Annotated in this window: 100 protein-coding genes and 3 tRNA genes (1 of these 103 running past the window's edge); 62 read left to right on the top strand and 41 right to left on the bottom strand. The window is 72.2% G+C overall.

All coding sequences use genetic code 11. The annotated features are described in order from the left end of the window. From ACH4ZX_RS11345 to rpmH, 7 genes are all read right to left on the bottom strand, one after another. Positions 1 to 682 carry the 5' portion of a ParA family protein gene (locus tag ACH4ZX_RS11345; protein ID WP_351886359.1) on the bottom strand. Its footprint begins 392 nt before the window's first position, so 682 of the gene's 1,074 nt are visible here — the first part of the coding sequence; it begins with the start codon at positions 680 to 682; the stop codon falls past the left edge of the window. A gap of 301 nt (positions 683 to 983) precedes the next feature. Further along, positions 984 to 1,700 (bottom strand): 16S rRNA (guanine(527)-N(7))-methyltransferase RsmG, encoded by a 717-nt coding sequence (gene rsmG, locus ACH4ZX_RS11340; RefSeq protein WP_351886043.1) that lies wholly within the window; start codon positions 1,698 to 1,700, stop codon positions 984 to 986. Positions 1,701 to 1,820: 120 nt separating this feature from the next. Beyond that, positions 1,821 to 2,333 carry a R3H domain-containing nucleic acid-binding protein gene (locus ACH4ZX_RS11335; RefSeq protein ID WP_360753896.1) on the bottom strand — a complete coding sequence of 171 codons (513 nt, stop codon included), beginning with the start codon at positions 2,331 to 2,333 and terminating at the stop codon, positions 1,821 to 1,823. 15 nt (positions 2,334 to 2,348) lie between these two features. After that, a complete protein-coding gene (gene yidC / locus ACH4ZX_RS11330) occupies positions 2,349 to 3,635 on the bottom strand; it encodes a membrane protein insertase YidC (protein WP_398270984.1) in 1,287 nt (428 codons plus the stop codon). Between the two features lie 3 nt (positions 3,636 to 3,638). Then, complete coding sequence (gene yidD / locus ACH4ZX_RS11325) at positions 3,639 to 4,016, bottom strand: membrane protein insertion efficiency factor YidD (protein ID WP_351886050.1); 378 nt, start codon at positions 4,014 to 4,016, stop codon at positions 3,639 to 3,641. After that, on the bottom strand, positions 4,013 to 4,384 hold the full coding sequence (rnpA, locus tag ACH4ZX_RS11320) for a ribonuclease P protein component (protein ID WP_351886053.1): 372 nt from the start codon (positions 4,382 to 4,384) through the stop codon (positions 4,013 to 4,015). Before rnpA ends, yidD begins: the two co-directional genes overlap by 4 nt. Before the next feature lie 21 nt (positions 4,385 to 4,405). Then, positions 4,406 to 4,543, bottom strand: a complete 138-nt coding sequence (gene rpmH, locus ACH4ZX_RS11315; RefSeq protein ID WP_003956500.1) for a 50S ribosomal protein L34 — start codon at positions 4,541 to 4,543, stop codon at positions 4,406 to 4,408. Positions 4,544 to 4,936: 393 nt separating this feature from the next. Here rpmH and dnaA point away from each other — a divergent pair, with 393 nt between their 5' ends. The 9 genes from dnaA to ACH4ZX_RS11270 all read left to right on the top strand — a co-directional run bounded on the left by dnaA (position 4,937) and on the right by ACH4ZX_RS11270 (position 17,876). Next, complete coding sequence (dnaA, locus tag ACH4ZX_RS11310) at positions 4,937 to 6,835, top strand: chromosomal replication initiator protein DnaA (RefSeq protein ID WP_398270979.1); 1,899 nt, start codon at positions 4,937 to 4,939, stop codon at positions 6,833 to 6,835. 995 nt (positions 6,836 to 7,830) lie between these two features. After that, on the top strand, positions 7,831 to 8,961 hold the full coding sequence (gene dnaN, locus ACH4ZX_RS11305) for a DNA polymerase III subunit beta (RefSeq protein ID WP_351886362.1): 1,131 nt from the start codon (positions 7,831 to 7,833) through the stop codon (positions 8,959 to 8,961). 148 nt (positions 8,962 to 9,109) lie between these two features. Continuing rightward, positions 9,110 to 9,985: a phosphogluconate dehydrogenase (NAD(+)-dependent, decarboxylating) gene (gene gnd / locus ACH4ZX_RS11300; RefSeq protein ID WP_360753908.1), complete on the top strand. Its 876-nt coding sequence runs from the start codon at positions 9,110 to 9,112 to the stop codon at positions 9,983 to 9,985. 138 nt (positions 9,986 to 10,123) lie between these two features. Then, positions 10,124 to 11,245: a DNA replication/repair protein RecF gene (gene recF / locus ACH4ZX_RS11295; protein WP_398270974.1), complete on the top strand. Its 1,122-nt coding sequence runs from the start codon at positions 10,124 to 10,126 to the stop codon at positions 11,243 to 11,245. Continuing rightward, the gene (locus ACH4ZX_RS11290) at positions 11,242 to 11,778 is read left to right on the top strand and encodes a DUF721 domain-containing protein (protein WP_398270971.1); all 537 of its coding nucleotides are present in this window, start codon (positions 11,242 to 11,244) and stop codon (positions 11,776 to 11,778) included. Before recF ends, ACH4ZX_RS11290 begins: the two co-directional genes overlap by 4 nt. A 415-nt stretch (positions 11,779 to 12,193) precedes the next feature. Next, on the top strand, positions 12,194 to 14,254 hold the full coding sequence (gene gyrB, locus ACH4ZX_RS11285) for a DNA topoisomerase (ATP-hydrolyzing) subunit B (protein ID WP_398271211.1): 2,061 nt from the start codon (positions 12,194 to 12,196) through the stop codon (positions 14,252 to 14,254). 42 nt (positions 14,255 to 14,296) lie between these two features. After that, the gene (gyrA, locus tag ACH4ZX_RS11280) at positions 14,297 to 16,891 is read left to right on the top strand and encodes a DNA gyrase subunit A (RefSeq protein WP_398270968.1); all 2,595 of its coding nucleotides are present in this window, start codon (positions 14,297 to 14,299) and stop codon (positions 16,889 to 16,891) included. An 18-nt stretch (positions 16,892 to 16,909) separates the two neighbouring features. Further along, entirely contained in the window at positions 16,910 to 17,713 is an 804-nt protein-coding gene (locus ACH4ZX_RS11275; RefSeq protein WP_398270965.1) for a DUF3566 domain-containing protein, read from the top strand. A gap of 89 nt (positions 17,714 to 17,802) precedes the next feature. Further along, positions 17,803 to 17,876 (top strand) — tRNA-Ile (locus ACH4ZX_RS11270). A gap of 93 nt (positions 17,877 to 17,969) precedes the next feature. On the opposite strand, the gene ACH4ZX_RS11265 is transcribed toward ACH4ZX_RS11270, so the two are convergent. Then, positions 17,970 to 18,389: a DUF6344 domain-containing protein gene (locus tag ACH4ZX_RS11265; RefSeq protein ID WP_398270962.1), complete on the bottom strand. Its 420-nt coding sequence runs from the start codon at positions 18,387 to 18,389 to the stop codon at positions 17,970 to 17,972. Positions 18,390 to 18,717: 328 nt separating this feature from the next. Here ACH4ZX_RS11265 and ACH4ZX_RS11260 point away from each other — a divergent pair, with 328 nt between their 5' ends. Then, positions 18,718 to 18,846 (top strand): DLW-39 family protein, encoded by a 129-nt coding sequence (locus ACH4ZX_RS11260; protein ID WP_003999697.1) that lies wholly within the window; start codon positions 18,718 to 18,720, stop codon positions 18,844 to 18,846. Positions 18,847 to 19,012: 166 nt separating this feature from the next. Continuing rightward, positions 19,013 to 20,395, top strand: a complete 1,383-nt coding sequence (locus ACH4ZX_RS11255) for a hypothetical protein (protein WP_398270959.1) — start codon at positions 19,013 to 19,015, stop codon at positions 20,393 to 20,395. A gap of 85 nt (positions 20,396 to 20,480) precedes the next feature. On the opposite strand, the gene ACH4ZX_RS11250 is transcribed toward ACH4ZX_RS11255, so the two are convergent. Together ACH4ZX_RS11250 and ACH4ZX_RS11245 are read right to left on the bottom strand one after the other, a co-directional pair. Next, the gene (locus ACH4ZX_RS11250; protein WP_398270956.1) at positions 20,481 to 22,061 is read right to left on the bottom strand and encodes a protein kinase; all 1,581 of its coding nucleotides are present in this window, start codon (positions 22,059 to 22,061) and stop codon (positions 20,481 to 20,483) included. Positions 22,062 to 22,248: 187 nt separating this feature from the next. Continuing rightward, on the bottom strand, positions 22,249 to 22,797 hold the full coding sequence (locus tag ACH4ZX_RS11245) for a DNA-binding protein (RefSeq protein ID WP_360753928.1): 549 nt from the start codon (positions 22,795 to 22,797) through the stop codon (positions 22,249 to 22,251). A gap of 184 nt (positions 22,798 to 22,981) precedes the next feature. Here ACH4ZX_RS11245 and ACH4ZX_RS11240 point away from each other — a divergent pair. Further along, a tRNA-Ala gene (locus tag ACH4ZX_RS11240) sits at positions 22,982 to 23,054 on the top strand. Between the two features lie 56 nt (positions 23,055 to 23,110). Here ACH4ZX_RS11240 and ACH4ZX_RS11235 read toward each other — a convergent pair. Next, positions 23,111 to 23,857 carry a 4'-phosphopantetheinyl transferase gene (locus ACH4ZX_RS11235; RefSeq protein ID WP_398270951.1) on the bottom strand — a complete coding sequence of 249 codons (747 nt, stop codon included), beginning with the start codon at positions 23,855 to 23,857 and terminating at the stop codon, positions 23,111 to 23,113. 82 nt (positions 23,858 to 23,939) lie between these two features. Beyond that, positions 23,940 to 24,722, bottom strand: a complete 783-nt coding sequence (locus ACH4ZX_RS11230) for an SDR family oxidoreductase (RefSeq protein WP_398270948.1) — start codon at positions 24,720 to 24,722, stop codon at positions 23,940 to 23,942. Positions 24,723 to 25,133: 411 nt separating this feature from the next. Here ACH4ZX_RS11230 and ACH4ZX_RS11225 point away from each other — a divergent pair, with 411 nt between their 5' ends. The 10 genes from ACH4ZX_RS11225 to ACH4ZX_RS11180 all read left to right on the top strand — a co-directional run bounded on the left by ACH4ZX_RS11225 (position 25,134) and on the right by ACH4ZX_RS11180 (position 36,653). Then, complete coding sequence (locus tag ACH4ZX_RS11225) at positions 25,134 to 25,961, top strand: alpha/beta fold hydrolase (RefSeq protein WP_398270945.1); 828 nt, start codon at positions 25,134 to 25,136, stop codon at positions 25,959 to 25,961. A 74-nt stretch (positions 25,962 to 26,035) separates the two neighbouring features. Further along, positions 26,036 to 26,938: an alpha/beta fold hydrolase gene (locus ACH4ZX_RS11220; protein WP_398270942.1), complete on the top strand. Its 903-nt coding sequence runs from the start codon at positions 26,036 to 26,038 to the stop codon at positions 26,936 to 26,938. Between the two features lie 27 nt (positions 26,939 to 26,965). Further along, a complete protein-coding gene (locus ACH4ZX_RS11215) occupies positions 26,966 to 28,114 on the top strand; it encodes an SDR family oxidoreductase (protein ID WP_398270939.1) in 1,149 nt (382 codons plus the stop codon). A 41-nt stretch (positions 28,115 to 28,155) separates the two neighbouring features. Continuing rightward, positions 28,156 to 28,425 carry a phosphopantetheine-binding protein gene (locus ACH4ZX_RS11210; protein WP_398270935.1) on the top strand — a complete coding sequence of 90 codons (270 nt, stop codon included), beginning with the start codon at positions 28,156 to 28,158 and terminating at the stop codon, positions 28,423 to 28,425. Continuing rightward, positions 28,425 to 29,990 carry a class I adenylate-forming enzyme family protein gene (locus ACH4ZX_RS11205; protein WP_398270932.1) on the top strand — a complete coding sequence of 522 codons (1,566 nt, stop codon included), beginning with the start codon at positions 28,425 to 28,427 and terminating at the stop codon, positions 29,988 to 29,990. Before ACH4ZX_RS11210 ends, ACH4ZX_RS11205 begins: the two co-directional genes overlap by 1 nt. Further along, positions 29,962 to 30,912, top strand: a complete 951-nt coding sequence (locus ACH4ZX_RS11200; RefSeq protein ID WP_398270929.1) for a transglutaminase domain-containing protein — start codon at positions 29,962 to 29,964, stop codon at positions 30,910 to 30,912. Before ACH4ZX_RS11205 ends, ACH4ZX_RS11200 begins: the two co-directional genes overlap by 29 nt. 68 nt (positions 30,913 to 30,980) lie before the next feature. Beyond that, positions 30,981 to 33,215 (top strand): MMPL family transporter, encoded by a 2,235-nt coding sequence (locus ACH4ZX_RS11195; RefSeq protein WP_398270927.1) that lies wholly within the window; start codon positions 30,981 to 30,983, stop codon positions 33,213 to 33,215. 158 nt (positions 33,216 to 33,373) lie between these two features. Continuing rightward, complete coding sequence (locus tag ACH4ZX_RS11190; RefSeq protein WP_398270925.1) at positions 33,374 to 33,619, top strand: acyl carrier protein; 246 nt, start codon at positions 33,374 to 33,376, stop codon at positions 33,617 to 33,619. Then, a complete protein-coding gene (locus ACH4ZX_RS11185; RefSeq protein WP_398270923.1) occupies positions 33,619 to 35,109 on the top strand; it encodes a class I adenylate-forming enzyme family protein in 1,491 nt (496 codons plus the stop codon). The genes ACH4ZX_RS11190 and ACH4ZX_RS11185 overlap by 1 nt, the downstream gene beginning before the upstream one ends. Further along, on the top strand, positions 35,106 to 36,653 hold the full coding sequence (locus tag ACH4ZX_RS11180) for an FAD-dependent monooxygenase (protein ID WP_398270921.1): 1,548 nt from the start codon (positions 35,106 to 35,108) through the stop codon (positions 36,651 to 36,653). Before ACH4ZX_RS11185 ends, ACH4ZX_RS11180 begins: the two co-directional genes overlap by 4 nt. 482 nt (positions 36,654 to 37,135) lie before the next feature. Here the strand turns inward: ACH4ZX_RS11180 and ACH4ZX_RS11175 are convergent, their stop codons facing one another. Next, entirely contained in the window at positions 37,136 to 37,777 is a 642-nt protein-coding gene (locus ACH4ZX_RS11175) for a ScbR family autoregulator-binding transcription factor (protein ID WP_398271209.1), read from the bottom strand. A 261-nt stretch (positions 37,778 to 38,038) separates the two neighbouring features. On the opposite strand from ACH4ZX_RS11175, the gene ACH4ZX_RS11170 reads away from it, so the two are divergent. Further along, positions 38,039 to 39,205, top strand: coding sequence for an IS701 family transposase (locus ACH4ZX_RS11170; protein WP_398270918.1), 1,167 nt, complete (start codon positions 38,039 to 38,041; stop codon positions 39,203 to 39,205). 89 nt (positions 39,206 to 39,294) lie between these two features. Here ACH4ZX_RS11170 and ACH4ZX_RS11165 read toward each other — a convergent pair whose 3' ends face one another. Next, positions 39,295 to 40,023 carry a ScbR family autoregulator-binding transcription factor gene (locus tag ACH4ZX_RS11165; protein WP_398270915.1) on the bottom strand — a complete coding sequence of 243 codons (729 nt, stop codon included), beginning with the start codon at positions 40,021 to 40,023 and terminating at the stop codon, positions 39,295 to 39,297. Between the two features lie 232 nt (positions 40,024 to 40,255). On the opposite strand from ACH4ZX_RS11165, the gene ACH4ZX_RS11160 reads away from it, so the two are divergent. The 7 genes from ACH4ZX_RS11160 (at position 40,256) to pcaB (ending at position 49,381) form a co-directional block, all read left to right on the top strand. Next, positions 40,256 to 41,269, top strand: a complete 1,014-nt coding sequence (locus ACH4ZX_RS11160) for a ScbA/BarX family gamma-butyrolactone biosynthesis protein (protein WP_398271207.1) — start codon at positions 40,256 to 40,258, stop codon at positions 41,267 to 41,269. Then, positions 41,266 to 42,216 (top strand): NAD-dependent epimerase/dehydratase family protein, encoded by a 951-nt coding sequence (locus tag ACH4ZX_RS11155; RefSeq protein ID WP_398270912.1) that lies wholly within the window; start codon positions 41,266 to 41,268, stop codon positions 42,214 to 42,216. Before ACH4ZX_RS11160 ends, ACH4ZX_RS11155 begins: the two co-directional genes overlap by 4 nt. 136 nt (positions 42,217 to 42,352) lie before the next feature. Further along, the gene (locus tag ACH4ZX_RS11150) at positions 42,353 to 43,330 is read left to right on the top strand and encodes an NADPH:quinone reductase (protein ID WP_398270909.1); all 978 of its coding nucleotides are present in this window, start codon (positions 42,353 to 42,355) and stop codon (positions 43,328 to 43,330) included. A 56-nt stretch (positions 43,331 to 43,386) separates the two neighbouring features. Continuing rightward, positions 43,387 to 44,070 (top strand): SRPBCC family protein, encoded by a 684-nt coding sequence (locus ACH4ZX_RS11145; RefSeq protein WP_398270906.1) that lies wholly within the window; start codon positions 43,387 to 43,389, stop codon positions 44,068 to 44,070. A gap of 73 nt (positions 44,071 to 44,143) precedes the next feature. Next, a complete protein-coding gene (locus ACH4ZX_RS11140; RefSeq protein ID WP_398270903.1) occupies positions 44,144 to 45,706 on the top strand; it encodes a class I adenylate-forming enzyme family protein in 1,563 nt (520 codons plus the stop codon). Beyond that, positions 45,703 to 47,721, top strand: coding sequence for an FAD/NAD(P)-binding protein (locus ACH4ZX_RS11135; protein ID WP_398270900.1), 2,019 nt, complete (start codon positions 45,703 to 45,705; stop codon positions 47,719 to 47,721). Before ACH4ZX_RS11140 ends, ACH4ZX_RS11135 begins: the two co-directional genes overlap by 4 nt. Positions 47,722 to 48,010: 289 nt before the next feature. Then, a complete protein-coding gene (gene pcaB, locus ACH4ZX_RS11130; RefSeq protein ID WP_398271205.1) occupies positions 48,011 to 49,381 on the top strand; it encodes a 3-carboxy-cis,cis-muconate cycloisomerase in 1,371 nt (456 codons plus the stop codon). 1,112 nt (positions 49,382 to 50,493) lie between these two features. Here pcaB and ACH4ZX_RS11125 read toward each other — a convergent pair. The 4 genes from ACH4ZX_RS11125 to ACH4ZX_RS11110 form a co-directional block, all read right to left on the bottom strand. Continuing rightward, positions 50,494 to 52,413 (bottom strand): anthranilate synthase family protein, encoded by a 1,920-nt coding sequence (locus ACH4ZX_RS11125; RefSeq protein WP_398270897.1) that lies wholly within the window; start codon positions 52,411 to 52,413, stop codon positions 50,494 to 50,496. Beyond that, complete coding sequence (locus ACH4ZX_RS11120) at positions 52,410 to 53,033, bottom strand: isochorismatase family protein (protein WP_398270894.1); 624 nt, start codon at positions 53,031 to 53,033, stop codon at positions 52,410 to 52,412. Before ACH4ZX_RS11120 ends, ACH4ZX_RS11125 begins: the two co-directional genes overlap by 4 nt. A gap of 120 nt (positions 53,034 to 53,153) precedes the next feature. Continuing rightward, entirely contained in the window at positions 53,154 to 53,924 is a 771-nt protein-coding gene (locus ACH4ZX_RS11115; protein WP_398270891.1) for a 2,3-dihydro-2,3-dihydroxybenzoate dehydrogenase, read from the bottom strand. A gap of 33 nt (positions 53,925 to 53,957) precedes the next feature. Next, positions 53,958 to 55,145, bottom strand: a complete 1,188-nt coding sequence (locus ACH4ZX_RS11110) for a 3-deoxy-7-phosphoheptulonate synthase (RefSeq protein WP_398270888.1) — start codon at positions 55,143 to 55,145, stop codon at positions 53,958 to 53,960. 327 nt (positions 55,146 to 55,472) lie between these two features. Between ACH4ZX_RS11110 and ACH4ZX_RS11105 the strand changes: the two genes are divergently transcribed. Then, complete coding sequence (locus ACH4ZX_RS11105) at positions 55,473 to 56,210, top strand: restriction endonuclease (RefSeq protein WP_398270886.1); 738 nt, start codon at positions 55,473 to 55,475, stop codon at positions 56,208 to 56,210. Positions 56,211 to 56,326: 116 nt separating this feature from the next. On the opposite strand, the gene ACH4ZX_RS11100 is transcribed toward ACH4ZX_RS11105, so the two are convergent. Beyond that, positions 56,327 to 57,028 (bottom strand): DUF5324 family protein, encoded by a 702-nt coding sequence (locus ACH4ZX_RS11100; RefSeq protein WP_398270883.1) that lies wholly within the window; start codon positions 57,026 to 57,028, stop codon positions 56,327 to 56,329. Positions 57,029 to 57,417: 389 nt separating this feature from the next. On the opposite strand from ACH4ZX_RS11100, the gene ACH4ZX_RS11095 reads away from it, so the two are divergent. Both ACH4ZX_RS11095 and ACH4ZX_RS11090 read left to right on the top strand, forming a co-directional pair. Next, positions 57,418 to 57,951, top strand: a complete 534-nt coding sequence (locus tag ACH4ZX_RS11095; protein WP_360755014.1) for a peptidylprolyl isomerase — start codon at positions 57,418 to 57,420, stop codon at positions 57,949 to 57,951. 151 nt (positions 57,952 to 58,102) lie between these two features. Next, positions 58,103 to 58,990, top strand: coding sequence for a rhomboid family intramembrane serine protease (locus ACH4ZX_RS11090; protein WP_398270880.1), 888 nt, complete (start codon positions 58,103 to 58,105; stop codon positions 58,988 to 58,990). A gap of 313 nt (positions 58,991 to 59,303) precedes the next feature. Here ACH4ZX_RS11090 and crgA read toward each other — a convergent pair whose 3' ends face one another. Continuing rightward, positions 59,304 to 59,558, bottom strand: a complete 255-nt coding sequence (gene crgA / locus ACH4ZX_RS11085) for a cell division protein CrgA (RefSeq protein WP_398270877.1) — start codon at positions 59,556 to 59,558, stop codon at positions 59,304 to 59,306. 141 nt (positions 59,559 to 59,699) lie between these two features. On the opposite strand from crgA, the gene ACH4ZX_RS11080 reads away from it, so the two are divergent. Genes ACH4ZX_RS11080 through ACH4ZX_RS11055 form a run of 6 tightly spaced genes read left to right on the top strand, consistent with a single transcriptional unit; the run spans position 59,700 to position 63,876 of the window. Then, positions 59,700 to 60,479, top strand: coding sequence for a DUF881 domain-containing protein (locus tag ACH4ZX_RS11080; RefSeq protein ID WP_398270874.1), 780 nt, complete (start codon positions 59,700 to 59,702; stop codon positions 60,477 to 60,479). A gap of 23 nt (positions 60,480 to 60,502) precedes the next feature. After that, complete coding sequence (locus ACH4ZX_RS11075; RefSeq protein ID WP_398270871.1) at positions 60,503 to 61,204, top strand: class E sortase; 702 nt, start codon at positions 60,503 to 60,505, stop codon at positions 61,202 to 61,204. Between the two features lie 19 nt (positions 61,205 to 61,223). Then, entirely contained in the window at positions 61,224 to 61,421 is a 198-nt protein-coding gene (locus ACH4ZX_RS11070) for a hypothetical protein (protein ID WP_398271203.1), read from the top strand. Beyond that, complete coding sequence (locus ACH4ZX_RS11065; protein WP_360755026.1) at positions 61,418 to 62,056, top strand: aminodeoxychorismate/anthranilate synthase component II; 639 nt, start codon at positions 61,418 to 61,420, stop codon at positions 62,054 to 62,056. Before ACH4ZX_RS11070 ends, ACH4ZX_RS11065 begins: the two co-directional genes overlap by 4 nt. Then, positions 62,053 to 63,108, top strand: a complete 1,056-nt coding sequence (locus ACH4ZX_RS11060; protein ID WP_398270868.1) for a class E sortase — start codon at positions 62,053 to 62,055, stop codon at positions 63,106 to 63,108. The genes ACH4ZX_RS11065 and ACH4ZX_RS11060 overlap by 4 nt, the downstream gene beginning before the upstream one ends. Positions 63,109 to 63,123: 15 nt before the next feature. After that, complete coding sequence (locus ACH4ZX_RS11055; RefSeq protein WP_398270865.1) at positions 63,124 to 63,876, top strand: class E sortase; 753 nt, start codon at positions 63,124 to 63,126, stop codon at positions 63,874 to 63,876. Positions 63,877 to 63,972: 96 nt separating this feature from the next. Here ACH4ZX_RS11055 and pknB read toward each other — a convergent pair whose 3' ends face one another. The 6 genes from pknB to ACH4ZX_RS11025 all read right to left on the bottom strand — a co-directional run bounded on the left by pknB (position 63,973) and on the right by ACH4ZX_RS11025 (position 72,151). Continuing rightward, entirely contained in the window at positions 63,973 to 66,000 is a 2,028-nt protein-coding gene (pknB, locus tag ACH4ZX_RS11050) for a Stk1 family PASTA domain-containing Ser/Thr kinase (RefSeq protein WP_398270862.1), read from the bottom strand. A gap of 170 nt (positions 66,001 to 66,170) precedes the next feature. Further along, positions 66,171 to 67,643, bottom strand: coding sequence for a peptidoglycan D,D-transpeptidase FtsI family protein (locus ACH4ZX_RS11045; RefSeq protein ID WP_398270859.1), 1,473 nt, complete (start codon positions 67,641 to 67,643; stop codon positions 66,171 to 66,173). Further along, a complete protein-coding gene (locus ACH4ZX_RS11040; protein ID WP_398270856.1) occupies positions 67,640 to 69,088 on the bottom strand; it encodes an FtsW/RodA/SpoVE family cell cycle protein in 1,449 nt (482 codons plus the stop codon). Before ACH4ZX_RS11040 ends, ACH4ZX_RS11045 begins: the two co-directional genes overlap by 4 nt. 27 nt (positions 69,089 to 69,115) lie before the next feature. Then, positions 69,116 to 70,675, bottom strand: coding sequence for a Stp1/IreP family PP2C-type Ser/Thr phosphatase (locus ACH4ZX_RS11035; protein ID WP_398271201.1), 1,560 nt, complete (start codon positions 70,673 to 70,675; stop codon positions 69,116 to 69,118). A 98-nt stretch (positions 70,676 to 70,773) separates the two neighbouring features. Further along, a complete protein-coding gene (locus tag ACH4ZX_RS11030) occupies positions 70,774 to 71,286 on the bottom strand; it encodes an FHA domain-containing protein (RefSeq protein ID WP_360755040.1) in 513 nt (170 codons plus the stop codon). A gap of 10 nt (positions 71,287 to 71,296) precedes the next feature. Beyond that, a complete protein-coding gene (locus tag ACH4ZX_RS11025) occupies positions 71,297 to 72,151 on the bottom strand; it encodes an FhaA domain-containing protein (protein ID WP_398270853.1) in 855 nt (284 codons plus the stop codon). Positions 72,152 to 72,638: 487 nt separating this feature from the next. Between ACH4ZX_RS11025 and ACH4ZX_RS11020 the strand changes: the two genes are divergently transcribed. Together ACH4ZX_RS11020 and ACH4ZX_RS11015 are read left to right on the top strand one after the other, a co-directional pair. Next, a tRNA-Leu gene (locus ACH4ZX_RS11020) sits at positions 72,639 to 72,722 on the top strand. A gap of 377 nt (positions 72,723 to 73,099) precedes the next feature. After that, positions 73,100 to 74,398, top strand: coding sequence for an SLC13 family permease (locus ACH4ZX_RS11015; protein WP_398270850.1), 1,299 nt, complete (start codon positions 73,100 to 73,102; stop codon positions 74,396 to 74,398). Between the two features lie 13 nt (positions 74,399 to 74,411). Here ACH4ZX_RS11015 and ACH4ZX_RS11010 read toward each other — a convergent pair whose 3' ends face one another. The 3 genes from ACH4ZX_RS11010 to ACH4ZX_RS11000 form a co-directional block, all read right to left on the bottom strand. Next, positions 74,412 to 74,903, bottom strand: coding sequence for a CBS domain-containing protein (locus ACH4ZX_RS11010; RefSeq protein WP_398270847.1), 492 nt, complete (start codon positions 74,901 to 74,903; stop codon positions 74,412 to 74,414). A gap of 31 nt (positions 74,904 to 74,934) precedes the next feature. After that, the gene (locus ACH4ZX_RS11005; protein ID WP_398270844.1) at positions 74,935 to 75,468 is read right to left on the bottom strand and encodes a TerD family protein; all 534 of its coding nucleotides are present in this window, start codon (positions 75,466 to 75,468) and stop codon (positions 74,935 to 74,937) included. An 82-nt stretch (positions 75,469 to 75,550) separates the two neighbouring features. Further along, positions 75,551 to 76,543 (bottom strand): PP2C family protein-serine/threonine phosphatase, encoded by a 993-nt coding sequence (locus ACH4ZX_RS11000; RefSeq protein WP_398271199.1) that lies wholly within the window; start codon positions 76,541 to 76,543, stop codon positions 75,551 to 75,553. Positions 76,544 to 76,915: 372 nt separating this feature from the next. Here ACH4ZX_RS11000 and ACH4ZX_RS10995 point away from each other — a divergent pair, with 372 nt between their 5' ends. The 3 genes from ACH4ZX_RS10995 (at position 76,916) to ACH4ZX_RS10985 (ending at position 79,890) form a co-directional block, all read left to right on the top strand. Further along, positions 76,916 to 78,469, top strand: coding sequence for a DUF2252 domain-containing protein (locus ACH4ZX_RS10995; protein WP_398270841.1), 1,554 nt, complete (start codon positions 76,916 to 76,918; stop codon positions 78,467 to 78,469). Positions 78,470 to 78,547: 78 nt separating this feature from the next. Then, on the top strand, positions 78,548 to 79,414 hold the full coding sequence (locus tag ACH4ZX_RS10990; protein ID WP_398270838.1) for a hypothetical protein: 867 nt from the start codon (positions 78,548 to 78,550) through the stop codon (positions 79,412 to 79,414). Positions 79,415 to 79,560: 146 nt separating this feature from the next. Beyond that, on the top strand, positions 79,561 to 79,890 hold the full coding sequence (locus ACH4ZX_RS10985; protein ID WP_398271197.1) for a rhodanese-like domain-containing protein: 330 nt from the start codon (positions 79,561 to 79,563) through the stop codon (positions 79,888 to 79,890). A gap of 47 nt (positions 79,891 to 79,937) precedes the next feature. Here the strand turns inward: ACH4ZX_RS10985 and ACH4ZX_RS10980 are convergent, their stop codons facing one another. From ACH4ZX_RS10980 to paaA, 6 genes are all read right to left on the bottom strand, one after another. After that, positions 79,938 to 81,071, bottom strand: coding sequence for an acyl-CoA dehydrogenase family protein (locus ACH4ZX_RS10980; protein WP_398270835.1), 1,134 nt, complete (start codon positions 81,069 to 81,071; stop codon positions 79,938 to 79,940). 104 nt (positions 81,072 to 81,175) lie between these two features. Beyond that, positions 81,176 to 82,231 carry a 2Fe-2S iron-sulfur cluster-binding protein gene (locus tag ACH4ZX_RS10975; RefSeq protein ID WP_398270833.1) on the bottom strand — a complete coding sequence of 352 codons (1,056 nt, stop codon included), beginning with the start codon at positions 82,229 to 82,231 and terminating at the stop codon, positions 81,176 to 81,178. Beyond that, positions 82,231 to 82,758, bottom strand: a complete 528-nt coding sequence (gene paaD / locus ACH4ZX_RS10970) for a 1,2-phenylacetyl-CoA epoxidase subunit PaaD (protein ID WP_398270830.1) — start codon at positions 82,756 to 82,758, stop codon at positions 82,231 to 82,233. The genes ACH4ZX_RS10975 and paaD overlap by 1 nt, the downstream gene beginning before the upstream one ends. Continuing rightward, the gene (gene paaC / locus ACH4ZX_RS10965) at positions 82,752 to 83,525 is read right to left on the bottom strand and encodes a 1,2-phenylacetyl-CoA epoxidase subunit PaaC (RefSeq protein WP_398270827.1); all 774 of its coding nucleotides are present in this window, start codon (positions 83,523 to 83,525) and stop codon (positions 82,752 to 82,754) included. The genes paaD and paaC overlap by 7 nt, the downstream gene beginning before the upstream one ends. Next, a complete protein-coding gene (paaB, locus tag ACH4ZX_RS10960; protein WP_398270824.1) occupies positions 83,522 to 83,809 on the bottom strand; it encodes a 1,2-phenylacetyl-CoA epoxidase subunit PaaB in 288 nt (95 codons plus the stop codon). Before paaB ends, paaC begins: the two co-directional genes overlap by 4 nt. Next, entirely contained in the window at positions 83,806 to 84,801 is a 996-nt protein-coding gene (gene paaA / locus ACH4ZX_RS10955) for a 1,2-phenylacetyl-CoA epoxidase subunit PaaA (RefSeq protein ID WP_398270821.1), read from the bottom strand. Before paaA ends, paaB begins: the two co-directional genes overlap by 4 nt. Positions 84,802 to 85,149: 348 nt before the next feature. Here paaA and ACH4ZX_RS10950 point away from each other — a divergent pair, with 348 nt between their 5' ends. The 3 genes from ACH4ZX_RS10950 to ACH4ZX_RS10940 all read left to right on the top strand — a co-directional run bounded on the left by ACH4ZX_RS10950 (position 85,150) and on the right by ACH4ZX_RS10940 (position 88,414). Next, positions 85,150 to 86,241 carry a DUF5819 family protein gene (locus ACH4ZX_RS10950; RefSeq protein WP_398270818.1) on the top strand — a complete coding sequence of 364 codons (1,092 nt, stop codon included), beginning with the start codon at positions 85,150 to 85,152 and terminating at the stop codon, positions 86,239 to 86,241. Beyond that, on the top strand, positions 86,238 to 87,533 hold the full coding sequence (locus tag ACH4ZX_RS10945) for an HTTM domain-containing protein (RefSeq protein ID WP_398270815.1): 1,296 nt from the start codon (positions 86,238 to 86,240) through the stop codon (positions 87,531 to 87,533). Before ACH4ZX_RS10950 ends, ACH4ZX_RS10945 begins: the two co-directional genes overlap by 4 nt. A gap of 116 nt (positions 87,534 to 87,649) precedes the next feature. Next, positions 87,650 to 88,414 carry a TrmH family RNA methyltransferase gene (locus ACH4ZX_RS10940; RefSeq protein WP_398270812.1) on the top strand — a complete coding sequence of 255 codons (765 nt, stop codon included), beginning with the start codon at positions 87,650 to 87,652 and terminating at the stop codon, positions 88,412 to 88,414. Positions 88,415 to 88,543: 129 nt separating this feature from the next. On the opposite strand, the gene paaN is transcribed toward ACH4ZX_RS10940, so the two are convergent. Then, positions 88,544 to 90,235: a phenylacetic acid degradation protein PaaN gene (gene paaN / locus ACH4ZX_RS10935; protein ID WP_398270809.1), complete on the bottom strand. Its 1,692-nt coding sequence runs from the start codon at positions 90,233 to 90,235 to the stop codon at positions 88,544 to 88,546. 160 nt (positions 90,236 to 90,395) lie between these two features. Between paaN and ACH4ZX_RS10930 the strand changes: the two genes are divergently transcribed. Together ACH4ZX_RS10930 and ACH4ZX_RS10925 are read left to right on the top strand one after the other, a co-directional pair. Further along, complete coding sequence (locus ACH4ZX_RS10930) at positions 90,396 to 91,913, top strand: 3-hydroxyacyl-CoA dehydrogenase (protein ID WP_398270806.1); 1,518 nt, start codon at positions 90,396 to 90,398, stop codon at positions 91,911 to 91,913. Continuing rightward, positions 91,910 to 92,500: a TetR/AcrR family transcriptional regulator gene (locus ACH4ZX_RS10925; RefSeq protein WP_398270803.1), complete on the top strand. Its 591-nt coding sequence runs from the start codon at positions 91,910 to 91,912 to the stop codon at positions 92,498 to 92,500. Before ACH4ZX_RS10930 ends, ACH4ZX_RS10925 begins: the two co-directional genes overlap by 4 nt. Position 92,501: 1 nt before the next feature. Here ACH4ZX_RS10925 and ACH4ZX_RS10920 read toward each other — a convergent pair whose 3' ends face one another. Then, positions 92,502 to 93,020: an Lrp/AsnC family transcriptional regulator gene (locus tag ACH4ZX_RS10920; protein WP_398270800.1), complete on the bottom strand. Its 519-nt coding sequence runs from the start codon at positions 93,018 to 93,020 to the stop codon at positions 92,502 to 92,504. A 187-nt stretch (positions 93,021 to 93,207) separates the two neighbouring features. Here ACH4ZX_RS10920 and pdhA (ACH4ZX_RS10915) point away from each other — a divergent pair, with 187 nt between their 5' ends. The 7 genes from pdhA (ACH4ZX_RS10915) to ACH4ZX_RS10885 all read left to right on the top strand — a co-directional run bounded on the left by pdhA (ACH4ZX_RS10915) (position 93,208) and on the right by ACH4ZX_RS10885 (position 101,514). Next, entirely contained in the window at positions 93,208 to 94,344 is a 1,137-nt protein-coding gene (gene pdhA / locus ACH4ZX_RS10915) for a pyruvate dehydrogenase (acetyl-transferring) E1 component subunit alpha (protein WP_398270797.1), read from the top strand. Beyond that, positions 94,341 to 95,345: an alpha-ketoacid dehydrogenase subunit beta gene (locus ACH4ZX_RS10910; RefSeq protein WP_398270794.1), complete on the top strand. Its 1,005-nt coding sequence runs from the start codon at positions 94,341 to 94,343 to the stop codon at positions 95,343 to 95,345. The genes pdhA (ACH4ZX_RS10915) and ACH4ZX_RS10910 overlap by 4 nt, the downstream gene beginning before the upstream one ends. Next, positions 95,345 to 96,805 carry a dihydrolipoamide acetyltransferase family protein gene (locus ACH4ZX_RS10905; RefSeq protein WP_398270791.1) on the top strand — a complete coding sequence of 487 codons (1,461 nt, stop codon included), beginning with the start codon at positions 95,345 to 95,347 and terminating at the stop codon, positions 96,803 to 96,805. Before ACH4ZX_RS10910 ends, ACH4ZX_RS10905 begins: the two co-directional genes overlap by 1 nt. Before the next feature lie 54 nt (positions 96,806 to 96,859). Beyond that, positions 96,860 to 97,921, top strand: coding sequence for an NTP transferase domain-containing protein (locus tag ACH4ZX_RS10900; RefSeq protein WP_398270788.1), 1,062 nt, complete (start codon positions 96,860 to 96,862; stop codon positions 97,919 to 97,921). Positions 97,922 to 98,067: 146 nt separating this feature from the next. Then, positions 98,068 to 99,378 carry a molybdopterin molybdotransferase MoeA gene (locus ACH4ZX_RS10895; RefSeq protein ID WP_398270785.1) on the top strand — a complete coding sequence of 437 codons (1,311 nt, stop codon included), beginning with the start codon at positions 98,068 to 98,070 and terminating at the stop codon, positions 99,376 to 99,378. Beyond that, entirely contained in the window at positions 99,375 to 100,472 is a 1,098-nt protein-coding gene (locus tag ACH4ZX_RS10890) for a potassium channel family protein (protein WP_398270782.1), read from the top strand. Before ACH4ZX_RS10895 ends, ACH4ZX_RS10890 begins: the two co-directional genes overlap by 4 nt. A 61-nt stretch (positions 100,473 to 100,533) precedes the next feature. After that, positions 100,534 to 101,514, top strand: a complete 981-nt coding sequence (locus tag ACH4ZX_RS10885) for an NAD(P)H-quinone oxidoreductase (protein WP_398270779.1) — start codon at positions 100,534 to 100,536, stop codon at positions 101,512 to 101,514. Between the two features lie 209 nt (positions 101,515 to 101,723). Here the strand turns inward: ACH4ZX_RS10885 and ACH4ZX_RS10880 are convergent, their stop codons facing one another. Continuing rightward, positions 101,724 to 102,494 carry a hypothetical protein gene (locus ACH4ZX_RS10880; RefSeq protein ID WP_398270777.1) on the bottom strand — a complete coding sequence of 257 codons (771 nt, stop codon included), beginning with the start codon at positions 102,492 to 102,494 and terminating at the stop codon, positions 101,724 to 101,726. Between the two features lie 78 nt (positions 102,495 to 102,572). Here ACH4ZX_RS10880 and ACH4ZX_RS10875 point away from each other — a divergent pair, with 78 nt between their 5' ends. After that, positions 102,573 to 103,124: a PadR family transcriptional regulator gene (locus tag ACH4ZX_RS10875; RefSeq protein ID WP_398270774.1), complete on the top strand. Its 552-nt coding sequence runs from the start codon at positions 102,573 to 102,575 to the stop codon at positions 103,122 to 103,124. An 86-nt stretch (positions 103,125 to 103,210) separates the two neighbouring features. Then, the gene (locus tag ACH4ZX_RS10870; protein ID WP_324790019.1) at positions 103,211 to 103,753 is read left to right on the top strand and encodes a bacterial proteasome activator family protein; all 543 of its coding nucleotides are present in this window, start codon (positions 103,211 to 103,213) and stop codon (positions 103,751 to 103,753) included. Between the two features lie 93 nt (positions 103,754 to 103,846). Here the strand turns inward: ACH4ZX_RS10870 and ACH4ZX_RS10865 are convergent, their stop codons facing one another. Continuing rightward, positions 103,847 to 105,484, bottom strand: coding sequence for a protein kinase (locus tag ACH4ZX_RS10865; RefSeq protein ID WP_398270771.1), 1,638 nt, complete (start codon positions 105,482 to 105,484; stop codon positions 103,847 to 103,849). Between the two features lie 334 nt (positions 105,485 to 105,818). Between ACH4ZX_RS10865 and ACH4ZX_RS10860 the strand changes: the two genes are divergently transcribed. Further along, positions 105,819 to 107,366 (top strand): protein kinase, encoded by a 1,548-nt coding sequence (locus ACH4ZX_RS10860; protein ID WP_398270768.1) that lies wholly within the window; start codon positions 105,819 to 105,821, stop codon positions 107,364 to 107,366. 150 nt (positions 107,367 to 107,516) lie between these two features. Here ACH4ZX_RS10860 and ACH4ZX_RS10855 read toward each other — a convergent pair whose 3' ends face one another. Beyond that, on the bottom strand, positions 107,517 to 108,521 hold the full coding sequence (locus ACH4ZX_RS10855; protein WP_398270765.1) for a phosphotransferase: 1,005 nt from the start codon (positions 108,519 to 108,521) through the stop codon (positions 107,517 to 107,519). A gap of 590 nt (positions 108,522 to 109,111) precedes the next feature. Here ACH4ZX_RS10855 and pdhA (ACH4ZX_RS10850) point away from each other — a divergent pair. Genes pdhA (ACH4ZX_RS10850) through ACH4ZX_RS10840 form a run of 3 tightly spaced genes read left to right on the top strand, consistent with a single transcriptional unit; the run spans position 109,112 to position 112,713 of the window. After that, positions 109,112 to 110,314: a pyruvate dehydrogenase (acetyl-transferring) E1 component subunit alpha gene (pdhA, locus tag ACH4ZX_RS10850; protein ID WP_398270762.1), complete on the top strand. Its 1,203-nt coding sequence runs from the start codon at positions 109,112 to 109,114 to the stop codon at positions 110,312 to 110,314. A gap of 1 nt (position 110,315) precedes the next feature. Further along, positions 110,316 to 111,296, top strand: a complete 981-nt coding sequence (locus ACH4ZX_RS10845; RefSeq protein WP_398270759.1) for an alpha-ketoacid dehydrogenase subunit beta — start codon at positions 110,316 to 110,318, stop codon at positions 111,294 to 111,296. Positions 111,297 to 111,306: 10 nt separating this feature from the next. After that, positions 111,307 to 112,713 carry a dihydrolipoamide acetyltransferase family protein gene (locus ACH4ZX_RS10840; protein WP_398270756.1) on the top strand — a complete coding sequence of 469 codons (1,407 nt, stop codon included), beginning with the start codon at positions 111,307 to 111,309 and terminating at the stop codon, positions 112,711 to 112,713. Between the two features lie 92 nt (positions 112,714 to 112,805). On the opposite strand, the gene ACH4ZX_RS10835 is transcribed toward ACH4ZX_RS10840, so the two are convergent. After that, on the bottom strand, positions 112,806 to 113,792 hold the full coding sequence (locus ACH4ZX_RS10835) for a Bro-N domain-containing protein (RefSeq protein WP_398270753.1): 987 nt from the start codon (positions 113,790 to 113,792) through the stop codon (positions 112,806 to 112,808). Positions 113,793 to 114,125 lie beyond the last annotated feature (333 nt).

Genomic DNA, 114,125 nt, shown 5'->3' with positions numbered 1-114,125 from the left:
GGATCGGGATGAGGACTTCCTGCCCGGCGACCAAGGCGTTGACCGTCAGCAGGCCGAGCGACGGCGGGCAGTCGATCAGGATGTAGTCCAGCGGCTGCTCATAGGCCTGGATCGCCCGCAGCAGCCGGCTCTCGCGGGCCACCAGCGACACCAGCTCGATCTCCGCACCGGCGAGATCGATCGTGGCAGGAGCGCAGAAGAGTCCCTCGACGTCCGGGACGGGCTGGACGACCTCCGCGAGCGGCTTGCTCTCGATGAGGACGTCGTAGATGGACGGGACGTCGGCGTGATGGTCGATCCCCAGCGCCGTGGAGGCGTTGCCCTGCGGGTCGAGGTCGATCACCAGTACACGGGCACCGTGCAGCGCCAGGGAGGCGGCAAGGTTGACGGTCGTCGTGGTCTTGCCCACGCCGCCCTTCTGATTGGCGACCACCATGACTCGGGTCTGCTCAGGCCGCGGCAGGCCCTCGCCGGCGCGGCCCAGAGCCTCCACCGCCAGTTGGGCAGCACGACCGATCGGAGTGTCGTCCATCGGAGGCGGCGTTTCACGTGAAACATCCTCCCCCCTCGACTCGCTACGGGGACCGGGGACCGGATCGGTCATCGGTCCCGCGATGTTGGCGTCGGACCGCAAGGATTCACTCTCCTCGACTTCAGGCTCGCAATGAACAGAGCCTCCCATGCCTTCGGGGTCACGAACCAGTGAGGCCTTGTCTTCTGTGGAGAAATCCACCTCTGTGGACAACTTCGTGCCCCCCGGGGAGGACGCTGCGTCGTGGGGAACCGGTGCCTCGTCGAGTGAACCCAGAGGCTTTCGGTCGCGGGGTTCGGCCGCGGCGCGACCGCGGCTGATGATGCCGTGGAGCAGTGAGCGACGTTTCACGTGAAACACGATGCACAGCGGCTCGGATCCCATCAGGGCGACACTCCGACACACACGGGTGGCGCAGCTTGTGTGGAGTACGGCGGAACGTCAGGAACGCTCAGCGACGCCGGCGCGCACGTCCGGTCCGCGCCGCCTTCGCACGCTTCGCCGCGAAGCGCACGCCGCCGGGGCTCTCCCCGACCTCCACCCGGACCACCGTGGACATCGGATCCACGATGCCTTCGCCGACATGCAGGATGGACGTCTCCACCGCACCCAGCTTGCTCAGCGCCGCGGCAGCCGCCTTCAGCTCTTCCTCGGCGGTGTCGCCCTTGAGCGCGAGCATCTCCCCGTAGGGACGCAGCAGCGGAATGCCCCAGGTGGCCAGTCGGTCCAGCGGGGCGACCGCTCGTGCCGTCACCACATGGACCGGCGTCAGCTTCCCCATGACCTCCTCGGCACGCCCCCGCATCACCGTGACATGGTCCAGGCCCAGCAGCTCCACCACCTCGGTGAGGAAGTTCGTCCGCCGCAGCAGAGGTTCCAACAGGGTGATCTTCAGATCCTCCCGGACCAGTGCCAGGGGGATGCCGGGCAGACCGGCGCCCGAGCCGACATCGCACACGGTGACACCCTCGGGAACCACCTCCGAGAGCACCGCGCAGTTCAGCAGGTGCCGCTCCCAGAGCCGGGGCACCTCACGCGGACCGATCAGACCACGCTGCACACCCGTCTCGGCGAGCAGCTCCGCGTACCGGACCGCATCCGCGAACCGATCGCCGAACACTTCGCGCGCCTGCTCGGGCGCAGGGGGAAGCTCCGCTGCCTCCGTCACGGGGACCGTCCTTCCGTACCGCATCGGCGCACCGGGCGCCGACCACCAGAACTATCAGGCTGACAAAGACCGGCCCCGCCTGCGCTACAACAGACGGGGCCGGAGAAACGTGGGGACCGATCAGGCGGGAAGCACGACGACGAAGCGCTGCGGCTCCTCGCCCTCGGACTCGCTGCGCAGGCCCGCGGCCTTGACCGCGTCGTGCACGACCTTGCGCTCGAACGGCGTCATCGGCTTCAGCTTCACCGGCTCGCCGGTGCTCCTGACCTCGGCGGCGGCCTTCGCTCCCAGCTCGGACAGCTCGGCGCGCTTCTTGGCCCGGTAGCCCGCGATGTCCAGCATCAGCCGGCTGCGGTCCCCGGTCTCCCGGTGCACCGCCAGGCGCGTGAGCTCCTGGAGGGCCTCCAGCACCTCACCGTCACGGCCGACGAGCTTCTGCAGATCGCGGCTGCCGGTGTCGCTGATGATCGAGACAGCGGCGCGGTCGGCCTCGACATCCATGTCGATGTCGCCGTCGAGATCGGCGATGTCCAGCAGACCCTCGAGGTAGTCCGCCGCGATCTCGCCCTCCTGCTCCAGGCGGGTCAGGGTGTCTGCACCCTCGGCAGCGGCGGAGGTGGTGCCTTCCGTCACGGGATGGACTCCTTCTTACTTCTTGGACGGGGACTTGGGCCGCTGCGGGCCCTTGCGCTGTCCGGACTGGGCCTTGCTGCGGGTACCGCTGCCGGGCTTTGCGGCGCCCTTCTCGGCAGCGGCGGGCTTGGCGTCCTCGGGCTCCTCGGACTTGCTCAACGACGTCTTCGGCTCGGACTCGCCGGCTGCCTTGACAGCACCGGACTGGCGCTGGGCCTTCGTCTGACGCTTGGGCTGCTGGCGCTTCACGGCGGCGGCACCGCCGCCCGTCGTCGGCGTAGCACCGTCCTGCACCTCTACGGCGACGGCGCCCTCGCTCTTGACCACGGTGCCGTCGGCCTGCGCCGCCAGACCCGCCTTGCTCAGGCCGTTGATGAACTTGCGCTCGAACTCGTTGCGGTCCCGGCCCTTGGCGACGATCGCCTTGACGATGGTGCGCTCGCTGCGCCGACGGACCTTGCCGTGGTGCGTGACGTGCTTGGTCAGGCGCTCCAGGTAGGCGGCCTGGGCCTTCGAACCCGGGGTCGGGTTGTTGTGGATCACGTACATCTGCTGGCCCATGGTCCACACGTTGGTGGTCAGCCAGTAGACGAGAACACCGACCGGGAAGTTGATGCCGAAGACGGCGAACATGACCGGGAAGACGTACATCAGCATCTTCTGCTGCTGCATGAACGGCGTCTTCACCGTGGTGTCGACGTTCTTCGTCATGAGCTGGCGCTGCGTGTAGAACTGCGACGCCGACATCATCACGATCATGATCGCGGTGACGACACGGACATCGGTCAGCGTGGCGCCGAGCTGGGCGACCTTCTCGGCGCTGTCCGTGAACTTCGCGGCCAGCGGGGCACCGAAGATGTGCGCCTTACGGGCGCTGGCGAGCAGCGGCTCGTTGATGACGCCGATCGTCTCGCCCGTCGCGATGCCGTTGAGCACGTGGTACAGGGCGAAGAAGAACGGGGACTGCGCGAGGATGGGAAGGCACGAGGAGAGCGGGTTGGTACCCGTCTCCTTGTACAGCTTCATCATCTCTTCGGACTGGCGCTGCTTGTCGTTCTTGTAGCGCTCCTGGATCTTCTTCATCTCGGGCTGGAGCGTCTGCATCGCCCGGGTCGCCTTGATCTGCTTCACGAAGAGCGGGATCAGGCAGATGCGGATCAGGATCACCAGAGACACGATGGACAGGCCCCAGGCCCACCCGGTGTCCGGGCCGAAGATCGCGCCGTACACCGTGTGGAACTGGACGATGACCCAGGAGACAGGTGTCGTGATGAAGCTGAAGAGGCTGGCAATCGTGTCCACTAATCATGCTCCTTGGGCATGGGACGAAGTCTCTGCGGCCGGGCTCGAAGAGGAACTCACTTCGCTGCTCGAAGACAGATTCTCCTCGGTGGCCGTTTCGGCGGCGGAGGACCCGCCCCTGCGTGCACGCCAGGCGTCACGCAGCATCTCGTGCCACCGCGGGCGCTTGCGCGGCGGAACATGATCCACACCGCCCAGCGACCACGGATTGCACCGCAGGATGCGCCAGGCGGTGAGCGCCGTGCCCTTGATCGCGCCGTGCCGGTCGATGGCCGTGTACCCGTAGTGCGAGCACGACGGGTAGTACTTGCACACCGGTCCGAGCAACGGACTGATGGTCCACTGGTACAGCTTGATCAGAGCCAGCAGCGGGTACTTCATCGCGCGCCCCCTCCCAGCAGCCGCTCCACGGCGGCATCCAGGTCTCGGGCCAGCTGTGCATGGTCGGCGTCGCCCGCACCGGGCAGCGCTCGTACGACTACCAGGCTACCGGGGGGAAACAGGGCGACTCGGTCACGCATCAGATGACGCAGTCTGCGCTTCACCTTGTTGCGCACCACCGCGCCGCCCACGGCCTTGCTCACGACGAAACCCGCACGTGTCGGGGGAGCGTTCTCCCCAGGCACGTGCGGGTCCGTGGCACCGCTACGAAGGTGGACGACGAGGGTCGGGCGGCCAGCCCGGCGACCTCGCCGCACCGCGGTCGCGAAGTCCTCGCGCCGCCTCAGCCGGTTCTCGGTGGGCAGCACGACGTCATGACCTGACCGGGATCAGGCGGACAGACGGGCGCGACCCTTGCTACGGCGGGACGCGAGAATCGCGCGGCCGGCACGGGTGCGCATACGCAGCCGGAAGCCGTGGGTCTTCGCGCGACGACGGTTGTTCGGCTGGAAGGTGCGCTTGCTCACTCGGGGGCTCCAGAAATAAATCGGTGGTTGCGGGGTGCCGTCCTGGCTGTCACCGTGCGCCCACGAGTAGCTCGCAGTTACGCCCGAGTGCACCGCTTACCGATCACCCAAAGCGATCTGTGCCCATCGGAGGCAGGCGGCAGCAGCCATCGACAACTCGACCTGGTTACGGTACGCGCGGCTGCGCCATCCGGTCAAACCAGAGCCCACCGAGGCACACTGTCCACAGCCTGGGGACAACAACTTGAACCGCACCCGCCGCCCTGACTACCGTGGCTGAACTCCGATTCGTTCCCTTGTCCCCTCTGATCCGGCTGATCCGGCTCCACCCCAGTTGAATCCCGACCCGTCCCGCAACCACACGTTCGTGGGACCCGTGAGAGAGCGTGCCCTGTGGCTGACGTACCTGCCGATCTTGCCGCAGTGTGGCCACGAGTACTGGAGCAGCTCCTCGGGGAGGGCCGCGGGCAGGGCGTCGAGACGAAGGACGAGCACTGGATCCGCCGCTGCCAGCCCCTCGCGCTGGTCGCGGACACCGCCCTGCTCGCCGTACCGAACGAATTCGCGAAGGGCGTACTCGAAGGCCGCCTCGCCCCCGTCGTCAGCGAGACCCTGAGCCGCGAGTGCGGCCGCCCCATCCGCATCGCCATCACCGTCGACGACTCCGCGGGCGAGCCCCCCGCCCCGCCCGTGCGCCCCCAGCCGCGCTACGAGGAACCCGAACTCCCCGCCACGCAGTACGAGGGCTACGGCCGCCACCGCGCCGACGACCACCGGGCCGGCCACCCCGAACAGCACCACGGCACCTCCGGCGACCGGCTGCCCACGGCCCGGCCCGCCTACCCGGGCGAGTACCAGCGCCCCGAACCCGGCAGCTGGCCCCGCCCCGCCCAGGACGAGTACGGCTGGCAGCAGCAGCGCCTCGGCTTCCCCGACCGCGACCCCTACGCCTCCCCCTCGCAGGACACGTACGCGTCATCGCCGCAGGACTCCTACGGCCGCCCGCCCCAGGACTACCGCCCGCAGTCCATGGAGCGCCCCGCCTACGACGGCCAGCGCCCGGACTACGACCAGGCGCGTCCCGACTACGACCAGCGCGACGCCCGCCGGGACCGGCCCGAGTCGCCGTCCGCCGCCGGACCGGCGCACCGCGGCGGCCCCGCAGGTCCCGCAGGCTCCGGCGGGCCGGCCAACGGCTTGCCCGGCTCCTCCGGCCCGCTCGCCGCGCGGCCCGCGCCGGCCACCGGCTCCGGCGAGCCGACCGCCCGCCTGAACCCCAAGTACCTCTTCGACACCTTCGTCATCGGCGCCTCCAACCGCTTCGCGCACGCGGCCGCGGTCGCCGTCGCCGAGGCACCCGCGAAGGCGTACAACCCCCTCTTCATCTACGGCGAGTCCGGGCTCGGCAAGACCCACCTGCTGCACGCCATCGGGCACTACGCGCGCAGCCTGTACCCCGGCACGCGCGTGCGGTACGTGAGCTCGGAGGAGTTCACCAACGAGTTCATCAACTCCATCCGCGACGGCAAGGGCGACAGCTTCCGCAAGCGCTACCGCGAGATGGACATCCTGCTCGTCGACGACATCCAGTTCCTCGCGGACAAGGAGTCGACGCAGGAGGAGTTCTTCCACACCTTCAACACCCTCCACAACGCCAACAAGCAGATCGTGCTGTCCAGCGACCGGCCGCCGAAGCAGCTGGTCACGCTGGAGGACCGGCTGCGGAACCGCTTCGAGTGGGGCCTGATCACCGACGTCCAGCCACCCGAGCTGGAGACGCGCATCGCGATCCTGCGCAAGAAGGCGGTCCAGGAGCAGCTCAACGCCCCGCCGGAGGTGCTGGAGTTCATCGCCTCGCGGATCTCCCGCAACATCCGCGAGCTGGAGGGCGCGCTGATCCGGGTGACGGCGTTCGCGTCGCTCAACCGGCAGCCGGTCGACCTCGGCCTGACCGAGATCGTCCTCAAGGACCTCATCCCCGGCGGTGAGGACTCGGCGCCCGAGATCACCTCCACGGCCATCATGAGCGCGACCGCGGACTACTTCGGCCTCACCGTCGAGGACCTGTGCGGCACCTCGCGCGGACGCGCGCTGGTGACGGCCCGCCAGATCGCCATGTACCTGTGCCGCGAGCTGACGGACCTGTCGCTGCCGAAGATCGGCGCGCTGTTCGGCGGCCGCGACCACACGACGGTGATGCACGCCGACCGCAAGATCCGCAATCTGATGGCGGAGCGGCGCTCCATCTACAACCAGGTCACCGAGCTGACCAACCGCATCAAGAACGGCTGACGCGGCCGGCCGTACGGCCGCCGAGGGCGCCCCGGGACGAGGTCCCCGGGCGCCCTTCGCCGTTCCCCCGGCCGGTCCGGGGAGCGTGCACGGCCGGCCGGTCCGGGGGAGTGTCCGGCCGTCCGGAGAGCGGGCCCAGCCGGTCCGAGGGGAGCGTCCGACCGGTCCGGGAGCGGAGTGCCCGCCGGTCCGGGGCCGCACATGTGACCACCCGCTGTTCGATTACCTGCCGGGTTACGGCCTCCCTCCACAGATCGGCCGACTTTCTGCCGTCCACATCCTGGGGACCGCGAAGTTGTCCAGATCGTTTCCACAGGTGCCCCTGCCGGTGGATCATCGAAGCAGCTCAGGTGGCTGTGGATCCGTGGACGAAGGATCTCCACAGGCTGTGGACGGAGCGGTGATCCACAACCTGTGCACAGAGTTGTCCACCGGCAACCCACAGGCCCGGACCGGTTGTCCCCAGTGCGGGACGAGTTCTCCACATGCCTGTCCACTGTTCGGCAACCCGAGACGCCCCGTCACCGGGCAGAGTGAAAGGCGTCACATGAAGGTGCCGGATTCGGCTGTGGGCAACGGGGGTAAAACTGGGGACAGTCCTGGGGAGAACTCGCCCCGACCTGTGCACGGGATGTGCAGAACTTTCCGTTCTCCACAGAGACGGTCCGTTGTCCACCGGTGTCGCCCACAGGGCCCGTGGACAAAATCTCCGCTCTGAGCTGCGCAGACGGGGTTATCCACCGTTTCCACAGGCCCTACTACTACTCCCGACCATAGAGAGCCGGGAATTCGTTTCGAAGCGGGTCCTGTGCACAACTCGCCGTCCGGCCGCCGGCTGCCCCTCGTCACGACTTGACCCCGAGCGGCACCTACTGTCAGTGCCGTGCGTCAGACTGTTCCCGGTGTCCTTGCCCTCACCGGGGCCCGGTCACACCGCGACAGACCACGAAGCCAGGCAGGCCGAGAAGCGCCGGCAACAGCAGGAGGCGGCAACAGTGAAGATCCGGGTGGAACGCGACGTACTCGCGGAGGCAGTGGCCTGGGCGGCCCGCAGCCTCCCGGCCCGTCCGCCGGCGCCTGTCCTCGCCGGCCTTCTGCTGAAGGCCGAGGACGGTCAGCTCAGCCTGTCCAGCTTCGACTACGAGGTCTCCGCACGCGTGAGCGTCGAGACGGAGGTCGAGGAGGAGGGCACGGTCCTCGTCTCCGGCCGCCTGCTCGCGGACATCTGCCGCGCGCTGCCGAACCGGCCGGTGGAGATCTCCACAGACGGTGTACGGGCGACGGTGGTCTGCGGGTCCTCGCGGTTCACCCTGCACACCCTGCCTGTGGAGGAGTACCCGGCGCTGCCGCAGATGCCGAACGCGACGGGCACCGTCCCCGGTGAGGTCTTCGCCTCCGCGGCCGCGCAGGTCGCCATCGCCGCCGGCCGCGACGACACGCTGCCCGTGCTCACCGGTGTGCGCATCGAGATCGAGGGCGACACCGTCACCCTGGCCTCCACCGACCGCTACCGCTTCGCGGTCCGTGAGTTCCTGTGGAAGCCGGAGAACCCGGACGCCTCCGCGGTGGCCCTGGTGCCCGCCAAGACGCTCCTGGACACCGCCAAGGCGCTCACGAGCGGCGACAGCGTGACGCTGGCGCTGTCCGGCTCGGGCGCGGGCGAGGGCCTGATCGGTTTCGAGGGCGCCGGACGGCGGACGACGACGCGTCTGCTGGAGGGCGACCTGCCGAAGTACCGGACGCTGTTCCCGACGGAGTTCAACAGCATCGCCGTCATCGAGACCGCCCCGTTCGTCGAGGCCGTCAAGCGTGTGGCCCTGGTCGCCGAGCGCAACACCCCGGTGCGGCTCAGCTTCGAGCAGGGTGTGCTGATCCTGGAGGCGGGCTCCAGCGACGACGCACAGGCTGTGGAACGCGTGGACGCGCACCTGGAGGGCGACGACATCTCCATCGCCTTCAACCCGACGTTCCTGCTGGACGGCCTGAGCGCCATCGACTCGCCGGTGGCCCAGCTGTCGTTCACCACGTCGACCAAGCCGGCGCTGCTGAGCGGCAAGCCGGCGGTGGACGCGGAGGCGGACGAGGCCTACAAGTACCTGATCATGCCGGTGCGCCTCAGCGGCTGACCGCGCCCGTCAGGGAATCCGCAGGTCGAGGCGTACGTTTGAGCGCGTATGCCCACAGGTGTGCGTAAGCGTCCGGGTTTAGGCTGTTCGGGCTCGGACGCGGGCACGAACGTGCCCCACATGCCACACGCAACCTAAGGAACACCTGATGGAGCTCGGTCTCGTCGGCCTCGGCAAGATGGGCGGCAACATGCGCGAGCGGATACGCCGCGCGGGCCACACCGTCGTCGGATACGACCGCAACCCGGACCTCGCCGATGTCCACAGCCTGCGCGAACTTGTGGACAAGCTGGCGGGTCCGCGCGTGGTCTGGGTGATGGTCCCGGCCGGCGCGCCCACCCAGTCGACCATCGACGAGCTCGCCGAGCTGCTGGAGCCGGGTGACGTCGTCGTGGACGGCGGCAACTCGCGCTGGACGGACGACGAGCGGCACGCCGGGGAACTGGCCGCGAAGGGCATCGGCTTCGTCGACTGCGGCGTCTCCGGCGGCGTCTGGGGCCTGGAGAACGGCTACGCGCTGATGTACGGCGGCGACGCCGAGCACGTCGCCAGGGTGCAGCCCGTCTTCGACGCGCTCAAGCCCGAGGGCGACCTCGGCGCCGTACACGCCGGCAAGGTCGGTGCGGGGCACTTCGCGAAGATGGTCCACAACGGCATCGAGTACGCGATGATGCAGGCCTACGCCGAGGGCTGGGAGCTGCTGGAGAAGGTCGACTCGGTCACGGACGTGCGCGAGGTGTTCCGCTCCTGGCAGGAGGGCACGGTGATCCGTTCCTGGCTGCTGGATCTCGCGGTGAACGCGCTCGACGAGGACGAGCACCTGGACGGGCTGAAGGGTGTCGCCCAGGACTCGGGTGAGGGACGCTGGACGGTGGAGGCCGCGATCGACCACGCGGTTCCGCTGCCGGCGATCACCGCGTCGCTGTTCGCGCGGTTCTCCTCCCGGCAGGAGGACTCGCCCCAGATGAAGATGGTCGCCGCGCTGCGCAATCAGTTCGGCGGGCACGCGGTCGAGAAGAAGTAGTCCACACCCTGGGGACGCGGGCCGCCCGGCGTCCACGGGGGGCAGGCCGGGCCGTCCACAGCCCGGGGAAGAGTCAGCACGGCGGCGGCTCCCAGCGGGGCCGCCCACCACCACGTCCGGGGAGGTCGGCGAACGACCATGCACGTCACGCATCTGTCGCTGGCCGACTTCCGCTCGTACGCCCGGGCCGAGGTGGAGCTGGACCCGGGCGTGACCGCGTTCGTCGGTCCGAACGGGCAGGGCAAGACGAACCTGGTCGAGGCGGTCGGCTACCTCGCCACCCTCGGCAGCCACCGGGTGTCGTCCGACGCCCCTCTGGTGCGCGTGGGCGCCGACCGGGCCGTGATCCGGGCGCAGGTCAGACAGGGCGAACGCCGGCAACTGGTGGAGCTGGAGCTGAACCCGGGCCGCGCCAACCGCGCCCGTGTCAACCGGTCCTCGCAGGCCAGGCCGCGAGACGTGCTGGGCATCGTGCGGACCGTGCTGTTCGCGCCGGAGGACCTCGCGCTGGTCAAGGGCGATCCCTCCGAGCGGCGGCGCTTCCTCGACGAGCTGATCACCGCCCGTTCCCCGCGGATGGCCGGGGTGCGCTCCGACTACGAGAGGGTGCTCAAGCAGCGCAACACCCTGCTGAAGTCGGCCGCGCTGGCCCGGCGGCACGGCGGGCGCTCCATAGACCTGTCCACCCTCGACATCTGGGACCAGCACCTCGCGCGCGCGGGCGCGGAGCTGCTGGCCCGGCGGCTCGACCTGATCGCGGCGCTGCAGCCGCTCGCGGACAAGGCGTACGAGCAGCTGGCGCCGGGCGGCGGCCCGGTCGTGCTGGAGTACCGGCCGTCGGCCCCCGGTGAGGCGCACACGCGGGAAGAGCTCTTCGCGCAGCTGACGGAGGCGCTGGCCCAGGCGCGCAAGCAGGAGATCGAGCGGGGGGTGACCCTGGTGGGGCCGCACCGGGACGACCTGCTGCTCAAGCTCGGTCAGCTGCCGGCCAAGGGATACGCCTCGCACGGTGAGTCGTGGTCGTTCGCGCTGGCGTTGCGGCTGGCGTCGTACGACCTGCTGCGGGCCGAGGGCAACGAGCCGGTGCTGGTGCTCGACGACGTGTTCGCCGAGCTGGACGCCCGTCGCCGGGAGCGGCTGGCGGAGCTGGTGGCGCCCGGTGAGCAGGTGCTGGTGACGGCGGCGGTGGACGACGACGTGCCGCACGTGCTGGCGGGGGCGCGGTTCGCGGTGTCGGGCGGGACGGTGGAGCGCGTATGAGCACCGGGCAGGAGTCCCAGCCGGAGAAGCGGCCGGAGCCGTCCGGGGTGGATCTGGCGCGGGTGGCGTTGCGGGCGGCGCGGGAGCAGGCACGCGCGCGGGGGGACGCGACGCGGCAGCGGAAGCAGGCGCGGCGGGGTGGTCTGCGTTCGGGCGCCCGTGCCGACGGCCGGGATCCGATGGCGCTGGGCGCCGCGATCAACCGTCTGATCACCGAGCGCGGGTGGGAGGCGCCGGCCGCGGTGGGCGGGGTGATGGGGCGCTGGCCGCAGATCGTGGGTGCGGACGTCGCCAAGCACTGTGTGCCGGAGCGGTACGACGAGGACGAGCGGGTCCTGGTCGTGCGGTGCGACTCCACGGCGTGGGCGACGAACCTGCGGCTGCTGGCCCCGACGCTGGTGGCGCGGCTGAACGAGGATCTCGGGCACGGCCGGGTGCGGGTGATCAAGGTGCTGGGGCCCGGCGGACCCGCCCGCCGCTACGGTCCGCTGCGCGCTCCGGGCAGTACGGGACCGGGTGACACCTACGGGTGACGGACTTCACAACGGACCCCACGGCGGGGGTCGGCGGCTGCCCGGTCGCGGGGCCGGACGCGGTCGCGAACCGGTCCGCGTGTCCGTGCTGACTTCCACGTAGCCATGGGTTGACGGCCGGAAGCGCTGAGTGCCGTTGTGAGCGTCTTGGAGCCCCGCTCCGTATATGGGGACCCGGCCAAGACCGGTTGAGGGCGCCACATGCGGACTCAGGTACCGGCAAACCCCCATCACTGTCGGCGCTACCGGTAGACTGGAAGACAATCCCGCCCCAGCCGTGGGGACCGTCCGGGAAAAGCTGAGCAACGCTGATCTAGGGCTTACCAACGCAACATGCCGCAGCCGCTCCGGCGACCCTCCCCCAGCGGGGGAAACCCCAGGAGCCCGGCTCGTGCTGTGCCAGAAAGGGCGCTTCGTGGCCGATTCCGGCAACCCCAACGAGAACATCCCGTCCACCGACGCCGGCGAGCACGACGCGGTGACCTCGTCGAACGGCGAGGTCACCGCCTCGTACGACGCCAGCGCCATCACCGTCCTCGAGGGTCTGGACGCGGTCCGCAAGCGACCCGGTATGTACATCGGCTCCACCGGCGAGCGCGGACTGCACCACCTCGTGTACGAGGTCGTCGACAACTCGGTCGACGAGGCGCTGGCCGGTTACGCGGACACCATCGATGTGACGATCCTCGCCGACGGCGGCGTGCGGGTCGTCGACAACGGCCGTGGCATCCCGGTGGGCATCGTCCCGTCGGAGGGCAAGCCGGCCGTCGAGGTCGTGCTGACCGTGCTGCACGCGGGCGGCAAGTTCGGCGGCGGCGGTTACGCGGTGTCCGGCGGTCTGCACGGCGTGGGCGTCTCCGTCGTGAACGCGTTGTCCTCGAAGGTCGCCGTCGAGGTGAGGACCGACGGGTACCGGTGGACGCAGGACTACAAGATGGGCGTCCCGACGGCGCCGCTCGCGCGGCAGGAGGCCACGGAGGAGACCGGCACGTCGGTCACCTTCTGGGCGGACGCGGACATCTTCGAGACGACCGAGTACTCCTTCGAGACGCTGTCGCGGCGCTTCCAGGAGATGGCGTTCCTCAACAAGGGCCTGACGATCAGGCTGACCGACGAGCGTGAGTCGGCGAAGGCCGTCGCGGGCGCGGACGAGGCCGGGGCGGACGTCAAGGACGAGGTCAAGTCGGTCACGTACCACTACGAGGGCGGCATCTCCGACTTCGTGCGCTACCTCAACTCCCGCAAGGGCGAGGTGGTGCACCCGACCATCATCGACCTGGACGCGGAGGACAAGGACAAGCACCTGTCCCTCGAGGTCGCGATGCAGTGGAACAGCGGCTACAGCGAGGGCGTGTACTCCTTCGCGAACATCATCCACACGCACGAGGGCGGCACGCACGAAGAGGGCTTCCGCGCCGCGCTGACCAACCTGATCAACAAGTACGCGCGCGACAAGAAGCTGCTGCGGGAGAAGGACGACAACCTCACGGGCGACGACATCCGCGAGGGTCTGACGGCGATCATCTCGGTCAAGCTGAGCGAGCCGCAGTTCGAGGGCCAGACGAAGACGAAGCTGGGCAACACGGAGGCGAAGACCTTCGTGCAGAAGGCGGTCTACGAGCACCTCAACGACTGGCTGGACCGCAACCCCAACGAGGCCGCGGACATCGTCCGCAAGGGCATCCAGGCGGCCACCGCGCGCGTGGCGGCCCGCAAGGCGCGTGACCTGACCCGCCGCAAGGGCCTGCTGGAGTCGGCGTCCCTGCCGGGCAAGCTGGCCGACTGCCAGTCGAACGACCCGGCGAAGTGCGAGATCTTCATCGTCGAGGGTGACTCCGCCGGCGGCTCGGCCAAGTCCGGCCGCAACCCGCAGTACCAGGCGATCCTCCCGATCCGCGGCAAGATCCTCAACGTCGAGAAGGCCAGGATCGACAAGATCCTGCAGAACCAGGAGATCCAGGCGCTGATCTCCGCCTTCGGCACGGGCGTGCACGAGGACTTCGACATCGAGAAGCTCCGCTATCACAAGATCATCCTGATGGCGGACGCCGACGTCGACGGCCAGCACATCAGCACCCTGCTGCTGACCTTCCTGTTCCGCTTCATGCGGCCGCTGGTCGAGGCCGGGCACGTGTATCTCTCCCGTCCCCCGCTCTACAAGATCAAGTGGGGCCGGGACGACATCGAGTACGCGTACTCCGACCGCGAGCGCGACGCGCTGATCGAGATGGGCCGGCAGCGCGGCAAGCGGGTCCGCGAGGACTCGATCCAGCGCTTCAAGGGCCTCGGCGAGATGAACGCCGAGGAACTGCGCGTGACGACGATGGACCAGGAGCACCGGGTCCTCGGCCAGGTCACCCTCGACGACGCCGCCCAGGCCGACGACCTGTTCTCGGTCCTGATGGGCGAGGACGTCGAGGCCCGCCGCCAGTTCATCCAGCGCAACGCCAAGGACGTCCGCTTCCTCGACATCTGAGTCGGTCTCAGCTGACCGCACCAGGAAGGATCTTCACCAGCAATGGCCGACGAGAACACTCCCGTGACGCCCGCGGAGGGCGGCGAAGTCGCGATGCGCGTCGAGCCCGTCGGGCTCGAGACGGAGATGCAGCGTTCGTACCTGGACTACGCGATGTCCGTCATCGTGTCCCGTGCGCTGCCCGACGTGCGTGACGGTCTCAAGCCCGTCCACCGCCGCGTGCTGTACGCGATGTACGACGGCGGCTACCGCCCCGAGCGCGGCTTCTACAAGTGCGCCCGCGTCGTCGGCGACGTCATGGGCAACTACCACCCGCACGGTGACTCATCGATCTACGACGCGCTGGTGCGCCTGGCGCAGCCGTGGTCGATGCGGATGCCGCTGGTGGACTCCAACGGAAACTTCGGCTCCCCGGGCAACGACCCGGCCGCGGCGATGCGCTACACCGAGTGCAAGATGGCGCCGCTGTCGATGGAGATGGTCCGCGACATCGACGAGGACACCGTCGACTTCACGGACAACTACGACGGCCGCTCCCAGGAGCCGACCGTCCTGCCGTCCCGTTTCCCGAACCTGCTGATCAACGGTTCGGCCGGTATCGCGGTCGGCATGGCGACGAACATCCCGCCGCACAACCTGCGCGAGGTCGCGGCCGGCGCCCAGTGGTACCTGGAGAACCCGGAGGCGTCCCACGAGGAGCTGCTGGACGCCCTGATCGAGCGCATCAAGGGCCCGGACTTCCCGACCGGCGCGCTGGTGGTGGGCCGCAAGGGCATCGAGGAGGCGTACCGCACCGGCCGCGGCTCGATCACCATGCGCGCGGTGGTCGAGGTGGAGGAGATCCAGAACCGCCAGTGCCTGGTGGTCACCGAGCTGCCGTACCAGGTGAACCCCGACAACCTGGCGCAGAAGATCGCCGACCTGGTGAAGGACGGCAAGATCGGCGGCATCGCGGACGTCCGGGACGAGACCAGCTCCCGTACGGGCCAGCGTCTGGTGATCGTGCTGAAGCGGGACGCGGTCGCCAAGGTCGTCCTGAACAACCTGTACAAGCACACCGACCTGCAGACGAACTTCGGCGCCAACATGCTGGCGCTGGTCGACGGGGTGCCGCGCACGCTGTCGCTGGACGCGTTCATCCGGCACTGGGTGACGCACCAGATCGAGGTCATCGTCCGCCGGACGCGTTTCCGGCTGCGCAAGGCCGAGGAGCGGGCGCACATCCTGCGCGGTCTGCTGAAGGCGCTGGACGCCATCGACGAGGTCATCGCGCTGATCCGGCGCAGTGAGACCGTCGAGATCGCGCGCGGCGGCCTGATGGAGCTGCTGGAGATCGACGAGATCCAGGCGAACGCGATCCTCGAGATGCAGCTGCGCCGGCTGGCCGCTCTGGAGCGCCAGAAGATCGTCCAGGAGCACGACGAACTCCAGGCGAAGATCAACGAGTACAACCAGATCCTCGCCTCGCCGGTCCGCCAGCGCGGCATCGTCAGCGAGGAACTGGCCGCGATCGTCGAGAAGTACGGCGACGACCGCAAGACCATGCTGGTGCCCTACGACGGCGACATGTCCATCGAGGACCTCATCGCCGAAGAGGACATCGTGGTCACCGTCTCGCGCAGCGGGTACGTCAAGCGCACGAAGACGGACGACTACCGGGCGCAGAAGCGCGGCGGCAAGGGCGTGCGCGGCACGAAGCTGAAGGAAGACGACATCGTCGACCACTTCTTCGTCTCCACCACGCACCACTGGCTGCTGTTCTTCACCGACAAGGGCCGGGTGTACCGGGCGAAGGCGTACGAGCTTCCGGACGCCGGCCGTGACGCGCGCGGGCAGCACGTGGCGAACCTGCTGGCGTTCCAGCCGGACGAGACGATCGCGGAGATCCTCGCGATCCGCGACTACGAGGCGGCGCCGTACCTGGTGCTGGCCACGAAGGCCGGTCTGGTGAAGAAGACGCCGCTGAAGGATTACGATTCGCCTCGTTCCGGCGGTGTGATCGCGATCAACCTGCGGGAGCGGGAGGACGGTTCCGACGACCAGCTGATCGGAGCCGAACTCGTGTCGGCAGACGACGATCTGCTGCTGATCAGCAAGAAGGCCCAGTCGATCAGGTTCACCGCCTCGGATGACACACTGCGTCCCATGGGGCGTGCCACCTCCGGTGTCAAGGGCATGAGTTTCCGCGAGGGGGACGAGCTCCTCTCGATGAATGTTGTTCGACCCGGTACGTTCGTGTTCACTGCCACAGACGGTGGGTACGCCAAGCGGACCGCCGTCGACGAGTACCGCGTCCAGGGTCGCGGCGGCCTGGGTATCAAGGCTGCCAAGATCGTCGAGGACCGCGGCTCGCTCGTCGGCGCGCTGGTGGTCGAGGAGAGCGACGAGATCCTCGCCATCACACTGGGTGGGGGTGTGATTCGTACGCGAGTCAGCGAGGTCAGGGAGACGGGCCGTGACACCATGGGCGTCCAACTGATCAACCTGGGCAAGCGCGATGCCGTGGTCGGCATCGCACGTAACGCCGAGGCTGGGCGCGAGGCGGAGGAGGTCGACGGTGACATCGCCGTGGACGAGACCGCCGAGGACGCCGTTGCCGCCGGCACGGACGAGGGTGAGGCGCCCTCGGCCGAGTAGGACGAGGAGAGAGTCATCGTGAGCGGAGCCACGGGCGCCGGATCGACCGGTACCTCCACTGGTACAGGAGCCGACGGCGGCGGCCGTGGCTCCGCCGCGCGTGCGACCGATCCGCACACGACCCAGCTGCGCAGGATCGACAGCGGCCCGACCGTGTCGTCTCCGCCGGACGCGCAGGGAACTCAGGGAACCCAGGGGGGAACTGTGCCGGAGACCCGCGGCCCGCGGACCGGGCAGTACGCGGCCGGCGCGGGCGCGGCCGCTTCGGGCGGCCGGCAAGCGCAGCAGTCGGCCTCCGCGCTGCCCGGTGAGCGGCAGCCGGAGCAGCCTGCCGGGCCGTATCACCCACCGCAGGCCTACCCGGCACCGGCGGCGGCTTCGGCTGCGGCCGGTGCGGCCGGTGCGGTTGATGCGGTGCGCCGGCCGCGCACCGGGGCGCGCACGACGCCGCGCGTACGCAAGGCGCGGCTGCGTGTGGCCAAGGCGGATCCGTGGTCGGTCATGAAGGTCAGCTTCCTGCTGTCCATCGCGCTGGGCATCTGCACCATCGTGGCGTCCGCCGTGCTGTGGATGGTCATGGACGCCATGGGCGTCTTCTCGACGGTCGGCGGCACGATCTCCGAGGCGACCGGCTCCAACGAGTCCAACGGCTTCGACCTGCAGTCGTTCCTGTCGCTGCCGCACGTCCTGATGTTCGCGTCGATCATCGCCGTCATCGACGTCGTCCTCGCGACGGCCCTGGCGACACTGGGGGCGTTCATCTACAACCTCTCGGCGGGCTTCGTCGGGGGCGTCGAGCTGACGCTGGCGGAGGACGAGTAGCGGGCCTCCGGTTATCGATTTTGGGACTGCGCACGTCGTGCGCTAATCTTCAGGAGTCAGCGCGCGGGACACACACCGCAGAGCGCGGCGGGGCTATAGCTCAGTTGGTTAGAGCGCATCCCTGATAAGGATGAGGCCACAGGTTCAAATCCTGTTAGCCCCACAGCTGAAGATCCGACAGGCGGGCGTTTCCCATACGGGGGCGCCCGTTCTTCGTTGTCCGGGGCGGGCCCGGACGGGCGTGGGGGCCTGGGGGTCAGCGCGGGGCGCCGTGGGCGGGGGCTTGCCCGGCGGACACCGTGGCCGTCTCCACATCCCCGCCGGAGTCCGCGCCGGTTCCGGTTCCGGTTCCGGTTTCCGCGCCGGTGTCCGCAGTCATGTCCGTGCAGGCGTCCGTGAGCGGGCGGTGGCGGCAGCTGGGGGACGAGCCGTGGGCCTCGGCGTGGATGCGCTGCTTCATCGTGGGCGGCAGGGCCCTGGCCAACGGTCGTCCCCAGCCGGACGGCATCGCCACGGCCGGCGCAGGCGCGGGCACCGGGGCGGTCCTGTTGCGGCCCGCCTCGGACCGCGGTACGGCCGCGGCGGCGTTCGTGCTGACGAGTCCGAGCGCCGTGCACAGCGCGAGGAAGGCGGTGACGATGGCGGTCCACAGCGTCATGACCTTGTTCCGGGCCATGTCCCCTCACTTTCGGGTTGGGCGATTTGCGTACTTTCCTCATGATGTGTATGAGGGCCCCGAAGTGGCGGACCGACGCCCGTGGTGCGTCGATCTTCGGATGAACACCACCCGGATGGTCGCAAGGCGGCTCAAAAGTGGATGAGGAGGGTCGAAGTGACCGTCCGTGCGGGTGTGATCACCCTCTGATCGGGGCGCCGTTGCTCCGCTCGTACTGCGTTGAGCGGACCGGAAGTTGGGGGCCCACGCAGGTCACCGATCGGTCTCGGCCGGTGTGTATAGTCGGGCGCCAGAGGTCCCCTACGTCAAGGAAAGACGAGGTCGCGCGGTGAAGAAGCTTCTCCTGGTCGCACTGGCCGCCATCGGCGGGCTCCTCGTGTACCGCCAGATCCAGGCGGATCGCGCCGAGCAGGATCTGTGGACGGAGGCGACTGACTCCGTGCCCACGGGTTCGTGAGTACCGACATCCCAGTCTGAATGCAGACCCCGGCCGCGTCGCGGTCGGGGTTTTGTGTCGCACGGGCGTTTCGGACGGGGGTACGGAATGCGCGGGTGACGCGCCGCCTCGCGGGGCAGGATGGGCCACGGTTCCGTGGTCCGGCGACGGCGAGGGGTGGCGCGTGATGGGGCGGCGTACGGCGTGGTGGCGCGCGGGGGCACGGCGCGGTCGTCCGTCGGCGCGCGCGTGCGGGGCGGCCGCCGGCGCGGTACTGTGCGCGGCTGCGCTGCCCGGCCCGGCCGCGGCGGCCGCCACCCCCGGCTCCGCAACCGCCTCCTACGGCTCCGCAATCGCCTCCGCCTCCCTCTCCGCCTCCCCCTCCTACGCCTTCGCGGAGGACGCGCGGACCGTGACCGGGGCGCCGGACACCACGGACGCTCCGCTGATCGAATCCGGCCGGACGTACCGCAGCTCGCTGCCCAGGGGCGCCAAGGCGTACTACCGCATGGAACTCGACGCCGTGTCGAACGCGTACGTCTCCGCCACCGCCGTTCCCCGGCCGGGCAGCGTGCTGTCCACCTCCGACGGCATCCGGGTGTCGGTGCAGAGCGCCGACAGCCGCTCCTGCTCGCGGGAGAGCGTGAGCTTCGGCGCCGCGCACAGCCCGCACCCGATCACCGCCTGGGGCGCGCGGACGACCTCGCCCGCCGACCCCGTGTGCCGGGGCACCGGCCCGTACTACGTCGTCGTCGAGCGTGTCGACGCGGCGGAATCCTCGCCCGGCGCCTGGGACCTCGAACTCGCCGCCGCGACCGAGCCGGGCCTGACGCGGACCGGCACCACCAGCGCTCCCGAGGTCTGGGACTCCGCCTCGCCCGCACCGCTCACCGGCCAGGCGCAGAAGCGTCAGGGCGGCGCGGGCTTCAGCCGCGCGGTCCCGGTCCGGCAGGGCGTGTGGCGCGCCGCCGTCAGCCCCGGGCAGACGCTGTTCTACAAGGTGCCCGTCGACTGGGGCCAGCAGCTGTCCGCCACCGCCGAACTGGGCAGTTCGACCGGCGGCAGGGGCTTCGCCGTCGGCGCCCTCTCCCTGGCGCTGCACAACCCGGTGCGCGCCCGCGTCGAGGACACGGGCGTCGGTTACGACGGACGCCGGCGGACGGCCACCCTCGCTCCCGTGCCGCCGGTCGAGTACGCCAACCGGTACGCCGTGACCGACCGGGTGAACGGGATGCGTTTCGCCGGCTCGTACTACCTCGTGGTGCACCTCGCCGAGTCGGTGGCCGAGGACTTCGGCGACGGGCCCTTCGGGCTGACCCTGCGGGTGCGGGTCGCCGGCGCGGCGCACGACGGTCCCGGGTACGCCGGGCGGGCCGTGCCGCGGGACGCCTTCGAGGTCACGGCGGCGGACCGGCAGGCCGCGGCGGACGGCGGAGCGGCGGGGGACGACACGGCGATGAAGGCCCTCGCCGCGGGGGGCATCGGCGCGGGGACGCTGGTGCTCGTGGTGCTGGGGGTGTGGACGGCTTCGGCCCGGCGCAGGGCCGGGGTGCGCGTGCCGGTGCGGTAGGGCTGCCGCCCCGGGGCAGCCGGGGGCGCGCAGGGGGCGGGCAGCACGCGGGTCGGAGGCGCGTCAGAGTCGGGTCGGAGGTGCGTCAGAGGCGGGTCAGGGCCCAGAAGCCGACGGCGTAGCAGACCAGGGCCAGCAGCAGGAGGGGGACGGCCACCCGGGCGGGCGGGCCGGGGCGGCGCGCACGGCGGGCGGCGCGGTGGCCCGGGCGCGGGGCCTGCTGGACCACGGGCGCCGCATGCGGTTCCTGGGCGGTGTAGGCGGCGGTCACGGCGTCGGCGCGCTGCGGTGGCGCGGGGGGCCGGGGGGAGCGCAGCACGTGCGTGGGGTCGTGGGGGGAGACGGGGGCGGGCTCGGGCCACGGGGCCGCCGCCGGGTGGGGCTGCGGCGGTGCGGGGAGCGGCCGGTGCGGTGCCCGGGGGGAGGGGGTGACCGTGTCCTGCGGTGGCGGCGGCAGGCGGAAGCTGCCGGTGTCCGACATGGCGGATCCGGTGGACCCGGTGGATTCGGATGCGGCGGGCCCGGTGGCTCCGGTGGATCCGGTGGGTGCGGAACGCCCGGTCGGGCCGGTGGGCCTGGCTGGGCTGGTCGGTGTGGCTGGGCCGGTCGGTGTGGCTGGGCCGGTCGGTGTGGCTGGGCCGGTGGGGCGGCGGGGGTCGGCGGGCGGCGCCTCGGGTGGGGTGGGGGTGGCCGGTGCTGCCGACGGCTCGCTCGGGTCGGTCGCGGGCGCGGGGGTCGCCGTCCCGGTCGCGGTGCTGTCGGTCGCCGTCACGCCGGACGCCGGTTTCAGGGGGCCGTCGGGGGCGAACCCGGGCGGGAGCGGGCCGAGTTGGTCGAATATCTCGATCAGTTCGTCGTCCGGGCCGGGTTCCGGCAGGAGTTCGGCGGCGGAGGCGAGGGCCTTGCGTGCCCCCGTGGCGGTGCGGAAGCGGGCCTGCGGGTCCGGTTGCAGCAGAGTCGCGATGACCTGCCACAACGGCTCGGGGATGCCCTTGGGCGCACCCGGCGTCCCGTGCTCGGCGAAGTACTGCACGAGCGCCTTGGCGTCCGGCTTGGCGCCTTCCAGGAGATAGAGGGCGACCAGGCCCACGGCGAACAGGTCGGCCGGGAAGTCCGGTTCGGCGCCCATCATCTGTTCGGGCGCCAGATAACCGGGCGTGCCCACCACGAGGTTGGTCTCCGTCAGGCGGGGTTCGCCCAGCCGCATCGCGATGCCGAAGTCGGACAGCCGCAGGCGCGGACGGCCGGTGCCGGTGGCCTCCAGCAGCACGTTGGCGGGTTTGATGTCGCGGTGCACCACGCCTTCGGCGTGCACCGCGGCCAGCCCGGACAGGAGCTGGTCTAGCAGGGTGCAGACGAAGACGGGCGGCAGCGGGCCGTAGTCCCCGACGAGATGGACCAGCGAACCGCCCGCGACGAGGTCCATGGTGAACAGGACCTTGTCGTCGTCGGCGGCCCAGCTCGCCGGGGCCAGCACGTGCGGATGGTCGATGCGCAGGGCCTGCTCGCGCACGAACCGCAGCAGGGAGTGGGCGTCGCGCTGCTGCAGCACCTTGGCGGCCACGTAACGGCGGCGGCGGTGGTCCCAGGCGCGCCAGACGGCGCCGACCCCTCCGCGTCCGATCGGGTCGACCAGTTCGTACCGGCCGGCGAAGACCTCACCCATGGCGGTGCGTCGCTCCTCCCCCTGCGGTCATCCCCCTTCACCCCCCTCACTCCCTTGCCTCCCCCGCGGCGAGCGAGACGACTCCCCCTCGTCTCACCCTTGTTCCGTCTCCCCCTTGTTCCGTCTCCCCCTCGTGCGCGGTCGTCGGCCCGGCTGCCGAACCCCCTTCGGTGACCGGGCCGCGGGGTCAGCTCTGGTGGGACTGGTAGTGCGCGACGGCGTCGGAGGTGCGCCCGGCGCCGTACACCCGCAGGAACTCGGCGAGTTCGGGGTGGGTCGGGGCGAGGCTGTCGGCGGCGTCGATTATGTCGCCGGCGGCGGCCACCGAGCGCAGCAGGGACTGGATCTCGCGGACCACCCGCTTGACCGTCGGCGCTCCCGAACCGGTCGTCGTGGTCGTGGTGTTGCTGAGCACCGAGCCCCCCTGGGACTTCTTGATCTCCTCCATCCGCTCGGTGGCCTCGGCCGCGCTGACGCTGCCGTCGGCGACTTGTCCCGCCAGGTCCTGCAGCAGCTGCACCCGCTGTACGACCGCCGGGTTGCCGATCTTCGCGCGCTGTCCGCTCATCAGCTGTGACAGCATCGGAGCGGACAGTCCCAGTACCCCCGCGAGACGAGCCTGGTTGAGGCCAAGATCGTCGATGAGCTTACGGAAGAGCGCCCCCAGCGGCTCCCCGTACCAGTTCCGCTGCAGTTCCCGCGCTCTCGCGGTCGCTTCCTGCTGTGCGGCGTCCATTGCGTCTCCCCATCGCTTCCCCAAGTACGGTGGTTCGCTGTAGCGAACCACGCCGAGCATCTTACGGAGAGTGGTCGCCCGCTGGGGACCCCCAATCTTTTTGCGGGATCCCGGGGGTGACCCGGTACTCTGGTCTCCGGCGCCCGCCGGCGGGAGGTTCTTCCGGACGGTCGCCTGTTGTCTCGGGGCCTTAGCTCAGTTGGTAGAGCGCTGTCTTTGCATGGCAGATGTCAGGGGTTCGACTCCCCTAGGCTCCACACAGAAACCCCTCCACCTGCGTGAACGCGGGTGGAGGGGTTTTTCGCGTGCTCTGTCAGGGGTGGTGGACGGCGGCCGACACGACGTGGTCGGCGACGACCGCCGACGTGACGGTCAGCGAGGCCGGCAGGCCGTAGGCCGGGCGCAGGCGGTGCGGGGCGGCGCCGTCCGGGCTCCAGGCCAGGGCCACCGCGCGGAAGGAGAGGCGGGGCTGCAGCGCGGGCGGGACCGCCTTGTACGCGGCCTCCTTGGCGGAGAACAGCGTCAGCACCGTCCGCTGCGGGGGCGCCGTGGAGCGGGTGATGACGGTCAGTTCGGCGGGGCGGGCGATGAGGTGGCGGGCCCGGTGCAGGGCGGCGGCGGAGGCGAGCGGCTCGATGTCGAGGCCGATGCGCGGGCCCGGGCCGGGCGCGGCCGTCACCACGCACACCGCCGTGGTCCCGCTGTGGCTCAGGGAGCCGTGCACGCCCGGTGGCCAGTCCGGCGCGCCGGTCGCCGTACGGGCCGGCCAGTGGGCCCGCCCGGTCGCCGCCGCCAGGGCGCGGTGCGCGGCGAGCCGCCCCGCCGCGAACTCCGCCCGGCGGCGCGCGCCCGCGCCGGACAGCCGCAGTCCGGCGGGGAGTTCGTCGTGGTCGTACTCGCCGACGCGCGCGATGCCGACGCTCACCGGCAGCGGCGCGAACAGCGCGGCCACGGACTCGGGTGCGTACGGCGCCGTCGCGAGGGTGCCCGCCGCGTCGGCCGTCCGCGCCTTCACGTCCTCGCGTCCCGCGCCGTCGTGTCCCGCGCCGTCGTGCCCCACGGCGTCGCGTCCCGCGCCATCGTGTCCGACGCCGCAGCGCCCCACGGCGTAGCGCCCCACGCTGTAGCGGGCGTCGGGTGCCTCATCGTGCGGTGGTCTTCGCCGTCTCGGCGAGGTGGTCCTCGAAGGTGCCCCGGCCGACCGCGTGGGAGGCGGTCAGGTGGCCGCCCTCGCGGAAGGCGCGGAACGTCCTGCCGGGCAGGCGCAGGCCGACGACCTTGCGGCTGCGGCCCTGGGCGCGGAGATAGACGCGGGCCAGCTCGGTCGCCTCGCGCACCTGCGGGCCACCCATGTCCGTCACCCGCCCCGAGGGCGCGCCGAGGGCCAGCGCGGCCAGCCGGTCGGCGACCTCGGCGGCGGAGATGGTCTGGTAGGAGAAGGCCGGGGCCAGCATCAGGGGGAGCTTCGAGGTGCCGTCGAAGATGGCGCGGACGAAGTCGTGGAACTGGGTCGCGCGCAGGATCGTGTACGGGATGCCGCTGTCCTCGACGAGCCGCTCGCACTCCTGCTTGCCCTTGAAGTAGCTGAAGGGCACCCGGTCGCAGCCGACGATGGAGATGTACACCAGGTGCCGGGTGCCGGCCTCCCGGGCGGCCGCGAGCAGTTTGCCGGTGGCGGCGACGTCCTTCTTGCCGTTGCTGGACGTCGCGCAGTGCACGATCGTGCCGGCGCCGCGGACCGCCTCGGCGACGCCCTCGCCGGACAGCAGGTCGCCGACCGCCCACCCGCGGCCGGCCGGCGCCGGGTCCGAGGGCGGCGTGTGGCGGCTGAGCACGCGCACCGTGCGTCCGGCCGCGAGCAGCCGGTCGACCACGAGGCGTCCGAGCGTGCCGGTGCCCCCGGTCACGAGAATGGTTTCGTCCACGACATTCCCCTTCGCCGATACCTGCCGATACCTGCCGATGCCTGTCCGTGCCTGTCCGTGCCGGTCCGTGCCGGTCCGTACCGGTGTCCGTACCGGTGCCCGTACCGGTGCCGGCGGCGTGGTCGCAGAGCGCGGCCACCCCGGGAGCATGCCCGCGCGGGCCGGTGCGGGCCAGGGCGGAAAAGGAATGTGTCAGGTCGGGCCGCCGGTTCCGGCCGGGCGCCGGGATTACCCGGCGGCGGCATTTCCGGGAAGCGGTGAATAGGAGGGCGGCGGGACCTGACATATTTCCCGCCGAGGACCTGACGAACTCCCTTGCCCGCAGCCGCTGCACGGGGTCGTGTGGCGCACCATCTCCCTTGCCGGCTGCCGACCGAGGGCGGCTGCGGACGCGGGAGATTGATTGCCATCATGTCGCGCATCGAATTAATCCCCACCAAAGTCGGGGACCTTTTCGTCGAAGTGGTCGGAAGCGGGCCGCCGGTATTGCTGTGGCACAGCATGCTGGTGGACCGCACGCAGTGGAAGCGCATGGCCGACTCGCTGGCCGGCGAGCGGACCCTGGTCCTCGTCGACGGTCCCGGACACGGCCGCAGCGGCGCCCCGCCGGCCGGCTACACGCTCGAGGACTGTGCCGACGCGGCCGGCGAGGTGCTCACCGCCCTCGGCGTCGGCGCCGTCGACTGGCTGGGCAGCGCCTGGGGCGGCCACGTCGGCCTGGTGTTCGCCGCCCGGCACCCGCGGCGCTGCCTGAGCGTGGTCACGGTCGCCACGCCCGTCGCCCCGCTGGAGACCGCCGAGCGCGTCCAGACCCGCGTCCTGGCCGGTGTGTACGGTGCGCTCGGGCCGGTCCGGCCGCTCGCGGACGGCGTCGCCGACGCGCTGCTGACCAGGCGGTCCAAGCGCACCGACCCGGAGGGCCGGCGGATCGTGCGGGACGCCTTCGTGCGGGCCGGCCGCGTCGGCATGCACCGTTCGATGCACGCGATGATGCTGCGCCGGCCCGACATCGGCGGCCTGCTGCCCACCCTGACCGCGCCCGTGCTGGTCATCGCCGGCAGCGACGACCGGATGTGGCCGCCCGAGGTGGCCGCGCGGTCCGCGGCCACCGTCCCGCGGGGCTGCTGCGCCGTCGTCGACGGTGCGCACCGGCTGCCCGCGCTGGAGCGGCCGGAGGCGGTCCTCACCCACGTGCGCGCGTTCTGGGCGCGCATCGGCAGCGTCTCCTCCGTGAATTGAGCGGCGCGCGTAACGGCCACGCGGAAAAAGAAATCCCGGTGAATACCGGCACCCCGACAGCAGGGAGAAAAGAAATGTCCAACCCCGAGTTCGGTGTTCTCGACGTCCGGTACAAGAACCACGAGGCCATCGCCCTTCCGGACGGCGGCGAGCTCTACTACGAGGAAAGCGGAATCGGCGGCGACGGAACTCCGCTGACCTTCGTCAACAACTTCTACATCGTCAGCCCGATCTGGGGGAACTTCACCCAGGAGCTCGCCAAGGAATTCCGCCTGCTCAACTACGACCTGCGCAACCAGGGCGCCTCCACGCCCGGCCCGGCGCCGGCCACCTTCGACGACCACGTCGAGGACCTGCGCCGCCTGCTCGACCACCGGGGCATCGAGCAGACGTACCTGGTCGCCACGTCGATCTCCACGCTGATCGCGCGCGAGTTCACCTACAAGTACCCGGAGCGGGTGGCCGGGCTGGTGCTGATCGGGCCGGCGTTCTCCCCCAACGGCAGCCTGCGCCGGATCCTGCTCAGCAAGCACTGGCTGGCGACGCTGGAGAGCGGCGGCACCACCGGCCTGTTCAACCTGCTCTACCCGCTGGTCTTCCCCGACCAGCTGGTGCACGCGGGCGGCACGGCGGCCTACCTGGCGCTGCGCGACAACTTCCTCGCGCTGCTGTCCAAGAGCTCCATCGCGGAGAACCTCAAGGCCTCCCTGGAGGTCGAGGACGACCCGGACAAGCTCGCGACCCTCACCCAGCCCACGCTGATCATCAACGGCGACGGCGACTTCGCCTGGAGCCGCTCCGTCATCGAGGACGCCCTGGCGCGCATCCCCGACAGCCGTGAGGTCACCCTGCCCCGCGCCGGTCACGTGCCGTTCTTCGACGACCCGGCCGGCTTCCAGAAGGCCACCGCGGAGTTCGTCCGCGAGTGCGAGGCCGCGCGGGCCGCCGAGCGGCAGGGCGCCGCGGCCGCCGCGTGATCCGTCCCCGTCCTTGAAGGGAACCCCATGACCACACGCCTGCTCACCGGAGCCACCGGGTTCGTCGGCGGAGCCGTCGTCCTGGAGCTGCTGGACCGCACCGACGACCACATCCACGCCCTGGTCCGGGGCGAGGACGCCGCCGACGCCCAGCGGCGCCTGCACGAGGCCCTGGTCTCCATGGCCCGCGGCTACGGCCGGGCCGACCTGGAGGACGCCGTCGCCCGCCGGACGACGGCGATACGCGGCGACATCTCCCTGCCCGGCTGCGGCGTCGACCCGGCCGAGCTGCCCCGGGTCGACGAGCTGTGGCACTCCGCCGCCTCCCTGCGCTACGAGGAGGAGTACCGCGCCGAGATCGAGCGGCTCAACGTCGGCGGCACCCGCAACGTGCTCGACCTGGCGCGGACTTCGGGCGCCCGCACCGTCAACTACGTCAGCACCGCCTACGTGGCCGGCGCCCGCCGCGGCGCCGTCCCGGAGGGCCCGGTGACGGACGTGTCCCTCGCCAACAACTGCTACGAGGAGACCAAGATCCGTGCCGAGGCGCTGGTGCGGGAGGCGGCGGGCGACTTCGACCGGATCCGCGTCCTGCGGCCCACCGTCGTCATCGGCCACAGCCTGACCCGGCACGGCCTGAACTGGTCGGGGATGTACGGCTTCGCGCGCCAGGTGATGGTGTTCGAGAAGCTGGCCCGCCGCAAGGTCGGCACGCTGCTGGACCACGCCCGGATGCGCCTGATCGCCGAGCCGGACTGCCCCGTCAACCTGGTCCCGGTCGACATCGTGGCCCGCAACGCGGTGAGCATCGCCCTGTCGGACTCGCCGGAGACGTACTTCCACCTCGGCAACTCCGCCACCGCGCCCGCCGGCCAGGTGCTTTCCACCATCATGCGGCTGGTCGGGCTGCGCGAGCCGGAGTGGGTCACCGACCCGGACACCTTCACGGCCCTGGACGAGCAGCTCGACAAGGGCATGGCGTTCTACGGCTCGTACGTCAAGAACGCCAAGAAGTTCGACCTCTCCCACACGGAGGACGTCTGCGGCGCCGGCTCCTGCCACGCCCCGCTCGACCCGGAGGAGATCCAGGAGTACGTCCTCTACTACCTCCGCCGGCAGCCGACGTACGTCGAGAAGTCGGGCCCCACGCGCACCCTGCACCCGGTGGTGGCCTGACCGGGCCACCGCCGTCCCACCCCGGCGACTTCGGAGGAATCATGCACGACAACGACGCGGTGACCGCCGCCCTGGGCGAGGTCTGGACGCAGGTCACGGGGGAGCCGGCGCCGGCCGACCCGGCGGCCCGCTCCGGCTCCCTGTGGAACCTCGGACTGACGTCGGCCGGCTTCATCCAGCTGCTGGCCGCCGTGGAGGACGAGTTCGGCTTCGAGTGGGACCTCGACGACGACATCTCGTCCTTCGACGTCCTGGCCGTCCACGTCGCCGCGAAGGCGCGGCGGCTGCCCGCCGTGCCGGGCGGCCGGTGATGGCCCGCCGCACGCCGGGCCACCTGGCGCTGCCCACGGCCCCGGCCCTCGCCGCCCGGCGGCACGGCCGCGTCCCGCTCCGGCTGGACCGGCCGCTGGACCTGTTCCCGGACGCGGGCACCGAACTGGACTACGTCACCTTCGCCGACCTGGTGGACCGCGCGGCCCGGCTGCTGGCCGCCGCGGGCGTCTCCCCGGGCGGCCGGGTGATGGTGGTCAAGCGGCCCGGGTTCGACGTGCCGCTGCTGGCGTTCGCCTGCGCCCGGCTGGGCGCCGTACCGGTCCTGATCCACCCCACCGTGGGCCGGCACGAGCTGCCGGTGCTGGTGGAGCGGGCGCGGCCGGGGGTGATCGTCACCGACGCGTACGCCGACGGGCTCGGCGTCCTCGGCGAGCTGCCGGCCGGCGGCCCGCGGCGCTGGTACGTCGGCCCCGGCGGCCGGTCGCTGACCGACCTGGTGCCCGCCGACCTGCCCGAGGTGTCGGCGCCCGCGCCGGACACCGAGCAGCTGGTCACCCACACCTCGGGGACGACGGGCGTGCCGAAGCTGGTGCGGCAGACCGCGCGGACCTTCGCCGGGCAGGCCCGCCCGCAGACGGTCATCGGCCGGCTGCTGCGGGTGAAGGACCCCTACCTGGTGTGCATCTCGCCGGTGCACGTGCGGACCATGGCCGCGATCGTCTCGACGCTCGCGCTGGGGCTGCCGTTCGGCTTCATGACCGAACCGGACCCGCGGAACGCGGCCCGGATGCTGGAGCGGGTGCGGCCGGGGTTCGTCGAGACGGTGCCCAACGCGTTCATCCGCTGGGAGGAGCTCGCCGACGAGCGGCCCGAACTGCTGGCGCCGGTGCGGATGTTCCTCAGCACCTTCGACGCCGCGCACCCGCGGACCATCCGGACGCTGCTCGGGGCGGGGCGCCGGCACGCCCGGTACGTCCAGGTGTACGGGCAGTCGGAGACCGGGCCGGTGGCGATGAAGTTCTACCGGCGCGGGCGCGCGGGGCGGTGCGCCGACGGGCGGTGCGTGGGGCGTCCGCTGCCCGGCCAGTCCCAGGTGCGCATCGCCGGCCCCGACGGCGCCGGCGCGGTGGGCCGGGGGACGGCGGGCGCCATCCTGGCGCGGACCTCCGCGGTCACCCCGTCCTACCTCGGCACCCCGGACCAGCGGGTGGACGGCTGGTGGGCGATGGGCGACTTCGGGGTCGTCACGCACCGGGGATGCCTGCACCTGTACGACCGGATCGTCGACCGCGAGCCGGGCGTGGACAGCCTGCTGGCGCTGGAGGACACGATCCTGGAGCGCGTCCCGGAGCTGACCGAGGCGGTGCTGATCCCCGTCCGGGGCGGCCCGCCGGTGCCGGTGGTGTGCACCCGCGGTGACCGCCCGCTGGACGCCCGGGCCTGGCGCGCGGCGGTCGCCGGGCTGCGGCCGGTCGCCGAGCCGGTCCGGCTGGCCTGGGACGACATCCCGCACACCGCGACCTGGAAGGTCAAGCGGGCGGAGGCGGCACGAGTGCTGGAAGGAGTGAGGGCACATGACGTCGCACACCTCGGCCGCGGCTGACACCTGGCTCGGCGCCCTGGACCGCCTGCGCCGCGTCCCCGGGCCGTACTTCCGGGCGACCCTGGACGTCACCGAGGCCGCGAAGCAGCTCGGCGCGAGCGTCGAGACCGTGCACGCGCTGATCGACGCGGGGCTGCCCGCCGAGGAACGGTGCGGCGGACCCCGGCTCGACTACCACGACGTCGCCAACCTCGGCCTCGCCGCCGGACTCGGCAGGTCCCTGGGCGAGCTGGCGGAGGGCCGGATGCTGCGGATGGCGGCCGGGGAGCCGGAGGGGTGGGTCAAGGAGCGCACCTGGCGGCTGCGGCTCACCGCGCCCTGCGACGCCGACGGCTGCCCGGGCGAACGGCCCACGGCACCCGAACCGGAACTGCTGGACGGCACCCTGCTCGACTTCGCCGACGCCGGCGACCACACCGTCGCCACCGTGGTCACCCGGGGCCTGCCCGACGCGCCCCGCACGGCCGCCGTGCGCGCGGTGTACGACGATCTGCTCGCCGAACTCGACGACGGCACGTACCAGTTCGGCTGGCTGCCGCACCGCCTGCGGGCGCTGCCGGCGACGGCGGCCGCGCACGGCATGGTCGACTGCCGGGTCGCCGCGTGGATCATGGAGCGGCGCGCCCGCGAGGCGGGCCTGACCGCCCGGGTCCGGGTCGGCTTCGTCCTCGGTCTGGTGGGCGTCGAGCACGCCTGGACCGAGGTGCTGGAGGGCGACCGCTGGCTGCCGCTGGACCCGGTCCTCGCCTTCCTGGCCCGCCGGCACCGCACGAGCAACCCGGCGTTCACCGACTTCTGCAGGGGCTCCGTCCACAACCGGCTGCTCGCCTGGCCGGCCGCGGCCGACCGGCCGCTCGTCGCGCACGACTGCGCCTTCGGCGGCCGCGTCACGCTCGCCTGCAACCAACTCATGGGCCGCTAGGGCCTGTCGTCCGGCCGCACCGGTCCGGACGGCAGGGCCCGGCGCCCACCGACCCCTGAGAGGGTGCCATGCTCCACAAGCTCGCCGCCTTGGCAGTGGGCCGCCGCAAACTCGTCCTGGTGCTGACGCTGCTGTTCGTGGCCCTGGGCGGGGCGCTGGGCGGCGGCGTCGCCGACAGACTGTCCGCGGGCGGCTACCAGGTCCCGTCCTCCGAGTCCACCCGGGCCGCCGACGCGGTCGCCGACGAGTTCGGCAGCGGTTCGCCGAACCTGGTGATCCTCGTCCGCACCCCCGCCGGCATCGACGACCCGGCGACCACCCGCAAGGGCCTGGCGCTGACCGCGGCCCTGGCGAAGGAGCCGGGCGTGCGGCAGGCGGTGTCGTACTGGTCGCAGGACCGCGCCCCGCTGCTGCACAGCGAGAAGGGCGACTCGGCGCTGGTCCTGGCGCACCTGTCCGGCGACGAGGACCAGGTCGCCGACAGCCTCGAGGCGCTGCTGCCGCACTACGACAAGGGCTTCCAGGGCCTCGACCTGACCTTCGGCGGGCAGGCCGAGGCCTACCGGGAACTGACCGAGCAGACCCAGAAGGACCTCGCGCTCGCCGAGGCGCTGGTGCTGCCGCTGACGCTGCTGCTGCTCGTCCTGGTCTTCCGCGGGGTGATCGCCGCCCTGCTGCCGCTGGCCCTCGGCGTCGTCGCCGTCATGGGCACCCTCGCGGTGCTGCGCGTGCTGGTCGCCTTCACCGACGTGTCGGTGTTCGCGATGAACCTCACCACCGCGCTCGGCCTCGGACTCGGCATCGACTACGCCCTGTTCGTGGTCTCCCGCTTCCGGGAGGAACTGCGCCGCGGCGCACCGGTCCCGGACGCGCTGTCCACCACCCTGCGCACGGCCGGCCGTACCGTGCTGTTCTCCGCGCTGACGGTCGGGCTGTCGCTGTCGGCGCTGCTGATCTTCCCGATGTACTTCCTGCGGTCGTTCGCCTACGCGGGCATCGCGGTGGTCGCGTTCGCCGCGCTGGGCGCCCTGGTGGTGCTGCCCGCGCTGCTCGCGGTCATCGGGCACCGGGTGGACAAGTGGTCGTTCGGCCGGCGCCGCGCTTCCACGGCTGTGGACAGCGGCTTCTGGCACCGGCTCGCGACCCTGGTGATGCGCCGGCCGCTGCCGCTGGCCACGGCCGTCGTCGCCCTGATGGTGTTCCTGCTCACCCCGTTCTCCGGCATCAGCTTCGGCCTCGCCGACGAGCGCGGGCTGCCCGCGGACGCCGAGGCCCACCGGGTCGGCGACGTCATCACGCGGGACTACGCGGCCCAGGCGATGTCGCCGATGCTGATCAAGGCGGACGGCGCCGCGAGCCGGGCGCGGGTCGCCGACTACACCGAGCGGCTGTCGCGGCTGCCCGACGTGGCCCGCGTCGACGGGCTGGCCGGCTCCTGGACCGACGGCCGCAAGGTCGCCGACGGGTCCGGCCCGCTGTACCGGCAGTTCGCCGGCGAGGACGGCACCTGGCTGCTGCTGGTGCCCGACGTCGACCCCTACAGCGACGCCGGGCAGCGCCTGGTGAGCGAGGTGCGCCGGACGCCCGCGCCGTTCGCGGTGCGGGTGGGCGGCACGGCGGCCTCGTTCAAGGACACCATGTCCGCGCTCGGCGACCGGCTGCCGTACGGCCTGCTGATCGTCGCGGTCAGCATGTTCGTGCTGCTGTTCCTGCTCAGCGGCAGTGTGCTGATGCCGCTGAAGGCGCTGGTGCTCAACCTGTTCAGCCTCACCGCGACGTTCGGCTCCATCGTGTGGGTCTTCCAGGACGGCCACCTGAAGTGGCTGGTCGGCGACTTCACCACCACCGGCACCACCGTCGCGACCAACCCGATCATGATGTTCTGCGTCGCGTTCGGGCTGTCCATGGACTACGAGGTCTTCCTGCTGTCGCGGATCAAGGAGGAGTACGAACTCACCGGCGACAACACCCGTGCCGTGGCCCGCGGCCTGGAGCGCACCGGCGGCCTGGTCACCGCGGCGGCCCTGCTGATGGCGCTGGTGTTCCTGTCCTTCCTGGTCTCCGGCATCACGTACATGAAGATGCTCGGCTTCGGTCTCGCCGTCGCCGTCCTGATGGACGCCACCCTCGTGCGCGGCGTGCTCGTCCCGGCGTTCATGCGGCTGGCCGGCCGCTTCAACTGGTGGGCCCCGGCCCCGCTGGCCCGCCTGCACCGGCGGATAGGGCTGCGGGAGGGCGGCGAGGCGCCCCCCGTACGCCGCCTCCAGGCGGTCCCGCAGCAGCCCGAGCCCGCGCGCCGCTGATCCCGCCCCCACCCCGTCCCGCGACCCGCGCGCCGCTGATCCCGCCCCCACCCCGTCCCGCGACCCGCGCGCCGCTGACCCCGCCCCCACCCCGTCCCGCGTCCCGCGCGCCGCTGATCCCGCCCCCACCCCGTCCCGCCCCGCGAAAGGACCCCGCGATGAACGACGTCGCCTCCCCCGGCCGCCGGCTGCTGCTGGAACTCGTCGACGTGCCCGGCCTGTTCGACGAGCTGGCCGACGACGCCGACCTGCTGTCGGCCGGCATCAACTCCGGTGAGCTGATCCGGCTCGCGCTCGCCATCGAGGAACGCACCGGCGTCGCCCTCGACGACGACGAGATGGCCGGCCTGTACACCATCGACGGCATCGACCGGGTGCTCAGGGCCGCGGGGGTGAGCGGCTGATGTGGCTGGCCCACGCGGTGCGCCGGCGCCGGCAGCTCGCCCCCGGCGCGCCCGCCCTCGCCGACGAGACCCGCACGCTGACCTGGCAGGAGCTGGACGACCGCACCGACGCCCTGGCCTGCGGGCTGCTGGACCTCGGCCTCACGCCCGGCGACCGGTTCGCGGTGGTCTCCCGCAACCGCCTGGAGGTCGTCGAGCTGTACGTCGCCGCCGCCAAGGCAGGTGTCGCGGTGTGCCCGGTCAACCCGACGTTCCCGGCCCCCGAGGTCGCGCACATCGTGGGCAACGCCGAACCGGCCTGCGTGATCGCCGACCCGGCGGCCGCCGCCCGGCTCGGCGACGCCCTCGGCGCGGGCACCCGGGTGCTGCTGGACTCCCCGCGGTTCGCCGCACTGTACGACACCCCGCGGCGGGCGCTGCCGCTGCCGGACCCGGACGACGTCTTCGCCGTGGTGCACACCTCCGCGACCTCCGGACGCGCCAAGGGCGTCGCCCTCACCCACCGTGCGATCGCCGCGGGCTACACGGCGACGGTCGCCGACTTCGGCTTCACCGCCGACGACGTGCTGCTGTACCCGTGCCCGCTGTTCCACGGCAGCATGGTGGTGGGCCTGGCGCTGCTCGCGGCGGGCGGAACCCTCGTGGTGCAGGGCGAGTTCACCCCGCAGCGGTTCCTCGCCAACGTGCAGCGGTTCGCGGCGACCACCGCCTTCCTGGTGCCGTCGATGATCCGCTTCGTCCTGCGGGCCAAGGCGTTCGCGGCCACCGACCTCTCCAGCCTGCGCGAGGTGATCTTCGGCGGCGCCCCCATGCCGGAGCCGCTGCTGCGGGAGGCGCTGGAGCGGTTCGGCGTCCCCGTGCGCAACTCCTACGGCCTGTCCGAGGGCGGCCCGATCGCCACCGCCCGCTACACCCTCGACGGGGACGTGCCCCTGGCCTCGGCCGGCCGGATGCTGCCCGGCTGCCACATCGAGATCCTCGACGAGGACGGCCGCCCGGTGCCGTACGGGGAGACCGGCGAGGTGTGCGTCCGGGGCGACGGCGTGATGCGCGGCTACTGGAACGACCCCGAGGCCACCGCCCGCAGCATCCGCGACGGCCGGCTGCACACCGGGGACCTCGGATACATGGACCCCGGGGGCCTGATCCACCTGGTCGACCGGCGCGGCGACGTCATCGTCCGCGGCGGGCAGAACGTCTACCCGGCCGAGATCGAGCGGGTCCTCGGCGAGGTGGCGGGCGTCCGGGACGTGGCGGTGGTCGCGGCGCCGTCCGAGGAGTGGGGGCAGGTGCCGGTCGCGTTCGTGGTGGCGGACGGGGGACGGCGGCCGACGGTGCCCGAACTGTTCGGTGCGTGCGCCGCCCAGCTCGGCAGCTACAAGCGGCCGGCCGCCGTGCACTTCGCCGAGGAGATCCCGCGCAACGCGGCCGGCAAGGTGCTGCGCCGGGTCCTCAAGGAGCGGCTGGCGACGGCGGGAGCGGGGCGATGAGGGTCGCGTGCGTCGGCGGCGGGCCCGCCGGGCTGTTCTTCGCGCTGCTCATGCGCCGGGCCGGCGACCACCGGGTGGACGTCTTCGAGCGCAGCGCGCCGGACGCCACGTTCGGCTTCGGGGTGGTCTTCTCCCGGCTGAGCCTGATGCGGCTGCGCCGTCTCGCGCCGGAGGTGGTGGCCGGCATCCTCGACGCCGGGGCCCGCTGGGACAACGTGGAGGTGCGCCGCGACGGCGAACGGGTCAGCGCCTCGGGCCACGGCTTCGCCGCCGTGGAACGCCGGGCGATGCTGGGCATGCTCCAACGGCGGGCCGCCGCGGCCGGCGCCGGGCTGCACTACCGGACCGAGGTCGATCCGGCGTCCCTGCTCGACCGGTACGACGTGGTCGTCGCGGCCGACGGGGCGGGCAGCCGCAGCCGCGGCGCCTTCGCCGAGGACCTGGGCGCGCGGGTGGGCGCGGGGGAGAGCCGGTACGCCTGGTTCGCCTCCGACCGGGTCTTCGAGGACATGACGTTCCTGTTCGCCGACAGCCCCTACGGGCCGGTCGCCGCCCACGCCTACCCGTACGCGCCGGACCGCTGCACCTTCCTGGTGGAGATGGACGCCTGGAGCTGGCGGCGGGCCGGCTTCACCGACGGGCACACCAGGCCCGCCGACTTCACCGACGAGCGGGCCATGGCCTTCGCCCGCGAGGTGTTCGCCGACCAGCTCGGCGGCGGACGGCTGTACGGCAACGGCTCGCGCTGGCTGCGCTTCCCGCAGGTGTCGGCCGCGCGCTGGCACCACAAGAACCTCGTCGGCATCGGCGACGCCGTGCACACCGCCCACTTCTCGATGGGCTCCGGCACGACGATGGCCCTGGAGGACGCGGCCGAACTGGTCGCCGCCCTCACCGCGGCCGGCCCGCTCGACGTGCCGGCCGCGCTCGCCGCGTACGAGGCGGTCCGGCGGCCGGTGGTGACCGGCGTCCAGGACGCGGCCTGGGCGAGCCGCCGCCTGTGGGAGACGCCCGAGGCCCACCGCGGCGCCCCGCTGGACGCGCTGACGCTGCGCCTGCTCACCCGGGCGGGCCAGTTGTCGGTACGTCAGATCCAGCGGCTGGACCGGGACTTCGCCTCGGGCGCGGGCGCCTCGTTCACCGCGCTGCCCGAGGCGCCGGTGCGGCGGCTGGCCGAGCTGGCGGGGGTGCTGGTGGAGGTGGGCGCCGGCGACGGCGCCGAGGAACTGGCGGCGCGGGTGGAGCGGCTGCGGCGGGCCGAGGTGGGGCTGCTGGTGCCGGCGCCGGGCGTGGACACCGCCGCCGTACGGCGACTGGCCGACGTCGTCCGCCGGGTCGCCCGCTCGGCCCCGGTGGACGTCGTCCTCGCGGCCCCCGGACCGCACGGAGCCGCGGAGAACCGTATCGCCCAGATGGTCCTCGCCGAGGAACTGCACGCCACCACGGGCGTCCGCACCGGGTACGCCTGCCCGAGCCGGGAACTGGAGTACGGCTGGACGCACGTGCAGGCGGGACGCGCGGACGAGGTCTGGACGACCGACTGATACGGCCTGCCTGGCCCATCCGACCCACCTGATCCACCGAAAAAAAACCGCGGCCCATGCGGCCCACCCGACCCATCAGGCACGCCGACGCTGACATCGCGTGCCGGTGATCCTCGGCGTCCCCGCACCACGATGTGGTGCGGGGAACAGGCGTTTCGCGCACCGGCACGTGGCCCGAGGCGTTCCGGGTGGCTGTGGCTGTGGCTGTGGCTGTGGCGGGCAGGCGGCGGTGCGCAGTGGGCGGCGAAGGCGGCCGTCGGGCCACGGGGCCGGCCGGAAGCCTGTCCACCGCGATCCGGGGCAGGCCGGTGGCACCGTCCGCCGCGCCCCGGGGCAGGCTGGTGGCACCGTCCGCCGTGCCCCGGGCCGGGCCGGAGGCACCGTCCGTCCGGGGGAGGCCGGAAGATCGTCCGCCGTTCCGGATGTGAGGCGGGTTCCGCGGTGCGGTCGGCCGGGGGACCCGCCTTCCGGCGTGCGCGCTCCTACTCCGAGGGCGCTCCCGCGGGGGTGCAGCTCTCCGACAGCGCCGGCCGTACCACCTCCAGCATCCGCACCAGCCACTCCTGGGTCGACCGGCGGGAGGCGAACGGGCCGTCGCCGAAGGCGATCTCCGCCGGCGAGCGGCTCATCGACGTGGCGCCGACCACCAGGGACATCAGCAGACCGGTGGCCGGGCGGACCTCGACGCCGGACAGCAGGGAACCGTCCGCGCGGGCCCGCCGCAGGGCCCGGAACAGGGCGCCGAGCCAGTTGAGATGGCAGTGCAGCGAGGGGTCGTCGGGCGTCTCGATCTCGTGGGCCAGGCGCGCCCCCGCGCGGACGACGATGTCGCCCTGCAGCATCCGTACGAGCGCGTCGGCCATGTCGACCGCGATCTCGAAGCCCGGCCCCTGCCGGTCCGCCAAGTCCGCCAGCACCGCGCCCGACACCCGGCACGCCTCGGCCTGGACGGCCCGCGCGAGGTCGGACTTGGCCGCGAAGTGGAAGGTCAGTGCCCCCTTGGTGACCTGGGCCCGTTCACTGATCGCCGACAGGGCGGCCCGCTCGTAGCCGACGTCGTCGAACACCGTCGAGGCGGCCCGGACCAGCCTGGCCCGGGTGCGCTCGGCCCGCTCCTGCTTCATCACGACCAGCTCCTCGTTTGATCGTCAATACGACGACAGTAGAAACCGGGCGTGCGGTCTGTCAAAGGTCAGGGGCTGAATGGCTTGATCCATGACATTCTCCCCGTCAAATGACGAGAACCTGCGGGTTTTCGGGGCAGGCTGCGAGCCAGGAGGCCCTGACCTGGGGGCGTTGACAGACCGCGCGCCCGGTTTTTAATGTATGGCTTGTTCTTGAGCATTCAGGTGGCTGCACGACACGACACACCGAAGGGGGACACTGTGAGCACTGCCGTCCTGAGGCCTGAAACATCTCCCGCGGAGGCCGGCCTGGCCGAACTGACCGACCTGCTCTTCGCCTCGCTGCGGCGGCGGGACCAGCGGGACAAGGGAGCGAAGTACCTGCGCGGACTGCTGACGGCCAAGGGGCGCAAGTCGATCCGCAACATCGCCAGCGTCACCGGCGGCTCGGCCGCCGAGCAGAGCCTGCACCACTTCGTGTCCTGCTCCCCGTGGGAGTGGGCGCCGATGCGCCGCGCGCTCGCGGAGTACGTGCACAAGGCCGTGGAGCCGCAGGCCTGGGTGGTGCAGTCGGTGCAGATACCCAAGGTGGGCGAGCACTCGGTCGGCGTCGGCCGGCATTTCGTGCCGCACCTCGGCCAGACCGTCAACGGCCAGCAGGCCTTCGGCCTGTGGCTGGCGGGCCAGGGGGTGAGTGCCCCGGTCAACTGGCGTATGTACCTGCCGGGTTCGTGGCTCGACGACTCCGACCGGCGGCGCCGGGCGGAGATCCCCGAGGAACTGCCCGAGGAGACGCTGGCGGCCTGCGCCGCGGCCGTCGTCCTGGAGGTCGCCGGATGGGGGCTGCCGGTGCGGCCGGTGGTGCTGGACGCCCGCTCCCCCCAGGTGCGGGGCGCGCTCGACACCTTCGCCGCGCTGGGCGTTCCGTTCCTGGCACGGATCGACCCGGGCGACCGGCTGACCGTCGCGGACCCGGCCCTGCCGGGGTACGGCGCCGGGGCGCTGCCGGCGCAGCACATCATGCGGTCCGTCAGCGGGTTACGCCGTCCCGTCCGGTGGCTGGACCCGAGTGCGCCGACGCCGGCCGTGCGCACCTCGCTGGCGGCGGCGATACGGGTGGAGCCGGCGCGCGAGCCGTCCCGGCCCGCTGCCGCCGAGGCCGGGCGGGGGCGGATGCTGCTGCTCGGTGAGTGGCGCGATCCGCGGCGCCCGCCGGCCGAGCTGTGGCTGACCGGCATGGGCGCGGCGCCACCGGGCGCGCTGCTGCGCCTGGGCAAGCTGGTGCGCCGGGTGGCCCGCGACTACCGGGAGGTCGGTGAGCCGAGCGGGCTCAGCGAGTTCGCGGGCCGTTCCTTCCACGGCTGGCACCGGCACGTCACGCTGGCCTCCGCGGCGCACGCCGCGGCCCTGCTGGGAGAGCGGCGGTGACCGGGTACCGGGCCGTGCCGGCGGTGCTGGTGCCCCGGGGGCTCGCCCTGCTGACGGCGGGCATGCCCACGGAGCCGCGGCCGGGTGCCTCAGCCGGTGCCGGCCGTGACCCCCGCGCCGCGGTCGGTGCTGTCGGCGTCCTGGCCGGTGGTCCCGGTGTCGGTGTCCTGGCCGGTGGTCTCGGCATCGGCGTTCCGGCGGGCGACCTGTTCGGCCGGGTCGGTGGCGCCCTCCGGGCGCAGCCGGGCGATGGTGGCCGGGTGGGCGATGGACGGCAGGATGTGACGCCACATCACGCCGACCCGTACCCGCAGGTCGGCCCGCCGGCTGACGGCCTCGGAGACCAGCTGCACCCCGGTGAAGGTGGCCACGACGAACTCGGCGGTCTCCCGTGGTACCACCTGCGGCAGCACCTCGCCCTGTTCCTGTCCCTCGGCCAGCAGCCGGGTGGTGAGGTCGAACCAGTCGTCCCAGGGATGGGTGCCGTGGAAGAACACGCCCTCGATGGACAGCCGGGTGCCCGCCCTGGCCAGGGCGTCGTGGCGCAGCACGTGCGCGAACTGGTGGGTGATGTCGATGACCGACTGCAGGGGTGACAGCTGCGGGGGAACGGTGACCAGAGAGGTCTGCCCGTCCATGATCGCCTGGGCGAGTGACTCCTTGGACGGGAAGTGGAAGTACATCGCGCCCTTGGTGACGTTCGCCCGCCGCAGGATCTCCGAGGTGGCCGCGCGTTCGTAGCCGCACTCGGCGAACACGCTCGCTGCGGCTTCCACGATCGAGCGCCGGGTCTGCACCGCGCGCGCCTGCTTGGCCATGTCTTCCCTCCGAGGCGATTGCACCGCCATTCTAGCCGACCATGCGGTCTGTTTCCGTAGGTCCCTCCTACCGACCATGGGCGGAACGATGCCGCCGAGGGCGACCTGTCCCCTTATGGGGTTGTTGGGTCACCTGGCAAGCGCCCTGGTTTATCCAAAGAAAGAGACCGCTCATCCCGTTTGTTTTCATGTGACACCGGGCCACTCGCTGAAGGGGACACCACCCGTGACCATGCTCCTCGCCCCGCCCGACCACTCCACCCGCCTGCCGGTCCCGCGGGAGTTCGTCCACCGGAGTGCCGACGACGACGTCCTGATCACCCATTTCCAGACCGGTGCCGACGGAACCCACCGGATGGCCGCCCGCTGGCCCCGCGCCCACGCGCTGTTCGGCCCGGTCGCGGGCGGCGGCGACAACCCGATGCTGATGGCGGAGACGATCCGCCAGGCGGGCGCGGCCGTCGCGCACATGGCCTACGGCGCCCCGACCGACCTGCACTTCCTGCTGTGGGACCTGCGGTACGAGGTGCCCGGCGACGTCCTCGCGGCCGGCGTCCCGCTCTCCCCGGCGACCGCGGTCGTGCGGTGCGACGACGTGCGCCGGCGCGGCGGCCGGCTGGCCTCCTTCCACCTGGAGGTGGACCTCTGGCGCGGCGGCCTCCGGGTCGGCCGCCGCGGCGCCTCGGCGACCTGCGTCACCCGGGCCGCCTACCGCAGACTGCGCCCGGCCCGCCCCACGACGCCCACGGCCGTCGCGGCGCCCACGGCAGGCATGGCGCCCACCGCCGTTGCGGCGCCGGCCGTCGTTGCGGCGCCCGCCGTCGTCGCGGTGCCCGCCGCCGTCGACGGGTCCGAGCCGGTGACGCCCGCGCTGGCCGGGCGCACCCGGGCCCGGGACGTGCTGCTCGCGGCCACCGGGACGCCCGGGGTGTGGCGGCTGCGGGCCGAGCGCGGCCACCCGGTCGTCTTCGACAGCCAGAGCGACCACCTGCCCGGCCGCGCGATCGTCGAGGCGATGCGGCAGGCCGCCCAGCTGGCCACCGGGTACCCGCACATGGTGGTCCCCTCCCTGGACGCCGGGTTCCGCCGGTACGTGGAACTCGACCGTCCGTGCCACGTCACCGCCTCCCTCGGGCGCCCGCTCCCGGGCGGCGGCCTCCCGGTCCGGGTGACCCTGGTGCAGGACGGCGAGGTCGCCGCCGAAGGCGTGCTCACGGCGCGTCCGGTCGCCGGCGGTGCGTCGTGACCGGGCGGATCCTGGTCACCGGCGGCACCGGGTTCATCGGCTCGGCGGTGCTGCGGGCGCTGGCCCACGACGACGCGTCCACGGTGACGGCGCTGGCGCGCCGGCTGCCGTTCCCGTCCGACGCGGTACCCGGCGTCGAGTACACCGGCGGGGACCTCACCGATCCCGCCTCGCTGCGCGGCGCGTGCGGCGGCGTGGACACCGTGCTGCACTGCGCCTCCCACGTCGGCGGCGACGAGGACAGGTGCCGGGCGGTCAACGTCGACGGCACCCGCGCCCTGCTCGCCGAGGCCGCGCGCGCCGGGGTCCGCCGGACCGTCCTGCTCTCCACCACCGCCGTCTACGGCGCCGGACCGCACCGGGGCCTGACCGAGCACGAACGCGAGCCCGCGCCCGCCTCGGCGACCAGCCGCACCCGGCTGCTGGCCGAGCGCGCCGTGCGCGCCGCGGGCGGCACGGTAATCCGGGCGCCGCTGGTGTACGGCGCCGGGGACGTGTGGGTGGTCCCCTCCCTCGCCGAACTGCTCGACCGCGTACCGGCGTTGCCGGAGGACGGCCGGGCCCGGCTGTCACTGCTGGCGGTCGACGACCTGGCCCGGCTGCTGGCCGCCCTGGCCCGCGACCCCGGCCTCGTCGCCCCGGGCACCGTCCACCACGCCGCCCACCCGGACACCCTCACCCTGCGCGAGTTCACCGGCCTGCTCGGCGACACCCTCGGCCTGCCGGTCCCGTCGGCCGGCCTGCCCCTGGACGCCTACCTGGCCCGCCTGGCCGAGGCGCCCGGCACCGTCAGCGCGCACCAGGCGCGGCTGCTCGCCGAGGACCGCTGGTACCGCAGCACGCTGTGGTCCCTGACCGGCTGTCCGCCCGGACCGGGCCACGCGGCGCGGCTGGCGGAGGCGGCCGCCTGGTACCGGCGGTACCTCGCGACACGGAACCGCACCTGACGGCGCCGCACGTCCCGCCTGCCGCATCCTGCTCTCCACGCGCCCGTTCCCCGCCACCGCCGCCCTGCCACCGTCTTCCTGCTCCCACCGCCGCTGTCCTCCCGCCCCCGCCCGGATTCCGGAGAGAGACCCGCCCATGCTCGCTGCGTACATCGACCGGTTCGGCCCGCCCGAGGTCATCCGTCACGGAGAGCTGCCCGACCCGGTGCCCGGACCCACGGACGTCCTGGTGGCGGTCGACGCGGTCGCCGTGAACCACGTCGACACCTTCGTCCGCTCCGGCGCATGGCGCACCCCCGTCCCGCTGCCGTTCGTCGTCGGCCGCGACCTCGTGGGCACGGTCGTCGCGGCCGGGCCCGGCGCGCCCGGCTTCGCGCCCGGGGACCGGGTGTGGTGCAACAGCCTGGGGCACGAGGGGCGGCAGGGCGCCGCCGCCGAGCGGGCGGTGGTGCCGGTCGACCGGCTGTACCACCTGCCGCCCGGCGCCGACCCGCTGGACACGGTGGCGGTGGCGCACGGCGCGGCGACCGCCCACCTCGGCCTGTTCACGCACGGCCGGCTGCGGGCCGGCGAGAGCGTGGTCGTCGTCGGCGCCGCCGGGAACGTGGGCGGGGCGGCGGTGGTGCTGGCCGCCCGCGCCGGGGCCCGGGTCGTCGCCGTGGCCTCGGCGCGCGACGAGGAGCGCTGCCGCTCCCTCGGTGCCGCCGAGTTCGTCGACCACCGTGCTCCCGACCCGGCCGCCCGGATCCGGGCGGCCTGCCCGTCCGGCGCCGGGGTGTGGCTGGACACGGCCGGCGTCAACGACCTCCCGCTCGCCGTGGACGCGCTGGCGCGGCGCGGCCGGATCGTCCTGCTGGCGGGCCTGCGCACCCGCCCCGCGCTGCCCGCGGGCCCCCTGTACCTGAAGGAGGGCTCGGTGCACGGCTTCGCCATCTCGCACGCCACCGTCCCCGAACTGGCCGAGGCGGCCGCCGCAGTAGGCCGGCTCACGGCGGAACGGGCCCTGGCCCCCCGCGCGACAGAGATGCTGCCGCTGAACGCGGCGGCCGAGGCGCACCGCCGCCTGGAAAACGGCGAAGTGCACGGCAAAATGATTCTGCTTGTGAGGACTTGACGCACCCTCAAAGAACGCGTTGACCGTACCCGGAGGCGGTCGCGAGGATTTCCGGCATGACGACAGAAAGCATTGCCCACGCGTCCGCGTCCGGCGTCGCCGCCGGCGCCGCATCCGTCATCGACACCGTGCCGCTGTTCGAGTTCCGGGCGGAAATCCAGGTCGCCGCGGATCCGCACGGAATCTATTCCGTCGTCAGCGATCTGCCGCGCAGTCGCGAATGGAGCCCGGAATGCCGCGGCGGCACCTGGAAGGGCGGTCCGCCCGCCGCCGTCGGCACCGTGTTCCGCGGCGAGAACGAGCGCTCGCCCGAGGTGGTCGGCTGGGCCCCCGTGGTCCGCGGCACCTGGTACACGGAGGCCGAGGTCGTCGCGGCCGAACCCGGCCGCACCTTCCGCTGGGCCATGCTCACCGCCGCCGGCGCGAGGCAGGAGAGCGTCTGGGGCTTCGACATCGAACCCGGCACCGCGCCCGGCACCAGCACGCTCGTCCACCACTTCCGTATGGGCCGCGCCACCGAGGGAATCCGGTCGATCACCGCGGAACTCGACGAAGCCGCACGCCGGGATTTCATCACCGAATGGGGCGTGAAGCTGGAAAAGGATCTCGCCGCCACGGTACGGCGCATCAAGCAGGTCATCGAAAAGACCGCGGAGATGGCCACGGAGACGGCCACAGCGAAGTCCAAGGAGAAGGCCACCGAGAAGGCCATCGAGAACGTCGACGAACAGCAGGGCTGAGCACAGCGGCCTGAAATCGTGTTCCGTCGGTCACCGGCGGCCCGGCCTCTGCGGCACTGCGGGAGGAACGCACATGTTTCTGCAGCGGATAGCTAACAACGGAATCCGGCTGGGAACGCTCTTCGACAGGGCGGCCGCCAGGTTTCCGGCGAACTTCGTGGTGCTCGACCACGACCTCGACTGCGCGCCCGGCTTCGGCCGCCGCGCCACCGTCACCGAACTCGCCACGCTCGTCGACGATTTCGCCGCCCGGCTGTGGGCCGCCCGGGTCCGCCCGGGCGACCGGGTGGTGCTGCACAAGTCCGACGGGTTCGACATCACCCTGCTCGCCGTCGCCGTCGCCCGCGTCGGCGCGACCGCCGTGCTGCTCTCGCCCAAGCTGGACGGGGCCACGGTCGCCGAACTCGTGCGCCGGGTGAACCAGCCGTACCTGATCACCGACCAGGACAAGCTGGACCACCACCTGCCCGACGACATCGCCGGCCTCACGCAGGGCGTGCTGCTGGCGGCCGGCCGCCACGAACGGGCCACCGCCCTCGCGGACCTGGCCGGCGCCCCCCGCGTCGACCCGGTGACGATGTCCCCGGACCACCCGGTGCTCATCACCCACACCTCCGGCACCACCGGCATCCCGAAACTCGCCGTCCACACCAACCGCACCTTCCAGGCGCGCTACCGCCCCCAGGCGAGTGTCGTCCGCCTCATCGACAAGCGCGAACCGGTCGCGATGCACATGTCGTTCGTGCACTCCCGGCTGTTCACCGCGATGCCCATCTCCCTCCTCCAGGGCCACCCGCTGATCATGCTGCGCGACGACGAACCGGCGGCCGTGGCCGAGCTGTTCACCCGGGTCCGCCCCGGCATCGTCGAGACCCACCCCAACACCCTGCTGCGCTGGGAGGTCCTGGCCGACGACCCGCGCCGCCCGCTGGCGCACGTCAAGTACTTCTCCAGCACCTTCGACGCCATCCACCCCCGCACCGTCGCCACGATGCTGCGCGCCTCCGAGCGCCGCAAGCCCCGCTACGCCCAGATCTACGGCCAGAGCGAGGTCGGCCCCGTCGCCGCCCGCACCTACACCGACCGCCACCCCTTCGACGGGCGCTGCGTCGGCATGCCGTTCCCCGGCATGACCGGCGTGCGCGTCGTCAGCCGCGACGGCAACCCGGTCAGCAAGGCCAATCCCGGCTTCATCGAGGTGCGCACCGACGGGCGCGTCCTCACCTACCTCGGCGAGCACCCGCGCTGGCAGAAGCAGGTCAACGACGGCTGGTGGCGCATGGGCGACCTCGGCTACCGCACCAGATGGGGCTGCCTGCACCTGCTGGACCGTGAGGTCGACCGCATCCCCGGCATCGACAGCACCCTGGAGATCGAGGACAAGCTGCTCGGCCGGCTGCCCGAACTGATCGAGGTCATCATCGTGCCCGGCTCCGGCGGCGTCCCCTCACCCGTGGTGTGCACCCGCGACGACCTGCCGCTGGACGGCGCCCGGTGGCAGGCCGCGCTGGACGGCCTGCCCGCGCTGGGCGAGCCGGTGCAGTGGCGGCAGCGCGACCTGCCGCAGACGGCCACCACCAAGATCAAACGGCTGGAGCTCGCCCGGCTGCTGACCGCCCGGGAGGTACCGGCATGAACGGCCCCCGCACCGACACCCGCACCGAGATCTGCGTGATCGGGGCGGGCCCGCGCGGCCTGTCCGTGCTGGAGCGGCTGCTCGCCAACGAGCGTCGCACGCCCACGCACGACGAGGTCGTCGTGCACGTCGTCGACCCGGCCGCCCCCGGCGCCGGCACCGTCTGGCGCCCGGAGCAGTCCCGTCACCTGCTGATGAACACCGTGGCCTCGCAGATCACGGTCTTCACCGACGACTCCGTCCGCATCGAGGGCCCCATCGAACCCGGCCCCAGCCTCTATGAGTGGGCCCGCAGCCTGTCCGTCCTCGGCCAGTTCGGCGACTACGACGAACACACCCTGCAGGAGGCCGCCGCCCTCGGCCCCGACACCTACCCCACCCGCGCGTTCTACGGCCGCTACCTGCGCGACTGCTTCCAGCAGATCGTCGCCGGCGCGCCCGCCCACGTCCGCGTGCGCGTGCACCGCAGCCGGGCCCTGGCGATGGCCGACACCCACGGCGTGCCCGGCGGCCCGCAGGGCGTCCGTCTGGAGGACGGCACCCGCCTCAACACCCTCGACGCGATCGTGCTGGCCCAGGGCCACGTACCGGCCCGCCTCACCCCGCGCGAGGCCCGCACCGCCAGCCTGGCCCGCATCCACTACCTGACCTACCTCCCCCCGGCCAACCCCGCCGACCTCGACCTGAGCGGCGTACAGCCCGGCCAGACCGTGCTGCTGCGCGGCCTCGGCCTCAACTTCTTCGACCACATGGCCCTGTTCACGGCCGGCCGCGGCGGCGCCTTCGTACGCCGCGACGACGGCGGGCTGACGTACCTGCCCTCCGGCCGCGAACCGAAGCTGTACGCGTTCTCCCGGCGCGGCGTGCCCTACCACGCGCGCGGCGAGAACGAGAAGGGCGCCCACGGCCGCCACCACCCGCGCCTGCTCACCCCCGGCTTCGTCGCGCGCCTGCGCGGCCGCACCGGAGCGCGGCACGCGGGCCCCGGCATCGACTTCACCGGCGACCTGTGGCCGCTGATCCGCAAGGAGGTCGAGAGCGTCTACTACGGCACCCTGCTGCGCGCCCGCGGTCGCGGCGCCGAGGAGGATGCCTTCGTCGAGCGGTACCTGGCGCTGCCCGAGGACGAGGAGACGGCGCTCCTCGACGCCTTCGGCATCCCCGCCGCCGAGCGCTGGGACTGGGAGAAGCTCTCCCGCCCCTACGGCGACCGGGTCTTCGCCGACCGCGACGACTTCCGCGACTGGCTGCTGGAGCACCTGCGCGACGACGTGCGCGAGGCGCGCGCCGGAAACGTCCGCGGCCCGCTGAAGGCCGCCCTCGACGTGCTGCGCGACCTGCGCAACGAGATCCGGCTCGCCGTGGACCACGGCGGCCTGGACGGCGCCTCGCACCGCGACGACCTCGACGGCTGGTACACCCCGCTCAACGCGTTCCTGTCGATCGGCCCGCCCGCCTCCCGCATCGAGGAGATGACCGCGCTGATCGAGGCCGGGGTGCTGACCGTCACCGGGCCGGGCACCCGGGTGCGCATCGACACCCGCTCGCCCGCCTTCGTCGCCGACTCCGAGGCCGTGCCCGGACCGCCCGTCCGCGCCACCGTCCTCATCGAGGCCAGGCTGCCGGAACCGGACCTGCGCCGCACCGACGACCCGCTCCTGCAACACCTGCTGAACACCGAGCAGGCGGCGCCGTACCGCATCGACAGCGCCCACGGCCCGAGTTACGAGACCGGCGGCCTCGCCGTCACCGAGCGCCCCTACCGCCTCCTCGACGCCCGCGGCCGCGCCCACCCGCGCCGTTTCGCCTACGGCGTCCCCACCGAGTCCGTGCACTGGGTCACCGCCGCCGGCATCCGCCCCGGCGTGGACTCCGTCACCCTCGGCGACTCGGACGCCATCGCCCGCGCGGTCCTCGCCCTCCCGCCGCACGCCCGGCCACCGTCGGGCATCCACCCGGTGGGGACGGGCGCGGACACGGACACGGACGCGGACGTGACGGAGGTGATCGTGTGAACACCGCGGCCGGGGCCGGCGTCGGGTTCGTGGTCGAGGTGGTGGCGCGGCGCGGCTTCGCCGGCGCTGGGCCGGGGCCGGTCCTCGTGTTCCCGGCGGTGCGGGCGGCGGCGGACGGGGGACCGCCGCCGGGGGCCGCGGCGCGGGGCGCTTCCCGGGACGCGGGGCCTGGGCCGGTCGTGCGGGGCGTCCCGCGGGGGGTGGCCGCGTGAGCACCACCGCCCCCGACGAGGTCGCTGTCCCCGACGAGGTCGCCGTCCCCGACGAGGTCGCCGTCCCCGGCGACCTCGTGGACGCCGGGCTGCTCTCCCCCGTCCGTGCCGGAACGCCCGTCGAAGCCGCCGTCGGTGACCGGGCCTGGCTGCAGGCCATGCTCGACGCCGAGGCGGCGCTCGCGCGGGCGCAGGCCCGGCTCGGCACGCTGCCGGAGCGGGCCGCCGACGTCATCGGCGAGGCGGCCCGGGCCGGCCGGCTCGACCTGCGCGCCCTCGCGCTCGCCGCGCGGGAGACCGCCAACCCCGTCGTCGGCCTGGTGCGGGCGCTCACCAGCGCCGTCGCCGACGTGGACCCGGCCGCCGCCGAGTACGTGCACCGCGGCTCGACCAGCCAGGACATCCTCGACACCGGCGGCATGCTGGTCGCCGCCCGGGCCCGCGCCCTGACGGTCGCCGACCTCGACCGGGCCGCCGCCGCGTGCGGCGCCCTCGCGGCCGCCCACCGCGACACCCCGATGGCCGGCCGCACTCTCGCCCTGCACGCCGTCCCCACCACCTTCGGCCTGAAGGCCGCCGGCTGGCAGCGGCTGCTGCTGGACGCCCGGCAGCGCCTGGCCGCCGTGGCGCTGCCGGTCTCGCTCGGCGGCGCCGCCGGCACCCTGGCCGGCTACCTCGAGTACGCGGCGATCGACACCGCCGGCCCCCTCGACCGCGCCGCCTACCTGGACCGCCTCGTCGACGCCTACGCCGCCGAGACCGGCCTGGACCGGCCGGTGCTGCCCTGGCACGCGCTGCGCACCCCCGTGGCGGACCTCGCCGCCGCCCTGGCGTTCACCGCGGGCGCGCTCGGCAAGATCGCCGTGGACGTGCAGTCGCTGGTGCGCACCGAGGTGGGCGAGGTCGCCGAGCCCGGCGGTGCCGCCCGCGGCGGCTCCTCCGCGATGCCGCACAAACGCAACCCGGTCCTGGCGACGCTGCTGCGCAGCGCGGCCCTCCAGGTCCCCGTCCTGGCCGCCGGCCTGACCCAGTGCCTGATGAGCGAGGACGAGCGGTCCGCGGGCGCCTGGCACGCCGAGTGGCTGCCGCTGCGTGAGTGCCTGCGGCTCGCGGGCGGCGCCGCCCACACCGCCGTCGAACTCACCGAGGGCCTGCACGTCCACGCCGACCGCATGCGCGCCAACCTCGCCCTGACCGGCAGCGGGATCGCCTCCGAGCGCGTCGCCGCCGTCCTCGCCCCCGGCCTGGGCAAGGCGGCCGCCAAGCAGCTCCTGGCCCGTCTCTCCGCCGACGCCGTCCGCACCGGCCGCCCGCTCGCCGACCTCCTCGCCGAGGTCCCCGGCCTCGCACTGGACACGGCGGACCTGGCCGCCCTGTGCGACCCGGCGACGTACACCGGAGCCGCCGCAGAACTGGTCGACCGGGCACTCCACGCGGCAGACACCTGACCGACACCCGCCCCCACGACCGCGCCTGGCTGGGGGCGCCACCCGGCCCCACGACCGCTCCTGGACTCCGCGGCCGACATCGGTCCCACGACCGGCATCAGGCTCTGCGGGTCGGCACCCGGTGCCACGGCTGGCGCTTGGGCCTCCGGCCTGCGCTTGGGCCTGCGGCTGGCACTTGGCTCTCCGGTCGGCGGGTGGCCCTCGGCCGACGCCTGTCCCACGGTCGGCACCCGGTCCCACGGTCGGCGCTTGGCCTTGCGGTCGGCACCCGGTCCCGCGGCATCCAGTCCTACCGTCGGCGTCTGGGGACCGGCACCTGGTCCTACGGCCGACGCCTGGGCCTCTGGCCGACGCCTGGGCCTTCGGCTGGCATCCGGTCCCCGGTCGGCACCTGGCCCTCCGGGCCGGCACGTGGCGCTCGGCCGGTGCCTGGCCCTGCGGGCCTGCACCGGGCCCCTCGGCCTGCGGCTGGCACCTGGCTCTCCGGTCGGCGGGTGGCCCTCGGCCGACGCCTGTCCCACGGTCGGCACCCGGTCCCACGGCCGGCGCTTGACCCTGCGGTCGGCACCCGGTCCCACGGCGCCCAGTCCTACCGTCGGCATCTGGGGACCGGCACCCAGTTCCACGGCCGACGCCCGGCCCTCCGGCTGGCACCTGGCCCCCTGGCGGACGCCCGGCCCTCCGGCTGGCATCCGGTCCCACGGGCGGCACGTGGCCCTCCGGGCCGGCACGTGGCGCTCGGCCGGTGCCTGGCTCTGCGGGTTCGCACCTGGTCCCACGGCACCCGGTCTTACGGTCGGCATCCGGCTCTGCGATCGGCACCCGGTTCCGCGGCTGGCGCCAGGCCCTCCGGCTGGCATCCGGTCGCAAGGTCGGCATCTGGGGATCCGCCCCTGATCCTCCGACCGGCACGTGGCCCTGGGCGGGCACGTGGTCCTCGGCCGGTGCCTTGCCTGGCTCTGTTGCCGGCACCTGGCCCCACGCTCGGCATCCCTTCCCTACGGCCGGCACCCGACCCGGCCCCACGACCCGAAGGGGCCGGCCTCCCGATGGACGGAGGCCGACCCCTTTGCCATTGCCCGTTGCCGGGGCGGGGCGCGGGCGCGGGTGTGTCACCCGACCGCCACCGCCGGCCGCAGGCCGGTCAGCAGCCGGCCCACCAGACGCGGCCCGTCCTGCGTGAGCACCGACTCCGGATGGAACTGCACCGACGCGAAGTGCGGCCCGCGCAGGGCGTGCACCTCGCCCGTGTCCGCGTCGCGGCAGACCTCGACGGCGCCGACGCCCGCGCAGTTGACCCGGTCGCCGTGCGAACGGGCCGCGAAGGTGTTGTAGAAGCCCACCCGCGCGCGCATGCCGAACAGGTCGATCTCGCGCTGCACCCCCTGGTTCGGCACGTCCCGGCGCGCCAGCTCGAAACCCAGCCGCGTCGCGAGCACCTGGTGGCTCAGGCACACCGCGAGGAACGGCCGGCGCCCGGCGATCAACGCGTCGACCGCGCCGCGCAGGTGCGCGATCTTCGGATGCGCGCGCCGGCGCGGATCCCCCGGCCCGGGGCCGAGGACGACGAGATCGTGGTCGGCGAAGGAGTACGCCTCGTCGAAACGCCGGACCGTCACCGCCAGCCCCAGCGAACCCAGCTGCCGCCCGAGCATCGAGGTGAACGTGTCCTCCGCGTCGACGATCAGCACCCGGCCGCCGTCCAGCTGCGGCACCGTCCGCGCCTCGGCCGCACCGTCCGCCAGCCAGAAACCGGCCAGCGAGGCGTTGCGCAGCTCCAGCGCCGCCCGCACGTTCGGGTGGTCCGCGAACAGCGCCGGCCCCTCCGCCTCCAGCGCGGCCAGCAGCCCCGCCGCCTTGGCGCGGGTCTCGGCGACCTCGGAGGCGGCGTCGGAGTGCCGCACCAGCGTGGCGCCCACCGACAGCCGCAGCCGCCCGCCCGCGTCGATGTCGGCGGTGCGGATCAGGATCGCCGAGTCGAGCGTCCGCCCGCCCCGCGCGTCCCGTCCGATCAGCGCGGCGACCCCGCTGTAGTAGCCGCGCCCGTCCGGCTCGTACCGCTGGACGACCCGGGCCGCGCTCTCCAGCGGGGAGCCGGTGACGGTCGGCGCGAACAGCGTCTCGCGCAGGATCTCCCGCGGGTCGCGGCCGGTGCGGCCCTCGACGAAGTACTCGGTGTGCGCGAGCCGCGCCATCTCCTTCAGGTACGGGCCCACCACGCGCGGCCCGTCGTCGCAGATCCGGGCCATCATCTTCAGCTCCTCGTCGACGACCATGTACAGCTCGTCGGCCTCCTTGCGGTCGGCGAGGAAGTCGAGGACGCCGGAGAGGGTGGGCCCGGTGGACGGGTAGCGGTAGGTGCCGCTGATCGGGTTCATCACCGCCGCGCCCTCGCGCACGCTGATGTGCCGCTCCGGCGTCGCCCCGACGAGCGTGCGGTCGCCGGTGTGCACCAGGAACGTCCAGTACGCGCCCGACTCCAGCGTCAGCAGCAGCCGGAACAGGGCCGGCGCGGTGGCGGGGCCGTAGTCGGTGAGGTCGGCGACGAAGGTGCGCTTCAGGACGAAGTTGGCGCCCTCGCCGGTGCCGATCTCGTCCCGCACGATCCGCCGGACCAGCTCCGCGTACGCCTCGTCACCGATGTCGAAGTGCCCGCCCGCCAGCCGCACGGGCGTGCGCGGGGCCCGCGCGAGGAAGTCGTGCACGCGGACCGTCTCCTGCCCGGTGACGGTCATCGCCAGCAGGGGCGTGCCGTCGTCCGGGGCGGCGAAACCGCGCTCGGCGATCTGCCGGTACGGCACCAGCGCCAGCACCTCGTGCCGCCCGGCGCCCGGATCCCGCCCCACGGGCAGGTCGGCGAGGCGGGCGACCTCCGCCACCTCGCCGGTGAGCACGTCCAGCAGGCCCGGACCGGTCACCTCCGGCCGGTGGAGAAGCGCGTACGGCACTCCCGGGCCGCCGGGAGCCAGCACCCGGTCCAGCAGGCCGCCACCACCGCCGTCGCCGCCGTCGCCGCCACTCGTGCCGCTCATGCGAAGACCTCCTTCGCGGTGGTGACCACGGCGCAGCGCCGGGCCGCGTAGTCGAGGGTCGTACGGTGCTCCGCCGCGCCGAAGTCGGCGACGCCGTCGGCCACCAGGAACGGCTGGATGTCGTGGGTGAAGGCGTCCACCGCCGTCATCAGCACGCCCACGTGCCCGTACACCCCGCACACCACCAGCTGGTCACGGTCGTGCGCCCGCATGCGTTCCAGCAGGTCGGAGCGGAAGAAGGCGCTGTAGCGCCACTTGGTGAACAGCCAGTCCCCGTCCCGGGGCGCCAGTTCCTCGACGATCTCCCGGTCGGCCGGCGCGGTACGCATGCCGGGGCCCCAGAAGTCCTTCAGCAGACCGCGCTGTTCGGGGCTCATGCCGCCGGGCTGGGCGGTGTAGGCCACGGGGACGCCGAGGGCCCGCGCCCGGTCGGCCAGCGCCGCGACGTTGGCGACCAGCTCCGCCCGCAGGGCCTCGGGAAGCGGGGCGAGGAAGTAGCGCTGCATGTCGTGCAGCAGCAGCACCGCCCGCCCGGCATCGGCCGTCCACGCGGCGGTGTTCGCGGGCAGCTCGCCCGCGCCGGGCAGGGGATAGGGGGCGATCGTGGGTATGCCTGCCATGGCCGACGGGTCCTTTCGACGAAACCGGAGCGAAACCAGCGAAACCAGCGAAACCAGCAGAAGCAGCGGAACCAGCGGAACCAGCGAGGGGAGTGTGGGCGGGGCGTCGGACCGGCGGGCCTAGCTGCCCAGGGACGCGCCGCCGTCGACGGTCAGGACGTGCAGGGTGATGTGGCGGGCCCGGTCGGACAGCAGGAAGACGACGGCGTCGGCGACGTTCGACGGCTGGGCGATGCGGCCCAGCGGGATGCCGGTGCGGAACGCGCCGGGATCGCCCTCGACGGTGCCGGTCCGCCCGCTCTCGTCCCGCCACATGGAGTGCAGCATCGGCGTGTCGGTGGAACCCGGCGCCACCACGTTGCAGCGGATGCCGTGCCGGGCGACCTCCAGCCCCAGCGACTTGGTGAACATCGTGGCCGCGGCCTTGGACGCCCCGTACGCCGCCATCGCCGTACGGGGAGTGCCCGCCGCGTTGGACGCCACGGTGACGACCGAGCCGGCGGCCCGCGGCACCATGCGCCGCACGACGGCCCGGCACATGTGGAAGACGCCGTCGGTGTTCACCCCGAACGTCGCCCGCCAGTCCTCGTCGCTGTAGTCCAGCACCTCGCCCAGACGCAGCACACCGGCCGCGTTGACCAGGTGGCCGACGGGCCCGAGCGTGCTCTCCACGTCGTCCACGACCCGTTCCACGTCCGCGCCGTCGGTCACGTCGACCGGGAAGGCGTGCGCGTCGTACCCGTCGCCGCGCAGCTTCTCCACCGTCTCCGTCAACCGGACGGCGTCACGGTCCAACGCGGCGACGACAGCTCCCTGTTCGCACAGCGCCCGGGCCACCGCTCCGCCGATACCGCCGGCGGCGCCGGTGACCACGGCGACTCGGTTCTCCATCGTTTCCTCCCACCACTGCAACAGCCGGAACAGCTAGGACCGCCAGGCCGACACGACGGTGACGGCCTGGCCGAGATTGAGCCGGGGATCGCACAGCGTCGTGTACGACAGCCGTCCGCCGTCCCCGGTGAGACCGAGGTCGCACTCGACGACGTCGTGCGGCGTGGTCTCCAGATGGAGGCCGCCCGCGACACCGCCGGAGGACCGCACGGCCCGCTGGAACGCCTCCACCTCCGCGATCACGGCCTCGACACGGCGGGTCTTCAGCCCGTACTCCGTGCTCACCGTGTTGCCGTGCATCGGGTCGGTCAGCCACACGACCGGATGCCGAGCCGCCCGCACCGCCCACACCAGCGCGGGCAGACGTTCGCCCACCAGGTCCGCGCCCATCCGGGCCACCAGCGTCAGCCGCCCGGGCTCGCGGTGCGGATCGAGCCGCGCGCACAGGCGCAGCACGTCGCCCACGCTGGTGTCGGGGCCCACCTTGCAGGCCACCGGGTTCACCACGTCGGACAGCAGGGCGACATGAGGGCCGTCGGGCTGCCGGGTGCGCTCCCCGATCCACGGCCAGTGGGTGGAGGTCAGCAACGGCCGGCCGTGCTCGTCGCAGCGGATCAGCGGCATCTCGTAGTCGAGCAGCAGGGCCTCGTGACTGGTCCACACCGACGGCTGTCCGCCGCCCGGCCCGCTCCGCTCCCCGAGCCACCCGAGATGCTCCATGGCCTGCCGGGCAGCGGTGTAACCGTGCAGCAGCCGTAACGGGTCGGGACGGCGCGCGGCCCGTTCGGGCACCGGCGAGTTGACCATGTGCCCGCGGTAGACGGGCAGTTCGACGCCCTCGACGCGCTCGGTCGGCCGTGAGCGCGGCTTCGCGAACTGGCCGGCCATCCGTCCGACCCGGACCACCGGCAGCCGCGTCCGCGCGGTCAGCACACCGGCGAGCGCCTCCAGCAGTCCCGCCTTGCGCGCCACGTGATCGCCGGTGCACTCGGCGAAGTCCTCCGCGCAGTCGCCGGCCTGGACCACCAGGGCACGCCCCGCCGCGACCTCGGCGAGCAGCGCCCGCAGTCGCCGTACGTCCGAGGAGGCCACCAGCGGATCGCTCAGCACCAGTTCCTCCCGCACCGCCGGCAACCGGGGGTCATCGCCCCAGTCCGGCTGTTGCAGGGGCGGGTGTGCCCGCGGGTCGAGCAGAGTTCCGTCCCCTGTCGTCACTGTCACTGGTCGTCTCCCGTTGCGATGGTGAGCTGAGACGGCGGGAATTCGGTGACAGGCTCCCGGAACGAATACGCACTGCCGCCAGATCCTGCCGACACGTGACCCCGAAACACCGGAACCACAGCGGTCCCGCCATGGTGGTCAGCGCTCACCCGGGCGGCAAAGGGCGAGGGGAGAGTAGGTCAGGTGCGGGGGAAAGGTGACAGACAATGCCTGGAAAACCCGCTGACGCACAGGGGAACGCTTATGCTCCAATGCGGCATACGCCTTAAGGCATTTCCGACCGGACCGCCCGTGAATAGGGATCGTGTCTTCTCATCTGACGAATCGTTGATCGAATGGGGCGGGCGCCACGGCTCCGCTCCGGCCGCCGCGCGGCCGTACCGCTCAACGAACGGGCAGAACATGATCGACGAATCGGTGCTCCTGGAGTCCAAGACGCTGCGCAGCAGCGTGCTCGACCGCACGGACGTCCTCGACCGGGTCAAGGCACTGTCACTGCTGCCGGACGGCATGCACGTGACGACGGCGATGGTGGCGGCGTACTTCGAGGTGACCGTCGAGGCCGTCCGGGCTCTGGTGCACGACCACAGGACGGAACTGGGCATGAACGGATACCAGGTCTTGACAGGTTCAGAACTGAGTTACTTCAAGCAACTCAGTGGCATCCAGTCCCGCACCCGCTCCCTGGCCATCTTCTCCCGCCGAGCCGTCCTCAACGTCGCCATGCTGCTCCGGGACAGCGAAGTCGCACGTCAGGTGCGTGCGTATCTGCTGGACATGGAGTACCTGGCGCGTGCACAGCCTGTGGAAAACTCTGTCCACAGCCCCGCCGACTCCCTCGACGAACGTATCGACCAGCGCATCGACCAGCGCATCACGCACATCCTCGGCAGGACCGTGGTGCCGCTGTTCAACGCGCTGATCGAAACCTCCGGCGAACACCGCGGGGAACTGATCGCCCTGCGGGCCGGCGTACAGCGCATCGAGCGTCGGCTCCACCGGCATCACGTCCGGCTGCAAAGGATGGAACTGAGCGCGGGAAAGCCCCTGAAAGCCCTTGATTAGCGGATTCCCGGAGAGGGACGGCACCCACGCATGCGAAAGGCCCGAAACCGCAAAGAATGGTCAGCGGTTTCGGGCCTCGCCATGAATACGGGACTTCTCCCGGTGCGGACCGGTTCTCACTGGCCCTCGTCGCGCCGGGCTGCCTCCTCCTCGGCCTGCTTGGCCTGCACCTCCGGGTCGAGCACCGACGGGCCGGTGCCGTCCACGGACGTGAGCCGGCTCGACTCGGGGACCTCGGTCGCCGCGGGCGGCTCGACCAGCCAGTCCGGGTTGGCCTGCTTGTCCCACCACTTCCAGGCGGCGAAGGCACCGCCCGCGACGGCGCCGAAGACCACCAGCGCCTTGGCCAGACGGCCCGCCCTGGCCCGCCGCTCCTGCCTGCGGACCAGCTTCTGGATCTGCTGCGCCGTGACCTGGCCGCGCAGCGCGGCCAGCGCGGCCGCACCGCGCGCCGCGGCCTCGGCGCCGGCGGGCCCGGCCACGGCCACGGCGTGCTCGATCTTCGGCCGGGAGTAGTCGGCGGCCTGCCGGGCCGCCGAACGCGTACGGACGGCGGCCTCATGGGCCGCGTGGTCGACTTTCGGCGGCACGTGCGCACGTGCCTGCTCCAGGCGCGGTGCGACATGGACGCCGTACTGGGCGCGGGCCTGCTCTGCGGCCAGCGTCACCTTGGGCGCGAGCCGTACGCGTGCCTCGTGTGCGTAGTGTGCGGCCCTGTCCTTGGCCGTGTCGGCGTAGGGCGCCACCACTTCCGCGGCGTGCAGCACGCTGTCCTTCGCCGAACCGGTCGCGGCGCGCACGCTGTCGATGCGGGTCACGGGTTCCTCCTCCTCGGTGGCGTACGGTATTTCGACTTTCCACCCTTTAACGGATCATGCCTGCCAATGGACCCCGGGGCATGTGAGGGCGGGCATCCGGGTCATGCGGCGCGACTCCGGGCCGTCCGGCGGTGCGGAGCCGATCGAGAGTCCGGTCGGGGGAGCCGATCAAGAGTCGACAATCGGATATGAGGATGAATACGGTGCAAGGGGTGCTTGTCGTCGACAATGCCACGGATAGCCGTCGAGCGCCCCCGAACCGGACGCACTCGCCCTGTTCTCCCCCACCGACTTCCCCCCTGACCGCGCCCGGAACCGGCCGGCGGGCGACGCGCGGCCCGGACCGTGCGAGGATCAGGGAGTCACAGGAAGACAACGGAAGGCAGATCGTGGCTGAGCAGCTTTACGCCACCCTGAAGACCAACCACGGCGACATCGAAGTCCGGCTCCTGCCGAACCACGCCCCCAAGACGGTCAAGAACTTCGTCGAGCTCGCCAAGGGCGAGCGTGAGTGGACCAACCCCGCCACGGGCCAGAAGTCCACGGACAAGCTCTACGACGGCACGGTCTTCCACCGGGTGATCAGCGGTTTCATGATCCAGGGCGGTGACCCGCTGGGCAACGGCACCGGCGGTCCCGGCTACCAGTTCGAGGACGAGTTCCACCCGGACCTGTCCTTCAACAAGCCCTACCTGCTGGCCATGGCCAACGCCGGTCCGGGCACCAACGGCTCGCAGTTCTTCATCACCGTCTCCCCGACGACGTGGCTGAACCGCAAGCACACCATCTTCGGCGAGGTCACCGACGCGGCCAGCCAGAAGGTCGTGGACGCCATCGCCACCACCCAGACCAACCCGCGCACCGACCGCCCGGTCAACGACGTCGTCATCGAGTCGGTCGTCGTCGAGACCCGCGAGGGCTGAACCGGCACCCGCCGGCCACGCGCCGGCAGGGCGGGAATCAGTCGGCAGGGCAGGAACCAAACGCCCCGCTCATCCGTAAAGATGGGCGGGGCGGTGCGTATGCGCACAACCGGTATGCGCACACCGCCCGCCGGACGACCGAGGGGAAACCATGGACCACGCGGCAAGCAGCTCGCAGGACGCCATGAGCCTGCCCGGCTGCTACCGCCACCCCGACCGCGAGACGGGCATCCGCTGCACCCGCTGCGAACGCCCGATCTGCCCCGACTGCATGGTGAACGCCTCGGTCGGCTTCCAGTGCCCCGACTGCGCCCGGGGCGGCTCCGGCACCGGCCACGCGCCCTACGCCGCCAGGCCCCGCACCCTCGCCGGCGGCACGGTCGCCGCCGACCCGCGGCTGGTGACCAAGGTGCTGATCGCCGTCAACCTCGCGGTCTTCCTCGTCCAGCTCTCCGTCGGCGACCGCTTCACCGAGCGCTTCGAGATGCTGGGACAGGCCTACGTCCCCGTCCTCCGCTCCGTGCACGGGATCGCCCAGGGCGAGTGGTACCGGCTGCTGACCCCGATGTTCCTGCACGGCAGCTACATCCACATCCTGTTCAACATGCTCAGCCTGTGGTGGCTCGGCGCCCCCCTGGAGGCGGCCCTCGGCCGCGCCCGCTACCTCGCGCTCTACTTCACCTCAGGCCTGGCCGGCAGCGCCCTCACCTACCTGATCGCCGCCCCGAACCAGCCCTCGCTGGGCGCGTCCGGTGCGATCTTCGGCCTCTTCGGCGCCACCGCCGTGCTGATGCGCCGGCTCAACTACGACATGCGGCCGATCATCGCCCTGCTGGTGATCAACCTGATCTTCACCTTCGGCTGGAGCAACATCGCCTGGCAGGCCCACATCGGCGGCCTCGTGGCCGGCGTGATCACCGGCTACGCGATGGTCCACGCCCCCCGCAGACACCGCGCCCTCGTGCAGTACGGCACCTGCGCCGTGGTACTCGTTGCCGTGGTCGTCATCACCCTGCTCAGGACGGCTCAGCTCACCTGAGGTGCCCGGTTGTCCACAGCGTGTGGCCAGTCTTGTGCATGGAGTGCGGGAAGCAGCGCGCCCCCTGACCCGACCAGCGTTCATGCAGGTCAGGCAGGGGGCGAACAGGCGTCCGGGTGACGGTGTGACAGTCGTACCGGTGTCAATGGCCAGGGAGTTATCCACAGATCGTCGTTATCTTTTCCCCAGGTGGCCTGTGGATATTTCCGCGATCTGTGGATAACCCGCTGGTCCCGCGGTTCCCGTGGGTGCCGCCGGTTCCGTGGGTGCCGCCGGTCCCGCGGGTCCCGGCGCTACTACGGCGCTTGCGGCGCTACTTCCACTGGGTGGAGACGGCGAAGCCGGCCGCGATGAACCCGAAGCCGACCACGATGTTCCAGTTGTCCAGCTTGTCGATCGGCAGTGAGCCGTCGGTCACATAGAAGACGACGATCCAGGCGAGCCCGATGAGGAACATCGCCAGCATCACGGGCGCGACCCAGGTGCGGCTGTTCAGCTTGATGGCGGTCGCCTGCTTCGCGGGCGGCGGCGTGTAGTCGGCCTTCTTGCGGATACGTGACTTCGGCACGAGGGTCTCTCCTGTCGATGCGCTGCGTGGCCGCGCAGGTAACTGGGTCGGGCTCCGGGGCGGTGCGAGGGGACTCTTAAACGCTCCTCCGGCCGTCCGTTAGCGTAGTGCTTCCGCGGCGCCGAAGGAGATAAGGGTACGTTGAGCAATTCTGCCGACTCTCCCCAGTCCGGTTCCACCCCTGCCCCCGGGCGCCGCTTCCGGCCCGTGCGGGTGCTCACGGTGGCCGTCTTCGCGCTCGCCGGGCTCATTTTCTTCACCAGTTTCGACACCGCCAAGGGCACCAACATCCGCACGGACACCTCCCTGCTGAAGCTCTCCGACCTCATCCAGGAGCGCAGCCGCAAGAACGGCGAGCTGGACGAGTCCAACGGCTCGCTGCGCGGCGAGGTGGAGTCGCTGGCGGCGCGGGACGACGGCAGGACCAAGGCGGAGGACGAGAAGCTCAAGGCCCTGGAGCGCCGGGCGGGCACGCAGAAGCTGACGGGCGAGGCGATCACGGTCACGCTCAACGACGCTCCGCCGGACGCGACCGCCAAGCTGCCCGGTTATCCCGAGCCCCAGCCCGACTACCTGGTCATCCACCAGCAGGACCTGCAGGCGGTGGTGAACGCGCTGTGGCAGGGCGGCGCCAAGGGCATCAAGGTCATGGACCAGCGGCTGATCTCCACCAGCGCCGTGCGCTGCGTCGGCAACACGCTGATCCTGCAGGGCAGGGTGTACTCGCCGCCGTACAAGATCACGGCGGTCGGTGATCCGGAGAAGCTGAACAAGGCGCTGTCCGACTCCCCGGCGATCCAGAACTACATGGTGTACGTGAACGTCTACGGCCTGGGCTGGAAAGTCACCGAGAACGGGACGGTGACTCTGCCCGGTTACTCGGGCACAGTGGATCTGCACTACGCCGAGCCCGTGGGGTGAGCTGAACCGTTCAGGAGCTGCCGGTGCGCGTCGTCGTCAGGACCGTCAGCGAGCTGTGCATCACCGTGGGCGCCCTGATCGTGCTGTTCGTCGTCTATGTGCTGTTCTGGACGGGTGTGCGGGCGGACGGCGCGATGGATCACCAGATCGACGTCCTGCAGGACCGGTGGGCGCGGCAGAGCGTGCCGTCGGCGGCGGCCGGGGCGTCCGCGTCCCCCGCTCCGGCACCGGCCCCGAAGAGGCCGGCGCCGTATGCCGCGGGCAGGGCCTTCGCCATCATGTACATCCCGCGTCTTGGTTTCACGTGGAACAAGCCGGTCCTGGAGGGCACGGCCGTGGACACGCTGAAGAAGGGGCTCGGACACTACGCGGGCACCGCCCGGCTCGGGCAGCGGGGGAACTTCGCGGTGGCCGGTCACCGGCGGACGTACGGCGATCCGTTCAAGGACTTCCCGAGGCTGCGCCGGGGAGACGCGGTGGTGCTGACGGACGGGACCACCTGGTTCACGTATCGGATCGACAAAGGGCCCTACAAAACGGTTCCGGCGGACGTTGAGGTGATCGACCCTGTGCCACGTATGTCGGGGTATACACGCGAGGGCCGTTACCTGACGCTGACCACCTGCGATCCGGAGTGGGGGCACAGTCACCGGCTGATCGTGTGGGCACATCTGGACTCCACGCGGCCCGTGGAGGCAGGCAGGCCGGGCGCTCTGCGCCGTTAGTCTGGTGCCGGTACGGCGAATGGGTCCGGTGCCGTGGTGGAACGGAAGGGACGGCATGTACGGCTGGATCTGGCGGCATCTGCCGGGGAACGTGTGGGTGAAGGCGCTGATCTCACTCGTGCTGGTTCTGGCGGTGGTCTACATCCTGTTCCAGTACGTGTTTCCGTGGGCCGAGCCGCTGCTTCCCTTCAACGATGTGACGGTGGACAACCAGTGAGCGCGCGGATTCTCGTCGTCGACAACTACGACAGCTTCGTCTTCAACCTCGTCCAGTACCTGTATCAGCTGGGTGCGGAGTGCGAGGTGGTGCGCAACGACGAGGTGTCGACGGCGCACGCCCAGGACGGTTTCGACGGAGTCCTTCTCTCGCCGGGTCCGGGGACGCCGGAGGAGGCGGGCGTCTGCGTGGACATGGTCCGCCACTGCGCGGCGACCGGGGTGCCCGTCTTCGGAGTGTGCCTGGGGATGCAGTCGATGCAGGTGGCGTACGGCGGTGTGGTGAGCCGTGCCCCCGAACTGCTGCACGGCAAGACGTCGTTGGTGGAGCACGGAGGCAAGGGCGTCTTCGCGGGCCTGCCGTCGCCGTTCACGGCGACGCGCTACCACTCGCTGGCCGCCGAGCCGGCGACGGTTCCGGCGGAGCTGGAGGTCACCGCCCGTACGCACGACGGCATCATCATGGGCCTGCGCCACCGCGAACTGCCGGTGGAGGGCGTGCAGTTCCACCCGGAGTCGGTGCTCACCGAGCACGGTCACCGGATGCTGGCCAACTGGCTGGTGGAGTGCGGCGACGAGGACGCGGTGGCACGGTCTGCGGGGCTCGCCCCGGTGGTGGGCAGGGCCACGGCGTGACCGCGTTGCGTCCCGAGCGCGAGTCCGGCGCCTCGTACGGGCAGGAGCCGTACGAGGCGTCCGGGGCGTTCGCGGACTGGTCGGCGGGGCAGCAGGCGCCCGACGCGCCGGCGCTGCCGCCGATCGACGAGGAGACGGTGGCGCTGCGGATCCCCGATCCGCCGCCGGAGCCGTCCCCGTCGCCCTCTGCGGTCCGGTCCGTCACTTCGGCCACAGGAAGCCCTTCCGGCGGCCGCGCGGCCCGGAGAAAGGCCGCCAAGCGCCGTCACGGGCGGCACGGGGGCGCGCGCCCGGCGTCCGCTGCCGCCGCTGCGGCGCCGGAGGCTTCGGGCGCGCCGTTGTCCCGGGTGGAGGCGCGTCGGCGGGCCCGCGCGAGCAAGGCGAGCCCGGCGGTCGTGGCGAGCCGGGTGATCGGCGAGGTGTTCATCACCACGGGCGTCCTCATGCTGCTGTTCGTCTCTTACCAGTTGTGGTGGACGAACGTCCGGGCGCACGCGCAGGCGGACAAGGAGACCAGCAGCCTCCAGCACGACTGGGCGGACGGCAAGCGCGCGCCGGGGAGCTTCGAGCCGGGGCAGGGCTTCGCGATACTCCACATCCCGAAGCTGGACGTGGTGGTGCCGATCGCGGAGGGCGTCAGCAACAAGAAGGTGCTCGACAAGGGCATGGTGGGGCACTACAGCGAGGGCGAGCTGAAGACGGCGATGCCGTCGGCGAAGACCGGCAACTTCGCGCTGGCCGGGCACCGCAACACGCACGGGGAGCCCTTCCGGTACATCAACCGGCTGCGGAAGGGCGACCCGATCGTCGTCGAGACGCAGGACGAGTACTACGTCTACACGATGACGTCGACGCTGCCGGTGACACCGCCGAGCAACACCAGCGTGATCGGGCCGGTGCCGCCCGGCTCGGGGTTCACGCAGCCCGGCCGCTACATCACCCTGACGACCTGCACGCCGGAGTTCACCAGCAAGTACCGGCTGATCGTCTGGGGCAAGATGGTCGAGGAACGGCCGCGCAGCAAGGGGAAGCCGGATGCGCTCGTCGAATAGGGGCGGTTGAACAACGTGGCAGCGACCACCGGCGGCACGCAGCACGAAGAGCACACCGGGGACTCACCGCCGGACGACGCGGCTCCCCGGCGTCCGGGCCGCATCGCGTTCGCGGTGAGTGTCTTCGGTGAACTGCTGATCACCTCGGGCCTGGTGCTGGGCCTGTTCGTCGTCTACTCGCTGTGGTGGACGAACGTGGTCGCGGACCGCAAGGCCGACCGGCAGGGCGACAAGGTCCGCGACGGCTGGTCCCAGGGGCCGACCGGTCCGGGCGCGCTGGACACCAAGAACGGCATCGGCTTCCTCCACGTCCCCGCCATGAAGAACGGCGAGGTCCTGGTGGAGAAGGGCACCTCGGCGAAGGTCCTCAACGACGGCGTGGCCGGCTACTACACGGACCCGATGAAGGCGACGCTCCCGATGACGGGCAAGAAGGGCAACTTCACCCTCGCCGCCCACCGGGACGGCCACGGCGCCAAGTTCCACAACATCGACAAGGTGCAGAAGGGCGACCCGATCGTCTTCGAGACGAAGGACGAGTGGTACGTCTACAAGGCGTACGCGGTCCTGCCCGAGACCTCGAAGTACAACGTGAAGGTGCTGTCGCCGGTGCCGAAGGAGTCCGGCCGCAAGAAGCCCGGCCGCTACATCACCCTGACGACGTGCACCCCGGTGTACACGTCCCGCTACCGCTACGTCGTCTGGGGCGAACTGGTCCGGGTCCAGAAGGTGGACAACGAACGGACCCCGCCGAAGGAACTGCGGTGACCGGCCGGCCGCGCTGACGGTCGGGCGGCTTCCGACGACGAGAGCCCCGGGCCCTTGCGGGCGCCGGGGCTCTCGTGTGTGCCGGGTGCGGGCGGGTCAGTTCTCCTGGCGGTACGCGACTCCGTTCACGCCGCCGAAGAAGTTGGTGCCGCCGTTGTCGTTCCCGCCGTTGTTGCCGCCCTGGGCGACGGTGATGAGGTCGACCGAGGTGCCCTTGTCGACGGTGCTGCCCTGGCTCGGGTTGGAGCCCAGGACTATGGCGTTGTCGTCCGTCGCGCCGGTGACGTTGCCGACCTGGAGACCCGCCTGCTGCAGGGCCTTCCTGGCGTCCTTGAGCCTCTGGCCCTGGATGTTGTTGGGAACCTGAACCTGCTCGTTCTGCTTCGCCTTGCCGATCTGGATGGTCACCGCGGAGTTCTTCTTCACCTGGCTGCCGGCGACCGGGTTGGTGCCGATGACCTTGCCCACCAGGGCGGCGTTGTCGGTCTCCACGTCGGTGCAGTTGCCGACCAGGTTGCTGGCCGTCATCTGGGCCTTCGCCTCGTCGCAGCTCTTGCCCGAGACGTCCGGGACCGGGACCGTCTCGGCGGCCTTGGCGATGGTGAGGGTGATCGTCGATCCCTTCTCCACCCGCTTGCCGCTGACCGGGTCCTGGTCGAGGACCTGGTTCGCGGTCTCCGAGGACTCGCGGGTCTTCGTCTCGACCTGGAACTGGTAGTCGTCGCCCTCCAGCTTCGACTTGGCCTCGTCCAGGCTCAGGCCGATCACGCTGGGGACGGTGACCTTCGGGGCGCCCGTGGACACCACGAAGTTGACGGTGGAGCCCTTCTTGACGTCGGTGTTCTTGCCCGGGTCCTGCGAGCAGACCTTGCCCTTGCTCTGGGCCTCGCAGGGCTTGCGGGTGATCTCGCCCACTTCGAGGTCGCTGTTGGCCAGCAGCTTCTTGGCGTCGGCCTCGGTCTGGCTGACCAGGTTGGGCACCGGGACCGTGTCGTTGCCCACGCCCCCGTTGCCGCTGAAGGCCCACTTCCCGATCAATATGGCGCCGATCAGCACCAGGAGGCCGGCGACGACGAGGAGGATCGTGGAGGTGTTGTTCTTCTTCTGGCGGCGGCGGTCCGGACGGTCGTCGTAGCCGTAGCCGCCGTCGTCCGGGTTCATGGGCGGCAGCATCGACGTGGCGCCGGCGCCGGCGCCCGCGTCGGCGCGCAGGGCCGTGGTCGGCTGGTCGTCGGGGTAGCCGCCGTAGCCCACCGGGCTCATGGCCGCCGCGGCGGCGACGGGCTGGCCGTCGAGGCAGGCCTCGATGTCAACGCGCATCTCGTCGGCGGACTGGTAGCGGTAGTTGGGGTCCTTGGTCAGGGCCTTCAACACGATCGCGTCCATCTCGGGCGTGATCTCGGGGTCGAAGACGGACGGCGGCTGGGCCTCTTCCCGCACGTGCTGGTAGGCGACCGCGACCGGGGAGTCGCCCACGAACGGTGGGCGGACCGTCAGCAGCTCGTACAGCAGGCAGCCGGTGGAGTACAGGTCGGAACGGGCGTCGACCTGCTCGCCCTTGGCCTGCTCCGGCGAGAGGTACTGCGCGGTGCCGATGACCGCCGCGGTCTGCGTCATCGTCATGCCGGCGTCACCCATGGCACGGGCGATGCCGAAGTCCATCACCTTTACCTGGCCGTTGCGCGTCAGCATGACGTTGGCCGGCTTGATGTCGCGGTGGACGATGCCGTTGCGGTGGGCGTACTCCAGGCCCTGGAGGATGCCGATGGTCATCTCCATGGCCCGCTCCGGCAGCAGCTTGCGGCCGGAGTGCAGCAGCTCACGGAGCGTGGAGCCGTCGACGTACTCCATCACGATGTACGGGATCGAGACCCCGTCGATGTAGTCCTCGCCCGTGTCGTAGACCGCGACGATCGCGGGATGGTTGAGCGAGGCGGCCGACTGGGCCTCCCGGCGGAACCGGGCTTGGAAGGACGGGTCGCGCGCGAGGTCGGCGCGCAGCGTCTTCACCGCCACGGTGCGGCCGAGGCGGGTGTCGTGCGCGAGGTAGACCTCCGCCATGCCACCACGGCCGAGCACCTGGCCCAGCTCGTACCGGCCGCCGAGGCGACGCGGCTCTTCCATAGCTTCCTACCAGCCCTCTCCGTCGGTCCCGACCGGCACTGGTGTGCGGTCGGAGGCTGCCGTCCGGGCCCTACCGTACCCGGACAGCTGTGTGCGACTTGGCCGAGCCCGTCACCCGATACAGGACCGGTATCGCAACGTGCACCGATGCGTTGGGGACGTGACCGGGGTCACTTCTTGGAGTCGATGACCGCCTCCATCACGCTCTTGGCGATCGGCGCCGCGAGGCCGCCACCGGAGATGTCGCCGCGGTTGGCGCTCTCGTCCTCGACGACCACGGCGACGGCCACCGGCGAGCTGCCGTCGCTGAGCTTGGCGTACGAGATGAACCAGGCGTACGGGTTCTTGCTGTTGGCCACACCGTGCTGGGCGGTACCGGTCTTGCCGCCCACGGTGACACCGTTGATCTGGGCCCTCGTGCCGGTGCCCTCCTTGACGACCGTCTCCATCATCGACTGCAGGATCTGGGCGTTCTCCGAGGACAGCGGCTGGCTCAGCTCCTCGGGGTCGGTCTGCTCGATGGTGTCGAGAGTCGACGACTGGAGCTTGTCGACCATGTACGGCTTCATCAGCTTGCCGTTGTTGGCGACCGCGGACGCCACCATGGCCATCTGCAGCGGCGTCGCGGCGGTGTTGAACTGGCCGATGGAGGACAGCGCGGTCTGCGACTGGTTCATGTTGTCGGAGAAGACGGAGGCGCTGGAGCGCGTCGGCGTGAACTGCTCGGCGTCGAAACCGAACTTCTTCGCCTCGGCGAGCATCTTGTCGTTGCCGAGGTCAGCGCCGATTTTGCCGAACACGGTGTTGCAGGAGTACCGCAGCGCGATCCGCATGGTGGCGTTCTCGCAGGGGATGTTGCCCTCGTTCTTCAGGGGGGTCGTGGTGCCGGGCATGATCCACGGCAGCGGCGTCTTGGTCTTCTGGTCGGCGGAGCTGTACAGCCCGTTCTCCAGCGCGGCCGCGGCGGTGACCACCTTGAAGGTGGAGCCCGGCGGGTAGGTCTCGCGCAGTGCCCGGTTCAGCATCGGGTCGTCGGGGTTGTACTTCTTCTGCAGCTTCTTCCAGGCGGCGGCGTCGTCGTTGGAGTAGCCGGCGATGGTCGAGGGGTCGTACGACGGGTACGAGGCCAGCGCCAGGATCTTGCCGGTGGACGGCTCGAGGGCCACGACGGCGCCCTTGCCACGGCCCTTCAGCCCGTTGAACGCCGCCTTCTGCGCGGCGGCGTTGAGGGTGGTGACGACGTTGCCGCCCTGCCGCTGCTTGCCGGTGACCATGTCGAGGGTGTTGCGGAAGAAGAGCCGGTCGTCGTTGCCGGTGAGGATGCCGTCCTCGATGGACTCCAACTGGTTGGCGCCGAAGGCCTGGGAGGAGTAGCCGGTGACCGGGGCCCACATGGGCCCGTTCTTGTAGGTGCGCTTGTACTTGAAGTCGCCGTGCTTGCTCTCGACAAAGCCGGTGACGGCGTTGCCGTCGACGATGATGTCGCCCCGCGGGTTCGCGTACCGCTCGATGGCCACACGGCGGTTGGCCGGATCGGTGCGCAGTTTGTCGGCCTGGGCGTACTGAAGCCAGTTGTCACGGATCAACAGGGTCAGGACGAGAAGTCCGCAGAAGATCGCGATCCGGCGCAGGGGCTTGTTCACGGGCGGACCACCTGGGTCATCTCGGCGTCGGGGTTCGGGGCGGGGGCCGGGGCGGGGCGGCGCGCGGTGTCGCTGATGCGGATGAGGATGCCGATCAGCGCCCAGTTGGCGATGACGGACGAACCGCCGTACGCCAGGAACGGCATCGTCATACCGGTCAGCGGGATCAGGCCCATGACGCCGCCCGCGACGACGAAGACCTGGAGGGCGAAGGCGCCCGAGAGACCGACCGCCAGCAGCTTGCCGAAGGGGTCGCGGGCGGCGAGGGCGGTGCGGATGCCGCGCTCCACGATCAGGCCGTAGACGAGCAGGATCGCCATGATGCCCGCGAGGCCGAGCTCCTCGCCGAAGGTGGCGAGGATGAAGTCGGAGTTGGCGGCGAAGCGGATGAGTTCGGAGTGGCCCTGGCCCCAGCCGGTGCCGAGGGTGCCGCCGGAGCCGAAGGCCCACAGGGCCTGCATGGCCTGCTCGGAGTGGACGATGCCGTCCGTGCTCCCGTTGCGGCTGAGCGTGTACTCGCGCATCGGGTCGAGCCAGGCCTGGACACGGGTCTGGACGTGCGGCTCGAAGCTCGCCACGCCGACGGCGCCGGCCGCGGACATCAGCAGACCGAAGACGATCCAGCTGGTCCGCTCGGTGGCGACGTACAGCATGATGACGAACATTCCGAAGAACAGCAGCGACGTACCGAGGTCGGTCTCGAAGACGAGGATCAGGATCGAGATCGCCCAGACGACGAGGATCGGCCCGAGGTCGCGGCCGCGCGGCAGGTACAGACCCATGAAGCGGCGGCTGGCCAGGGCCAGCGCGTCGCGCTTGACCATCAGATAGCCGGCGAAGAAGACCGCCAGCACGATCTTGGCGAACTCACCGGGCTGGATGGTGAAACTGCCGACCTTGATCCAGATCTTGGCGCCGTAGGTGAGGTCGGCGCCGAGGCCCGGGACGAGCGGGAGCAGCAGCAGCAACAGCGCGCCGGCCATGGAGATGTAGGTGTAGCGCTGCAGGGTGCGGTGGTCCTTGAGGAAGACCAGCACCACGACGAAGAAGACGATGCCCAGGGCCGTGTAGATCAGCTGGTTGGTCGCCTTGCCGCCGGCCACACCGATCTGCTGCAGCAGCTTCGACTGGTCCAGCCGCCAGATGGCCACCAGCCCGAGTCCGTTCAGCAGCGTCGCCAGCGGCAGCAGCAGCGGGTCCGCGTACGGCGCGAACTTGCGCACCGCGAGGTGGGCGATGCCGGCCAGGAGGCCGAGGCCGAGGCCGTAGCTCAGCAGGCCGGCGGGCACCTGGTCGTCGATCGCCAGTCCCACGTTGGCGTAGGCGAAGATCGGGATGACGACGGCGAACACCAGCAGCGCGAGCTCGGTGTTGCGCCGGCTGGGCGCGCCGATCGCGCCGATCGTGGACGTGTGGTGCGTCGACGGGTTGGTAGTACTGCTCATCGTGTGACGGGGCCTCTCACGGCTTGCCTACTGCTTACCGCACAGCGAGACGACCTTCTGCTCTTCCTCCGAGAGGGTCGGGCCGGGGCTGGGAGTGGCGGTCGGGGACGCGGACGGGTTCGGGGACTTGGTGGCCGACGGGCTCGGCGACGCCTTGGACGCGAGGGAGGTGGTGGTGGTTCCCGTGGTGCCGCCGGCCTGGCCCTCGCCGGTCTTGGCGTTGTTCTCGCTGTCGGCCGCCTCCCGCTGGGCCTGCTTCTTGCACGCGGAGGCCTGCAGGGCGAGTTCGTCGACCTTCGAGGTGGCGTCCTTCAGGCCGCCCTCGGCGATCGTGGCCTTGACCTGCTTCTGCTGGTACACCGGCAGGTACTTGAGTTCGATCTCGGGGTGGTCCTTCTCCACCTTCGACAGCGACACCCAGGCCAGGTCCTGGCTGATGCCGCGGTACAGCGCGACGTGCTCGCCGTTGGCGCCGACGTAGTACTGCGTCTGCGTCCAGCGGTAACCGCCGTACAGGCCACCGCCGATGACGGCGAGTGTGACCACGCTGTAGAAGGACCTCTTCAGCCATCTGCGGTTCTTGCGCGGCTTGACGAAGTCGTCGTCGGTGTAGTCGCCGAAGCCGCCCGTCGGGACGAAGCCGGTGGTGTCGCCGGAGCCGGGCGGGCCGAACTCGCCGCCGCCGCCATGCCCGTGGCCCTGCCGGCCGAGGCCGGAGGCGCGGCCGGCCGGGGTCTGCATGATGTTGTTGTCGTGCAGCTGGTTCTGGTTCTCGGCGACGGCGCCCACCACGACAGGCGTGTCGGACAGCTGCCCGGCGAGGGTGTCCCCGGTGTCGAGGTCGAGGACGTCGGCGACGATGACGGTGATGTTGTCGGGGCCGCCGCCGCGCAGCGCGAGCTGGATGAGCTCCTGGACGGTCTCCTGGGGCCCCTGGTAGCTGGCGAGGGTGTCCTCGAGGGTCTGGTGGGAGACGACGCCGGAGAGGCCGTCGGAGCAGATCAGATAGCGGTCGCCGGCCCGCACCTCGCGGATGGACAGGTCCGGCTCGACGTGCTCGCCGCTGCCCAGCGCCCGCATGAGCAGGGAGCGCTGCGGGTGGGTGGTGGCCTCTTCCTCGGTGATGCGGCCCTCGTCGACCAGGCGCTGCACCCAGGTGTGGTCCTGGGTGATCTGGGTGAGGACGCCGTCGCGCAGCAGGTAGGCGCGGGAGTCGCCGACGTGCACGAGACCGAGGCGCTGGCCGGTCCACAGCAGGGCGGTCAGCGTGGTGCCCATGCCCTCGAGCTGGGGGTCCTCCTCGACCATGGCGCGCAGCTGGTCGTTGGCGCGCTGCACGGCGGCGCCGAGGGAGGTGAGGATGTCGGATCCGGGCACGTCGTCGTCGAGGGCGACGATGGTGGAGATGGCCTCCGAGGAGGCGACCTCGCCCGCGGCGGCGCCGCCCATGCCGTCGGCGATCGCGAGCAGCCGCGGGCCGGCGTATCCGGAGTCCTCGTTGCCCTCCCGGATCATGCCTTTGTGCGATCCGGCGGCGAAGCGCAGTGACAGACTCATGCGCACCTCGCCCGTCGGCTCCGGGTACATCCGCACGGTGCCCACCCTCCGGTCGGGAGCGCGCCGGGGCCCTGGGTGACGGCCGCCGCTGCGTGCTCGCTCCGCTCGCGCTCATTCATGACGTAGCACTACTTCCGCAGCTCGATGACGGTCTTGCCGATGCGGATCGGCGCGCCCAGCGGGATCGGCGTGGGGGTCGTCAGCCGGCTCCGGTCGAGGTACGTGCCGTTGGTGGAGCCCAGGTCCTCGACGATCCACTGGCCGTCGCGGTCCGGGTAGATCCTGGCATGGCGGCTGGAGGCGTAGTCGTCGTCCAGCACGATCGTGCTGTCGTGCGCCCGGCCCAGCGTGATGGTCTGGCCCTGCAGCGCGACGGTGGTGCCGGTGAGTGTGCCTTCGGTCACCACCAGCTTGGTGGGGGCGTTACGGCGCTGGCGCCCGCCCGACTGCTGGCGCTGCGGCGGAGGCGCGGCCTGCTGGCGGGCTGCCTGCTGCGGCCGCGCGGCCTCCCGCCGGGAGCCGCGCTGGGTGACGCGCGTACCGAACAGGTCGCTGCGGATGACCTGCACGGCCACGATCACGAACAGCCACAGTACGGCCAGGAAACCCAGCCGCATGACCGTGAGGGTCAGCTCTGACATTGCCCCCGCTTCACCCTTCGGCTTGCCTATAGATAACGGTGGTGCTGCCCACGACGATCCGCGAGCCGTCGCGGAGCGTAGCGCGGGTGGTGTGCTGCCCGTCCACCACGATGCCGTTGGTGGACCCGAGATCCTGGATCGTCGAGGGCATTCCGGTCCGGATCTCACAGTGCCGGCGCGAGACGCCGGGGTCGTCGATCCGCACGTCGGCGTCGGTGCTGCGGCCCAGCACCAGCGTCGGGCGGGAGATCTGATGGCGCACGCCGTTGATCTCGATCCAGTAGCGGGTGCGTCCGCCGGCCGTCGGCGCGGCGGCCGGGGGACGCTGGGCGCCCGCGGGCTGCGGGTAGCCGTAGCCGCCGGGGCGTCCGCCGGGCGGCGGCGCGGCCGGCATGGGCGGGGCGCCCGCGGGGGCTACGGGCGGCGGGTAGCCGTAGCCGCCGTGCCGGGGCGCGGCCGGGGCGGCGGGCGCGGCGGACTGCTGGTTGGTGGAGGAGGCGAGCGTACGGCTGCGCACCCGGTACAGGCCGGTGTCGAGGTCGTCCGCCTTCTCCAGGTGGACCTTGATGGGGCCCATGAAGGTGTAGCGCTGCTGCTTGGCGTAGTCGCGCACCATGCCGGCGAGTTCGTCGCCGAGCTGGCCGGAGTAGGGGCTGAGCCGCTCGAAGTCCGGCGTGCTCAGTTCCACGATGAAGTCGTTGGGCACGACGGTGCGGTCGCGGTTCCAGATGGTCGCGTTGTTGTCGCACTCGCGCTGGAGCGCTCCCGCGATCTCCACGGGCTGGACCTCGGACTTGAACACCTTTGCGAAGGTGCCGTTGACCAGACCTTCGAGACGCTGCTCGAACTTCTTCAGGACTCCCATGGGGCACCTCCTCCGTAGCTGCTGCCGTCCGTCGTCCCGCCCTGCGGGCACTGCCTTACCTGGTACTGCTTACTGATCGTATCCACGCGCCGGTGAATCGGCCGGTTCCCCCTGTCGACCCCGTCGACGGGTGTCGACGCCTGACGAAGTTCCCTGCGGAGCAGTCGTTCGAACTCCTCCCGTGAACTCCTTCTGCCCAGGATCGTAGAGGCGGCTGCAGACCAGTGTCCCGCACCCGGCTGTGCACCTGTCCCGGCGCCGGGGAAGAGGAGCCGGACCGGTACGAGGTTGATACGCGATCCGGTACGCCCTGAGACACCCCGGCGGGGAGCGGGGCAGCGGGAAACGGCCCGGCGGACGCACGACTGCGCTGGTCGGGGGCCGCCCCGGCACAAGTGATGTGAACCCACCCCGCCCAGCGTGCTAATGTTCTGCGTGTCGGAAGGCGCCGGACCGAAAGGCCCGGAGCCCGAGGACAACACCCAATGCGCGGGTGGCGGAATAGGCAGACGCGCTGGATTCAGGTTCCAGTGCCCGCAAGGGCGTGGGGGTTCAACTCCCCCCTCGCGCACAGAAGCGAAGCGGTCCCACCGTGATCACGGTGGGACCGCTTCGCTGTGTCCTCGGCCCGGCGGTTCCGGTGCGGTGTGATGATGCTTACACACCGAAGTTCGGCTTCCGGTCCGGTGGATCCGGCTGTCCTCCCGGCGGATCCGGCCGCCTTCGTGTCGTCGCGGTACCGGTCGGTGATCTGCCGGAGCCGGGTCGAGGACATGTAAGGTTCCCCACGGTGTGCCGGGAAGCCTGGTCGGCGAGCAGGAGAGCGATCTCTCTTCCGATCGGGGTGACGGCCATGGTGCTCGTGGTGGTGTCCGGTGCCGCGCTGCCTGCGGTGTGCGCGGACGGCTGCCCGCGCCGCCCGCCCCCGACCACGCCGGGGGCCCGTGCGTGAACGACTGGCAGAGCTGGGCGGCGGTCGTCGTCTTCGTCGGCGCGTACGCCCTGATCATCAGCGAGAAGATCCACCGCGTCGCCGTCGCCCTCGGCGGGGCCGGCCTGATGCTGGCGGTCCGGGCGACCGACGACAGGTCGGCCTTCTTCTCCGAGCACAGCGGCGTCGACTGGAACGTCGTCTTTCTGCTCATGGGCATGATGATGATCGTCGGCGTGCTGAAGAAGACCGGGGTCTTCGAGTACCTGGCGATCTGGTCGGTGAAGCGGGCCCGGGCGAAGCCCTTCCGGGTGATGGCCATGCTGGTCGTGATGACGGCGCTGGCGTCGGCCCTGCTGGACAACGTCACCACGGTGCTGCTGATCGCGCCGGTGACGCTGCTCGTGTGCGAGCGCCTCGCGCTGCCGGCGGCGCCGTTCCTGATCGCCGAGGTCATGGCGGCGAACATCGGGGGGACCGCGACCCTGGTCGGTGACCCGCCCAACATCATCATCGCCAGCAGGGCCGGACTGGCCTTCAACGACTTCCTGGTCCACCTGGCCCCGATCGTGGCCGTCCTGCTGATCGCCCTGCTCGTGGTGTGCCGGGTGATGTTCCGCGAGACGTTCCGCTACGACGGGGACCGGGCCGCCGAGATCATGGAGCTGGAGGAGCGCGAGGCCATCGAGGATCCCCGGCTGCTCGTGCAGGGCCTGGCGGTGCTGGCGCTCGTGGTCGCCGGCTTCGTCCTGCACCCGGTGCTGCACTACGCGCCCAGTGTCGTCGCCCTGCTCGGCGCCGGACTGCTCATCGCCGTCTCCACGGCGGAGACCCGCGAGGTCCTCGACGAGGTGGAGTGGCCCACCCTGGCCTTCTTCGCCGGGCTCTTCATCATGATCGGCGGTCTGATCGAGACCGGTGTGATCGGCGAGATCTCCAAGACCCTGGCCGACACGATCGGCGACAACGAGCTCGCCGGCTCGATGACCATGCTCGGTGCCTCCGCGGTCCTGTCCGGCGTCGTCGACAACATCCCCTACGTCGCCACGATGGCGCCCATCACCAGCGATCTGGTCCGGAACATGGGCGGCGGCGCGGACCACGTCATGTGGTGGGCGCTGGCCCTCGGCGCCGACCTGGGAGGCAACGCGACGGCCATCGGCGCCTCCGCCAACGTCGTCGTGCTCGGCATCGCCGAACGCAACCGGCAGCCGATCTCCTTCTGGCAGTTCACCAAGTACGGCTTGGTCGTCACCGGCGTGACCGTGGCTCTCGCGCTCGCGTACGTGTGGCTGCGCTACTTCGCGCTCGGCTGACGCCGCTCGCGGGTCAGGAGGGGTCCGGCGTGCCGGCGGCCCCGAGCAGCTCGTGCAGCAGGTGCGAGGCGGTGATCACACCCAGCAGACGCGTGCCGGTTTTCCCGCGCTCGCCCTTCGCCCGTTCCGCCACGGCCACCAGCGGGCTGCGCACCCGCGCCATCAGCGCGGCCACCTCCAGCGCGGTGTCGTCCGGGGCGGCGATCGGCGGCGGGTCCGCCTCCTGCGGCAGACAGTCTCCGACGGTCCGGCCCGTCAGGGCCCGGCAGAGCCTGTCGGCGTGCTTCTCGTCGACCACGGCGGCGAGCGTCGGGTCCTCGACGACGTAGGCGGGCACGAGCGCCTTGACCATCTGGGAGGCGGGAAGGATCGCCTTCGGTTCGCCCAGCTCGTCCACCACGAGCAGCCCCGGCAGCCTGTGCTCGGCCATCAGCCGGGCCGCGTCCTCGGCGTCGCTGTCGACGCCCACCGTTTTGTACTCGACCGCCAGGTCACGTGCGCGCATGGCGGGCTCCCCTCGTCCGCTGGAGGTCCGGTCAGGGCTGTGGAGCAGCGCCCATCTCCTGGGCGAAGGTCACCGCGTCGCTGTCGAACCCCCGGATCATGTCGTGGAACTCCCACGTCCCCGAGTCGTCTCTGCGGAACTCGGCGACGGTGCCGGCGGTGGATCCGGCGATCTGCCCGAAGTCGTCCTTCAGCAGCTCCGTGTACCCCTCCACGACCAGGACTCCGGTGTCCGAGATGTCGCCGAAGGTCTTGGGGCCGCTGTTCTGGTGGATCACGACCCCCATGACGACCCGTGCGAAGGAGGGTGCGAGCCGGTCGAGTTCGAGGGTCATCGCCTCGACGTAGCCGAAGCCCTGGCCGGTCTGGCTGTGCCGGCTCATGTTGATGGTGCCGTCCGGTGAGCGGCTGTCGTAGTGCACTACGTACACCGGCCGCCCGTAGGGGGCGTCCGCCGAGTAGGTCGTGGCGACGATGTCGAGGTGATGAGGCGGCTGACCCAGGGGACTGGGGTCCCACTTGAGCCGCACCTCGACCTTTTTCACTCCCTTGCTGCCACTGCTCACCGGAAACCGCCCCTCCTGTCGTCACGGGCCGCCATGGGACGCCCCCAGTGGGTCAATTATGGCTGTGGGCATTGCTTTTGAGTCACCGGTAGCGCAGCAGCAGCATGGCGGCGTCGTCCTGGATCGGGCCGTCGATGTGCTGGAGCACGTCCTGGCGGAGGGTCTCCAGGGCCTTCTCGGGATCCTGCTCCTTGAGCAGTTGGGCGCGTTCGGCGAGCGGGTAGAAACGGCCGCCGCGGTCGCGGGCCTCGATGATGCCGTCGGTGTACAGCAGCAGTTGGTCGCCCGGGCGGAAGTCCGCCCGGTACGGCTCAGGTCCGGCGGTGCCGTGTGTGTCCAGGCCGAGCGGCAGTGCGTAGGAGTCCGGTTCGGGCAGCTCGACCCTGCCGTCGTCGCGGACCAGCATCGGGGCGGGATGGCCGAAGTTGAGGAAGGTCACCTGCTGGGCGTTCACCTCGGCGAGGATGGCGGTGACGAACCGCTCGCCGTCCAGTTGCCGGTCGACGGAGCGGGCCAGTCTGCTGCCGACGTCCACCAGGTCCGCCTCGTCCAGAGCCGCCTCGCGGAACGCTCCGAGGACCAGCGCCGCCGTCTCCACCGCCTCCAGCCCCTTGCCCTGGACGTCCCCGACGATCACCCGCACGCCCTGCGGCGCGGCGACGACCTCGTACAGATCTCCGCCGATGCGGGCCTCGGCCACGGCGGACGTGTAGGAGACGGCCGCCCGCAGCGGGCCGGCGTGCTTCGGCACGGGTTTGAGCAGGACCCGCTGCGCGGCCTCGGCGATCGACCGTACGCTTTCGAGCTCTGCCTCCTGCTTGCGGCGCATGGACACGGCCACCAGTCCGGCGACGGTGACCCCGAGGACCGATGCGAGGGCCACGGCTCCGCGCGGCACGGTGGTCAGATCGTCGTACCAGGCCAGGGCGAAGCAGAGCAGCAGGGACAGTCCGCCGACGCAGGCGGTGCGCTTCCAGCCGCCCACGAGCGGAGCGAGGGCGGGCCCCACCGCCACCAGCGGCAGGAAACCCAGTGACGGACCGGCCACGACGTCCGCCACGGCGACCGCGCCCATGACCGCGAAGGGCAGCACGGACAGCACCCGAGACTGGCGGCTCTGTGCGGACACGTCCTGGAAAGCCTCCCCTCACGCCCGAACCGGCACGACGCATCATCGCAGACGTACCCGCTGCTGCCCGTAAATAGGCGACAGGGCGGCCGATAGCCGTAAATCGCCATGAAACGGGCCGGGGTCGGCGTGTGTCCTGCCGCACGGCCCGGTCGGCGGGGTTTTCCACAGCGGTTCGGTTGTCCCGCAGCGGCTCGGTTGTCCACAGCGGCTGGGTTGTCCACAGGGTCTGACGCGTCCGGGCCGCCGGCTGTACGGTCTGCACGAGTTGATGTTCGTACGGGCGCGGGTGCGCGCATTTCGGGGGAGGCGGTCGACATGACCGGTAGCGGTACTGGTGCTGCGGAGACTGCGGAGACTGCGGGGACTGCGGGGACTGCGGGGACGGCCACGGAGTCGGTGGCTGCGGAATCGGCGGCCACGGAGCCGGTGGTGGCGTCGGCAGGGGCAGCGGCGGGAGCGGTCGGAGCGGGTGGGCAGGCGGTGGCGCGGCGGCTGACGCCGGTGCCCGGGTTCGCCCGGTGGCCCGTCGGAGGGTCGCCGAAGGACGAGGGCAAGGAGCTGCGCCGGCGCGTCCCGCGCAGCGCCCACGCCGCCCTCGACGTGGACGCCTCCCGGCCCGGCGCGGTCGCGGCGGTGGAGGAGTCCAACCGCGGCCGGCTCCCCGAGCTGACCCCGATACGGGTGGGGCGGATGGTGGCCACGCCCTTCGCCTTCCTGCGCGGTTCGGCCGGTCTCATGGCCCACGACCTGGCCCGCACGCCCATGACCGGGATCCGCGCGCAGATCTGCGGCGACGCGCACGCGGCGAACTTCGGCCTGTACGGCGACGCGCGCGGCGGCCTGGTCATCGACCTCAACGACTTCGACGAGACGGTGGACGGTCCCTGGGAGTGGGACCTCAAGCGGCTCGCCGCCTCGCTGGTGCTCGCCGGCCGGGAAGCAGGCGCGGACGAGGACACCTGCCGTCAGGCGGCGCATGACGCGGTCGGCGCCTACCGGCGCACCATGCGGCTGCTGGCCAAGCTCTCCGTCCTGGACGCGTGGAACGCCATCGCGGACGAGGAACTCGTCTCCCACACCGACGCCCACGACCTGCTCGGCACGCTGGAGCGGGTCTCGGAGAAGGCACGGGCCAACACCAGCGGGCGGTTCGCGGCGAAGTCGACCGAGCCGACCGCGGACGGCGGCCGCCGCTTCGTCGACGCGCCGCCGGTGCTGCGCCGCGTGCCGGACGCGGAAGCCGCGACGGTGGCGTCGTCCCTGGAGCACTACCTGACCACGCTCTCCGAGGACCGCCTCCCGCTGCTGGCCCGGCACACGGTCCACGACGTGGCGTTCCGCGTCGTCGGCACGGGCAGCGTCGGCACCCGGTCGTACGTCGTGCTGCTCCTGGACCACCGCGGCGCGCCGCTCGTCCTGCAGGTGAAGGAGGCCCGCCCCTCCGCGCTGGTGCCGCACCTGGCGGCCGCCGGCTTCGACGTGCCGCCCGTCGAACACGAGGGGCGCCGGGTCGTCCTCGGGCAGAAGCGCATGCAGGTCGTCAGCGACATCCTGCTGGGCTGGACGTCGGTGGACGGCCGTCCCTTCCAGGTGCGGCAGTTCCGCAACCGCAAGGGCAGCGTCGATCCGGCCGCGCTGGCCGCCGACCAGGTGGACGACTACGGCCGCATGACCGGCGCCCTGCTGGCCCGCGCCCACTCCCACAGCGCAGACCCGCGCCTGATCGCCGGGTACTGCGGCAAGAACGAGGAACTGGACGACGCCGTCGCCGCGTTCGCCGTCGCCTACGCCGACCGCACGGAGGCCGACCACGCCGACCTGCTCGCCGCGGTGCGCAACGGGCGGGTGGCGGCCGAGACGGGGGTGTGAGGCGGCGGTGTGAGGGGACTGTGAGGCGGCGGCAGTGGGCCGCGCGGGGCGTCTGCCCGCGTGGCCTAGGCTGGTCGGGTGACGAGCTCGGAAGCTGATGGTGGTGGCGCCGGTGAGGCCGAGGTGACCGGTGAGGCCGATGAGGCCCAGGTGACCGGTGAGAGCGGTGCGGCGCGGCCCGAGGAACGGCTGGAGCGTGCCGTACGGGCCGCCGAGCAGGCGTTGATCGAGTACGAGATCGCGGTGGAGACCTTCCGCATCGAGGTCGAGAACTTCTCCCGGCTGCACCACCAGAAGCTCGGCCCGATGTACGCCCGTCTCGACGAACTGGACGCCCAGATCCTCGAGGCCAGGGCCGCCCGCACCGGCGACCCGGAGGACCGGCGCAAGGCGGACGAGGCGCGTGCCCGGGTGATGCCGATGCCCGGCGTCGAGGAGCTGTTCCACGGCTGGATGGACGGGGAGGGGCTGTTCCCGGAGGCCGCGGCGATGCTCACCGACCAGCCGGTGCGGCCGCCGCAGCGGGTGCGGCCCAGCGACGAGGCCCGCAAGCTCTACCGCGAACTGGCCCGCAAGGCCCACCCGGACCTGGCGCAGGAGGACGGCGAGCGGCAGCGCCGCGAGGAGTTCATCACCCGCGTCAACGCCGCCTACGCCCTCGGCGACGAGGCCCTGCTGCGGGAACTGGCCGAGGAGTGGGCCAAGGGCCCGGCACCGGCCGAGCGCGGTCCGAGCCACAGCGAGGAGCTCTACGCCCGCCTGGAGTGGCTCGCCCAGCGCAAGGAACTGCTCACCCTGATCGCCCGCGACCTGGAGGAGGGCGCGATCGGCTCGATGCTCCGGCTGGCCCCGGACGACCCGGACCGTCTGCTGGACGAGATCGCCGAGCAGCTCCTGGGCGAGGTCGCCGAGCGGGAGCGCGAGCTGGCGGCGCTGCTGGGGTAGTGGGCCCTAGCGGCCCTGCCGGGGTAGCGGCCCTGCCGGGGTAGCGGCCCTGCCGGGGTAGCGGCGCTGCCGAGTCGGCGGTGGGCGGCTGCGGTCGCGGGCGGTCGGCGGTCGGGTAGCGTCGGAGCATGCATTTCGGAGCTGGTGTGCCCACGATCGAGGTCGGCGACCTCAAGGACGACGACTTCCTGCTGGACGTCCGCGAGGACGACGAGTGGAAGGCGGGACACGCGCAAGGGGCGCTGCACATCCCCATCAGTGAGTTCGTGGCCCGTTACGGCGAGCTGACTGAGGCCGCGCCGCGGGACGGCCGCGTCCACGTGATCTGCCGCTCCGGCGGCCGTTCGGCCCAGGTCGCGATGTATCTGGTCCAGCAGGGCGTCGACGCCGTGAACGTCGAGGGCGGCATGCAGGTGTGGGCGGCCGCGGGTCGGCCCGTCGTGACCGACGAGGGCGGGACGGGCTTCGTCCTGTAAGCAGGAGGACGGGGCCGGGCTTCGTCCTCCTAGGACGGCGGCGGCGGTCAGCCGAGCGGGTGGGCCGCCAGCAGGTCTCCCAGGGCCTCCTCGTGTGCGGGCGCCGAGCCGAGCGACAGTTCCAGGTGCTTGGCCCAGGCGTGGTAGCGGTGCAGCGGGTAGTCGACGTCGGCCCCGAAGCCGCCGTGCAGGTGCTGCGCGGTCTGCACGATCCGCCGTACGCCGTCCGACGCCCAGATCTTGGCGACGGCGACGTCGCCGGAGGCGGGCAGCGCGCCGGGCGCCCCCGACGCGATCCGCCAGGCCGCCTGCCACAGCGTGACCTCCATCGCGCGCAGGTCGATGAAACGGTCGGCGGCCTGCACCGCCACGGCCTGGAAGGTCGCGATCGGGTGCCCGAACTGCTCCCGCCCGCCGGTGTATTCGGCGGTCATCGCGAGGACCCGTTCGCCCAGGCCGAGGGCCAGCGCGCAGGTACCGGTGGCCAGCAGCTCGCGCAGCCATTCCCACGCGCCGTCGGCGTCGACGACGTCATGGGCCGCGATCCGCGCGGAGTCCAGCCGCAGTTCGCCGAGCCGTTCGCCGGTGGTGGAGATCTGCTCGCCGATCGTGATCCCCGCGTGGGCGCGGGGCAGTACGGCGAGGAGGGTCCGGTCGTCGGGCGTACGCGCGGGCACGACGATGTGGTCGGCGATGTGGGCCCACGGCACCGCGGTCTGGGTTCCGTCCAGGATCCAGGCGTCGCCGTCCCGCCGTGCGGTGACGGCGAGTTCGGCCGGGTCGTGGCCGGTGCGGCCGTTCGCGGCGACGGTCAGCACGACCTCGCCGCAGGCCGCCCGGGCGAGCAGGCCGGGCCTCAACTCCTCGCTCCCGTAGGCCTGGAGGGCTGCCGCGGCCGCGCTGCTCTCCAGCAACGGGACACGCGCCAGCACCTTCGCCGACTCCCGCAGCACCAGGCACAGCGCGATGGCGTCCAGACCGGCGCCGCCGTACTCCGCGTCGAGCAGCAGGCTCAGCAGGTCGGCCTCGGCGAGCCTGGCCCACAGCGCGCGGTCGAAGTCGTCGGCGACGGCGCCCGTGACGAGTGAGGGGCTGGGCACCGCGTCGGGCGCGACGCCGGCGAACACCCCGCGTGCCGCCTCGGCCGCCGCCTGCTGCTCCTCGGTGAAGGTGAAGTCCACGGTCCTGTCCTTCCGGCCGGATCCGCTCAGCCGAAGCTGATCTGACGGGCCGTCAACATAGAACAGGTTCTAGGAGAAGGGAACGGTGACGCCCTCGGTCGCTCTCACCGGTCGAAGTCCAGTTCCACCTTCTCCGTCACCGGATGCGACTGGCAGGCCAGCACGTATCCCGCCTCGGTCTCCTCCGTCTCCAGCGCGAAGTTGCGGTCCATGCGGACCTCGCCCGAGACCAGGAAGGCCCGGCAGGTGCCGCACACACCGCCCTTGCAGGCGTAGGGCGCGTCGGGCCGGTTGCGCAGCACGGTCTCCAGCAGCGACTCGCCGTCCTCGACGGGCCAGGTCCCGCCGCGGCCGTCGAGCCGGGCGGTCACCGTGCTGTGCGCGGGGGCGGGCACGGGCCTCGCGGGGGCGACCGGGTCGACGTGGAAGATCTCCTCGTGGATCCGGGCCCGGGGGACGCCGAGCTCCCGCAGCGCCTGCTCGGCGCCCTGTACCAGTCCGAACGGCCCGCACAGGAACCACCCGGCGACCTCCGGCACCGGCAGCAGCGCCGGCAGCAGGGAGGTCAGCCGCTCCCGGTCGAGCCGCCCGGACGGCAGGCCGGCCTGCTGCTCCTCCCGGGACAGCACCGTCACCAGCTGCAACCGCTCGGGGTACCGGTCCTTCAGGTCGGCGACCTCGTCCAGGAACATCGTGGAGGCCGTCGTACGGTCGCTGCGTATCAGGCAGAACCGGGCCGCCGGCTCGCGCTCGAGCAGCGTCGAGACGATCGACAGCACCGGGGTGATGCCGCTGCCGCCGACGATCGCCGCGTACCGGCCGGGAGCGGGCCGGAGGGTGAAACGTCCCGCCGGTGTCATCACCTCCACCTCGTCGCCGACGCCGATCTCCTTCAGGGCGTAGGTCGAGAACGCGCCGCCCTCCACCAGGCGCACCCCGACCCGCAGTTCCCGCGGACCCTCGGCGTCCGGTGCGGGGGAGCAGATCGAGTACGTGCGCCGTATCTCCCGGCCGTCGACGGTGCGCCGCAGGGCGAGGTGCTGGCCGGGGGCGTGCCGGTAGTCCTGCCTCAGCTCGGGGGGCACGGCGAGGGTGAGGGCCACGGAGTCGTCGGTGAGCCGGTCGACCGCCGCCACCCGGAGCGCGTGGAAGCGGGCCATCACAACTCCTTGAAGTGGTCGAACGGTTCACGGCAGGCGAGGCAGCGCCGCAGAGCCTTGCACGCGGTGGAGGAGAACCGGCTCAGCAGCTCGGTGTCGGCGCTGCCGCAGTGCGGGCAGCGGACGGGCTCCTCGCCCGCGTCGCGGGTCCGGACCGCCCCGAGGGAGACGGCCACCGGGCCGGACTCCCGCCGCGCGCGGGGCGGGGCGATGCCGAACTCCCGTAGTTTGCGCCGCCCTTCGGCGCTGATGTCGTCCGTCGACCAGGCGGGAAGCAGCACCTTGCGGACGGTCACCTCGCGCACGCCGTGCGCGTGCAGCGCCCGTTCTATGTCCAGGCACATCGCCTCGACGGCCGGGCAGCCGGTGTACGTGGGGGTCAGCTCGACGTCGACCGAGTCCGCGTCGCGCACGTGCACCGCGCGCACCACGCCCAGCTCCCCGAGGGTGAGCACGGGCAGCTCGGGGTCGGGCACCGACCCGGCGATCTCCAGCAGCTCCGCCTCCAGCGGGGTGGCCGTCACCATGACGCCCCCGGGTGGCTGCGGTGCAGGTGCTGCATCTCGGCGAGCATCCGGCCGAAGGGCTCGGTGTGCAGGCCCTGGCGACCCGCCCCGGCCGTCCACGCCCCGGACCTCGGTCCCTCGGGCACCGTCAGGGTAGCCCGGCGCAGCACGTCCCCGACCGACTCCAGCCAGGCCGACTCCATGCCCGCCCGGTCGACGTCCAGCCCGTCCACCGGCTGGAACATCTCGCCGGTGAACCGCCACAGGGCCGCGCACGCCCGCCGCATCCGCTCGTGGCTGACCTCGGTGCCGTCGCCGAGCCGCAGCGTCCACTGCTCGGCGTGGTCGCGGTGGTAGGCGACCTCCTTGACGGCCTTCGCGGCCAGGCCGGCGAAGGGGCCGCCCCCGCCGGCCAGTTCGGCGTACAGCAGGTGCTGGTAGGTGGAGAAGTACAGCTGGCGGGCGATGGTGTGGGCGAAGTCGCCGTTCGGCTGCTCGACGAGCTGGAGGTTGGTGAAGGCGCGCTCCTCGCGCAGGTAGGCCAGCTCGTCCTCGTCGCCGGCCATCGACAGCAGCACGCGGGCCTGGCCGAGCAGGTCGAGGGCGATGTTGGCGAGTGCGACCTCCTCTTCCAGCACAGGGGCGTGGCCCGCCCACTCGCCCAGGCGGTGGGAGAGCACCAGCGCGTCGTCGCCGAGGGCGAGCGCGGCCGTCGCGGGGACCGGGGCCGGCGTGGAGGCCGGGGCCTGCGCCGGTGCGGGGGCCGGGGTCGTCTGCGGAGCCGTCACAGGTGCTTCACCCCCTCCGGGATCTCGTAGAACGTCGGATGCCGGTACGGCTTGTCGGCGGCCGGTTCGAAGAACGGGTCCTTCTCGTCGGGGGAGGACGCCGTGATCGCGGACGAGGGGACGACCCAGATCGAGACGCCCTCGCCGCGGCGGGTGTACAGGTCGCGGGCGTTGCGCAGGGCGAGCTCCGCGTCGGGGGCGTGCAGGCTGCCGGCGTGGGTGTGCGCGAGGCCGCGGCGCGAGCGCACGAAGACCTCCCACAGGGGCCAGTCGGTGTTCGTCATGCTCGCTCCGCTCCGTCGCCGCCGGTGTGCTTGGCCGCGTACGCCGCGGCCGCCTCCCTCACCCAGGCGCCCTCCTCGTGGGCCCGCCTGCGCTGGGTCATCCGCTGTTCGTTGCACGGGCCGTTGCCCTTGAGGACCTCCCGGAACTCCGCCCAGTCGATCGGGCCGAAGTCGTGGTGTCCCCGCTCCTCGTTCCACTTCAGGTCCGGGTCGGGAAGCGTGAGGCCGAGGGACTCGGCCTGGGGCACGCAGATGTCGACGAAGCGCTGGCGCAGCTCGTCGTTCGAGTGCCGCTTGATCTTCCACGCCATCGACTGCGCCGAGTGCGCCGACTCGTCGTCGGGCGGGCCGAACATCATCAGCGACGGCCACCACCAGCGGTTCACCGCGTCCTGGGCCATCGCGTGCTGCGCCGGGGTGCCGCGGCTGAGGGCGAGCAGCAGCTCGTAGCCCTGGCGTTGGTGGAAGGACTCCTCCTTGCAGACGCGGACCATCGCGCGGGCGTACGGACCGTAGGAGCAGCGGCACAGCGGCACCTGGTTGGTGATCGCGGCGCCGTCCACCAGCCAGCCGATCGCGCCCACGTCCGCCCAGGTCAGCGTGGGGTAGTTGAAGATCGAGGAGTATTTCTGGCGGCCGGAGTGGAGCTTGTCGAGCAGCTCTTCGCGGCTGGCGCCCAGCGTCTCCGCGGCGCTGTAGAGGTACAGCCCGTGCCCCGCCTCGTCCTGGACCTTGGCCATCAGGATGGCCTTGCGGCGCAGCGAGGGCGCGCGGGTGATCCAGTTGGCCTCCGGCTGCATGCCGATGATCTCGGAGTGGGCGTGCTGGGCGATCTGGCGGACGAGCGTCGTGCGATAGGCGTCCGGCATCCAGTCGCGCGGCTCGATGCGCTCGTCGGCAGCCACGGCGGCGTCGAAGGCGCGCTCGTACGCATCGGTGCCGGCGGTCTTCTCCTCGGTGCCGTACGTCTGGTGCGCGGCTGCTGTCGCCATTTGAGGTCCCCCTCGACCTGGGCTCTGCCGGAACTGACTCCCGACCGATCGTTCGGTCCGTGTGATTCCATGGTGGGTCGGCCGCCGTGAGGTGTCAACCACTGTGGAAAACGTGTGGCGCACCCTGTGGATCCTGTGGACAACCGCGCCGCTCCGCCCCGAGCCCGTCGGGCGGGACGCCGGTGGGCCGGTGTGGCCATGGCCACGTGGAGATCTCCCGTCAAGGCTGTGCCGGGTGCCCGGGCCTGAGTACCGTTCCGTGCGAGTGCCGCGGAGCCGGTGCCGCAGGCGGCGGAACGCCGTGCGGCCGGAGGCCGGACGGCGACGGCAATCGGAAGACGGGGCGCAATGGACGCGTACGACGCAGGCTCCCAGGCCCGGCACGGGCCCGACGAGCCAGACGAGCCAGACGGGCCCGGTGGGCCCGATGGGCTGGACGGGCCCGCCGGGCCTGGCGCGTCCGGCGGGCTCGATGGGTCGCCCTGTGTCTCGGAGTCCGACGGGCCTGCTGCCTCTGAGGCCGGTGGTGGCGATGCCTCGGAGTCAAGTGCGGAGGAGCAGGACGGGCCCAGTGGCGCGTCGGAGCCCGACCGGGCCGACCAGCCCGACCATCCTGACCGGGCCGACCATCCTGACCGGGCCGACCATTCTGACCGGGCCGACCGGGCCGACCGGGCCGACCGGGCCGACCAGCCCGACCGGGCCGACCAGCCCGACCCGGCCGACCAGCCCGGCCAAGCCGCCGAGCCGCAGGATTCCGCGTCGAGCGCCCTGGCCGGCCCCGCCGCTCCCCGCACCGGCGTCGCCGCTCTCGGGTTGCGCTGTCAGATAGCCGCGGCCGTGGCCCTCGCGGTCGTCGCGGTCGCCGTCTGCGTGCATCTCGGCATGGTCTTCCTGCACGTCGCGCCCTCGAACACGCTCACCAAGCAGCACGGGAAGGCGATCGACGACTGGGTCTACCCGGAGTTCGAGCAGAACTGGAAGCTCTTCGCGCCGAACCCGCTGCAGCAGAACATCGCCGTGCAGGTCCGCGCGGACGTCAGCACGGGCGACGGGAGCGTGCGGACCACCGGCTGGTACGACCTGTCCGCGCAGGACGGCCGCGCGATCGACGGCAACCCGCTGCCCAGCCACACCCAGCAGAACGAGCTGCGCAGGGCCTGGGATTTCTTCGTCGCCACCCATGACAGCCAGAACCGCCCGACCGGCCAGCGCGGGGCCCTGTCCGAGACGTATCTGCGGCGCATCGTGGCGCTGCGCCTGGACCGGGAGGACGTGGCCGGCGAGGGCGGCGTCGTCCAGCGTGTCCAGGTCCGTTCCCGTACCACGGACGTTCCGCCGCCGAAGTGGAGCGGGGAGCAGGTGGCCGTCCGGCCGCTGTACCGCGTGCTGCCGTGGTGGTCCCTCTCGTCCGCCGACACCGGGGGAGGCACCGGGTGAACCGCTTCGCGCTGTCGGTGTCCGCAGGCATCGCCCGCGTCACCGAGTCCGCGCTCGGCCCGTACCAGAGCGCCGTGATCCGCATCGGCTTCAGCACGACCTGGCTGCTGTTCCTGCTGCGCGAGCTCCCCCACCGCCGCGAGCTGTACGGTCCCGACGGGCCGTGGAGCTGGGACCTGGCCCAGCAGCTGATCTCGGTCAACCACGCCTTCACGGCGCTGATGTGGTCCGACAGTGCCGTCTGGTTCGAGATCGTCTACGCCGTCGCCGTGCTGTCGAGCTTCCTGCTGCTGCTCGGCTGGCGCACGCGCGCGATGTCCGTGCTGTTCATGGTCGGCGTGCTGTCGCTGCAGAACCGCAGCGTCTTCATGGGCGACGGCGGCGACAACGTCCTGCACCTGATGTCGGTCTACCTCGTCTTCACGCGCTGCGGCCGGGTGTGGTCGCTGGACGCCCGCCGGGCACGGCTCGCGGGCGAGGCACGCGCGCGTGGGGAGCGGGTCGCCGATCCGGCGGGCCCCGTCCTGTGGGGCGTGCTCGGGTTCGTGCTGGTCGCGGTGACCGCCGGCGGCCGGTTCCACGGCGTCGATCCGACGGTGCCGGTGATCCTGTGGACCATGTGGCCGGCGTCGGCCCTTTACTGGGTCGTCGCGCGCCGTGCGAGGAGCGACCAGCCGCGGATCCTGCTGGACGTCGTCGGCAACATCGTGCACAACGGCGCGCTGCTCGTGATCATGGCCGAGGCCTGTCTGATCTACGCCACGGCGGGCTGGTACAAGATCCAGGGATCGCGCTGGCAGGACGGCACCGCGGTCTACTACCCGCTCCACCTCGACTACTTCTCGCCCTGGCCCGCTCTCGCCGACGCGCTGTCGGCCGGCGGCACGATGGTGATGCTGGTGACGTACGGGACGGTCGTCGCGCAGGTCGCCTTCCCGTTCACCCTGTTCAACAGGCGGGTCAAGAACGTCCTGCTGGTGGGCATGATGACCGAGCACGCGGTGATCGCCGTGGTGCTGGGGCTGCCGTTCTTCTCGCTGGCGATGATCGCGGCGGACTCCGTCTTCCTGCCGACCTCGTTCCTGCGCAGGCTGGGCGGATGGGCGGCACGCGCGCGTGGACGCGTGCTCCGGCGGGACGTCCGTACGGCGCCGCCCGAGCCGGGGGCCGTGGACGGCTCCGGGCGTCCGCAGGCGGGGCCGACGGTGCCGGCGGAAGGGGAAGCGGCCAAGGGCATCCCCCGGCCACGCACACACGGGGTGGACGACGACGTGACCGCGCACCGGCCCTGACCCGTCGGCCCGCGTCGGTCCCCCGCCGGGCCCGCGCGTGGGCCCGCGTCGGCCCCCGCCGTGCCCGCACGTGGGCCCGCGCCGGTTCCGCCGTGCCCGCACGTAGGCTTCACGCCATGACCGATCCAGCCGCCCCCGACCCCGTGCGCACCTGGCACCGGCTCGCCGACGCCTGCGTCCTGCTCGACGGCTTCCACGCCCTCAAGCACGCCGTGCGTTTTGGGGCCGAGGTGCCGGTGGCGGTCGCCGTCGACCGGCTGGCGGTGCTGGCGCTGGCCGACGAACTCGCCCCCGACGTGCGGTCCACGCTGGCCGCGCTGGTGGCGGAGGTGCCCGAGGCGGCGTACCGCGGTCTCGTGCCCCGGCCGCATCCGACCGGGGTCGCCGCTCTGGCGGTACGTCCGTCCCGCGAGGCCAACCTGGCGAGGCTGACGCACACGCCGCGCACCGCCCCGGTCGTCGTCCTGGACAATCCGCGCAACCTCGGCAACGCGGGCGCCGTCATCCGGCTGGCCGCCGGCTTCGGGGCGACCGGTGTCGTCACCACCGGCACGCTCGACCCCTGGCATCCCACGGTGGTGCGCGGCGGGGCCGGGCTGCACTTCGCCACCGCCGTGGAGCGGCTGACCGTCGGCGAACTGTCAGGCGGACCGGTGTTCGCGCTGGACCCGGAGGGCGAGGACGTCCGGGGCGTGAAGCTCCCGGACGACGCCGTCCTCGCCTTCGGCTCGGAGCGCAGCGGCCTGTCGCAGGAGCTGCGCGCGCGTGCCGATCACCTGCTCGCCCTGCCGATGCGCCCGCAGGTCTCCAGCTACAACCTCGCCACCAGTGTGGCCATGACGCTGTACCACTGGAGCGCGGGCGCCGGCCGGCCGGCATGACCCTCCGGCCGGCTGTCCTCCGTCTCCCGGCGTGACCCGCCGGGCTGGGCTGTCCTCCGTCTCCCGGCGTGACCCGCCGGGCTGGGGCTGTCTTTTGCGCCCCGGCGTGACCCGCCCCGCCAGGCTGTCCTACGCCTCCCGGCGCACCTCCACCACCCGGAAGCGGTTGGCGACGAACGCCCCGTCGGTGAGCGCCGCGTTCGCCGCCGGGTTGCCGCCCGAGCCGTGGAAGTCGGAGAAGGCGGCCGTCTGGTTGACGTACACCCCGCCGGTGAGGTTGAGGGACAGCTGGGCCGCCTCCTCCAGGCACACCTCCTGGATCGCCTGTTCGGCCTCGGCGTCGGTCGTGTAGGCGCCGACCGTCATCGCGCCCTTCTCGCGGATCGTGCGCCGCAGCAGCTCCACCGCGTCGGCCGTGGAGTCGACCGCGACGGCGAAGGAGACCGGGCCGAAGCACTCGCTCATGCAGACGGCCTGGGCGTCCGGCTTGGCGCCGTCCAGGGTGACGATCACGGGCGTCCGCACGACCGCGCCCGGGAACTCCGGGTTGCTCACCTCCCGTGAGGCCAGGGCGACCTCGCCCAGGCCCGCGGCCGCCTCCAGGCGCGCCTTCACGTCGGGGTTGACGATGGCGCCGAGCAGGGCGTTCGCGCGCGCGTCGTCGCCGAGCAGGCCGTCGACCGAGCGGGCCAGGTCGGCGACCACCTCGTCGAAGGTCTTCGGGCCCTCGTCGGTGCGGATGCCGTCGCGCGGGATCAGCAGGTTCTGCGGGGTGGTGCACATCTGGCCGCTGTACAGGGAGAGCGAGAAGGCCAGGTTGGAGAGCATCCCCTTGTAGTCGCCGGTGGAGTCCACGACGACCGTGTTGACGCCGGCCTTCTCGGTGTAGACCTGCGCCTGGCGGGCGTTGGCCTCCAGCCAGTCGCCGAACCCGATGGAACCCGTGTAGTCGATGATCTTGATCTCCGGCCGGGTGGCGAGCGTCTTGGCGATGCCCTCGCCGGGCCGTTCCGCGGCCAGCGCCACCAGATTCGGGTCGAAGCCGGTCTCGGCGAGGACCTGGCGGGCGACCTGCACGGTGAGCGCGAGCGGCAGCACCGCGCGCGGGTGGGGCTTGACCACGACCGCGTTGCCGGTGGCCAGGGAGGCGAACAGGCCCGGATAGCCGTTCCACGTGGGGAAGGTGTTGCAGCCGATGACCAGGGCGGTGCCCCGGGGCACCGGGACGAACTGCTTGGTCAGCGCGAGCGGGTCGCGCTTGCCCTGGGGCTTGGTCCACTCCGCCGTGTCCGGGGTGCGGACCTGCTCCACGTAGGCGTACGCCACCGCCTCCAGGCCGCGGTCCTGGGCGTGCGGGCCGCCCGCCTGGAAGGCCATCATGAAGGCCTGGCCGGAGGTGTGCATGACCGCGTGCGCGAACTCGTGCGTCCGGTCGCTGATCCGCTTCAGGATCTCCATGCAGACCACCGCTCGCATCTCCGCGCCCGCGTCCCGCCAGGCCCGCTGGCCGGCCCGCATCGCGGGCAGCAGCACGTCGAGGTCCGCGTGCGGGTACTCGACCCCCAGCTCGATGCCGTACGGCGAGACCTCGCCGCCGACCCAGTCGTCCGTGCCGGGCTGGCCGAGGTCGAGACGGGTGCCGAGCAGCGCGTCGAAGGCGGCCTTGCCCGCCGCCATGTCCAGGCTGCCGTTCTCGCCGTAGGCCTTGGGGTGCTCGGGGTGCGGGGACCAGTACGCGCGCGTGCGGATCGCGTCCAGCGCCCGGTCGAGGGTGGGCCGGTGCTTGGCGATCAGCTCGTGCGCGGTCAGTTCGGCGGCCATGCGGGACCAACTCCTCGTCTTGTGAACTCTCCGTTGAGCTCATGACCTGGGCAGAAACATGGGCGGGACGGTGCCGCGAGAGTTAGAGTAACCGAACGATCGGTCGGGACAAGGGGGCCTGCCGCATCTGTGGAAAACCCCGTGCGGGAGGATCGCGCACATGACAGCACTCGACCTCAGCAGCCCCGTGGCCGTCGTCGGCACCGGCACCATGGGCCAGGGCATCGCCCAGGTCGCGCTGGTGGCCGGCCACCCCGTGCGGTTGTACGACGCCGTACCGGGGCGGGCCCGGGAAGCGGCCGACACGATCGGCGCCCGCCTCGACCGGCTGGTCGAGAAGGACCGGCTCACCGGCGCCGACCGCGACGCGGCCCGCGCCCGGCTCAGCTCCGTCGAGAGCCTCGACGGACTCGCCGGCTGCGCCCTCGTCGTGGAGGCCGTGCTGGAGCGGCTCGACGTCAAGCAGGAGCTGCTGCGGGAGCTGGAGGGCATCGTCGGCGAGGACTGCCTGCTCGCCACCAACACCTCCTCCCTGTCGGTGACGGCCATCGCCGGCGCCCTGCGGAACCCCGGCCGCTTCGTCGGCCTGCACTTCTTCAACCCGGCCCCGCTGCTGCCGCTGGTCGAGGTGGTTTCCGGGTTCGCCACCGACGTCACCTCGGCCACGCGCGCGTACGAGACGGCGCGCGCCTGGGGCAAGACGCCGGTGGCCTGCGCCGACACACCCGGTTTCATCGTCAACCGCATCGCCCGGCCCTTCTACGCCGAGGCGTTCGCGGTGTACGAGGACCAGGGCGCCGACCCGGCCACCATCGACGCGGTCCTGCGCGAGTGCGGCGGCTTCCGGATGGGCGCCTTCGAGCTGACCGACCTGATCGGCCAGGACGTCAACGAGTCCGTCACGCACTCCGTGTGGCAGTCCTTCTTCCAGGACGTGCGCTTCGCGCCCTCCCTCGCCCAGCGGCGCCTGGTCGAGTCCGGCCGTCTCGGCCGCAAGAGCGGCCGCGGCTGGTACGACTACGCCGACGGCGCCGACCGTCCCGAGCCGCACACCGCGGAGAAGCACCAGCCGCCCGCCTACGTCGTCGCCGAGGGCGGCCTGGGGCCGGCCGGGGAGCTGCTCGCGCTGATCCGGGAGGCGGGCATCCAGGTCCGCGAGGGGGACGACGACCACGGCACCCGCCTGGTGCTGCCGAGCGGCGGCCAGCTGGCGCTCGCCGACGGACAGACGTCCGTGGAGTTCCGCGACGTCGTCTACTTCGACCTCGCCCTCGACTACCGCCGGGCCACCCGCATCGCCGTGTCCGCCTCCCAGGACACCGCCCCGCGGACCCTCTCCGAGGCCATCGGCCTGTTCCAGGCGCTCGGCAAGGACGTCAGCGTCATCGGCGACGTCCCCGGCATGATCGTCGCCCGCACGGTCGCCCGGATCGTCGACCTCGCGCACGACGCCGTCGCCAAGGGCGTGGCCACCGAGGAGGACATCGACACCGCGATGCGGCTGGGCGTCAACTACCCGCTCGGCCCCTTCGAGTGGAGCCGCAAGCTCGGCCGGATGTGGGCCTTCTCCCTCCTGGACGACCTGCACGACCGTGACCCACGCGGCCGCTATGCGCCCTCGCTCGCGCTGTACCGGCACGCCTTCGCCAACGACAAGCGGGAGGGCGGCACCTCATGACCACCGCCAAGCGCGACACGTACACCCCCGAGACGCTGCTGTCCGTCGCCGTCCAGGTCTTCAACGAACGCGGCTACGACGGCACCTCCATGGAGCACCTGTCCCGCGCGGCGGGCATCTCCAAGTCGTCGATCTACCACCACGTCACCGGCAAGGAGGAGTTGCTGCGCCGGGCCGTGCGCCGGGCGCTGGACGGCCTGTTCGCCATCCTCGACGAGGAGCACGCGTGCGAGGGGCGCGCCGCCGACCGCCTGGAGTACGTCGTACGGCGCATGGTCGAGGTGCTGATCGCCGAGCTGCCGTACGTGACGCTGCTGCTGCGCGTGCGGGGCAACACCGAGACCGAGCGGTGGGCCCTGATGCGGCGCCGCGAGTTCGACCGCCGGGTCGCCGAGCTGCTGAATGCGGCGGCCGCCGACGGGGACGTACGGGGCGATGTCGAGGTGCGGCTCGCCACGCGGCTGGTCTTCGGGATGATCAACTCGATCGTCGAGTGGTACCGGCCGGACGGCCGGGGCATGAACGAGCGGGACGTGGCCGACGCGGTCGTGCGGCTGGTCTTCGGCGGGCTGCGCCGGGCCGGCTGAGTCAGCCCTGCGGCTCGAGGTCCTCCTCCTCGAACACCAGCAGCGTGCGCGTGCTGAGCACCTCCGGCATGGCCTGCAGCCGGGTGAGCACCAGCTCGCGCAGCGCCTTGTTGTCGGAGGTGTGCACCAGCAGCAGCACGTCGAAATCGCCCCCGACCAGGGCGATGTGCGAGGCCCCCGGCAGCTGCCTGAGCTGTTCGCGCACCGTGCGCCAGGAGTTCTGGACGATTTTCAGGGTGATGTAGGCCGATGTGCCCTGACCTGCGCGTTCGTGGTTGACCCGGGCGCCGAAGCCGCGGATGACGCCGTCCTCGAGGAGGCGGTTGATGCGGGCGTAGGCGTTGGCGCGCGAGACGTGGACCCGTTCGGCGACCGACCGTATCGAGGCGCGGCCGTCGGCCTGGAGTATCTGCAGGATGTCCAGATCGATGGCGTCGAGGGGTCTCGCGGGCGGCGGGGCGCCGCCCTCGGCGGGCCGCGCGGGCGGCAGAGCGTCGTCCGCCTCCGGTGCTTCGGCCATTTGTTCAGGTGTCATGTCCCCCCGCCTTCCCGCCATGGACGTCCTGCGTTCATTGCAGGTTGTGGAGAACCGTTTGTCCACAGCCTGGAGGGCCCTGTAGCCAAACTGTGCCGACGACCGAACAATCGGTAGGTGAGGCGTGTCACACACGTGCCGTGCCGCAAACCGCCCACGAGGAGGTTCCGTCATGACGGTCATGGAGCAGCGGGGTGCCTACCGGCCGTCCCCGCCGCCCGCCTGGCAGCCCCGCACGGACCCCGCGCCGCTGCTGCCGGACGCGGAGCCGTACCGCGTCCTCGGCACGAAGGCAGCCGCCGAGGCCGACCCGGCCCTGCTGCGCCGCCTGTACGCCGAGCTGGTGCGCGGCCGCAGGTACAACGCGCAGGCCACCGCCCTCACCAAGCAGGGCCGCCTCGCCGTCTACCCCTCCACCACCGGTCAGGAGGCGTGCGAGGTCGCCGCCGCGCTCGCCCTCCAGGACCGCGACTGGCTCTTCCCCAGCTACCGGGACACGCTCGCCGCCGTCGTCCGCGGCGTGGACCCGGTCGCGGCCCTGACCCTCCTGCGCGGCGACTGGCACACCGGATACGACCCGCGCGAGCACCGCGTGGCCCCCCTGTCCACCCCGCTCGCCACCCAGCTCCCGCACGCCGTCGGCCTCGCGCACGCCGCCCGCCTCAAGGGCGACGACGTGGTCGCGCTCGCCATGGTCGGTGACGGCGGCACCAGCGAGGGCGACTTCCACGAGGCGCTGAACTTCGCCGCCGTCTGGCAGGCGCCGGTCGTCTTCCTGGTCCAGAACAACGGCTTCGCCATCTCCGTGCCGCTCGCCAAGCAGACCGCGGCCCCGTCGCTGGCCCACAAGGCCGTCGGCTACGGCATGCCCGGCCGCCTGGTCGACGGCAACGACGTCCTCGCCGTGCACCAGGTGCTCGGCGAGGCGGTACGCCGCGCGCGTGCGGGCGGCGGCCCCACGCTCATCGAGGCGATCACCTACCGCGTCGACGCGCACACCAACGCCGACGACGCCACCCGCTACCGCAGCGACGCCGAGGTCGACACCTGGCGCGAGCACGATCCGATCGCCCTGCTGGAACGCGAACTGACCGGGCGCGGCCTGCTCGACGAGGACGGCGTCCGGGCCGCCAAGCAGGACGCGGAGGCCATGGCGGCCGCCCTGCGCGAGCGCATGAACCAGGACCCGGTGCTCGACCCCGTGGACCTGTTCGCCCACGTGTACGCCGAGCCCACCCCGCAACTGCGCGAACAGCGCGCGCAGCTCCAGGCGGAACTCGAGGCGGAGCAGGAGGGAACCCACCGATGACCACCGTCGCCCTCAAGCCGGCCACCATGGCGCAGGCCCTCACGCGCGCGCTGCGCGACGCCATGGCCGCCGACCCGAGCGTGCACGTGATGGGCGAGGACGTCGGCACCCTCGGCGGCGTCTTCCGGGTCACCGACGGGCTGGCCAAGGAGTTCGGCGAGCACCGCTGCACGGACACCCCGCTCGCCGAGGCGGGCATCCTCGGCACGGCCGTCGGCATGGCCATGTACGGGCTGCGCCCGGTCGTGGAGATGCAGTTCGACGCGTTCGCCTACCCGGCGTTCGAGCAGCTGGTCTCGCACGTGGCCCGCATGCGCAACCGCACCCGCGGGGCGATGCCGCTGCCGATCACGATCCGCATCCCCTACGGCGGCGGCATCGGCGGCGTCGAGCACCACAGCGACTCCTCCGAGGCGTACTACATGGCGACTCCGGGGCTCCATGTCGTCACGCCCGCCACCGTCGCCGACGCCTACGGAATGCTGCGCGCCGCGATCGCCTCCGACGATCCGGTGGTCTTCCTCGAACCCAAGCGCCTGTACTGGTCGAAGGACTCCTGGAACCCCGAGGAGCCGGCAGCCGTTGAACCGATCGGCCGCGCGGTGGTGCGGCGCTCCGGCCGGAGCGCCACGCTCATCACGTACGGGCCGTCGGTGCCCGTCTGCCTCGAAGCCGCCGAGGCGGCCCGGGCCGAGGGCTGGGACCTGGAAGTCGTCGACCTGCGCTCTCTGGTGCCGTTCGACGACGAGACGGTCTCCGCCTCGGTACGGCGGACCGGGCGAGCGGTCGTCGTGCACGAGTCGGGCGGGTTCGGCGGACCGGGCGGGGAGATCGCGGCCCGTGTCACGGAGCGCTGCTTCCACCATCTGGAGGCGCCGGTGCTGCGCGTGGCCGGGTTCGACATCCCCTACCCGCCGCCGATGCTGGAGCGTCACCACCTGCCCGGTGTGGACCGGATCCTGGACGCCGTGGGGCGTCTGCAATGGGAGGCCGAGGGCTGATGGCACAGGTGCTGGAGTTCAAGCTCCCCGACCTCGGGGAGGGGCTCACCGAGGCGCAGATCGTGCGCTGGCTGGTCCAGGTCGGCGACGTCGTCGCCATCGACCAGCCGGTCGTCGAGGTCGAGACGGCCAAGGCGATGGTCGAGGTGCCCTGCCCCTACGGCGGCGTGGTCACCGCCCGCTTCGGCGAGGAGGGCACGGAGCTTCCCGTCGGGGCGCCCCTGCTGACCGTCGCGGTGGGCGCGCCGGCCGCCGGCTCCCCCGCCGGGGGCGAGCAGCACGGCGAGGGCTCGGGCAACGTACTGGTCGGCTACGGCACCTCGCAGGCGCCCGCCCGCCGGCGCCGGGTCCGGCCGCAGGCGCCCGCGGCCTCCCACGCGTCCGTGGCGCCGGCGCGGCAGCCCGTGCCCGGCGCGGCGCCCGGCGCGTCCGCCGACCGGATCGCGTCCTCGGCCGGGCGCGGCCCGGCAGGTACGGGCGGCCTCGGCACGGCCCCGCCTCCCGGCGCCGGCCGGCCGGCCACCGGCGACGGCGGCCGCGACGGCGCCGACGGCTCCCCCGCCGACGGTCCGGTGCCGGTGATCTCGCCGCTCGTGCGCCGTCTCGCCCGGGAGAACAGCCTGGACCTGCGGGAGCTGACCGGGTCCGGGCCGGACGGGCTGATCCTGCGCGCGGACGTCGAGTACGCCCTGCGTGCCGCCGCCGGCGCGCACAGCCCTACGTCCTCGGCCCCGGCGTCGGCCCTCACCCCGGCGCCGGCCGCGGCCTCCGCCGGGACACGCATCCCCCTCAAGGGCGTCCGCGGTGCCGTCGCCGACAAGCTCTCCCGCAGCCGGCGCGAGATTCCGGACGCCACCTGCTGGGTGGACGCCGACGCGACGGAGCTGATGCGCGCGCGCGGCGCGATGAACGCCGCCGGCGGACCGAAGATCTCCCTGATCGCCCTGCTGGCCCGCATCTGCACCGCCGCCCTCGCCCGGTATCCCGAGCTCAACTCCACCGTGGACATGGAGGCCAGGGAGATCGTCCGGCTCGACCAGGTGCACCTGGGCTTCGCCGCGCAGACCGAGCGGGGTCTGGTCGTACCGGTGGTGCGCGGCGCGCACGAGCGGGACGCCGAGTCGCTGAGCGCGGAGTTCGCGCGGCTCACCGAGGCGGCCCGGGCCGGCACCCTCACGCCCGCCGAACTCACCGGCGGCACCTTCACACTGAACAACTACGGAGTGTTCGGCGTGGACGGCTCGACCCCGATCGTCAACCATCCCGAGGCCGCCATGCTGGGCGTCGGCCGCATCGTCCCCAAGCCGTGGGTGCACGAGGGCGAGCTGGCGGTGCGCCAGGTCGTCCAGCTCTCGCTCACCTTCGACCACCGCGTCTGCGACGGCGGCACCGCGGGCGGTTTCCTGCGGTACGTGGCCGACTGCGTCGAACATCCGGCGGTACTGCTGCGCACCCTGTGACCGCGGGACCCCCCGCGCGTTCCCCGTGATCGCCGGGGCCCGCATACTCGGGGGGTGACGTCTAACGAGCCGCGGGACGCCGCGGCCCCTGCCGGGCAGGAACCTGCCGGGCAAGAACCTGCCGGGCAGGAACCCGCCCGGCAGGACGCCGCCGGGTACGACGCCGTCGTGCTCGCGGGCGGGGCCGCCCGGCGGCTCGGCGGCGCGGACAAGCCCGGCCTGCCCGTCGGCGGGCGCGCGCTGCTCGACCGCGTGCTCGCCGCCTGCGCCACGGCACACACGACCGTGGTCGTCGCCGACGCCCGCCCCACCGCCCGGCCCGTGCTGTGGACGCGCGAGGACCCGCCCGGCGCGGGCCCGCTCGCCGCACTCGGTGCCGGGCTGCGCCACATCACGGCCGAGGACGTCGTCGTCCTCTCCGCCGACCTGCCCTTCCTGCGGGCGGCGACGGTGGAACGCCTGCTGGCCGCCCTGCGCGCGGACCACGCCGACGGCGTGCTGCTCACCGACGCGGACGGCCGCGACCAGCCCCTCGTGGCCGCGTACCGCAGGAAGGCGCTGAACCGCGAGCTGGCCGCACTCACCCGGGCGCACGGCGGCCTCAGCGGGCTGCCGCTGCGCCGGCTGACCGCCGCCCTCGACCTCACCCGCATCACCGACCCCGTCGCGTCGTTCGACTGCGACACCTGGGAAGACCTCGCCACCGCCCGGGCACGCATCAGGGAGCATGAGCACGTGTTGGACGAATGGATCTCCGCAGTCAAGACCGAGCTCGGCATCGACCTCGACGTCGACACCGGCGTCCTGCTCGACCTCGCCCGTGACGCCGCCCACGGCGTCGCCAGGCCGGCGGCGCCGCTGACCACCTTCCTCGTCGGTTACGCGGCGGCGCGGGCCGTCTACGAGCAGGCACCCGAGGGCGCTTCGGACGAGGGCGACGGCGGGCGACGGGCGGGCGCACCCGAGGCGGTCGCGGAGGCCGCCCGGAAGGCCGCCGCCCTCGCCCTGCGCTGGGCCGAGGAGGACGCCGCCGCCGGTGAACCGGACGTGGCCCCCGATGCCACGCCCAAGGCCACACCCGACGCCACACCCGACACCCGGCCGGACGCCGGATGACCGCCCGGTCCGCCCGGTCCGCCAGGTCCGCGAAGCCCTCCCGGTCCGCCGAGTCCGCCCGGCCCGCCGGGTCCGCCGGGTCCGCGCGTTCCCAGCGGAGTGGTGAGGAAGCCGACGACCTCGGCGTCGAGGAGGTGCTCGCGCTCGTGAGAGACCCCGAAGGCGGCGCCCCCGGCACCCCCGGCGGTCACCGGGAGTCCCCGCCCGCCGCCCAGGCCGGCCGTCACGGCGCCCCGGCCGCGGCCGACGCCCGGCACCGGGCCACCCCCTGGCCGGAGGCCCGCGCGACCGCCGCCCGCGCCGGCTCCCGGGCGGCCCGCCGCGCCCTCGTCTCCGCCCCGCTCGACGCCGCCCTGGGCCTCACCCTGGCCACCCCCCTGGATGCCCTCACCGACCTGCCGTCCTTCGACACCTCGGCGATGGACGGCTGGGCGGTCTCGGGACCCGGCCCCTGGGACGTGCGGGACGAGGGCGTGCTCGCCGGGCACGCCCGGCCGGAACCCCTCACCGACGGCGAGGCCGTCCGCATCGCCACCGGCGCCCGCATCCCCCTGGAGACCACCGCCGTCCTGCGCAGCGAGCACGGCCGCAGCGACGACAAGGGCCGCCTGCACGCCACCCGCGAGGTCCAGCACGGCCAGGACATCCGCCCCCGCGGCCAGGAGTGCCGCAGCGGCGACCGGCTCCTGCCCGTCGGCGCCCTGGTGACCCCGGCCGTGCTCGGCCTCGCCGCGGCGGCCGGATACGACACCCTCACCGTGGTCCCCCGCCCCCGCGCCGAAGTGCTGGTCCTCGGCGACGAACTGCTCACCGAGGGACGGCCGCACGACGGCCTCATCCGGGACGCCCTCGGCCCGATGCTCCCGCCCTGGCTGCGGGCGCTCGGCGCCGAGGTCACCGCCGTCCGCCGCCTCGGCGACGACGCGAAGGCCCTGCACCGGGCGATCACGGCTTCCGACGCCGACCTGATCGTCACCACCGGCGGCACCGCCTCCGGCCCGGTCGACCACGTCCACCCCACCCTGCAGCGCATCGGGGCCGAACTCCTGGTGGACGGCGTCAAGGTCCGCCCCGGCCACCCCATGCTGCTGGCCCGCATCGCGGACGGCCGGCACCTCGTGGGCCTGCCCGGCAACCCCCTGGCGGCCGTCTCCGGCCTGCTCACGCTCGCCGAGCCCCTGCTGCGCGCCCTGGCCGCACGCCCCGCCCCGGAGCCGTACACGCTGCCGCTGCGGGACGCGGCGCACGGGCACCCGTACGACACCCGGCTGGTCCCCGTCGCGCTGCGCGGCGATCGTGCCGTGCCGCTGCACTACAACGGACCGGCCATGCTGCGCGGCGTCGCGGCGGCCGACGCCCTCGCCGTCGTCCCTCCCGGCGGGGCCCGTCCCGGTCAGGAGCTGGAACTGTTGGACCTGCCGTGGGCGTCCGCGGGAATCGGGGTGTGTTTCACGTGAAACTTCCGGGCCATGACGCGATCGCCCGCCAGGCGGACGAACATCTCGTGACCCATCGGGTGAATCTGCCGAGGCGAGTGGTGGAGCGCCCGCTGCGTCAGGTCACCAAGCGGCTGCTGATGGCGCTGCTGGTGCTGATCGTGACCGCGCTGATCGTCTACGCCGACCACGACGGCTACCACGACAACGCCGACGAATCCGTCGGCCTGCTCGACTCCTTCTACTACGCCACCGTCACCCTCTCCACCACCGGATACGGCGACATCACCCCGGTCAGTGACGGCGCCCGGATCATCAACATCTTCGTCGTCACGCCGCTGCGTGTGCTGTTCCTGATCATCCTGGTCGGCACCACGCTCGAGGTCCTCACCGAACGCACCCGTGAGGAATGGCGTCTGAACCGCTGGAGGTCCACCTTGCGCGACCACACCGTCGTCGTCGGCTTCGGCACCAAGGGCCGTTCGGCGATCCGGACCGTCTGCGCGACGGGCCTGAAGAAGGAACAGGTCGTCGTGGTCGACCCCAGCAACAAGGTGATCGACGCCGCGACGGCCGAGGGCTACGCCGGCGTGACCGGGGACGGGACGCGCAGCGAGGTGCTCAAGCGCGCCGAGGTGCACCGGGCGCGGCAGGTCATCGTCGCCACCCAGCGCGACGACACGGCCGTGCTCGTGACGCTGACGGCGCGGCAGCTCAACCGCGGAGCGAAGATCGTCGCCGCGGTGCGCGAGGAGGAGAACGCGCCGCTGCTGAAGCAGTCCGGCGCCGACGCGGTCATCACCAGCGCCAGCGCGGCCGGCCGGCTGCTCGGCCTGTCCGTGCTCAGCCCCGCGGCCGGCATGGTGATGGAGGACCTGATCCACCAGGGCAGCGGGCTCGACATCGTCGAACGCCCGGTCACCAAGGCGGAGGTGGGCAGGGGCCCGCGCGAGCTGGACGACCTGGTGGTGAGCGTCGTCCGCGGACACCGCGTCCTCGGCTACGACGACGCCGCCGTCGGGGGACTGGAGCTGACGGACCGGCTGATCACCATCGTGCGGGCCACGCCGGGTACGCACGTCACGCCGGACGTCCGCCGGCTGCCCCCGCAGTGACCTGACCGCCGGCGGTCCTACGGCCGCGTCGTGACCGGGGCGAGGGAGTAGCGTCCTGCTCATGCATGCGATCACGATTCCCGAACCTGGTGGGCCCGAGGCGCTGGTGTGGGACGAGGTCCCCGATCCGGTGCCCGGCGAGGGAGAGGTGCTGGTCGAGGTGGTGGCCGGCGCCGTCAACCGGGCCGACATCCTGCAGCGGCAGGGCTTCTACGACCCGCCGCCCGGTGCCTCCCCCTACCCCGGCCTGGAGTGCTCCGGACGGATCGCCGCCGTGGGGCCCGGCGTCTCCGGCTGGGCCGAGGGCGACGAGGTGTGCGCGCTGCTCTCGGGCGGCGGCTACGCGGAGAAGGTCGTCGTGCCGGCCGGCCAGTTGCTGCCGGTGCCGGAGGGCCTGGACCTGAAGCAGGCCGCGGCGCTGCCCGAGGTGGTCTGCACGGTCTGGTCCAACGTCTTCATGATCGCCCACCTGCGGCCCGGTGAGACGCTGCTCGTGCACGGCGGTTCCAGCGGCATCGGCACGATGGCGATCCAGCTCGCCAAGGCCGTCGGCGCCAAGGTCGCCGTCACGGCGGGCACCCCGGAGAAGCTGGAACGCTGCGCCCGGCTCGGCGCGGACATCCTGATCAACTACCGGGAGCAGGACTTCGTCGCCGAGGTGAAGAAGGCCACCGACGGCGCGGGCGCCGACGTCATCCTCGACAACATGGGCGCCAAGTACCTGCAGCGCAACGTGCAGGCCCTCGCCGTCAACGGCCGGCTCGCGATCATCGGCATGCAGGGCGGCGTCAAGGGAGAGCTGAACATCGGCACGCTGCTGAACAAGCGGGCCGCGATCAGCGCCACCTCGCTGCGCGCCCGTCCGCTCGGCGAGAAGGCGGCCATCGTCGCGGCCGTGCGCGAGCACGTCTGGCCGTTGATCGCCGGCGGTCACGTCCGCCCGGTCGTCGACCGCGAGATCCCGATGAACGACGCGGCCGCCGCCCACCGGGTGGTGGAGGCGAGCGGGCACGTGGGCAAGGTCCTGCTGGTCGTGCCGTAGCCGCCCCGGCGCCGTGCCCGCGCCGTGCCCGCGCCGCCCCCGCGCCGCCCCCGCGCCGCCCCCGCGCCGGGCCGGTCCGGACCACGGACGGCCCGGAGCCCAGGACGGCCCGGAACAGGCCAGGAAGGCCCGGAACAGGCCAGGACGGGCCGGAACAGGCCAGGACGGGCCCTGGACCCGCCTCGGACCCGCCTCCGACCGCCCCCGGATCAGCCGCGCCGCAGCCGCAGGCCGACGAAGGCGAGACCCAGGCCGGTCCCGATCAGCACCAGCCCGCTGCCCAGGGGCAGGATCCGCAGCACGGGCTCGGTGGGGGCCTCGGCGTGCGAGGCGGCCTGCTGGGTGGGCCGCGACGCGGGCACGGAAGCGCCCGGGGTGACGTCCTGGGGCGACGCGGAGGCGTCCGGCTCCTCCGCGCTGTCCTGCTGGTCGGGGTAAGCCTTCCCGGGGTGATCCCCCTGCCGGTCGGCGTCCTGGTCCTCCTCGTCCTCCTCGTCCCCCTCGTCGCGTTGGTTCCACCACCGGCGCCCGGGCCGCTCGCGCCCCTCACCCGCCCGGCTCCCGGCCCGCGACCGCTCGGGCCGGGCGGACGCGGAGGCGCGGGCGGCAGGCGTGCGCCGGTGACCGTGCGACGAGGAGCTGTCGTACGCCGGAGACGTCTCCTCGGACGACTCACCCACCGCCGCCGTGGCCGAGGCCTCGTCCCTGTCGGTCCTGTCGGCCCGGTCGGCCCGCTCCCGCCGCCCCGGCCCCGCACCGGCGGAGGCGCCGACGGAAGGCCCCACGGCAGGCGCGCGCCCGTCGTCGCCCGGCGAGACGCTCCCGTACGACGAGACGCCCTCGCCCGCCGGCACGCTCTCGCCCGCCGGCACGCTCTCGCCCGCCGGCACGCTCTCGCCCGGCAGCGTGCCCCCGCACAGGAGGAGCACGCCGGCGCCCGCCAGCCCCGTCGTCCGCACCACACGTAGCCATGGAGTCACGCCACCACCTTCACCCTGGTGCCCGGTCCCGGCATTTCTGCTTCCGCCAAAGTGCTGAGGGCGCTGCACAATCCGGTTATGTCGATACGTCACGGACTGCTCGCGCTCCTGGAACGCGGCCCCCGCCACGGCTCACGGCTGCGCACCGAGTTCGAGGCGCGCACGGGCGGCGCCTGGCCGCTCGGCATCGGGCAGGTGCGCACCGCCCTGGCCCGGCTGGAGCGGGACGGGACGGTCGTGCGGGAGGGCGTGGACGAGGCGGGGCACGTGCTGTACGCGCTGACCGAGGCGGGGCGCGCCGAGCTGCGGGCCTGGTTCGCGCGGCCGGTGGAGCCGGCGAGTCCGCCGCGCGACGAACTGGCCGTCAAGCTGGCCCTGGCGGTCGGCGCGCCCTGTGCCGACGTCCGGGAGGTCGTCGAGGCGCAGCGCCGGCACGTCACCCAGGCGCTGCACGAGCACGTGCGGCAGCGGGCCGAGGTGCTGTCCGGGGCGCCGGGCGGACCGGAGCGGATCGCCCGGCTGCTGGTGCTGGAACAGCGCATCTGCGGTGCGGAGGCCGAGGTCCGCTGGCTCGACCACTGCGAGGCCCGGGTGCTGCGGCTGACCAGAGCGGCGGAGGCGGCAGAGTGACGCAGACTTCCGCGCCGTGAAACGGCGATCGGCCCACGGCGGGGGCGGCACGGTGATGAGATGCAGGGGTGCGAGACAATGGCGGCATGGAGATGCCGAGGAACGAAAGGTCGCCCGAGAATCCCCAGATCCTGGTCGTGGGCCAGGACGGCATGGCGATCGGCGGCGGAGGAGACGAGGACTCCCGCGAGACTCCGGTGACGGAGCAGGTCGAGCAGCCGGCCAAGGTGATGCGGATCGGCAGCATGATCAAGCAGCTGCTGGAGGAGGTGCGCGCGGCACCGCTGGACGAGGCGAGCCGGGTCCGGCTGAAGGAGATCCACGCCAGCTCGGTGAAGGAGCTGGAGGACGGGCTGGCGCCGGAACTCGTGGAGGAACTGGAGCGACTCTCCCTGCCGTTCACGGACGAGAAGACCCCCAGCGACGCGGAACTGCGGATCGCGCAGGCCCAGTTGGTCGGCTGGCTGGAGGGCCTCTTCCACGGCATCCAGACCACCCTGTTCGCGCAGCAGATGGCGGCGCGGGCCCAGCTGGAGCAGATGCGGCGGGCGCTGCCGCCGGGCGTGGCCCACGAGATGGGCGGCGACGACCCGCGAGCCGGTGGCCGCTCGGGAGGACCGTACCTGTAGATCACCCGGCCGACAGGCGACACACATGGGCCCGGCGGCCGTGCGGCTGCCGGGCCCTTCGTACGTCCGCCCGGGCGGGACGCGGGAGGCGGCTCAGGACGGGGGGTTGCCCGTGGAGACGTCGAGCTGGATCTCCGGCATGTCCGTGGGGTCGACGTCCGTGCCGGCGGCGGGGAACTGCTTCATGACCGCGCCCTCGCCGTAGGTGTTCTCGTCGACGTCGTTGATCTTCAGCGCCCAGCCCGCGGCCTGCAGGCACTCCTTGACCGACTTGATGTACTTGAACCGGAAGTCGGGCAGCTCGATCTTGTCGGGGTCGTTGTACGACTCCTGCGGCTCGGTGCACTCGGTGGAGTCGATCGTCTTCGACGTGTCCGGTCCGGTGTAGCCCGCCGCCCTCGTCACCGTCGGACTCGAGCTGCTGCCGCCGTCCTTGCCCTTGTTGTCGCCGGCGTCGCCCTGGGTCGCCAGGGCGATGAGCAGTCCGCCGACGGCCACCAGGGAGACGATGACCGAGCCGACGACCACCGGCTTGTTGCTCCTGCCGCCGCCCACGGGTGCGGGGGTGTGGTGCTGCGGAGCCGGCTGGTGCTGCGGCGCCTGCTGGTACTGGGGCTGGGTCTGCGGCGCGTACCCGGACGGCGCCGGCGTCTGGTAGCCGCCCTGCTGCGGGTAGCCGTAGGCCGGCGAGGGGGTGGGCGTGCTGTACGGGTTCGGCGCCGGCTGGTACGGCGTCTGCACGGGCCCGGTCGGCGGGGCCGACTGGTCGACCGGCGGGAACACCGCGGAGCCGACGCCTGCGCCGCTCGGAGTGGGCGCGCCGGGGACGATGCTCGGCGGGGCGCCCTGGACGGAGGCGGCCACCCGCAGGCACTCGTCGCGCATCGACTCGGCGCTCGGGAAGCGCTCGTTCGGGTTCTTCTTCAGCGCGCGGGCGACCAGCGCGTCCACCGCGGGCGGCAGCGAGCGGTTGACGGACGAAGGAGCCACCGGCTCCTCCTGCACATGCGCGTACGCGATGGCCAGCGGTGAGTCGGCGTCGAACGGCAGCCGCCCGGTGACCAGCTGGAACAGCATGATGCCGACCGAGTACAGGTCGGAGCGGGCGTCCACGGCACGGCCGAGGGCCTGCTCGGGCGAGAGGTACTGCGGGGTGCCGACGACCATGCCGGTCTGCGTCATCGAGGTGACGCCGGACTGCATGGCGCGGGCGATGCCGAAGTCCATCACCTTCACGACGCCGCGCTTGGTCATCATCACGTTGCCCGGCTTGATGTCCCGGTGGACCAGCCCCATCTCGTGGCTGATCTCCAGCGCCGCCAGCACGTCCGCGGTGATCTTCAGCGCCTTGTCGGCGGGCATCGCGCCGAACTGCCGTACGTCCTCGTCGAGGACCGAGCCGAGCGGGCGGCCCTCGATGTACTCCATGACGATGTAGGGCGTCGTCATGCCGTCGAGCTCGTCCTCGCCGGTGTCGAAGACGGAGACGATGTTGGTGTGCGTGAGCTTCGCCACGGCCTGGGCCTCGCGGCGGAAACGCTCGCGGAAGGCCTGTTCCCGGCCCAGTTCGGTGTGCAGGGTCTTGATCGCGACCTGCCGGTCCAGCACGGCGTCGTACGCCAGGTGCACCGAGGCCATGCCGCCCTCACCGAGCAAGTCACGCAGCTGATACCGGCCACCGGCGAGCGCCCGCCCCGTATACCGCCCGTGTGCGCCGTCCTGCTGGCTCATGTCTCCGTGTCCCCCACTAGGCCTCAGGCGCAGTGACCATCATTGATCGAAAGTGCCATTCCCGGCCAAGTCTGCCCCAGGGCAGTGACACGTCAAGCTCGGTGCCCGTTCCGTGACCGTACGCGAATGAAGCGTCGCGCGAGCGTTACAGAGGCTGTACGGCTGGTACACGGGATTTGCACGACCGAGGACGATGACGGTTTCATGGCCGGTCCGTCCCTTGCCGGTTCCGCCACCCTTCCCGGATCGGCGGGTTGCGCGGAGGCTGTAGCGTGGCCGACGGAGACCGTGACAACACCGCGCGCACCGCGGGCAGAAACGACGGCGAGGACTGATGGCACAGCAGCAGCGCGCCCAGGGCCCGTCCGACCCCGAGGCGACTGGCGGCGGTATGTCGGACGCGCCGGAGATGTGGGGCAACGGCGGGCTTGTCGGGGACGGCCGGTACCGGCTGACCCGCAGACTCGGCCGGGGCGGCATGGCAGAGGTGTTCGCCGCCGAGGACGTACGCCTCGGGCGGACCGTCGCGGTCAAGCTGCTGCGCGCCGACCTCGCCGAGGACCCGGTCTCCAAGGCCCGTTTCACCCGCGAGGCCCAGTCGGTGGCCGGGCTCAACCACCACGCCATCGTCGCCGTGTACGACTCCGGCGAGGACGTCGTGGGCGGCCAGAGCGTGCCGTACATCGTCATGGAGCTGGTCGAGGGCCGCACCATCCGCGACCTGCTGCTCAACGCCGAGGCGCCAGGACCCGAGCAGGCCCTGATCATCGTCTCCGGCGTGCTGGAGGCGCTGGCCTACTCGCACCAGCACGGCATCGTGCACCGCGACATCAAGCCGGCCAACGTCATCATCACCAACAACGGCGCCGTGAAGGTGATGGACTTCGGCATCGCCCGCGCCCTGCACGGCGCGTCGACGACGATGACGCAGACCGGCATGGTCATGGGCACCCCGCAGTACCTCTCCCCGGAGCAGGCGCTCGGCAAGGCCGTCGACCACCGCTCCGACCTGTACGCGACGGGCTGCCTGCTCTACGAACTCCTCGCGCTGCGGCCCCCCTTCACGGGCGAGACGCCGCTGTCGGTGGTCTACCAGCACGTCCAGGACATCCCGACGCCGCCGTCGGAGGTGTCCGACGCCTCGCCGCCGGAGCTCGACGGCCTGGTCATGCGCTCGCTGGCCAAGGAGCCGGACGACCGCTTCCAGACGGCCGAGGAGATGCGCGGGCTCGTCCAGTACGGGCTGCAGATGCTGTACGACCAGGGCAGCCACACCGGCACCTGGAACACCGGCCCGGTCGCCATGCACGAGGGCCGGCACACCCCGGCCGCCGGTTTCGCCGGCACCCAGGTGCTGCCGCACCCCGGCGACGCCTCCGGCACGACCCAGATCCCGCAGCCGATCCTGCCCGCCGGGTACGGCGGCGGGGACGACGGCGGCTTCGAGGGGCACGGCAACCGGGGCAGCGGCCGCGGCAAGCTGTGGATCCTCGCCGTCCTCGCGGTGATCGCCATCGCGGCGGGCGTCGCGCTGGCGATGCAGAACACCGGCTCGGGCGGGGGTGGCTCGGACACGACCCAGTCGCCGACCGCGACGAAGTCCACCAAGGACGACACGGCCAGCGAGACGCCGAGCGACCAGGCGAGCGACCAGGCGACGGACACGGCCACGGACGACAGCTCCGGCAACAACTCCGGCTCGAGCTGGACGCCGTCGTACTCGCCCTCGTACACGCCGTCGCCGAGCTACAGCCAGCAGCCGACGAACGAGCCCACGAGCGAGCCGACGTCCCAGGCGCCGACGCAGCAGCCGAGCGACACGGCGTCCCAGCCGTCGCAGCCGACGGAGCCGACGGCCGGCATCACCGACGGTCTGGGCTGACCCGGGCCGGCGGATCGCCTTCACGCGCGCGGGGAGCCGTCCCACGGTTTCCCCGCGCGCGTGCCCGCGTGAGCCCGTGACGCGGTCCGTTGTGCCGCTTGTGACGCCGCCCGTGGGCGTGCCCGCCCGGCCGTGTGTCGGTCAGCCGTTTCAGTCCGCGAACGCTCCGCACACCGCGTCGTACTCCCGCGTCCACCACACCGCCAGCGCGGAGGCCGCCGGGAACTGGGGGTCGGCGCGGGTGTCACCGCGTTCGTAGTGCCAGCGCAGCATCCAGAAGTCGTTCAGGCGCTCCCACCACACGCGGTGCACGGCCGCGGCGAGCTGGGACGGCGTGGCGCCGGCCGCGCGCCGGTACGCGCGCGCGTAGGCCCGCACCTTCGGCAGGTCGAGCGTCCCGGCGGGCTGCACGAAGAAGATCGCGGCGGCGCGTACGGCCTCCTCCGCGCGGGGCCGGAGGCCCAGCCGGTCCCAGTCGACGATCGCGGCGGGCGCGTCGCCCCGGTAGAGCAGGTTGAACGGGTGGAAGTCGCCGTGCACCCAGCCCACCGAGGCGCCGCGCGGCGGACGCCGGTCCGCGTGCCGCTCCAGCAGCGCGCGCCGCTCCAGCAGACGGTGGCGGGCCAGTTCGTCGAAGGCGTCGGCGGGGTGGTGGCGGCGCACCCGGCCGAGCAGGTCGTCGATGAGGGTGAAGGTGTCGGCGGGGTCGGCGCTCTCGGCCGGCTCGGCGCGCGCCCGCCGGTGCGCCGGCATCACGTGCTCCAGCCCGGCGTGCACCCGCCCCAGCAGCGCGCCCAGCCGTCCGCACTGCCCGGTGCCGAGCTGCCCGCCGTGCCGGTGGCGTCCCTCGATCCACGGGTGCAGGGCGTAGGCGTGCCCGCCGACGACGGCGACCGTGCGCCCGTCACGGCCGGCCAGCGCGGGCGCCACCGGGACGCCCAGGTCGGCCAGGCGCTGGGTGGCGCGGTGCCGGCGGGCGATGGCGGCCGGGTCGGCCGTCTCGGGGTCGAAGTGGTGCTTGAGGAAGTACCGGCCGACGGTGGTGCGCAGGCGGTAACCGCGGTTGAGCAGGCCTTGGTCGACGGGCTCGCAGGCGAGGGCCGAACCGGCCGCGAACTGGCGCAGCAACGGGCCCAACGGGGGCGCGTGAGGCACCTGGGGTGGTACAGAGGAGCGCGGCACGCCCCGATGCTAGGGCACCGGCCGAGCCCGTGAGCTGCGCGTTGTCACAGCCTGTCGCATTCGATCACGAAGGGTGCTCGAAGTGGCGTCGCGCACCTGACGCGCCTCCCGACCCGGCTCCCGACGCGCCTCCCGACGCGCCTCCCGACGCGCGTCCCGATGCGTGTCCTGACGCCCGCACCTGACGAACCGCGCCGCGCCCGCGTGACGAACCGCCTCCGTAGCGGTGGACTCTTCCCGTGACCTGGGTCACCGGGATAACGTGCCGTTGTTCCGGCCCCCTGCAAGGCTGTGACCAGCGACTGTTCCCGGCTGACGCGATTTACTTGGAAATCCAAGCAAAATCGCAGGTCAGGAGGTGTTTCACAGAAGTGTGGGGCACTGGGTAACGTGCCTCTTGCAGGGCGCTCGCCGGGGCACCTGTCACGCCTGTCCCCAACGAGCCACCCACCCTGTGCGCCCGTGGGACGGCAGGCGAGCCGCTTCCCCGGGCTCCTGAACGGAGCTGGGGGGACACCCAGGCACCCGGCGAACCCGGGAGCCGGACCGACGGAGGAGCACACGTGACCGTGGAGAGCACTGCCGCGCGCAAGCCGCGACGCAGCGCCGGTACCAAAAGCACGGCCGGCAAGCGAACGACCGGCCGGAAGTCGCCGGGCACCGAGCCCGGACTCGTACAGCTGCTGACGCCCGAGGGCGAGCGCGTCGAGAACGCCGAGTACGACCAGTACGTCGCCGGCGTCACCCCCGAGGAGCTGCGCGGCCTGTACCGCGACATGGTGCTCACCCGCCGCTTCGACGCCGAGGCCACCGCACTGCAGCGGCAGGGCGAGCTCGGCCTGTGGGCCTCGCTGCTCGGACAGGAGGCCGCCCAGATCGGCTCCGGCCGGGCGCTGCGCGACGACGACTACGTCTTCCCGACCTACCGCGAGCACGGCGTCGCCTGGTGCCGCGGGGTCGACCCGACCAACCTGCTCGGCATGTTCCGCGGCGTGAACAACGGCGGCTGGGACCCGAACAGCAACAACTTCCACCTGTACACGATCGTCATCGGCTCCCAGACGCTGCACGCGACCGGGTACGCGATGGGCGTCGCCAAGGACGGCGCGGACTCGGCCGTCATCGCGTACTTCGGCGACGGCGCCTCCAGCCAGGGCGACGTCGCGGAGTCCTTCACCTTCTCCGCGGTCTACAACGCCCCGGTGGTGTTCTTCTGCCAGAACAACCAGTGGGCGATCTCCGAGCCGACCGAGAAGCAGACCCGCGTGCCGCTGTACCAGCGCGCGCAGGGCTACGGCTTCCCCGGAGTCCGCGTCGACGGCAACGACGTCCTCGCGTGCCTGGCGGTCACCCGGTGGGCGCTGGAGCGCGCCCGGGCGGGTGAGGGCCCGACGCTGGTCGAGGCGTACACGTACCGCATGGGCGCGCACACCACCTCCGACGACCCCACCCGCTACCGGGGCGACGAGGAGCGGCAGTCCTGGGAGGCGAAGGACCCGATCCTGCGGCTTCGCCGCTACCTGGAGGCCGCAAACCACGCGGACGAGGGATTCTTCGCGGAACTGGAGACCGAGAGCGAGACGTTGGGCAGGCGAGTGCGCGAAGCGGTCCGCGCCATGCCCGACCCGGACCGTTTCGCCATCTTCGAGAACGTGTACGCGGACGGGCACGCGCTCGTCGACGAGGAGCGAGCGCAGTTCGCCGCCTACCAGGCGTCGTTCGCGGACGAGTCCGAAAGCGGCTTCGCCGCGGGAGAGGGGGTCTGACATGGCTGCGGAGAAAATGGCCCTGGCCAAGGCGATCAACGAGTCGCTGCGCCGTGCCCTGGAGTCCGACCCCAAGGTCCTGATCATGGGCGAGGACGTCGGCAAGCTCGGCGGCGTGTTCCGGGTGACGGACGGCCTGCAGAAGGACTTCGGCGAGAGCCGTGTCATCGACACCCCCCTCGCCGAGTCCGGCATCGTCGGCACGGCGATCGGTCTCGCGCTGCGCGGCTACCGCCCGGTGGTGGAGATCCAGTTCGACGGCTTCGTCTTCCCGGCCTACGACCAGATCGTCACGCAGCTCGCGAAGATGCACGCGCGCTCGCTGGGCAAGGTCAAGATGCCGGTCGTCGTCCGCATCCCCTACGGCGGCGGCATCGGCGCGGTCGAGCACCACTCGGAGTCCCCGGAGTCGCTGTTCGCGCACGTGGCGGGCCTGAAGGTGGTCAGCCCCTCCAACGCCTCCGACGCGTACTGGATGATGCAGCAGGCCATCCAGAGCGACGACCCGGTGATCTTCTTCGAGCCGAAGCGGCGCTACTGGGACAAGGCCGAGGTCAACACCGAGGCGATCCCCGGCCCGCTGCACCGGGCCGAGGTCGTCCGCGAGGGCACCGACCTCACCCTGGTCGCCTACGGCCCGATGGTGAAGCTGTGCCAGGAGGTCGCCGACGCGGCCGCCGAGGAGGGCAGGTCCCTGGAGGTCCTGGACCTGCGCTCGGTCTCCCCGCTGGACTTCGACTCGATCCAGGCCTCGGTGGAGAAGACGCGCCGCCTGGTGGTGGTCCACGAGGCCCCGGTGTTCTTCGGTTCGGGCGCGGAGATCGCCGCCCGCATCACGGAGCGCTGCTTCTACCACCTGGAGGCGCCGGTCCTGCGGGTCGGCGGCTACCACGCCCCGTACCCGCCGGCCCGCCTGGAGGAGGAGTACCTGCCGGGCCTGGACCGGGTGCTCGACGCCGTCGACCGCGCCCTGGCGTACTGAGGAGAAGGTCGTGACGACGATGACGGAAGCGTCCGTACGCGAATTCAAGATGCCGGACGTGGGCGAGGGGCTCACCGAGGCGGAGATCCTCAAGTGGTACGTCCAGCCCGGCGACACGGTCACCGACGGCCAGGTGGTGTGCGAGGTCGAGACCGCCAAGGCGGCCGTCGAACTGCCCATCCCCTACGACGGTGTGGTCCGCGAGCTGCACTTCCCCGAGGGCACCACGGTGGACGTGGGCACGTCGATCATCGCGGTGGACACCTCCGGCGGGGGCGCGCCCGCGCCCGCGGCTCCCGCCGCGCCGAAGGAGGAACAGGAGCCGAAGCCGCAGGGCCGCCAGCCGGTCCTGGTGGGCTACGGGGTCGCGACGTCCTCCACCCGGCGCCGTCCCCGCAAGGGCCCGGAGACCACGACGCCCGCACCCGTGCCCGCCCCCGCAGCGCCCGCGCCCGCGGCTCCGGCGGGGCTGAACGGCCACGGGACGGCCCCCGCCGCGGCCCCCGCGGCGCCGCAGGAGCGCCCGCTGGCCAAGCCGCCGGTGCGCAAGCTGGCCAAGGACCTGGGCGTCGACCTGGCGACGGTCACCCCGTCCGGCCCGGACGGCATCATCACCCGCGAGGACGTGCACGCGGCGGTCGCGGCGCGGACCGTGACGCCCGAGCCGGCCGTGGAGGCGCCCGCCGCCCCCACGCCCGCCCCGGTGTACGACACGGCCCGCGAGACCCGCGTCCCGGTCAAGGGCGTCCGCAAGGCCACGGCGGCGGCGATGGTCGGTTCGGCGTTCACCGCCCCGCACGTCACGGAGTTCGTGACGGTGGACGTGACCCGCACCATGAGGCTGGTCGAGGAGCTCAAGCAGGACAAGGAGTTCGCGGGCCTGCGCGTGAACCCCCTGCTGCTGATCGCCAAGGCCCTCCTGGTCGCCATCCGGCGCAACCCGGACATCAACGCGTCCTGGGACGAGGCGAACCAGGAGATCGTCCTCAAGCACTACGTCAACCTGGGCATCGCGGCGGCGACCCCGCGCGGCCTGATCGTCCCGAACATCAAGGAGGCCCACGCCAAGACGCTGCCGCAGCTGGCCGAGGCCCTGGGCGACCTGGTGGCCACGGCCCGCGAGGGCAGGACGTCCCCGGCGGCCATGCAGGGCGGCACGGTGACCATCACCAACGTCGGTGTCTTCGGCGTCGACACCGGGACACCGCTGCTCAACCCCGGCGAGTCCGCGATCCTCGCGGTCGGCGCGATCAAGCTCCAGCCGTGGGTCCACAAGGGCAAGGTGAAGCCCCGCCAGGTCACCACCCTCGCCCTGAGCTTCGACCACCGCCTGGTGGACGGGGAACTCGGCTCCAAGGTCCTGGCGGACGTCGCCGCGATCCTGGAACAGCCCAAGCGGCTGATCACTTGGGCGTGACGGGCGTCACCCGATAGCCTCGGAGGCCCGGAGGGGACGGCCGCAACTTCAGCTTGCGACCGCCCCCTCCGTCTTTCTTCCTGAGGGCTCCCTCAGGGATTGTCAGCCTGGTTGAGCACATACACCGGCGCCCCGTCCTCCGCACCGCCCTGCGAGCGGATGCAGGCATGCTTCTGCAACAGGCGGAGGCATTCGTTGACGCGGCGCACCGGGAGTCCCGTACGAGCCGCGATCGCTTCCAGCGGCTCGCGGAGTTCACCCTGTTCGACCAGGACCGGCGCGATCACCACGGCCACGGTCCACACGTCCTCCGTCACCGACAGCCGGTGCCGCCAGTCGGCCAGCACGGACTCCGTGGTGGGCAGCACCGCGAGGCGCCCGTCAGGAGCCCGGCGCCCGAGGACGAGACCGTCGAGCCGGTCCGCGATCCGCTCCATCGCCCGCACCATGGCCTGCTGCACGGCAAGCGTGGCCTTCTGCGTCGCCAGTACCTCCCGCTGCAGGGTGACCGTCTCCTTCTGCAGCGTCAGCGATTCCTGCTGTGCGTTCGCAAGCTCCTCGTCCAGCTGAAGGTTGTGCGCCTCCAGCCGCACGATGGCCTCCGCGACCTGGTCCGGCATGGCGTACACGACCGGGGCACTCGGATCGGCGGGCTGAACCTCCGCCTCTTCGAGGGTGTAAGAGCCCTCTCGCTGCACTGTCTCGATCACCTCCGCGGCCCACTGCTTGAAGGGCTCGCAGGACGGTTTCGTACAGGCCTGGACGAGGCGGATCAGACCTTGCAGATCGATGAGTTGCAAGTCTCGGCGCCACTCCCTACCTGCGGGAATGCTGAGAGAGTGACTTCCAGTCACTGTCTCGAGACTCTCTCGATGGCCCTCCGGGACGTGGTCCGTCAGTGCCTTTCGGGTCGTGGTGTACCCGAGTTCCTTGCACACATCCACCGCCGGGAACCAGTGGGTCCCGTCCGGCATGGTCAGCCGGCGCACCCGGGCGCCGGTCGCCGCGTAGACGAAGTCGCTGACGTCGATCGCCTCGTGCCGTTCAACAAAGTCGTGTCGCTTGCTGGGTTCGATCACGTGAACCACCTCCGCCGCGGAACGTGAAGCGGAGCAAATCGAATATGCCAGCCGAAGCCAGCATGTTCACGATTGCGAGCGAAGATCACGCATTCCGCTTGCAGGTAGAGCAGTTGAGCGTGCCTGTCCTCAACTGCCCCAGCTTGGCTCATCGCCGCTGTGGAACGGCCAAAGCCGTTGATCACCTGGGCGTGAGGCCTACCAAGCCCTGAGAGAGGGGGGGGGGGGGGAGGGGGGGGGGTGGGGGGGCCCCCCCCAGACCCGGGGGGGCGCGGGGACCCCCACAAAGTGGTGGGGTGGAGCCGCCCCCAGCGGGGGGGGTTAGGCGGGCGG

Origin of the sequence: Streptomyces sp. NPDC020490, from assembly GCF_044335305.1 — a bacterium.
In the GTDB taxonomy this organism is placed as follows: domain Bacteria; phylum Actinomycetota; class Actinomycetes; order Streptomycetales; family Streptomycetaceae; genus Streptomyces.
The sequence above is the reverse complement of the archived record's forward strand: the minus strand, read 5'-3'. Positions and strand labels throughout refer to the sequence as shown.

Bases quoted from the DNA above. Each gene is read 5' to 3' on its own strand.
- yidD (WP_351886050.1), bottom strand. From the start codon at position 4,016: ATGAAGTACCCGCTGCTGGCTCTGATCAAGCTGTACCAGTGGACCATC.
- gnd (WP_360753908.1), top strand. From the start codon at position 9,110: ATGGAGCTCGGTCTCGTCGGCCTCGGCAAGATGGGCGGCAACATGCGC.
- recF (WP_398270974.1), top strand. From the start codon at position 10,124: ATGCACGTCACGCATCTGTCGCTGGCCGACTTCCGCTCGTACGCCCGG.
- ACH4ZX_RS11290 (WP_398270971.1), top strand. From the start codon at position 11,242: ATGAGCACCGGGCAGGAGTCCCAGCCGGAGAAGCGGCCGGAGCCGTCC.
- gyrA (WP_398270968.1), top strand. From the start codon at position 14,297: ATGGCCGACGAGAACACTCCCGTGACGCCCGCGGAGGGCGGCGAAGTC.
- ACH4ZX_RS11265 (WP_398270962.1), bottom strand. From the start codon at position 18,389: ATGGCCCGGAACAAGGTCATGACGCTGTGGACCGCCATCGTCACCGCC.
- ACH4ZX_RS11255 (WP_398270959.1), top strand. From the start codon at position 19,013: ATGGGGCGGCGTACGGCGTGGTGGCGCGCGGGGGCACGGCGCGGTCGT.
- ACH4ZX_RS11250 (WP_398270956.1), bottom strand. From the start codon at position 22,061: ATGGGTGAGGTCTTCGCCGGCCGGTACGAACTGGTCGACCCGATCGGA.
- ACH4ZX_RS11245 (WP_360753928.1), bottom strand. From the start codon at position 22,797: ATGGACGCCGCACAGCAGGAAGCGACCGCGAGAGCGCGGGAACTGCAG.
- ACH4ZX_RS11225 (WP_398270945.1), top strand. From the start codon at position 25,134: ATGTCGCGCATCGAATTAATCCCCACCAAAGTCGGGGACCTTTTCGTC.
- ACH4ZX_RS11220 (WP_398270942.1), top strand. From the start codon at position 26,036: ATGTCCAACCCCGAGTTCGGTGTTCTCGACGTCCGGTACAAGAACCAC.
- ACH4ZX_RS11215 (WP_398270939.1), top strand. From the start codon at position 26,966: ATGACCACACGCCTGCTCACCGGAGCCACCGGGTTCGTCGGCGGAGCC.
- ACH4ZX_RS11210 (WP_398270935.1), top strand. From the start codon at position 28,156: ATGCACGACAACGACGCGGTGACCGCCGCCCTGGGCGAGGTCTGGACG.
- ACH4ZX_RS11205 (WP_398270932.1), top strand. From the start codon at position 28,425: ATGGCCCGCCGCACGCCGGGCCACCTGGCGCTGCCCACGGCCCCGGCC.
- ACH4ZX_RS11200 (WP_398270929.1), top strand. From the start codon at position 29,962: ATGACGTCGCACACCTCGGCCGCGGCTGACACCTGGCTCGGCGCCCTG.
- ACH4ZX_RS11195 (WP_398270927.1), top strand. From the start codon at position 30,981: ATGCTCCACAAGCTCGCCGCCTTGGCAGTGGGCCGCCGCAAACTCGTC.
- ACH4ZX_RS11190 (WP_398270925.1), top strand. From the start codon at position 33,374: ATGAACGACGTCGCCTCCCCCGGCCGCCGGCTGCTGCTGGAACTCGTC.
- ACH4ZX_RS11185 (WP_398270923.1), top strand. From the start codon at position 33,619: ATGTGGCTGGCCCACGCGGTGCGCCGGCGCCGGCAGCTCGCCCCCGGC.
- ACH4ZX_RS11180 (WP_398270921.1), top strand. From the start codon at position 35,106: ATGAGGGTCGCGTGCGTCGGCGGCGGGCCCGCCGGGCTGTTCTTCGCG.
- ACH4ZX_RS11175 (WP_398271209.1), bottom strand. From the start codon at position 37,777: ATGAAGCAGGAGCGGGCCGAGCGCACCCGGGCCAGGCTGGTCCGGGCC.
- ACH4ZX_RS11165 (WP_398270915.1), bottom strand. From the start codon at position 40,023: ATGGCCAAGCAGGCGCGCGCGGTGCAGACCCGGCGCTCGATCGTGGAA.
- ACH4ZX_RS11160 (WP_398271207.1), top strand. From the start codon at position 40,256: ATGCTCCTCGCCCCGCCCGACCACTCCACCCGCCTGCCGGTCCCGCGG.
- ACH4ZX_RS11150 (WP_398270909.1), top strand. From the start codon at position 42,353: ATGCTCGCTGCGTACATCGACCGGTTCGGCCCGCCCGAGGTCATCCGT.
- ACH4ZX_RS11145 (WP_398270906.1), top strand. From the start codon at position 43,387: ATGACGACAGAAAGCATTGCCCACGCGTCCGCGTCCGGCGTCGCCGCC.
- ACH4ZX_RS11140 (WP_398270903.1), top strand. From the start codon at position 44,144: ATGTTTCTGCAGCGGATAGCTAACAACGGAATCCGGCTGGGAACGCTC.
- ACH4ZX_RS11135 (WP_398270900.1), top strand. From the start codon at position 45,703: ATGAACGGCCCCCGCACCGACACCCGCACCGAGATCTGCGTGATCGGG.
- ACH4ZX_RS11125 (WP_398270897.1), bottom strand. From the start codon at position 52,413: ATGAGCGGCACGAGTGGCGGCGACGGCGGCGACGGCGGTGGTGGCGGC.
- ACH4ZX_RS11120 (WP_398270894.1), bottom strand. From the start codon at position 53,033: ATGGCAGGCATACCCACGATCGCCCCCTATCCCCTGCCCGGCGCGGGC.
- ACH4ZX_RS11115 (WP_398270891.1), bottom strand. From the start codon at position 53,924: ATGGAGAACCGAGTCGCCGTGGTCACCGGCGCCGCCGGCGGTATCGGC.
- ACH4ZX_RS11090 (WP_398270880.1), top strand. From the start codon at position 58,103: ATGGACCACGCGGCAAGCAGCTCGCAGGACGCCATGAGCCTGCCCGGC.
- ACH4ZX_RS11070 (WP_398271203.1), top strand. From the start codon at position 61,224: ATGGGTCCGGTGCCGTGGTGGAACGGAAGGGACGGCATGTACGGCTGG.
- pknB (WP_398270862.1), bottom strand. From the start codon at position 66,000: ATGGAAGAGCCGCGTCGCCTCGGCGGCCGGTACGAGCTGGGCCAGGTG.
- ACH4ZX_RS11040 (WP_398270856.1), bottom strand. From the start codon at position 69,088: ATGAGCAGTACTACCAACCCGTCGACGCACCACACGTCCACGATCGGC.
- ACH4ZX_RS11035 (WP_398271201.1), bottom strand. From the start codon at position 70,675: ATGTACCCGGAGCCGACGGGCGAGGTGCGCATGAGTCTGTCACTGCGC.
- ACH4ZX_RS11030 (WP_360755040.1), bottom strand. From the start codon at position 71,286: ATGTCAGAGCTGACCCTCACGGTCATGCGGCTGGGTTTCCTGGCCGTA.
- ACH4ZX_RS11025 (WP_398270853.1), bottom strand. From the start codon at position 72,151: ATGGGAGTCCTGAAGAAGTTCGAGCAGCGTCTCGAAGGTCTGGTCAAC.
- ACH4ZX_RS11010 (WP_398270847.1), bottom strand. From the start codon at position 74,903: ATGCGCGCACGTGACCTGGCGGTCGAGTACAAAACGGTGGGCGTCGAC.
- ACH4ZX_RS11000 (WP_398271199.1), bottom strand. From the start codon at position 76,543: ATGGGCGCGGTCGCCGTGGCGGACGTCGTGGCCGGTCCGTCACTGGGT.
- ACH4ZX_RS10995 (WP_398270841.1), top strand. From the start codon at position 76,916: ATGACCGGTAGCGGTACTGGTGCTGCGGAGACTGCGGAGACTGCGGGG.
- ACH4ZX_RS10975 (WP_398270833.1), bottom strand. From the start codon at position 82,231: ATGGCCCGCTTCCACGCGCTCCGGGTGGCGGCGGTCGACCGGCTCACC.
- paaD (WP_398270830.1), bottom strand. From the start codon at position 82,758: ATGGTGACGGCCACCCCGCTGGAGGCGGAGCTGCTGGAGATCGCCGGG.
- paaB (WP_398270824.1), bottom strand. From the start codon at position 83,809: ATGACGAACACCGACTGGCCCCTGTGGGAGGTCTTCGTGCGCTCGCGC.
- paaA (WP_398270821.1), bottom strand. From the start codon at position 84,801: ATGGCGACAGCAGCCGCGCACCAGACGTACGGCACCGAGGAGAAGACC.
- ACH4ZX_RS10950 (WP_398270818.1), top strand. From the start codon at position 85,150: ATGGACGCGTACGACGCAGGCTCCCAGGCCCGGCACGGGCCCGACGAG.
- ACH4ZX_RS10940 (WP_398270812.1), top strand. From the start codon at position 87,650: ATGACCGATCCAGCCGCCCCCGACCCCGTGCGCACCTGGCACCGGCTC.
- paaN (WP_398270809.1), bottom strand. From the start codon at position 90,235: ATGGCCGCCGAACTGACCGCGCACGAGCTGATCGCCAAGCACCGGCCC.
- ACH4ZX_RS10930 (WP_398270806.1), top strand. From the start codon at position 90,396: ATGACAGCACTCGACCTCAGCAGCCCCGTGGCCGTCGTCGGCACCGGC.
- ACH4ZX_RS10925 (WP_398270803.1), top strand. From the start codon at position 91,910: ATGACCACCGCCAAGCGCGACACGTACACCCCCGAGACGCTGCTGTCC.
- ACH4ZX_RS10920 (WP_398270800.1), bottom strand. From the start codon at position 93,020: ATGGCCGAAGCACCGGAGGCGGACGACGCTCTGCCGCCCGCGCGGCCC.
- pdhA (WP_398270797.1), top strand. From the start codon at position 93,208: ATGACGGTCATGGAGCAGCGGGGTGCCTACCGGCCGTCCCCGCCGCCC.
- ACH4ZX_RS10910 (WP_398270794.1), top strand. From the start codon at position 94,341: ATGACCACCGTCGCCCTCAAGCCGGCCACCATGGCGCAGGCCCTCACG.
- ACH4ZX_RS10905 (WP_398270791.1), top strand. From the start codon at position 95,345: ATGGCACAGGTGCTGGAGTTCAAGCTCCCCGACCTCGGGGAGGGGCTC.
- ACH4ZX_RS10885 (WP_398270779.1), top strand. From the start codon at position 100,534: ATGCATGCGATCACGATTCCCGAACCTGGTGGGCCCGAGGCGCTGGTG.
- ACH4ZX_RS10875 (WP_398270774.1), top strand. From the start codon at position 102,573: ATGTCGATACGTCACGGACTGCTCGCGCTCCTGGAACGCGGCCCCCGC.
- ACH4ZX_RS10870 (WP_324790019.1), top strand. From the start codon at position 103,211: ATGGAGATGCCGAGGAACGAAAGGTCGCCCGAGAATCCCCAGATCCTG.
- ACH4ZX_RS10865 (WP_398270771.1), bottom strand. From the start codon at position 105,484: ATGAGCCAGCAGGACGGCGCACACGGGCGGTATACGGGGCGGGCGCTC.
- ACH4ZX_RS10860 (WP_398270768.1), top strand. From the start codon at position 105,819: ATGGCACAGCAGCAGCGCGCCCAGGGCCCGTCCGACCCCGAGGCGACT.
- ACH4ZX_RS10845 (WP_398270759.1), top strand. From the start codon at position 110,316: ATGGCTGCGGAGAAAATGGCCCTGGCCAAGGCGATCAACGAGTCGCTG.